The sequence below is a fragment of the Shewanella sp. 10N.286.52.A9 genome (assembly GCF_041468985.1).
Lineage (GTDB): Bacteria > Pseudomonadota > Gammaproteobacteria > Enterobacterales > Shewanellaceae > Shewanella > Shewanella japonica.
In genome coordinates, this window is sequence record NZ_JBFRJQ010000002.1 from 57,672 (window position 1) to 173,014 (window position 115,343).

94 protein-coding genes and 2 riboswitches (1 of these 96 only partly in view) are annotated in these 115,343 nt (G+C 41.3%); of the genes, 50 read left to right on the forward strand and 44 right to left on the reverse strand.

From position 1 onward, the window contains the following. Positions 1–135 precede the first annotated feature (135 nt). Positions 136–1,143 (forward strand): class I SAM-dependent rRNA methyltransferase, encoded by a 1,008-nt coding sequence (locus AB4128_RS01320; protein ID WP_282166523.1) that lies wholly within the window; start codon positions 136–138, stop codon positions 1,141–1,143. A 118-nt stretch (positions 1,144–1,261) separates the two neighbouring features. On the opposite strand, the gene AB4128_RS01325 is transcribed toward AB4128_RS01320, so the two are convergent. Together AB4128_RS01325 and AB4128_RS01330 are read right to left on the reverse strand one after the other, a co-directional pair. After that, positions 1,262–2,524 carry a tetratricopeptide repeat protein gene (locus AB4128_RS01325; protein ID WP_282166522.1) on the reverse strand — a complete coding sequence of 421 codons (1,263 nt, stop codon included), beginning with the start codon at positions 2,522–2,524 and terminating at the stop codon, positions 1,262–1,264. A 268-nt stretch (positions 2,525–2,792) separates the two neighbouring features. Continuing rightward, the gene (locus tag AB4128_RS01330) at positions 2,793–4,217 is read right to left on the reverse strand and encodes a hypothetical protein (RefSeq protein ID WP_372036440.1); all 1,425 of its coding nucleotides are present in this window, start codon (positions 4,215–4,217) and stop codon (positions 2,793–2,795) included. Positions 4,218–4,268: 51 nt separating this feature from the next. Next, positions 4,269–4,346, reverse strand: a riboswitch (cyclic di-GMP riboswitch). 350 nt (positions 4,347–4,696) lie between these two features. Here AB4128_RS01330 and AB4128_RS01335 point away from each other — a divergent pair. Continuing rightward, positions 4,697–4,906: a molybdopterin-binding protein gene (locus tag AB4128_RS01335; RefSeq protein WP_055022809.1), complete on the forward strand. Its 210-nt coding sequence runs from the start codon at positions 4,697–4,699 to the stop codon at positions 4,904–4,906. Positions 4,907–5,426: 520 nt separating this feature from the next. Continuing rightward, complete coding sequence (gene gltS / locus AB4128_RS01340; RefSeq protein ID WP_055022810.1) at positions 5,427–6,650, forward strand: sodium/glutamate symporter; 1,224 nt, start codon at positions 5,427–5,429, stop codon at positions 6,648–6,650. A gap of 60 nt (positions 6,651–6,710) precedes the next feature. Here gltS and AB4128_RS01345 read toward each other — a convergent pair whose 3' ends face one another. From AB4128_RS01345 to AB4128_RS01360, 4 genes are all read right to left on the reverse strand, one after another. After that, complete coding sequence (locus AB4128_RS01345; RefSeq protein WP_192022027.1) at positions 6,711–7,796, reverse strand: hypothetical protein; 1,086 nt, start codon at positions 7,794–7,796, stop codon at positions 6,711–6,713. Further along, positions 7,793–8,317: a (2Fe-2S)-binding protein gene (locus AB4128_RS01350; RefSeq protein WP_119967733.1), complete on the reverse strand. Its 525-nt coding sequence runs from the start codon at positions 8,315–8,317 to the stop codon at positions 7,793–7,795. Before AB4128_RS01350 ends, AB4128_RS01345 begins: the two co-directional genes overlap by 4 nt. Then, the gene (locus tag AB4128_RS01355; RefSeq protein ID WP_080914826.1) at positions 8,317–11,082 is read right to left on the reverse strand and encodes a xanthine dehydrogenase family protein molybdopterin-binding subunit; all 2,766 of its coding nucleotides are present in this window, start codon (positions 11,080–11,082) and stop codon (positions 8,317–8,319) included. Before AB4128_RS01355 ends, AB4128_RS01350 begins: the two co-directional genes overlap by 1 nt. A 223-nt stretch (positions 11,083–11,305) precedes the next feature. Beyond that, entirely contained in the window at positions 11,306–11,581 is a 276-nt protein-coding gene (locus AB4128_RS01360; RefSeq protein ID WP_080914825.1) for a YecH family metal-binding protein, read from the reverse strand. A 158-nt stretch (positions 11,582–11,739) separates the two neighbouring features. Between AB4128_RS01360 and AB4128_RS01365 the strand changes: the two genes are divergently transcribed. Continuing rightward, entirely contained in the window at positions 11,740–12,075 is a 336-nt protein-coding gene (locus AB4128_RS01365) for a DUF2956 domain-containing protein (protein WP_372036446.1), read from the forward strand. Positions 12,076–12,147: 72 nt separating this feature from the next. Here AB4128_RS01365 and AB4128_RS01370 read toward each other — a convergent pair whose 3' ends face one another. From AB4128_RS01370 to AB4128_RS01395, 6 genes are all read right to left on the reverse strand, one after another. Continuing rightward, on the reverse strand, positions 12,148–13,380 hold the full coding sequence (locus AB4128_RS01370) for a hybrid-cluster NAD(P)-dependent oxidoreductase (RefSeq protein ID WP_372036448.1): 1,233 nt from the start codon (positions 13,378–13,380) through the stop codon (positions 12,148–12,150). Between the two features lie 88 nt (positions 13,381–13,468). Next, on the reverse strand, positions 13,469–15,127 hold the full coding sequence (gene hcp, locus AB4128_RS01375; RefSeq protein ID WP_372036451.1) for a hydroxylamine reductase: 1,659 nt from the start codon (positions 15,125–15,127) through the stop codon (positions 13,469–13,471). Between the two features lie 306 nt (positions 15,128–15,433). Next, entirely contained in the window at positions 15,434–17,062 is a 1,629-nt protein-coding gene (locus tag AB4128_RS01380; RefSeq protein WP_372036452.1) for an FG-GAP repeat domain-containing protein, read from the reverse strand. Positions 17,063–17,250: 188 nt separating this feature from the next. After that, the gene (locus AB4128_RS01385; RefSeq protein ID WP_285163374.1) at positions 17,251–18,042 is read right to left on the reverse strand and encodes an EcsC family protein; all 792 of its coding nucleotides are present in this window, start codon (positions 18,040–18,042) and stop codon (positions 17,251–17,253) included. Positions 18,043–18,174: 132 nt separating this feature from the next. Further along, on the reverse strand, positions 18,175–18,669 hold the full coding sequence (locus AB4128_RS01390) for a peptidylprolyl isomerase (protein WP_372036455.1): 495 nt from the start codon (positions 18,667–18,669) through the stop codon (positions 18,175–18,177). Positions 18,670–18,772: 103 nt separating this feature from the next. Then, positions 18,773–20,122, reverse strand: coding sequence for a M20 family metallopeptidase (locus tag AB4128_RS01395; RefSeq protein WP_372036457.1), 1,350 nt, complete (start codon positions 20,120–20,122; stop codon positions 18,773–18,775). Positions 20,123–20,267: 145 nt separating this feature from the next. Here AB4128_RS01395 and AB4128_RS01400 point away from each other — a divergent pair, with 145 nt between their 5' ends. Together AB4128_RS01400 and AB4128_RS01405 are read left to right on the forward strand one after the other, a co-directional pair. Next, positions 20,268–20,876, forward strand: a complete 609-nt coding sequence (locus tag AB4128_RS01400; protein WP_372036606.1) for a cold shock domain-containing protein — start codon at positions 20,268–20,270, stop codon at positions 20,874–20,876. A 29-nt stretch (positions 20,877–20,905) separates the two neighbouring features. Then, on the forward strand, positions 20,906–21,436 hold the full coding sequence (locus tag AB4128_RS01405) for a GNAT family N-acetyltransferase (protein WP_372036459.1): 531 nt from the start codon (positions 20,906–20,908) through the stop codon (positions 21,434–21,436). A gap of 81 nt (positions 21,437–21,517) precedes the next feature. Here the strand turns inward: AB4128_RS01405 and AB4128_RS01410 are convergent, their stop codons facing one another. Further along, on the reverse strand, positions 21,518–22,330 hold the full coding sequence (locus AB4128_RS01410; RefSeq protein ID WP_144430113.1) for a hypothetical protein: 813 nt from the start codon (positions 22,328–22,330) through the stop codon (positions 21,518–21,520). Positions 22,331–22,724: 394 nt separating this feature from the next. Between AB4128_RS01410 and AB4128_RS01415 the strand changes: the two genes are divergently transcribed. Continuing rightward, on the forward strand, positions 22,725–24,557 hold the full coding sequence (locus AB4128_RS01415; RefSeq protein WP_065109716.1) for a mechanosensitive ion channel family protein: 1,833 nt from the start codon (positions 22,725–22,727) through the stop codon (positions 24,555–24,557). 89 nt (positions 24,558–24,646) lie between these two features. On the opposite strand, the gene AB4128_RS01420 is transcribed toward AB4128_RS01415, so the two are convergent. Continuing rightward, positions 24,647–24,907 carry a DUF5062 family protein gene (locus AB4128_RS01420; RefSeq protein ID WP_372036460.1) on the reverse strand — a complete coding sequence of 87 codons (261 nt, stop codon included), beginning with the start codon at positions 24,905–24,907 and terminating at the stop codon, positions 24,647–24,649. Positions 24,908–25,079: 172 nt separating this feature from the next. Between AB4128_RS01420 and AB4128_RS01425 the strand changes: the two genes are divergently transcribed. The 4 genes from AB4128_RS01425 to AB4128_RS01440 all read left to right on the forward strand — a co-directional run bounded on the left by AB4128_RS01425 (position 25,080) and on the right by AB4128_RS01440 (position 31,499). Then, positions 25,080–26,174 (forward strand): phosphotransferase, encoded by a 1,095-nt coding sequence (locus AB4128_RS01425; RefSeq protein ID WP_372036461.1) that lies wholly within the window; start codon positions 25,080–25,082, stop codon positions 26,172–26,174. A 290-nt stretch (positions 26,175–26,464) separates the two neighbouring features. Continuing rightward, on the forward strand, positions 26,465–29,722 hold the full coding sequence (locus tag AB4128_RS01430) for a winged helix-turn-helix domain-containing protein (RefSeq protein ID WP_372036462.1): 3,258 nt from the start codon (positions 26,465–26,467) through the stop codon (positions 29,720–29,722). A 15-nt stretch (positions 29,723–29,737) separates the two neighbouring features. Continuing rightward, positions 29,738–30,118, forward strand: a complete 381-nt coding sequence (locus AB4128_RS01435; protein ID WP_080914810.1) for a DP-EP family protein — start codon at positions 29,738–29,740, stop codon at positions 30,116–30,118. Positions 30,119–30,260: 142 nt separating this feature from the next. Further along, complete coding sequence (locus AB4128_RS01440; RefSeq protein ID WP_372036465.1) at positions 30,261–31,499, forward strand: diguanylate cyclase; 1,239 nt, start codon at positions 30,261–30,263, stop codon at positions 31,497–31,499. Positions 31,500–31,552: 53 nt separating this feature from the next. On the opposite strand, the gene AB4128_RS01445 is transcribed toward AB4128_RS01440, so the two are convergent. After that, positions 31,553–31,822, reverse strand: a complete 270-nt coding sequence (locus AB4128_RS01445; protein WP_055022826.1) for a DUF6482 family protein — start codon at positions 31,820–31,822, stop codon at positions 31,553–31,555. Positions 31,823–32,042: 220 nt separating this feature from the next. Between AB4128_RS01445 and AB4128_RS01450 the strand changes: the two genes are divergently transcribed. Further along, entirely contained in the window at positions 32,043–32,420 is a 378-nt protein-coding gene (locus AB4128_RS01450; RefSeq protein ID WP_055022827.1) for a DUF805 domain-containing protein, read from the forward strand. A 347-nt stretch (positions 32,421–32,767) separates the two neighbouring features. Further along, positions 32,768–32,896: riboswitch (glycine riboswitch) on the forward strand. Positions 32,897–33,044: 148 nt separating this feature from the next. Then, complete coding sequence (locus AB4128_RS01455; RefSeq protein ID WP_372036468.1) at positions 33,045–34,418, forward strand: alanine/glycine:cation symporter family protein; 1,374 nt, start codon at positions 33,045–33,047, stop codon at positions 34,416–34,418. 6 nt (positions 34,419–34,424) lie between these two features. Here AB4128_RS01455 and AB4128_RS01460 read toward each other — a convergent pair whose 3' ends face one another. The 4 genes from AB4128_RS01460 to AB4128_RS01475 form a co-directional block, all read right to left on the reverse strand. Beyond that, complete coding sequence (locus AB4128_RS01460) at positions 34,425–35,153, reverse strand: substrate-binding periplasmic protein (RefSeq protein WP_372036608.1); 729 nt, start codon at positions 35,151–35,153, stop codon at positions 34,425–34,427. A 376-nt stretch (positions 35,154–35,529) separates the two neighbouring features. Next, positions 35,530–36,432: a cation transporter gene (locus AB4128_RS01465; protein ID WP_055022830.1), complete on the reverse strand. Its 903-nt coding sequence runs from the start codon at positions 36,430–36,432 to the stop codon at positions 35,530–35,532. A gap of 195 nt (positions 36,433–36,627) precedes the next feature. After that, positions 36,628–37,506, reverse strand: a complete 879-nt coding sequence (locus AB4128_RS01470) for a LysR family transcriptional regulator (protein ID WP_055022831.1) — start codon at positions 37,504–37,506, stop codon at positions 36,628–36,630. A gap of 39 nt (positions 37,507–37,545) precedes the next feature. Then, positions 37,546–38,385: a hypothetical protein gene (locus AB4128_RS01475; RefSeq protein ID WP_372036470.1), complete on the reverse strand. Its 840-nt coding sequence runs from the start codon at positions 38,383–38,385 to the stop codon at positions 37,546–37,548. Between the two features lie 190 nt (positions 38,386–38,575). On the opposite strand from AB4128_RS01475, the gene AB4128_RS01480 reads away from it, so the two are divergent. Together AB4128_RS01480 and AB4128_RS01485 are read left to right on the forward strand one after the other, a co-directional pair. Next, positions 38,576–38,881, forward strand: a complete 306-nt coding sequence (locus AB4128_RS01480; RefSeq protein WP_055022833.1) for a hypothetical protein — start codon at positions 38,576–38,578, stop codon at positions 38,879–38,881. A 119-nt stretch (positions 38,882–39,000) separates the two neighbouring features. After that, positions 39,001–39,372: a PleD family two-component system response regulator gene (locus tag AB4128_RS01485; protein ID WP_055022834.1), complete on the forward strand. Its 372-nt coding sequence runs from the start codon at positions 39,001–39,003 to the stop codon at positions 39,370–39,372. 156 nt (positions 39,373–39,528) lie between these two features. Here the strand turns inward: AB4128_RS01485 and AB4128_RS01490 are convergent, their stop codons facing one another. Beyond that, positions 39,529–41,598 carry a S9 family peptidase gene (locus tag AB4128_RS01490; RefSeq protein ID WP_282166501.1) on the reverse strand — a complete coding sequence of 690 codons (2,070 nt, stop codon included), beginning with the start codon at positions 41,596–41,598 and terminating at the stop codon, positions 39,529–39,531. 325 nt (positions 41,599–41,923) lie between these two features. Between AB4128_RS01490 and AB4128_RS01495 the strand changes: the two genes are divergently transcribed. The 3 genes from AB4128_RS01495 (at position 41,924) to AB4128_RS01505 (ending at position 45,309) form a co-directional block, all read left to right on the forward strand. Continuing rightward, positions 41,924–42,607, forward strand: a complete 684-nt coding sequence (locus AB4128_RS01495; protein WP_372036472.1) for a hypothetical protein — start codon at positions 41,924–41,926, stop codon at positions 42,605–42,607. A gap of 239 nt (positions 42,608–42,846) precedes the next feature. Beyond that, positions 42,847–44,844 (forward strand): hypothetical protein, encoded by a 1,998-nt coding sequence (locus tag AB4128_RS01500; RefSeq protein WP_372036474.1) that lies wholly within the window; start codon positions 42,847–42,849, stop codon positions 44,842–44,844. 210 nt (positions 44,845–45,054) lie between these two features. After that, complete coding sequence (locus AB4128_RS01505; protein WP_055022838.1) at positions 45,055–45,309, forward strand: DUF2999 family protein; 255 nt, start codon at positions 45,055–45,057, stop codon at positions 45,307–45,309. 121 nt (positions 45,310–45,430) lie between these two features. On the opposite strand, the gene AB4128_RS01510 is transcribed toward AB4128_RS01505, so the two are convergent. The 5 genes from AB4128_RS01510 to AB4128_RS01530 form a co-directional block, all read right to left on the reverse strand. Then, positions 45,431–46,915, reverse strand: coding sequence for a lytic polysaccharide monooxygenase (locus AB4128_RS01510; RefSeq protein WP_372036477.1), 1,485 nt, complete (start codon positions 46,913–46,915; stop codon positions 45,431–45,433). Between the two features lie 476 nt (positions 46,916–47,391). Continuing rightward, complete coding sequence (locus AB4128_RS01515; protein ID WP_055022840.1) at positions 47,392–48,561, reverse strand: MFS transporter; 1,170 nt, start codon at positions 48,559–48,561, stop codon at positions 47,392–47,394. 408 nt (positions 48,562–48,969) lie between these two features. Further along, positions 48,970–49,710 (reverse strand): hypothetical protein, encoded by a 741-nt coding sequence (locus AB4128_RS01520; protein ID WP_244899759.1) that lies wholly within the window; start codon positions 49,708–49,710, stop codon positions 48,970–48,972. Between the two features lie 54 nt (positions 49,711–49,764). Next, a complete protein-coding gene (locus AB4128_RS01525; protein ID WP_372036481.1) occupies positions 49,765–50,931 on the reverse strand; it encodes a BamA/TamA family outer membrane protein in 1,167 nt (388 codons plus the stop codon). Positions 50,932–51,194: 263 nt separating this feature from the next. Further along, positions 51,195–52,907 (reverse strand): diguanylate cyclase, encoded by a 1,713-nt coding sequence (locus AB4128_RS01530; RefSeq protein WP_372036484.1) that lies wholly within the window; start codon positions 52,905–52,907, stop codon positions 51,195–51,197. A gap of 534 nt (positions 52,908–53,441) precedes the next feature. On the opposite strand from AB4128_RS01530, the gene AB4128_RS01535 reads away from it, so the two are divergent. The 3 genes from AB4128_RS01535 to AB4128_RS01545 all read left to right on the forward strand — a co-directional run bounded on the left by AB4128_RS01535 (position 53,442) and on the right by AB4128_RS01545 (position 56,644). Beyond that, positions 53,442–55,559 (forward strand): TonB-dependent receptor plug domain-containing protein, encoded by a 2,118-nt coding sequence (locus tag AB4128_RS01535; protein ID WP_372036487.1) that lies wholly within the window; start codon positions 53,442–53,444, stop codon positions 55,557–55,559. Beyond that, positions 55,534–56,049, forward strand: a complete 516-nt coding sequence (locus AB4128_RS01540; RefSeq protein ID WP_282166495.1) for a thioredoxin fold domain-containing protein — start codon at positions 55,534–55,536, stop codon at positions 56,047–56,049. Before AB4128_RS01535 ends, AB4128_RS01540 begins: the two co-directional genes overlap by 26 nt. 142 nt (positions 56,050–56,191) lie before the next feature. Continuing rightward, the gene (locus AB4128_RS01545) at positions 56,192–56,644 is read left to right on the forward strand and encodes a YHS domain-containing (seleno)protein (RefSeq protein WP_119967764.1); all 453 of its coding nucleotides are present in this window, start codon (positions 56,192–56,194) and stop codon (positions 56,642–56,644) included. A gap of 136 nt (positions 56,645–56,780) precedes the next feature. On the opposite strand, the gene AB4128_RS01550 is transcribed toward AB4128_RS01545, so the two are convergent. Both AB4128_RS01550 and AB4128_RS01555 read right to left on the reverse strand, forming a co-directional pair. After that, the gene (locus AB4128_RS01550) at positions 56,781–57,230 is read right to left on the reverse strand and encodes a hypothetical protein (protein WP_372036490.1); all 450 of its coding nucleotides are present in this window, start codon (positions 57,228–57,230) and stop codon (positions 56,781–56,783) included. Positions 57,231–57,355: 125 nt separating this feature from the next. After that, entirely contained in the window at positions 57,356–59,719 is a 2,364-nt protein-coding gene (locus AB4128_RS01555) for a hypothetical protein (RefSeq protein ID WP_372036493.1), read from the reverse strand. A 484-nt stretch (positions 59,720–60,203) separates the two neighbouring features. Between AB4128_RS01555 and AB4128_RS01560 the strand changes: the two genes are divergently transcribed. Together AB4128_RS01560 and AB4128_RS01565 are read left to right on the forward strand one after the other, a co-directional pair. Then, positions 60,204–61,181, forward strand: coding sequence for a DUF1852 domain-containing protein (locus AB4128_RS01560; RefSeq protein WP_372036495.1), 978 nt, complete (start codon positions 60,204–60,206; stop codon positions 61,179–61,181). A gap of 75 nt (positions 61,182–61,256) precedes the next feature. Continuing rightward, positions 61,257–62,306, forward strand: a complete 1,050-nt coding sequence (locus AB4128_RS01565) for a methionine synthase (protein ID WP_192021999.1) — start codon at positions 61,257–61,259, stop codon at positions 62,304–62,306. A 135-nt stretch (positions 62,307–62,441) separates the two neighbouring features. Here the strand turns inward: AB4128_RS01565 and AB4128_RS01570 are convergent, their stop codons facing one another. After that, complete coding sequence (locus tag AB4128_RS01570) at positions 62,442–63,272, reverse strand: sulfite exporter TauE/SafE family protein (protein ID WP_372036498.1); 831 nt, start codon at positions 63,270–63,272, stop codon at positions 62,442–62,444. Positions 63,273–63,463: 191 nt separating this feature from the next. Further along, the gene (locus AB4128_RS01575; protein ID WP_372036500.1) at positions 63,464–64,216 is read right to left on the reverse strand and encodes a zinc metallopeptidase; all 753 of its coding nucleotides are present in this window, start codon (positions 64,214–64,216) and stop codon (positions 63,464–63,466) included. Between the two features lie 135 nt (positions 64,217–64,351). On the opposite strand from AB4128_RS01575, the gene AB4128_RS01580 reads away from it, so the two are divergent. The 5 genes from AB4128_RS01580 (at position 64,352) to AB4128_RS01600 (ending at position 68,473) form a co-directional block, all read left to right on the forward strand. Then, the gene (locus AB4128_RS01580; RefSeq protein WP_372036503.1) at positions 64,352–65,071 is read left to right on the forward strand and encodes a PilZ domain-containing protein; all 720 of its coding nucleotides are present in this window, start codon (positions 64,352–64,354) and stop codon (positions 65,069–65,071) included. 258 nt (positions 65,072–65,329) lie between these two features. Continuing rightward, positions 65,330–66,310, forward strand: coding sequence for a nuclease-related domain-containing protein (locus AB4128_RS01585; RefSeq protein WP_372036506.1), 981 nt, complete (start codon positions 65,330–65,332; stop codon positions 66,308–66,310). A gap of 19 nt (positions 66,311–66,329) precedes the next feature. After that, on the forward strand, positions 66,330–66,908 hold the full coding sequence (locus tag AB4128_RS01590; RefSeq protein WP_372036610.1) for an excalibur calcium-binding domain-containing protein: 579 nt from the start codon (positions 66,330–66,332) through the stop codon (positions 66,906–66,908). A gap of 167 nt (positions 66,909–67,075) precedes the next feature. After that, on the forward strand, positions 67,076–67,924 hold the full coding sequence (locus AB4128_RS01595) for an energy transducer TonB (RefSeq protein ID WP_372036508.1): 849 nt from the start codon (positions 67,076–67,078) through the stop codon (positions 67,922–67,924). Between the two features lie 54 nt (positions 67,925–67,978). Further along, positions 67,979–68,473: a hypothetical protein gene (locus AB4128_RS01600; protein WP_372036509.1), complete on the forward strand. Its 495-nt coding sequence runs from the start codon at positions 67,979–67,981 to the stop codon at positions 68,471–68,473. 81 nt (positions 68,474–68,554) lie between these two features. On the opposite strand, the gene AB4128_RS01605 is transcribed toward AB4128_RS01600, so the two are convergent. The 4 genes from AB4128_RS01605 to AB4128_RS01620 all read right to left on the reverse strand — a co-directional run bounded on the left by AB4128_RS01605 (position 68,555) and on the right by AB4128_RS01620 (position 71,935). After that, the gene (locus AB4128_RS01605) at positions 68,555–68,953 is read right to left on the reverse strand and encodes a hypothetical protein (RefSeq protein ID WP_055022855.1); all 399 of its coding nucleotides are present in this window, start codon (positions 68,951–68,953) and stop codon (positions 68,555–68,557) included. Between the two features lie 332 nt (positions 68,954–69,285). Further along, on the reverse strand, positions 69,286–69,588 hold the full coding sequence (yecR, locus tag AB4128_RS01610; protein ID WP_372036510.1) for a YecR family lipoprotein: 303 nt from the start codon (positions 69,586–69,588) through the stop codon (positions 69,286–69,288). A 360-nt stretch (positions 69,589–69,948) separates the two neighbouring features. Beyond that, positions 69,949–71,592 (reverse strand): chaperonin GroEL, encoded by a 1,644-nt coding sequence (gene groL, locus AB4128_RS01615; protein WP_055022856.1) that lies wholly within the window; start codon positions 71,590–71,592, stop codon positions 69,949–69,951. A gap of 52 nt (positions 71,593–71,644) precedes the next feature. Beyond that, positions 71,645–71,935, reverse strand: coding sequence for a co-chaperone GroES (locus tag AB4128_RS01620; protein ID WP_055022857.1), 291 nt, complete (start codon positions 71,933–71,935; stop codon positions 71,645–71,647). A gap of 223 nt (positions 71,936–72,158) precedes the next feature. Here AB4128_RS01620 and AB4128_RS01625 point away from each other — a divergent pair, with 223 nt between their 5' ends. Together AB4128_RS01625 and AB4128_RS01630 are read left to right on the forward strand one after the other, a co-directional pair. Then, positions 72,159–73,574, forward strand: a complete 1,416-nt coding sequence (locus tag AB4128_RS01625; protein ID WP_372036512.1) for an MATE family efflux transporter — start codon at positions 72,159–72,161, stop codon at positions 73,572–73,574. A gap of 159 nt (positions 73,575–73,733) precedes the next feature. After that, positions 73,734–74,096, forward strand: coding sequence for a hypothetical protein (locus AB4128_RS01630; protein WP_055022859.1), 363 nt, complete (start codon positions 73,734–73,736; stop codon positions 74,094–74,096). 152 nt (positions 74,097–74,248) lie between these two features. Here the strand turns inward: AB4128_RS01630 and AB4128_RS01635 are convergent, their stop codons facing one another. Continuing rightward, entirely contained in the window at positions 74,249–74,839 is a 591-nt protein-coding gene (locus AB4128_RS01635) for an FxsA family protein (RefSeq protein WP_119967774.1), read from the reverse strand. A 252-nt stretch (positions 74,840–75,091) separates the two neighbouring features. Here AB4128_RS01635 and cutA point away from each other — a divergent pair, with 252 nt between their 5' ends. The 4 genes from cutA (at position 75,092) to AB4128_RS01655 (ending at position 80,039) form a co-directional block, all read left to right on the forward strand. Next, positions 75,092–75,415 (forward strand): divalent-cation tolerance protein CutA, encoded by a 324-nt coding sequence (gene cutA / locus AB4128_RS01640; RefSeq protein WP_372036513.1) that lies wholly within the window; start codon positions 75,092–75,094, stop codon positions 75,413–75,415. Then, complete coding sequence (locus tag AB4128_RS01645; protein ID WP_372036514.1) at positions 75,412–77,274, forward strand: protein-disulfide reductase DsbD; 1,863 nt, start codon at positions 75,412–75,414, stop codon at positions 77,272–77,274. Before cutA ends, AB4128_RS01645 begins: the two co-directional genes overlap by 4 nt. Positions 77,275–77,428: 154 nt before the next feature. After that, a complete protein-coding gene (locus AB4128_RS01650) occupies positions 77,429–79,099 on the forward strand; it encodes a cation:proton antiporter (RefSeq protein ID WP_372036515.1) in 1,671 nt (556 codons plus the stop codon). Between the two features lie 145 nt (positions 79,100–79,244). Next, positions 79,245–80,039: an ABC transporter permease gene (locus AB4128_RS01655; protein ID WP_119967776.1), complete on the forward strand. Its 795-nt coding sequence runs from the start codon at positions 79,245–79,247 to the stop codon at positions 80,037–80,039. Positions 80,040–80,135: 96 nt separating this feature from the next. On the opposite strand, the gene AB4128_RS01660 is transcribed toward AB4128_RS01655, so the two are convergent. After that, on the reverse strand, positions 80,136–81,923 hold the full coding sequence (locus tag AB4128_RS01660; RefSeq protein ID WP_065109672.1) for a flavocytochrome c: 1,788 nt from the start codon (positions 81,921–81,923) through the stop codon (positions 80,136–80,138). Between the two features lie 435 nt (positions 81,924–82,358). Between AB4128_RS01660 and AB4128_RS01665 the strand changes: the two genes are divergently transcribed. The 4 genes from AB4128_RS01665 to AB4128_RS01680 all read left to right on the forward strand — a co-directional run bounded on the left by AB4128_RS01665 (position 82,359) and on the right by AB4128_RS01680 (position 88,348). Next, positions 82,359–84,383 (forward strand): ATP-binding protein, encoded by a 2,025-nt coding sequence (locus tag AB4128_RS01665; RefSeq protein ID WP_372036518.1) that lies wholly within the window; start codon positions 82,359–82,361, stop codon positions 84,381–84,383. Further along, entirely contained in the window at positions 84,380–85,753 is a 1,374-nt protein-coding gene (locus AB4128_RS01670; protein ID WP_372036520.1) for a sigma-54-dependent transcriptional regulator, read from the forward strand. Before AB4128_RS01665 ends, AB4128_RS01670 begins: the two co-directional genes overlap by 4 nt. Before the next feature lie 332 nt (positions 85,754–86,085). Continuing rightward, positions 86,086–87,228, forward strand: coding sequence for a galactokinase (gene galK / locus AB4128_RS01675; RefSeq protein WP_055022867.1), 1,143 nt, complete (start codon positions 86,086–86,088; stop codon positions 87,226–87,228). A gap of 85 nt (positions 87,229–87,313) precedes the next feature. Continuing rightward, positions 87,314–88,348 carry an aldose epimerase family protein gene (locus AB4128_RS01680; RefSeq protein WP_055022868.1) on the forward strand — a complete coding sequence of 345 codons (1,035 nt, stop codon included), beginning with the start codon at positions 87,314–87,316 and terminating at the stop codon, positions 88,346–88,348. 100 nt (positions 88,349–88,448) lie between these two features. Here the strand turns inward: AB4128_RS01680 and AB4128_RS01685 are convergent, their stop codons facing one another. Next, positions 88,449–88,889 carry a hypothetical protein gene (locus tag AB4128_RS01685; protein WP_055022869.1) on the reverse strand — a complete coding sequence of 147 codons (441 nt, stop codon included), beginning with the start codon at positions 88,887–88,889 and terminating at the stop codon, positions 88,449–88,451. A gap of 323 nt (positions 88,890–89,212) precedes the next feature. After that, positions 89,213–90,205, reverse strand: a complete 993-nt coding sequence (locus AB4128_RS01690) for an NAD(P)H-quinone oxidoreductase (protein WP_372036522.1) — start codon at positions 90,203–90,205, stop codon at positions 89,213–89,215. A gap of 443 nt (positions 90,206–90,648) precedes the next feature. On the opposite strand from AB4128_RS01690, the gene AB4128_RS01695 reads away from it, so the two are divergent. The 5 genes from AB4128_RS01695 (at position 90,649) to AB4128_RS01715 (ending at position 94,213) form a co-directional block, all read left to right on the forward strand. Beyond that, positions 90,649–91,443 (forward strand): ABC transporter substrate-binding protein, encoded by a 795-nt coding sequence (locus AB4128_RS01695; protein WP_055022871.1) that lies wholly within the window; start codon positions 90,649–90,651, stop codon positions 91,441–91,443. A 334-nt stretch (positions 91,444–91,777) separates the two neighbouring features. Next, positions 91,778–92,509 carry a DUF1538 domain-containing protein gene (locus AB4128_RS01700; RefSeq protein WP_055022872.1) on the forward strand — a complete coding sequence of 244 codons (732 nt, stop codon included), beginning with the start codon at positions 91,778–91,780 and terminating at the stop codon, positions 92,507–92,509. Positions 92,510–92,573: 64 nt separating this feature from the next. Continuing rightward, complete coding sequence (locus AB4128_RS01705) at positions 92,574–93,461, forward strand: DUF1538 domain-containing protein (RefSeq protein WP_080914766.1); 888 nt, start codon at positions 92,574–92,576, stop codon at positions 93,459–93,461. Positions 93,462–93,464: 3 nt separating this feature from the next. Then, positions 93,465–93,815 carry a P-II family nitrogen regulator gene (locus AB4128_RS01710; RefSeq protein ID WP_055022873.1) on the forward strand — a complete coding sequence of 117 codons (351 nt, stop codon included), beginning with the start codon at positions 93,465–93,467 and terminating at the stop codon, positions 93,813–93,815. Continuing rightward, on the forward strand, positions 93,812–94,213 hold the full coding sequence (locus AB4128_RS01715; protein WP_055022874.1) for a CBS domain-containing protein: 402 nt from the start codon (positions 93,812–93,814) through the stop codon (positions 94,211–94,213). The genes AB4128_RS01710 and AB4128_RS01715 overlap by 4 nt, the downstream gene beginning before the upstream one ends. Positions 94,214–94,288: 75 nt before the next feature. On the opposite strand, the gene rfaD is transcribed toward AB4128_RS01715, so the two are convergent. From rfaD to AB4128_RS01735, 4 genes are all read right to left on the reverse strand, one after another. Then, positions 94,289–95,242, reverse strand: coding sequence for an ADP-glyceromanno-heptose 6-epimerase (rfaD, locus tag AB4128_RS01720; protein WP_055022875.1), 954 nt, complete (start codon positions 95,240–95,242; stop codon positions 94,289–94,291). 71 nt (positions 95,243–95,313) lie between these two features. Then, positions 95,314–96,330, reverse strand: a complete 1,017-nt coding sequence (locus AB4128_RS01725) for a glycosyltransferase family 9 protein (RefSeq protein ID WP_372036525.1) — start codon at positions 96,328–96,330, stop codon at positions 95,314–95,316. Positions 96,331–96,507: 177 nt separating this feature from the next. Further along, positions 96,508–97,236, reverse strand: coding sequence for a single-stranded DNA-binding protein (gene ssb, locus AB4128_RS01730; protein ID WP_372036527.1), 729 nt, complete (start codon positions 97,234–97,236; stop codon positions 96,508–96,510). Positions 97,237–97,357: 121 nt separating this feature from the next. Next, the gene (locus AB4128_RS01735) at positions 97,358–98,725 is read right to left on the reverse strand and encodes an MFS transporter (RefSeq protein WP_065109659.1); all 1,368 of its coding nucleotides are present in this window, start codon (positions 98,723–98,725) and stop codon (positions 97,358–97,360) included. Between the two features lie 371 nt (positions 98,726–99,096). On the opposite strand from AB4128_RS01735, the gene uvrA reads away from it, so the two are divergent. The 4 genes from uvrA (at position 99,097) to AB4128_RS01755 (ending at position 106,203) form a co-directional block, all read left to right on the forward strand. Continuing rightward, positions 99,097–101,991 (forward strand): excinuclease ABC subunit UvrA, encoded by a 2,895-nt coding sequence (uvrA, locus tag AB4128_RS01740; RefSeq protein ID WP_211030730.1) that lies wholly within the window; start codon positions 99,097–99,099, stop codon positions 101,989–101,991. 40 nt (positions 101,992–102,031) lie between these two features. Further along, a complete protein-coding gene (locus tag AB4128_RS01745; protein ID WP_372036530.1) occupies positions 102,032–103,036 on the forward strand; it encodes a M20/M25/M40 family metallo-hydrolase in 1,005 nt (334 codons plus the stop codon). Between the two features lie 166 nt (positions 103,037–103,202). Continuing rightward, the gene (locus AB4128_RS01750; protein ID WP_055022881.1) at positions 103,203–105,017 is read left to right on the forward strand and encodes a DEAD/DEAH box helicase; all 1,815 of its coding nucleotides are present in this window, start codon (positions 103,203–103,205) and stop codon (positions 105,015–105,017) included. Between the two features lie 127 nt (positions 105,018–105,144). Next, positions 105,145–106,203 (forward strand): lipid A deacylase LpxR family protein, encoded by a 1,059-nt coding sequence (locus AB4128_RS01755; protein ID WP_372036531.1) that lies wholly within the window; start codon positions 105,145–105,147, stop codon positions 106,201–106,203. On the opposite strand, the gene AB4128_RS01760 is transcribed toward AB4128_RS01755, so the two are convergent. After that, positions 106,200–107,150, reverse strand: a complete 951-nt coding sequence (locus AB4128_RS01760) for a DMT family transporter (protein ID WP_372036532.1) — start codon at positions 107,148–107,150, stop codon at positions 106,200–106,202. The genes AB4128_RS01755 and AB4128_RS01760 overlap by 4 nt on opposite strands. Positions 107,151–107,395: 245 nt before the next feature. On the opposite strand from AB4128_RS01760, the gene AB4128_RS01765 reads away from it, so the two are divergent. Next, the gene (locus AB4128_RS01765; protein ID WP_119967787.1) at positions 107,396–108,499 is read left to right on the forward strand and encodes a phosphoribosylaminoimidazolesuccinocarboxamide synthase; all 1,104 of its coding nucleotides are present in this window, start codon (positions 107,396–107,398) and stop codon (positions 108,497–108,499) included. 58 nt (positions 108,500–108,557) lie between these two features. Here AB4128_RS01765 and AB4128_RS01770 read toward each other — a convergent pair whose 3' ends face one another. Continuing rightward, entirely contained in the window at positions 108,558–109,712 is a 1,155-nt protein-coding gene (locus AB4128_RS01770) for a DUF1624 domain-containing protein (RefSeq protein ID WP_372036534.1), read from the reverse strand. Between the two features lie 302 nt (positions 109,713–110,014). On the opposite strand from AB4128_RS01770, the gene AB4128_RS01775 reads away from it, so the two are divergent. After that, complete coding sequence (locus AB4128_RS01775) at positions 110,015–112,147, forward strand: TonB-dependent siderophore receptor (RefSeq protein WP_055022886.1); 2,133 nt, start codon at positions 110,015–110,017, stop codon at positions 112,145–112,147. Between the two features lie 61 nt (positions 112,148–112,208). Next, positions 112,209–113,327 (forward strand): PepSY-associated TM helix domain-containing protein, encoded by a 1,119-nt coding sequence (locus AB4128_RS01780; protein ID WP_372036537.1) that lies wholly within the window; start codon positions 112,209–112,211, stop codon positions 113,325–113,327. A 70-nt stretch (positions 113,328–113,397) separates the two neighbouring features. Here the strand turns inward: AB4128_RS01780 and AB4128_RS01785 are convergent, their stop codons facing one another. Then, positions 113,398–115,343, reverse strand: the 3' portion of a protein-coding gene (locus AB4128_RS01785) for an ExeM/NucH family extracellular endonuclease (RefSeq protein WP_372036539.1). The gene runs 235 nt beyond the window's last position; the window shows 1,946 of its 2,181 coding nt (coding positions 236–2,181); the start codon falls outside the window, past its right edge; it ends in the stop codon at positions 113,398–113,400.

Consider the following 115,343-nt stretch of genomic DNA (forward strand, 5'->3'; position numbering starts at 1 on the left):
TTTATGGATAATCTTCTTTTAGCCTAGGCGCTATTGCCATAATTACCAGCCTTTCAGGCTAGGGATTTCCCCTTAATCTAGTAAAGCTTGATATAATCACCGTTTATATCTCTATTCGCCACTGAGCACTTATTTATGTCTTTGCAAACTTCATTAACCCATGCCATCGATCGTAGAGCAACATTTCTCGCTCAAGCAGAAGCCAGTCAAACAGATTGCTTTCGTATTTACCATGGCACTGTTGAAGGTGAAAATGGACTGAATATTGATCGCTATGGCAATGCATGGTTAATTCAAACATTTCACCAGACCTTAACTGAAACGCAGCTGGAAGAATTGACTCAAGTCCTCACAGAATTAACGGCATTACCTGTCATTTATAATGATCGCTCAAAACGCAATTCCCGTGTCGAAAATGCACTACAAAGTGACCATCACGAATTTGCTTGCTCTGAACAAGTCATTCAAGAGAATGGCATTCAATTTACGTCTAAATTACGCCATGAAGGACAAGACCCTCTGCTGTTTTTAGACATGAGAGTTGGCCGTGAATTTGTTAGAGAGCATAGTGAACATAAAACGGTGCTGAATTTATTTTCATACACCTGTGGCATCGGCACTGCGGCAGCAATGGGCGGGGCAACTAAGGTCACGAACGTAGACTTTTCTTCTTTTGCATTAGCAGCTGGAAAGAAAAATGCCGAACTTAATGACGTGACAGAAGTGTGTGAGTTTATACAAAGTGATGCTTTTCCAGCTTTACGTCAGCTTGCAGGCCTTAAGGTCGGCGGACGCCGTGGGCAAAAATTACCTAAATACCCAAAGCTGCCAGCAACACAATTTGATTTAGTCTTTCTCGATCCCCCTCGCTTTGCTAAAAGTCCATTTGGTACTGTCGATTTAATCAATGATTACCAAGGCTTATTTAAACCTGCCATGTTAGCTACAAAATCTGGCGGCACGATTGTGTGTTGTAATAATGTCGCTAAAGTTGAGCGTGATACTTGGCTGAAGAGCTTAATTCGCTGTGTTGAAAAACAAGGTCGGCGTGTGACTCATCAACAATGGATCCACTGCCATGAAGACTTCCCTTCATTTGATGGTAATCATCCGTTGAAAATGGTCGCGCTAAGCATTGACTAATACCAAAGCGCATCCAAAGCTAAGAACTGAGTATTGATTAGAACGCAGCAGCCTCGCTTAAACTCATAAATTAAAAAGCCGCAATATGCGGCTTTATTATTACTGATTAGCTGTTCTACTACCGGTGACTAGGGCTGTTACTTTGCTTAAGCCAAGATAATTTTGCTAAGTACTTTTGCTGACTCTTACCCATAGATGTTAACTCCAATGCTTTTTCGAGCGTTTTTTTCGCACTTAACACTTTGCCTTGTGCATTCTGTACTTTGGCGAGTTCATAATAGGCTTGATGATAATAAGGGCTGTTATTGATAAACTTTTTTAAGAATGCTTCTGCAGCAAAATAGTCTTGCTGTCTCGTCGCTTCTTGCGCCATTGAGTACCAACCGTAAGGTGTCTCATTCTCTAGCTGAATGAGTTGCTGATAAATGGCATCAGCTTCTAGTACTTTACCTTGTGAATATAATGAATAGTTATAGTTACTTAATAATGTCAGTGAGTTAGATTCAAACTGTAGGCCATATTGATAGTAAGCATCAGCAACTTGATAATCTCCCACTCGTCGATGCACCACAGCCATCATATTAATCAATGGAATATACTTAGGGGCAAGTTGTAAGCCTTTTTCTAATAGAGAGTAGGTCAAGGTTAAGTCATTGGCGAGAAGGGCATCTGCAGCGAGGTTACGATAAAACATAGCAAGAAACTCATCTTCACTGACCACCGCTCCCGTGCGATCGTTTCTATCAGGGAAATAATCTATGACGGTGAATTCACTACCATTAATATATACACCGCCAGCATCCGTTTCATATAAAAAGGTACGGACATGATCTGAGGTCACGACTAAGTCATTTGAAATATGCGTTAATAAAGGCGCCGAGTGGACCACTTGAAAAACAGCTCTCACGTTTAAATGCTTTGCCACACCATACGTCAGCATCGCTAAAGCCATGCAATTACCAGACTTATTTTGCCAAGCTTGAGCCGTATTATAATTTAAGCCTTCGTAATTAAAATTAACCATTTTATTGTTAATAAAACGAACCACTTGATATCGCTTCGAAAGCTCAGCAATCTCAGGTCTTGCAATAAAGGCTTCAAGCTCTTCGACTTGATCTGGTAGTAATGCCGACAAACTCTCTACCGATGGAACTAAGTTATTTTTTGTTATATCCAAATCTATTGCGTTAACAAAATAAGCGCCATTTTCAGGAAGAGGCATTACATTTAATTTGGCTGAAGAGTGCGAGGTGGTGCTACAACCTGCTAATAAAAAAGATAACATGCCGCCAAAGAACAATGGCGTTAAGTAACCAACTATATTTTTGCGAAACGGTTCAACTGCGGTTCCATTTATCGTTAATCGCAACATCCTGAGCATAAACACCTCTTATCATCCTTAATATTATTCATTCTGCAGTATTCACTGCTTCATAAGCGTAATGAGCCATTGATATTGACATCAAGCTCATGCTTACAAATTCTAACCTAGCACACTTTTTATACACACCTCCAATAGTAAGTGATGAAAAATAATTTCAAACAAACAAAAATCCTTCTTTGAAATAGAGTCTTATGGGAAAAAATTAACTAATAAAAAGGCTGCCAATTGGCAGCCTTTTAGTTCATTAAATGAAGCAACGTGCGAATTAATCTTCGTTAGAAAGCGTCATCTTATTTAAATCGATGCCATCACTATTCTCTACATATCCCTGTTGTGTTTCTGGGATTTTATGCGTTTTATCTTTAATGGTAATTCTTGATAATCGACATTCAGCATAAACCTCTGGAGCGAAGTTATATTCGAATTTATCGTTAGTTTGTAATTCAAAAGGCTTCTCTGGATCAGCAGAGAAATGTTGATTTGCCAATAAAGACACACCGTTTAAACTATCGTCCATACAACCTAATAATTTAACCGCAATCACTCCTTTTTCAGCATACTCTTCATAAGTACCATTATTACCTGTGTACTCGTTAAGGTGTAAGGTTTTACCTGAAATAGGGCAGCTAGCATTAATACCATTTTCTTTTAAAATCAGGTTAAGCTTTCCTGCTTGACCCAAAGATAAGAAGGTATTTTTAGCAGTACTAAAGATATTTTCTTCAATAGAACGACTTTCGTCATCAATAAGCTTATCGCCTTTCGTCCAATTTAGTGTTGCTTGTGTTAAGTCACAGCCCATTAAATTAGGATCAACGTCTCCCACTAAACAACGCTTTAGATCACGACTAAATTCAGGATAATAAGCCGCACATTCTAATTCACGATCATTGTCTTCAGTCTTAAATGCTTGCACACCACGGATCAAGACACCGTAACTATCTGGAAAACCACTGTCACGTAAAATCACAGGCGTATAAAAACGATCAGCAGTAAACGTTATCCAAGCTTTTTTAAAGCCTTGATCCAGTGACTCACCTTCGACAGCGTCAAGTGATAAGTTATGTTTTTCCGAGCCTACTCGTACAATTAAATCACGATATGCATTTGCTTCATTTCGTGCGCCATGAGCTTCATAATCATAGTCACGCTTTTGATATTTAACAGAAATGGCATACTTTGCACCTGGAACTGTTGGCACATAAGTGCGCATTCTAACAGTTCCAAGTTGAGTTTCACCACCACAGGCATGCGTATCTAATTCAGCAGCATAACCTTCACCGTCAATGCCATATGTTGTGGCATAACCCACTTCCATTTTGGCATCACATGCTTGGTTACGTATATTCTTAATAGCGTCGCGTCGCTCATCACCTTCTAGGTTTTTAACTTGTGCCCATTGCTCAGGGAACATTTTCTTTAACGTTTTACGGGTCCATTGAACATCAAAATACATTTTCTCATCTTCAGAGTACAATGCCTTCAGTTCTCTCTTTAACGAATTAGGGTTTTCTTCTTGTAACTCAGAAAAATCTAAATCATCAATGATCCCCCAAGAGCCATGATTAAACTGCTCTTCATAGCCGTAGAAGTATTGTCCTGATACCAGTTCAAGTTCTTCAGCTTGAGCTACAGAGGCCGTTGAACAAGACAGTGCTAACAGCATCCCTAATTTAGTTGTCAATTTCATTTAAAATCCTAGTGTTATAAGTTGCACAAAATTATCTGTCATCTTTTAACACTCAGTAATGCAGCCCACAGACCCGCCTGTGCTGTCACTTTGCGTCCTCATTTTGCAACGAGTTTGCCATTAGAGTATCTACAGTTTAAAAAAACATGCGAATTTTAACACCAGCACCAAGCAGTTAACAAGTCAAATTATTGACTATTTACATTATTATAACTCACTGATAATTAATGAATGTTATATAGGCTCACAAGATAATGGCATAACAAACATTGAAAATTACAACTAATGAATGACATACAATAAGCAAGATAAAGTGCAATTTCATAAACTAAACTGCGATATAGCCCCCAAAACCACAAAATACTAACTAAACTTATAACATTAGCCGCATTATCTTATTGCAAACAATTTTTTATAAGATAAATTAATCATATATATCATTGATATATATTCACTTACTACATAGAGATTTCAAAAATATGAAAATCAGCGCACGTAATTCACTTGTTGGAAAAATTCTTTCTATTGAAGAAGGTTCAGTTAATAACGAAATCGTTATCGAATTAGCTGCAGGTGTTGAAATCACTTCTGTTGTCACTAAAAAATCTTGTGAGCAACTAGGTTTAGTGGTTGGTGGCAATGCTTATGCCATTATCAAAGCTAGCAATGTTATGGTTGCAGTAGATTAATTTTCTATTTTAATTCTTGGAGTGCTGCTTTAATTGCGTTCTAAAGCATTATAATAGTGATAAAAATGGAGTAATGATGAAAGTCATTACTCCATTTTTTTAGCATTGAATTTCATCCTAATCCCTCCTTTGACACCAAAATAAAATCAATGATAGTTACCGCAGCTCAGATTAATGCTCATCAGCAAACTAAATAGTCACTCTCATCAAATCACCTTTTATCAATGACAAGGGTTTAAATTAACGCAAAATCCAGTCTTTAAAAGTTAACAAGTGACAAGCAAGTCACCTACATCTGTATCTTTGAACTTAACAACTGCATTCGTGAGATTAATTACATGTTAATTTGTGTCTGTTTTAGCGCAATAACCCATCAATTTAGCTTGATAGCATTATCTTTAGCTTCGTCATAATCTATAATCAGCATAACTAATTAATTTAAGTCATATATAAAGGCATACCATGTGGTGATGCGTTAAAGCAGTGTGTTACTTTTTTCATTGCTATCCAAAGGAGTTTCATGAATACAGTCTATTCTATTGGAGAGCTTGAATCGTTTCTTGTAGCGATTTTAGTCCTATTCATTGGCCATTCGGTCAACCGTCATTTACCCGCTTTTAGAAAATATAATATCCCAGAACCCATCGTGGGCGGACTGATCGTTGCCAGCTTTATTACTTTGCTGCACTTCAATAACATCAGTCTTCAATTTACGCTATCGATGCAAAACACCTTGATGCTAATGTTTTTCAGCACCGTTGGCTTAGCGGCAAGTTACAAATTGCTTATGAAGGGCGGTAGTAAAGTCTTTTTGTTTTTAGGTATCGCCTCTTTATATATCATTATCCAAAATGGTGTTGGCGTAACCATGGCTACAGCATTAGGTTTGGAACCTATAATGGGCTTAATTGCTGGCTCTATCACCCTTTCAGGAGGTCATGGCACTGGCGCTGCTTGGGCACAAACCTTCCAAGAGAACTACGGGATGAACACCCTTGAGTTTGCCATGGCAGCAGCGACGTTTGGCTTGGTAATGGGTGGTATTATCGGTGGCCCAGTCGCTCAGCGATTGATTAACAAAAACAAGCTGGTTTCATCCTACGGTGTAGGAGGTAATCATCATGAAGATCACCCAGATTTAGTGACCTACGACCAGCTTGAAGAAGACAGAGTAACCGCTAAACGGATTTTAGAAGTTTTATTTGTTCTGCTGTTATGTGTTGCTGGGGCTAAATGGTTCGGTAAATTTGTTACTGCATACGACATTACTTGGCTGAAAATGCCTGAATTTGTTTATGCACTATTCTTTGGTGTTGTTATCACCAATGCCACTGAGTTAACCCGTGGGTTTAAAATAAACAGTGAGTGTGTTGATATCCTCGGCACCGTGTCATTAGCGCTATTTTTATCAATGGCATTAATGAATTTAAAGCTATGGGAGATTTTTGATTTAGCGATTCCACTGTTAATTATCTTGCTGACCCAAGGCATAATCCTGGCTTTATTTGCCTACTTCGTCACCTTTAGATTAATGGGCAGTAATTACGATGCTGCTGTTATGGCTGGCGGTCACTGCGGCTTTGGTATGGGCGCAACCCCAACTGCGGTTATGAATATGGGTGCATTAGTATCAAGAACAGGCCCTTCACCACAAGCCTTTATGGTCGTGCCAATTGTAGGCGCGTTCTTTATAGATATTGTTAATGCGATTATTTTGCAAGGCTATCTAAGCGTTATTGGCTAAGCCTTCACCTGTAAAAAAACGCCACTCAATAGTGGCGTTTTTTTATGGAACCAGTTAATTTCAGCCACCTGTTATTGGTGTTAATTGACACTGAAGTTGTTGAGGATTATCGCAGCATGACAACAAAGCTGATACTGAAGGGCTGTAAACCTGTTGCCAAAACGCTTGGCTATGGAAATTATTAATCGGCATCCAAGTACTCAAAGGGTACTGATTTGCTAATTCATCTCCTCCTTTAACCGGTAATGCCATTCCAGAGGCGACTTGAATATTACCAGGAAATGTTTGTCCCGTTTCAAGATCGACATTAACACAACTCCCTAAGTTGCCAATCCGATGACAAGTGGTACAGGTATTTCCTTCGGTTTCAATACTTGATGACGTTGACCATAGGGCGAAATCACCAATCGCATTATTATACGGTCCGAATGGGTCAACCGGCACATGTTGCCAAACCTGCCCTATATATGGACTATACATAAACGGATCGGCATCATGACAACCACCACAATTCTTGCTCACAGTATCAAGTGGCTTCCACCAAAAAGTCATTGCATCAACATGCCCCGGTGGAGGAGTAACTTCATTAGGTGGCGGTACCCTTGAAGCATCAAATCCAGCACTTGTGTCATTAGGGGTTTCTGCATGAAACCAGCATGTATCCCCCGAAGTGGTACTATGCAAAATTACGTCAACTTCGTCATACAACGGACTATCATCGGGTCGAAGGTATTTACGTCGGCAAAAAGCAGATATTTGAGTTGTCTCATTTGATAAATCTAACACCTTAGAATAAGGCGTACATTGACCAAAAGTGTCTTCACCATAAGGCAATAATGCTGGGCGGTCACAAACCATATTTTGCGTATACTCTTGATACTGTGGCACTTGCCCATTCACAGTAATGGGTACATCAACCCCGTCATTACAGTCAAATGCTGGCACCTCTGCAACCAAGTTTGCGCACTGTTGACCATACTCAATAATCGATTGGTTTAGCTCTACAATAACCACTTCATCAATCGCTGTACTCTGCTTCTGCTGAGATGATGTGCCTAAACTGTCACAGCCCATCAAGGCTATAACGCATACCGAGTTACAAATATATAATAACCAAGCTGGTATGAATCGTTTATATCCCTTCATGACAAGTGCTCCCTCGTTAAAGGCAACGCTAACTCTCTAATTGCTTGGTAATATCTAACGTAGCCACTACAGCGACAAATATTGCGGCCAACGCCCTGCTCAATTGCATCGTCTAGCTCGCTTTCTGAAATAGGAGAAAGCTGTAATTTTTGCAATAACACCCATGTGGCCATCAAAAAACCAGGAGTACAATAGCCGCATTGAAAAGAGAAATGCTTTAAAAAAGCTTGCTGAAGAGGTAACAACTTGTCCCCTTGTTGTAATCCTTCTACGGTAAAAATTTCTAAGCCATTCAAACTATCAACTGGAGTTGAACAAGATAAAGTGGTTTGCATTGTTGCGTTAGGGCCATTTCTAGTGGCAACTGTACACGCTCTACACTCTCCTATACCGCAACAAAATTTGGTCCCAGTTAACCCTAGTCGTTCATGTAAATAATCCACTAACGCCATATCGCCATCTGTTGTAGGCGCATCAATACTCGCACCATTAACCATGAAAGAAATTGGTATATTATCCATTAGATTGCCGTCCTTATTGCCGCTGGTGTGACAGGTAACTGTGTAAAGCGATGTTGAGTTGCCATCGCTAATGCGTTGAGAATAGCCGGAGGAATTGGACACATAACGGCCTCTGCAATCCCCCGCGCAGTCGCTTCATTGTCGGCAGGTGGCATAACCAGCAATTGTTGATTTAAAGGTACATTACCCATTTTCATTAGCTTATATTTATCTAAATTCCAATTTCCAGCACCTGGTCCTTCTGGGCTAAGAGGGCAGTCTTCCGACAGTACATATCCCATTGCCATTGCTACCCCGCCTTGAGATTGGCCACTCACCAATTGCGGGCAATGTTGCACGCCAGCACTTAACGCTGTAATACAATCTTCAACAACGACATAACCAGTATTAGGATCGACAGATACCGCAATTAATGCCCCGCTAGGTGCGTAAGTGCTACGGCCATAACGTGAATTAACTTTCGGTAGTGTAGTCATATTAGTTCGAGTAACAGTCTGTAAAGCATTAGGCAAGGAACCAAGAGCAATATAGTCTAAAGGTAGAGTGATAGGGTTTTGACTTAATGAAGAAAAGCTAAAGTCAGCATTAACGAACTCACCAACAAAGCTGGCATGAACGGCAGCACTATTGGGTAATTGTTGACTAAAAATCACTTCAACAATCTGACTCCATTCAATAGCAGGGTAGCCTTCTATACTGATACTTCCGTGCGAGAAAACTAACTGCTTATAGTCCACTTCAGCTTGCCAAAGCCGCTGTAAAGCAGGGATAACAGAGCCTAGCAGTAAACTTAACCCCGCATATGACACTGCATGATATTGATAAAAAGCCCCAAGACATGCACTAGATGAACCCGATAATTGTGCCACTTGTTTCGCAGGATCAATTTTAGTCTCAGATGGTACGCAAGAAGGGTAAGCATCTATCTTAGTTAAACCTAGATTATTAAAAAAACCAGCATCGCCCATCATAATGTTACTGGCATTTTTCCCAAGCCAAACAGACGGTGCCAAGCCTAGCGCTGTGGCTGCGCCATTGCCCATATCAATATAGGGGGTGCGAACAGTAATGCTGCCATCTCGGTTAATCATCACTGCGCCAAACATACCATCACCACCGGTACCATACGCTTCGTTTGCTAACGCTAACCCCACACCATATTTAAGTCCTTGATTAGCAAACTGTTGCTTCGTTGTCTCACGGTTAGTCCACAATGGCAGGGCTTCTAATGCATCGAGGATTTGGGGCAATTGCAAATCTTGCTGAATAGGGGCACCTGTTACCGTTGTACTCTGATTATCGAGTAAATTTAAACGACGGATCATGAAAGGATCTCTGCCTGTATCTTCTGCAGCCTGATCCAATAAGGTTTCTAGAGCAATAAAGGCTTGTGGCCCACCAAACCCACGTTGCGATCCGCCAATTAAATCAGGTGTATCTAGCGCTTCACCATAGGCGACAATTTGCGGAATGTTATAAGCATTACAGACACTCAATGCTGCAAGTTCAGCAACATAAGGGCTTAAGTTTTTTCTTCCTCCTCCATTTAGGGTAAAACTGGCTGTAACAGCCTGAATAAGACCATTGTCATCGATACATAAGTTTTCTGTAAATTCAGTATGATGGCGTTTTAATCCAACTTGAAATTGCTCAAATCTGTCTTGTGCCCAACGCAGAGGATAACCATTGGCGTATGGGGCTGCCATTGCTAAATACATTGTAAAGTAAGAGCTATCGCGCCCACCAAATCCTCCCCCTGGATAGCAAGCAATCAAATCTACTTCACTGACATTATAAGTACATTTAGCATTACGGAATATTTCTGCCGCGCCAGATATATCCCCTGTGGGCGATTGAGTACCGAGTAATAAGTGTAGACGAGATGATTGTTTGTCATACCAAGCTAAACCAGCCTCCGGCTCCATGAACATAGGGTCCATAACTTGAGTGACATAATTAGCTGAGTATTGCTGCCAGACTCCAGAGGCAGTGTTTACCTCAATGGCTGAAGTAATGTTGCCCTTTACTATAGGGCTGTGACTTTTATAGTAATCAGGCTCATCATGTACCACATTGAAGGGATTGCCATTCAGTGAACCTTTTACATATTCATAAGAATTGCCATAAATACTCGGATCAAGTGGAGCAACGCTGTCACCATAAATAATAGTATTTTGGTTAAATTGTAGGATTTTTTTTGCTCGGCGATAGACATCAAAATTTGCAAAAATCAGCAAAGCTACTGGCTGGCCGTAATAGTCAGCAACATGCCTGACATTACTCTTATTTTTACTCTTGTCCCTATTTTTGGCACACACAAAAAATGGCTTTTTCATATCACAGCTAACATCCACTTTATCATTGATCAGTTTTTGCGCATCAATAATGGTAATGGGTTGTAATTCGGCTGGGAGCATTGAAAGCTGATAATCCATTACAACCGTATTTATTCGGTTGGTTCTTAGGGCATACATCACCCTTTCTTCAGCTTGATATGGCCAGCCGTATTCTGCTAAATCGCGAGCACGAAAATCACGTGCATATATTTTTTGCCCCATGACTTTTGGTTTACCATCGATCCGCCACTGGGCGACACCAGGCTCAGGTGCCCATGCCGGCTCGGGGGCAATATCGGTTAAAGGGGGAGATTCCGCTGCAAGTAAAGAAATGGGTAAGCTAGAGATACTAAAACTAATGGCTGCGCCTCCAGCAATTGTTTTGATAAAACTTCGGCGACTAATAGGGTACTGATTTACTGTATTCATCCATGATTTCCCGCATCCTGTGTTGCTTACAATTTAAGCAGGCAAAAGGTAGTTCATCAATGTCTTAAGTAAATAAAAATCCTTAAGTGCTATGAGGATATGAATATGCCTACTTAAATCAGCGAATTCGTCACTATTAAAAAATCCACTTAAATTATTTACCCCCACAAAAAAACCAGTCAGAGACTGGCTTTATGAATAATCAAACTGATTTTTGTCTCAATTAATCGTGCGAATGACCTTCTTCACCGTGCTCTTTACCTGCACAATGTCCACATTGATTAATTTCAAAACCAGCATCTGTTTCGGTTAAACGCCCATTGCTGATAAACAAATCAACTAATTGAGCCGCATTCATATCACTGGCTCTACAGGTATGAAACTCTGCATTTTCGCCAAACTCTTGCGCCATAAGAGCAAGCCATTGCTGATGTGGTTGTGGCGTGTTTTGCGCTTTCATCAACTTAATAACATTACGACCGTGAATAGAGTCAGACATTTAACGATTCCTTATATTGAAAAATCCATTTTACGATAAAGCGGCGTGCCCACTCGTGCGATAGCTCATGGTTTAACAATAATTAATCTACAATTTAAGTTCCCACTCAAGATTCGGTATAGTGTCTTTAAGAATTCAACACTGTATTTGTAGGCATAATGGCGAAGCAGATTTCTCAAGAAACCCAAAACGAAGCAATGAAAGTGGCCAAAGCCACGCAAAAACCATCGCAAACCAAAGAGCAAACTAAGTTAATTGCTCAAGGTATCGAAAAAGGCATTGCGGAATATAAAAAGCAGCAAAAGGCAAAAGCCCGCGGCCGAGATAAACAACGTAAGCAAGACTTAAAAGCCAAGTCACGCCAAGAAACGAGTGAAATTGCGTTTATCGCTGAAGCGCCGACCTCATCGCCTAAGTTCCCTTGGATATTACTGGCAGCGAGCTGGGTGGGATTTTTAATCTATGCCTTATTAAATGGCAACTTAAACATTTAAACTCACTCTCAAAAAAAATAAAAAGTCAGCATTTGCTGACTTTTTTTGTTTTAATTGCGAGTGAATCATTAGCTACATTTTTAATGTCACATCTGAAGTAATTTTAGTTGAGCACGCCAATACATAACCCGCTGCTATTTCATCTTGAGTCAGCGTCATTGTACTGCTCGACTCGGTCGTCCCTGATGTGACTTGGCATTTACATGCCCCGCAAACACCACTTCTGCAAGCTGCAATAATCGGTAACCCTTCAGATTCAATACCATCAAGTAAAGTGTCATCAGCCGATAAGGAAATCGATTTATCAGCAATGCTCAACATAAACCCACTGTCACTGTTGGCATGACTTACCTTAACTGCAGGTTTTGCTGGACCACCGAAACTTTCTTGATGAAAGTTAAGCATATTAAAGCCGCTGGCTTCAACCAGTGACTTTACCGCCACCATATAAGGCTCTGGCCCACAGACAAAAATAGTCCGCTCCATAAAGTCTGGTACCAGCTGAGCAAGCTTTGCCATATCGAAGCGGCCTGACATTCTGCAGTCATTAACAGTGTGATTAACCCCATCCACAAGCTCAGGTGCCGACTCTAAAAGGTAATTCAGATTAAACTTAGAGCTTCTATGCGCCATCGTACTTAACGTATCAGCGAAAATAATGTCTTGTTCGCTTCTTGCACTATGCACAAAGCCAATATCACTACCGACTTTGGTATCAAGTAACCAACGAGACATTGAGTACATAGGTGTTATGCCGCTGCCAGCACTTAAAAATAGATATTTATCTGCCTTCACATCGACAAGGTTAAAGACTCCATCAGGCCCTAATGCAGAGATAACATCACCTTCATTAATATTCTCAGCGGCAAAGTTTGATACTTTGCCACCTGGAATACGCTTAATGGTGACCACTATAGAATAGGGACGTGAAGGTGACGATGACATGGTGTAACTGCGATAAACCATCTCACCATCAATTTCGAGTTTTAAGGTAATAAATTGACCCGGTTTATAATGAAACTTAACCGGCGTTAAGCCTTGAAAGCGAAAACTAACGACATCATGAGTTTCATTCCACTTTTCTACACAGCGAAGCTTTATATCGCCACGTTGCCAATTATCTGCAGCTAAAAATTCAGCATCAGAATTAAGCGATGCAGCCGATTTCTTAGCAGTGATTGCGAGTGCATTCGACATTGAAAAACCCGATACCGTTTTGGTTTTTTCAGCTGAGTCTTTGCTCTCGTCTTTTGTTGATTGCACCGCAGATAGTGCTGCAGAAAATGAAAATCCTGATGAACTCATAGGGCACCTTTCACTAGGTCAATGATAAATAACTAGAGATGTAAATCGGTGATACAAGCTGATAGCCTATATCACCGTATACAGCTGATTAAGCGGCCTTAATCATTGCTTGAAGATCTGATGCAACATCAGTGGTATTACGTAAACCGAATTGATCTTCTAACACTTTTGCCAAGTTTTCAGTTAAGAAAGCAGGCGGTGTAGGACCGGTACGGATGTTTTTAACACCAAGCGATAATAGAGTTAATAACACCACAATCGCTTTTTGCTCAAACCAAGATAGAACAAGGCTTAATGGTAGCTCGTTGATGTCACATTCAAAGATATCTTTAAGCGCTAATGCTAACTGAATAGCAGAGTAAGCATCGTTACACTGACCCACATCTAATAAACGAGGAATCCCATTAATGTCGCCAAACTCAAGTTTATTGAATTTGTACTTACCGCAACCAAGTGTCAGGATAATGGTGTCGTCAGGCACAGATTTAGCTAAGTCAGTAAAATAGCTACGTTCTGATTTATCACCGTCACAACCACCGATTAAGAAGAAATGCTTAATAGAACCATTTTTCACATTCTCAACCACTGTAGGTGCAGCTTCCATTAAGGCATTACGAGCAAAACCAATGGTGATCTTGTGAGGAATTTCATCATAAGTGAATCCTTCAAGCTCAAGCGCTTTATCAATCACTTCGCTAAAATCTTCACCTTCAACGTGAGTCACACCAGGCCAACCAACGATACTACGAGTGAAAATACGATCTGAATACTCACCCACATTCGGGTCGATAATACAGTTAGATGTCATCACAACAGCGCCAGGGAAAGTGCCGAATTCACGCTGCTGATTCTGCCATGCACTACCGTAGTTGCCCACAAGGTGCGGATACTTTTTAAATTCTGGATAAGCTAAAGCCGGTAGCATTTCGCCGTGAGTAAACACGTTAATGCCCTTGCCTTCAGTTTGTTGCAAGATAAGCTCAAGATCTTTCATGTCATGACCAGACACTAAAATCGCTTTACCTTTAACTGACTTGGTGTTCACTTCAGTCGGCTCAGGGTGACCAAATGCACTAGTTTCACCTGCATCAAGCATCGCCATCACGCGATAGTTTAGTTGGCCAATTTCCATCGCCGTGCCAAATAATTTGTCGCCATCAACTGAATCTTCACCAAGGAAAGACATGATTTGATGGAACTCACCAGCAACATCAGCATCTGTTTGTTCTAATACGCGCGCATGCTCCATATAAGCAGCTGCGCCTTTAAGGCCGTATAAACACAATAATCGAAGGCCAAGAATATCTTCGTGGACGTCACCACGGTTTGGCAGTGCTAATGGCGCTTGATCTAACATTTCAGGTTTTGAAGCAGCAAGGTTTAGTGAACCTTGTGCAATAACAGCTTCAGGCTCTACGCCTTTGTCGGCGCACGCTTGCTCGTAAGCCGCTTTTAACTCGTTACGGTAATCTTGTGCCTGATAGGCGTAATCCATTAAACGTTCATCATCAAAGTTCACGTTAGTTAACGTGGCAAAGAATGCTTTAGGCACAAAGGTATCAATTTCAGCATTGATAATATTAAATTCACGCGCTTTTACAGCATACGCCGATACGCCCTGCAACATATAGATAAGCAGATCTTGTAGATCTGACGTCGATGCTAGCTTGCCGCACATGCCTTGCGAATAACTACAACCATTCCCTGCTGGGGTTCTCACTGTTTGCTCACATTGAATACAGAACATTGCCTTTCTCCTGATGATTACCTAATCATGCATTTAATTTACATGTTTAAGGTTAGTTTACGCTCATCATCGAAAAGCAAAACCGATTTTTACGATCTTTATCTGTTTATTTGAGGTTGATCACCTTCAGTAAAACCTAATATAACGCCAGCTTCAGGCAAAGAGTAGGCTTATCATTAGCTTAAAAAAGCACCACTAAATCGATAAAGATTTGAACAACGACCAATAAAAATAGCCAGCATTACTGCTGGCTATTTAGTTTATAAACTAGAATGAAGAATCGGCATTAATTGCCATTAATTGCCATTAATTGGCAATTAGCACACTAAAGCGGCGCTGTAGATTTTCAGGATCTTGCCTGCCAAATTTAAGCAATAAATCATCTTTACCGTCGGCATTAATATCCACCGCTGATAACATGGCTCCTTCAACAGGGATCGTTACCGGCCATTCTTCGGCGCGTTTTTTAAAAGGCTCTCTACCCGCTTGACCATAGTAAATATCGAGTTCTTCATTATCATCTGACAATAATAACTCTTTAAAACCGTCACCATTAATATCCGCTAAAGCAACCACTGGCTCACCACTTTGGCCCGAGGTTAAACTAAAACTCAGCTCAACTTCTTTACTGACATTGGCTTTGTCTGCAAACATACTGGCATCATTCATTTTAAAAACGTGTACATCTTGATCGATACTGCCAGACAATAACGCACTGACAATCTGCGACAAACCAATATCAAAACCTGCGACAATCACTTCATCGACTTCATCATTATCAAGATCTTCAAAACGTAAGCCTGTTAGCGTACCATCCGCTTTAATGGTGGTGTTTGCTTCTCGAGGGAAGGTTAACTTGCCATTATTGTTAATGCCTAAGTAAATTTCATAATCATTAACTCTATCGAGTACGCCTGAGCTTTTAGTGTATCTCACCACCAGATCGCTGATGCCATCGCCATTCACATCACCGATGCGCTCAACTTTGCGGTAGAGCAAATCACTTTGATCTAAATTCTCACCATAGGCATCACGTTTATTCCACCAATCAACACCACTGATCGGCTGGCTGACTGAGATAAACTCTGCGATTTCAGAAAACTGCCCATCTTCTTGTTGGTAATAGACTTCAAGTGAGCCTTCACCAACTTTAATGATGTCATCGCGCTGATCAAAGTTCATATCACTGTGATACAGCTTGGCATGACTATATTCTGCCCCATTATTTTTAAGCTCAACCACAGGAAGGAGGGGTAAAGATTGTTGGATAAATCCACCATCAGCTTGGCCTAATAGCACAGCCGTTTCTCTAAAGTCACTGATAAGAATATCGGCAATATCATCATTGTTAATATCAATCACGAAATTGCCGCGAGAAATATAGTCAGCTTGCGTCGTCACAGAAATAGACTGAATATCTGCCACTTTTTTAAGCGAACCTTGGGTGGGCATAGCATCAACGGAGTCTAATGCCTCATCAGATTCAGTCGTTGATACTAACAACGTGTTTTGCGCTGGTGAATATTGCAGTAAGGCATTATCGGTAACGAAAAAGAGCTGTTGAGTACGTACTTCAGCTTGATTAGAACCTGAGACTTTAGCTGGTTCTAGCTCATTAATATCAAAGCTATATATATCTTTTGAGAGCTTTAATTTATCAAGCTGCACTAATTCCTCATTCTCAAAACCATAAATAGCTAACCAACGTTCGTGATTATCATCAACACCTACAGCAATTAATTCATTGCCTTGATGCTCAAGAATGTTGGCACTCACTATGCCTTGAGTTAGCTCAAAATCAGCATCAATATGATGTGCGGTAAATTGAGGAGTAAACGAGGTTTCAGCAGCGATAGATTGACAGTGAGCAGCTAACAATAGACCTGTGCAACTTGCCAGTAGCGTATTCAAACTGGTTCGATTAATTAAATTCATCCTGAAATCGTATCCTTTGATTTTTTAATAACGTCAACATTAATGATTGCTTATGTTATTAAGATAACGAGTCTTGATGAAAGTTCACACAGATTAATTGTTACGATTAATTATGGAGTTAAGAAAGGAGTGAGTTCCACGCTGTTGGTCATTACAGAAGTTAATGCTGAAGTGCTTTTTAACGTGTTTTAACCTTCAATCAGTAAATTGTCATAAGCTAATCTCACTTGCTCCTCACCATACGATCGCTCAAGGCGGCGCACAATAAAATGGCCTCTTGCCATGTCTTGGAAATGATCAATAAACAAAGTATTAATGATTGCTCCACCAGCTGCGCCAATTGCAGGTACTGCCTGAGCGGCCATTTTTTGAGTGACTTGTACCCCAAATCGTTCTGCAATCACTGCCACTAATTTCACCATGGCAGGGCCAGCCTCTTTACTAATTCCTTTTGTTGCAACGTACTCAGCAGCTTCAGCCAGTGAATTTGCAATAACGGTTCGCACCGCAAAGTAGCCTTTTTCAGCTTGATCATCGTCATTAGACTCACCACCCAGTGCAAAAACCTCAAGACAAGCTAATTGAGTTTGCACATCGGTGAGCTGTTCGCCTTCACTGCGAGCAACATCCGCAATGGATCGCAGCATAATAGTCGTTGAAATAGGCAACTCCAGTGCCAATGCTGATAAGCCAAAAAAGCCGCCAACACCGCCACTCACTGCCACACCTAATTTGTGCCAGCGATCAGATGATTGCTCACCCGGTACATCTTTCATGGTAAATAACGCTGCACTTGATGCTTTCATCAACGCCGCTTGCGTCACCTTGCCAATCCCTTCACTCACGGTTTTCGGCAGCATAGCAAAACCTTTCTCGATTGGCGTACCAATAAAGTCGGTCATCTTAGCCGCAAGTCCTGGGTTATCGAGTAACTGTTTTGCTTGAGCAAGCTGCAGCTTATCTTGTGGTGTAAGGCTCAAATGAGCTTCCTTTTATATTTGTTCGTTCGGCGCTAGCACAATGACATTGAAATAAAAAATGTATCGAAGGCGTATGCTTTCGATACATGCTTTCAGAAAAGCTAAGGCAATGCTCACTCAGCCAAACAAGCCTTACTCTTCAATCGTGACTTTTTCAATGATAATAGGCGTTTTAGGAACATCATCGTGCCCTGCAATACTGGCTGTCTTAGCCTTTTCAATTTCTTTTACCACTTCAATACCAGCAATCACTTTGCCAAACACTGCATAACCCCAACCATTATTGGTCGTAGCGGTATGATCTAAAAAGGTATTGTCAGCAACATTAATAAAAAACTGCCCAGTAGCTGAATGCGGCGCATCGGTTCTCGCCATTGCAATGGTGCCTAATACATTGCTTAAACCACGGTTAGCTTCGTTTACAATCGGATCGCGAGTTGGTTTTTCTTTCATTTTGGCAGTAAATCCGCCACCTTGGATCATAAAGCCTTTAATCACGCGATGAAAAATCGTGTGCTCATAAAAGCCATCTTTACAATACTGTAAGAAGTTCTTAGAACTGACTGGCGCTTTTTCCATATCAAGTTCAATGCAAATATCACCCAAGTTAGTCGTAAACGTAATCATATTGCTCATACCTAAGTTAAATAAGGGATGACGTCACCCCTTTGATAACGGCCATTATAGCGTGACATCATCAGCGTGAGTTATCTGCTCGCTGTTTAAAATGCTATTTACCATTGAATAAATCCATTGCGGTGCGGGTCATCGCTCGCACGCCAGTTTTAATCGTAAGTGGATAATCTGGCGCAAATTGGCTCGAATGCAATGAAGGTAATGGCTCACCAGAATCTAGACTCGCCTGATACTTTTGGGGCTCTACCCCCCCCAACCAAAATAGGGTAATTGGCACATTTTGCTCAGTGCGGCCGTACAATCCAAAATCTTCGCCAGCCATGACTGGCGGCGCGATAACCACATTGTCTTTACCAATTTCAGTTTCAATACTGGCTTGTACTTTTGCAGCTAATTGCGGCTCATTATAGGTTGATGGAATCGTTTCATCGTCATGCACATACACTTCAGGTGCCAGCTCTTCAGGTAAGCCTGCACTTAACGCAATCCCTTTGGTAATGCGTTTAATTGCCGCTATTTGCTGCTCCCTTACTTCAGGATTGTACGAGCGCAGTGTTAACTGCAGTTTAACTTCGTTAGAGATAATATTGTGCTTAGAACCACCATGAATTGAGCCAACAGTAACCACATTTGGCTCAAGGGGGGATACTTCACGACTTGGGATAGTTTGCAGTGCTAATACTGTTCTTGCTGCGATCACCACGGGATCGATTGTAAGATGAGGATACGCCCCATGGCCGCCTTTACCTTTAATAGTAATATCCACAGAATCAACATTGGCAAGCGCATAACCGCTTACTACGCCTATTTTACCTGCGGGAATACCAGCACTCACATGTAAACCAATCACACTATCTGGAGTGGGAAATTTGCTAAACAGGCCTTGTTTTAGCATAGCTTTGGCTCCACCACCGACTTCTTCTGCGGGCTGAGCTACCATCATTAACGTGCCTTTCCAATCTGATTTATGTTTCATCAGTTGTTCTGCTGCACCAATAAAGCTGGTCATATGGATGTCATGACCGCAACCATGCATGATCCCAACGGTATTATTATGTTCATCAACCGTAGTGACTTTTGAAGCATAAGATTTACCTGTTTGTTCAACAATTGGTAGCCCATCAATATCTGCACGGATCATAACCGTTGGCCCCGAACCATTTTTATAAATGCCTACCACACCGTAGCCACCAAAGTTATCAGTCACGTCAAAACCAAGCTCTGATAGCTCTTTAGCCATTCTGGCGCTGGTGTTTTTTTCTTGATAAGACAACTCTGGAAATTGATGCAAATGAGTATAGAGCGCTTCAAGTTTGGGCATAGACTTCATCACTGAAGCATCAAAATTTTCTGCATAAAGTGAGGTGCTGCTTAATGCTGTGGCTAAAGCCAGTGTGACTGACAATGATACGGGTATAGCAGCAAAGCGTGCTGGTAATTTCATGTTATCTTCCTTGTGAACAGCTAGATGTCTAAGCCGCAGATAAAAACAATTTATTATGCTCTGTTAATAACCTAGCATAGGCTTAATGAATTTTATAATGTGTATAAAACAATAAACCTTTCAAAGGGAAATAATACGAGTGATGATGGAAACAGGTCGATTAGTTCGCTGGAATGGCAGTAAAGGCTTCGGGTTTATCGAGCCTGATAAGGGTGGCAAAGACGTGTTTATCCATATCTCAACCCTTAAACATATGGCTAGAAAGCCCATTGTTGGCGATCAAATTGAATATGCTGTGGAGCAGCAAGCTGACGGAAAAGTTAAAGCAGACAAAGCACTCATCTTAGGTGTGGCTATCAATCCTACTCATAAACCTCGCCATAACTCTGGCAAAAATCATAAAGTAAAACAGCGTCCACCAATAAAAATGAAAAAAGCCACCACGGCTTCGGGTACGATGAGTCGCATTGTCATTATCTTAATTGTCATCGCCATTGGCAGGTTTGCTATTCAAGCCTACTACGATGTAACGAATGCTCCCGGTCAATCGAGTCTAGTTCAGCCTGTCACGATAGATAACAGTCCGACTCAATCGACAAAATTTTCACCGCAGTTTAGCTGCGAGGCGGGTAAAACTCACTGCAGCCACATGCGATCATGTGAAGAAGCGATTTTCTATATTAATCATTGTCCTGATACTCAAATGGATGGTGACTTTGACGGTGTGCCATGTGAACGTCAATTCTGTAATTAAATGGCATAGCAAAATTTATAAGGATCATAATGACAATAATTACTGAAACTGACCGCCTAATCATTCGTGAATTTAATCTTGGCGATGCAAAGGCTGTGCTTGAGTTTAATTCAGAAGAAGTCAACCGCTACACTGGCGATGCAGGCTTATGTAACACGCTAAAAGATGCTGAAAATATTATCCAAGAGATATGGTTAGCGGAATATAAAAAGTTCGGCTTTGCCCGTTGGGCTGTAGTCCATAAAGCCACAAATCAAGTCATTGGTTTTTGTGGTTTTAAAAATGACTCGCGAATAAATGCTATCGATATCGGCTACCGTTTACATCAAGACTTTTGGGGGAAGGGCTACGCAACTGAGGCAAATCAAGCCTGTATTGAGTTTGCAAAGCAGCACATGGATTTAGATATCGTCTACGGCGAAGTGGTGGACGTGAATCTTGGGTCAGTTAACATCATTAAAAAGTTAGGCATGACGTTTATCAGACAATATGAAGATGAAGGCTTTACCTTACTGAGATACGCAATCTCGTTAAAAGGTAATCCACTACCAGCAAATTAATGGGATGAAGGCACAAAAAAGGCGCCAACGACTTCTATTAGGGCGCCCTTTATACATTCAACTCTTAATCGTCAGCTAAGGCTAAAAGTAAGCTGCCCAACCGATTAGAAAGCCTTGCGATGCCGTATCATAAGCAAAGTTATCTTCATTATCGTAATCAACCCAAGTGGATTTATAAGCCAAATTCAAATCAGACCATGAGTTAATTTGATACCGTGCGCCAGATTGAATAGCGGTAGTAAAATCAGTATCACTGCCCATCCCTGCATCAGCACTGATGTAAAATAACCAATCTTGATTTATCGGTTTTATCCAGCGCACACCAACCACAAAGTCAATCCAATCATCTTCAAAGTTAATGTCACTGAATATGGTATTATTGTCTTTACGATACAGTTGCATATCGATGTCGTTATCCCACCAGCGTAAGCCAACCATATAATCTAACGTGCTATCACCATAGTCATAACGCTTAAACCCTTTAGCCTCTAGTACCCCTTGGCGAATATCAATATCCCCCTTTAATACCAAGTTATTAGTATTATCCAAGACGTTATTCGTTTCGCCATTGAGCTTCATGAAACTATAATCAATGTAATATCCCCATTGGTTATCATAGATACTCTCAAAGCGAACCATGGCGGTCATTTCCAAGGTATCCAATATAAACTTAGGGTCGACATTTACCTCTAGGTTTTGATCAAGAAGAGTCGTATCGCCGCGGATATTCAACGCCATTCCATACAGCTCAATACTATTGTTCCACTGGCCCGTTTCACCTTTTGCTATAACAAGATTAGGCATAACAAGCGAGGCAATGATTATCCCTCCCCCTACTACACGCCTATAAGCTGATTTAGCATGCTTTAAGCAATCTCTTCCCTGTTTAATCATACAACCTCCTTGTTGAGCCATAGGTGTCATCGAGCCACATAAGTAAGCTTTTAATAAGCCGAACACATCTTTATTAAATTTTTCACTAAAAACAGTGTAGGACACTCATCAAACTTAACCAGCCATATTAATGATTTATAATCAATGTCATCTTAATATACTTCAAAAATAAGCAATTAAACCTTGCTATAAACCAAACAAACTCACCAAGAAACATACGGTTTTTGCCTCACGTCACGTAAAAAGTCGAAACAATTTTAGTAACAGACAAATTTATCACCGCAAATGTAAACCATTTAAACTAACTTTGTGAAACTTATGATAAATCACCCTAGCAGTCTGCCGCTAAAACGCATATATTTGATACAGTAACTGGGCTTTTAGGGACATATTCATGGGACGACACCATTGGCGTAAAATTTTCTCAATCTTATTTGTGCTCAGTATTCAATGTAGTGTCTTTTCTGTTACTGCTGCAGATGATATCAACCTAAAAAAAGTCGCTGAAGCTGAAAAACGCAGCGAAGCCATCACCGAAGCCCAAGGTGGCTTAATCATGGCTCGAGATGGCGAAACACCATTGACCGCCTTAATCGCCATAGGTCAAGCCATAGAAGAAAATGACTGGCAAGCCGCTGCCGAGTTTGTTGATTTACGATACTTGCCAAAAGGTATTAACCCAGAAGATGGCCCCGAATTACTCCGTAAACTGGTCATTTTATGGAACAAACAAAACATCATCGACTTGTCACAAATTAGCGACCAACCAACTGGCCACTTAAATGACAAACTCCCAAGTTACCGAGATTTGCTTGGCGTATTAGAAACGAATACCGGCCCCGTTCCCGTTTATATGCAGCATGTGCCCGACGGTAAAGGCGGTAAGATTTGGAAAATATCTAATGCTACCGTCGCCAAAATACCTGAACTATGGGATGAATACGGATATAGCCCCCAAATAGAAGCACTTGCTAACTTCCTACCTGAGTTCTCTGCTTTTCATATGGAAAACTGGCAATTACTTATTCTCAGTTTAAGCATTCTTTTTGGTTGGATTGGTACGGGGTTAATCAGTCTTGCAGCTATCAGTATCGCAAAGCACTTTGAACCTAAAATCGCAGGATTAAGCCGCTTTTGTGGGCGTAGTTTGCGTTGGTTCCTGTATTTATCTTTGTTGCAATATGCCGCGCTCGCACTCGGATTATCCGTTAGAGCAAGAGTATGGTTTGATAACAGTACCTTGCTGTATCTGGCCAACACCATATTAATTCTTGGCTTGGTTGAGCTTTACTCTGCCTATAAATCAAAACAACTACATGACCAAGATAAAAGCTACAGTGTAGCCCTACTTCGCCCTATGGTAGCCATTTTAAAAATCGTCATTGTGGTCATTATCGCATTGATGTGGTTTGAAAGTTCAGGCTACAACATGGCGACGATTTTGACAGGTTTAGGTGTCGGCAGTTTGGCCATCGCCTTAGCCGCGCAAAAACCATTAGAAAATGTGTTTGGCGCGCTGACGTTATACGCTGCAAGACCAATTAAACCTGGGGACTTTTGTCGCTTTGGTGCGACCTTAGGAGTGGTTGAAGAAATCGGTTTACGTTCAACCCGAATTCGTAAACTCGATCGCACCGTGGTACATATTCCAAACTCGGTCTTTTCATCACAAGAGCTTGAAAACTTCTCAGTGATTGATCGCCGCCGCTATAAGCATGATTTACGTATTAGCCTTGATACCACTAAAGAACAGCTGCAAATGCTATTGATGGAGCTACGTAAACTACTGTTATCACATCCAAGAGTGTTAGAGGTTGCCCAGCGAGCACGCTTTCTTGCTATCGAACGTGATGCCTTTGTCGTCAATGTCAATGCCTACATTGATACAGGGGATATCAATGAATACTTTGGTATTGCCGAAGACTTAAATTTTCATTTGCTGAATATTATGAAAGAGCTCGATATTCACATTGCGCCAATAGGTCAAAACGTGGTGTTAAATAATGCCGTACCTGCTGATTTAGAAGTGCAGCAACGGGCAGAACAAACGATTCGCCAACTGATTGAGGAAGAAGAGCTACCATTCCCTAATTACAGCGAAGACACCCGTGATAAATTTAAAGACAGTGTGGCATATCCCCCTATTGGCAGTGTGACAAAACCAAAAGATGTGCTCAAATCTCCAGAAGAATTAGAAGTAGAAAACGAAATCGAAGCTAAATCTTAATGCTACGGCCTTACAAAACCACAAAAGCCAAGCAGTCGCTTGGCTTTTTGATTTTTTAAATATTGATGCAATGCAGTATCACCTCAATATTAATTCAGTAACGGGTGCTCTGGCGGTAGTTGCTTACTTATCCATAACACCAGTTTGTGTTTTCTGTTTGGGCCGTCATCTTTATCTTCAGCTAACGCTTGGATCAGGCCGTCTTGTACCAGTAAACGATAAATACATTCCACTTTATCCTTTGGAGAAATACCTTCGCCAAAATTCTTAAAACCTCTTTTTCTTGCATAAGCTTCACCAATTTCCATGGCAAGTTTTAGCAACTTTGTATCATTTTTTCCTGGTTTCATTCTGAGCTCCAACAGGGTTCAATGTTTTCAAATTACGCTAATTGATTTAAAACTCAATGGCTTTTCCATCAGACTTGAGAACTATTTCACTTATTAGTGAGTTGGCCATACAATTTGCCCAGTGCTGCACCTTATCGGCATGTTAAAAATGAAATTGAGATAACTGATACCAATGAATACTGATGCCTTTGAAGTTAATCCACAACTGCTTGATCAAATTAAACGGCAAACTCGTGCCACTGACATTACTCAAGTAGAACTAATCCAATCACTTTGGAGTGGTTACGGAGAATTATTCAGAGCTCACTTATCAGGTTCAACCTATGACAGCGTCATTGTTAAACACATCAAGCTACCTTTGATGGACCCACAAGATAGCACCGCAGCACAGTCGCACCCGAAAGGTTGGAATACAGCCCTTTCTCATCAGCGCAAAATAAAATCATATCAAGTAGAGTTTAATTGGTATCAAGATTACGCCAATCAATGTAGCCAAGATAATCGGGTGCCTAAATGTTTATATCTAGAACAAGATGGTGATGACTGCTTATTGATACTTGAGGACTTAGCCACTGTTGGTTTTGGTAAAGTGCTCACCCGTGCTGATGATATTGCTATTAAAGCTTGCCTTAAATGGCTAGGACGGTTTCATGGCCAATTCTTATACCAAAACCGTGATACGAGCGAATCACCGCACTACTCAGACAACAAACACAAATTAGTCACAGATAAAGTAAGTAAGCAATTACACGCAAAACTTTGGCAACAAGGTACTTATTGGCACCTTGATACCCGCCCAGACGAACTAGCAGCTCTCAAAGATTCAAGCCTAAAATCCGCTGCACAACAAATAGATACAGTGCTCAGTAATACTCCATTTCAAACCTTAGTCCATGGTGATGCCAAGCTAGCTAACTTTTGCTTTACCGAAAACCACCAACAAGCAGCTGCGGTAGATTTTCAATATGTTGGCCAAGGCTGCGGTATGAAAGATGTGGCATTATTGCTGAGCAGCGTGATTACCTTTTCAGAAGATGAATCGCAAATTACACAATGGCTTGATTATTACTTTAACGAGTTAGTTATTAGCACCAAGCATCATCACCCCCACATTTGTACAGATAAATTAGTGCAAACATGGCGGCCATTATATTCAATCGCTTGGGCCGACTTTCAGCGGTTTGTAAAAGGCTGGAGCCCCAACCACTTTAAGATTAACCCATACACCGAAGCGTTAACCGCTAAGGCACTGGCTCGGCTTAAGTGATAACAGTGGCTGTAAGGAAATAATAAAAAGATACGCTTAAGTATTTCTACAACAGCAAGGGAATACTCTTTGCTTTAGCAACTATATCGCTGACAACAAACCTCCAGTTAAAGGTCACCCTCGCTCTCTTTTCTAATTCCTCAATTAGTCTGTTTTTTACTCCCTTTTACACTTTAAGTGGTTACAATCTAACCACAAGTTGGTATAAGTAAATACTAATGAAACGCAATCGCGATAAGCTGTTACCGAATGCATGAAGCATAACACTGGGTTTTCAATGGAATGTGATAATGAAAAACGAGATTTTTTTCTTTGGTGAATGGCAGGTTGATCCCAATAGCAATAGCGTAAACCTTGGTAAAAAAACAAAACAGCTTGAACCCAAAGCTATGGATGTATTGGTTTTATTATGCCAACGCAGCGGTGAAGTACTCAGTAGCGATGATATCGTCAATCACTGTTGGCCTAATACCGATATTGGCGATAATCCACTGCACAAAATTATCAATCAATTACGCCGAGCACTCGAAGATAAAGCAACATCACCACGTTATATTGAAACCATTCGTAAGCGAGGCTACCGCACCCTCGCCGATGTTAATTTTCCCATAGGTCATGAAACCGTTGCTAACCATCAGCAGTGGAGTGCTGGCTCACCTTTCCCCGGTCTTCAGGCCTACTCAGAAGACTTTCATGAAGTCTTTTTTGGCCGCAGTAAACAAATTAGCGTGCTACTTGAGCGTATTAGCCAGCAAGTTAAATTCGGTCGCGGTTTTTGTTTATTACTCGGCCCAAGCGGCAGTGGTAAATCATCGTTAATCAATGCAGGCATTATTCCTAATCTTACCGTAGGATCAGGGTATAACGGGGTGCATGTAGCCGCTTACAGCAGCCTAGACTTTGCCGATGTCGCTAAATCACAACTCTTTATCGAACTTGCAGGAGCGATGCTCGATTGGGAAGTTAATGACCAACCAGTGTTTGACGGCGACAGTGCAGATTCGCTATCCCACCGACTCATCACAGAACCACAAGTAATTGTTAATCAATGTAAACAAGCCATTAAAGCTAATCGTCAACTTCACACTCATTTTGCTTTGTTTATCGATCGCCTAGAAGTGTTATTGTCTTCACCGCTTTTTACCCATGAGCAACGTTCTGCTTTTGTTGGCATACTCGAACAACTCGCCAACTCTGGCTGCATTATTGTATTAAGTGCTTGTCGTAACGAGTTCTACCCCTTGCTTGTTGGCTACCCTAGTTTAATGACAGGAAAAGGCCAAGGCGCGCATTTTGATTTATCGCCACCGACTCGTAGCGAATTGCTGCAAATGATCCGTTTGCCCGCTATTGCGGCTAATTTAACTTGGACCTGCGACCCTGATACAGCAACACCTTTAGATGAAATCCTCTGCGCAGAAGCTGCCAGTAACCCCGATGCACTGCCGATGCTGCAATACATGCTGCAAGCACTTTACTTAAAGCGCAGTAAAGACAACCAGTTGTTGTTTAGCGTGTATCAAGAATTAGGCGGCATTGAAGGGGCAATTGGCAAAAATGCCGAAGATGCTATTGGAGAGCTCACCCCCCAGCAAAAAGCCAGCTTGCCCCATGTATTTTCACTGCTAGTGACGCTAAGGGAAGACGAGTCATCGATCACTAGTCGCACCGCGCGCTGGGCACAGCTGCACACCAAAGAAGAACGCACCCTGACTCAGGCGATGATTAACAGTCGTTTGTTCGTGTCCAATTTGCAAAACGGCGAACCCTGCTTCAGCATTGCCCACGAAGCGCTACTGCGCCGCTGGCCAAGGGCAACCTCATGGATAGCTGAGCATAACCAAAGTTTGCGAATTAAAAGCAGACTCCATCATTTATCCACCCGCTGGCTACAAGAAAACAAAAACCATGCTTATTTGCTGGCTGACGGTAAACCACTCAGAGAAGCCAAGTCACTCAAAAACAATCCGTTATTCGAGCTTGAGCCTGAAGAAATTGAATTAATTACCGCATCGAGTAAGCACGAAAAAATCAAACGTTGGCAAAAAACCTTCACCATCTCGTTACTCTTTTTACTCACGATCACCTCGATTTTAGCCAGCGTTAAAAGCTTCGAAGCAGAAAGAATGGCCCAACAGAAAAGGCAAGCAGCAGAAGACCTTCTCGGCTTTATGGTGGGTGATTTCGCCGACAAAATGCGCGGTATTGGGCGTATGGATTTACTGGATGGTATCAACAAAAAAGCACTGGAATATTTCAGTGACGCTTCGAACCCAAACGATACCAACTTAAGTTTTGAGGCCCGCTTTCAACACGGTCAAACCTTAGAGGCCATGGGTGAAGTCGCCTACTCACGGGGTAAAACTATCGAAGCCAAAGAAGCCTTGTTAGCTTCTAGAGAAAAGCTCACCGCATTATTAATTGAGCAACCTGAACATTTCGAACTACTCAAAACCCTAGGGGCTAATGCGTTCTGGTTAGGGCAATTGGACTACGATCAAAGTGAATGGCAAGCAGCTAAAGCATGGTTTGAGCAATACTTAGCTTACAGCCAAACCATGTATGGCTTAGCGCCTGATAATGATGATGCAATTATGGAGCTTTCCTATGCAAATAATTCTTTAGGTTCTATATCGATAAACCAGCAAAATTTTGATGTCGCTAATGATTTTTTTCAACAATCATTAGCGTTAAAACAAAAAGCGTTGATTAAACAACCCCAAAACACTCAACTTATTGCAGATATTGCAGATACCCGTTCTTGGTTGGCAACTGCTGTTATATCTCAAGGTAATGTTAACAAAGCTATTAGATTACACGAAAAACTGCAGTTGGAGCTATTAAGTTCTTCTGCACAGCTAACCCCATATGCACTTGATAGGTTATTTGCTAGCTATCAAATACATTCCAATTTATTGCGTTATCAAAATCAAAAACAACATGCCTTTGAAGTAACTCAATTAGGGCTCGCAGCGATAAATAAAGCGTTAATACAAGACCCTAAAAATGAGCAATGGCAAATAGATCGGTTTAATTCAATGTTCAGGTTACTAGAAGTAGTTGATGACCAGAATAAACAAATACTTAATTACAATATTAATTCTTTGGCAGTATCAATGACAGATAATGAGTCATTAAAAAATACATCTAGAAATAAATTTGTATGGGCTAAATATTATCTTTCATCAGCAAGGTACTTTTTCAATCACAATCAATACAATAAAAGCAATGAATATGCTTCAATCGCAGAAGAACTGCTTCATGACATTTCTAATAAACACAGTCAAAATGTTACTTATAAAGCAATGCTGTCATCCAGCCAGATACTCGTTTATTCGACCTCTACATTGCTAAATCACAAAATAACCGAAAAGTCTTTGTGTACTGAAATAAAATCTAGATTACAAACCTTAATCGACACAAACAGGAACCCATTAATAACAATTCCCTATCTTAAAGCATTGCAATGCTTAGGGGAGTTACCCTCAGAACCCCAGCTTTTTAATACTGTTACAGAAGCTGGAATTAACCTTAAAAATGTTCACTAAATGAATGGAGTCATCATGTTAAATATCACAGGCAAGGCCACCTTTATCACAGTAACCGTCACAATTGATAAAAATGAAGTACCGACATTTTCATACAGTAATGAAACTGGATCTGTAGAAGTTTCTGGCGAAAGTACCATTACCTACCTTCTAGATGACCTTACAGACAAAGGATTAAAATTTGTTGGCGCCGCTTTTGAAACCCCTTTTGATGGCGTAGTCGATGCTGTCACTACGAGTAGTGATGGTCAAATAATTCAGTTAATGGACTTGGATAAAGTGGTCGGAACCACTAAGTTTCAGTTTGTGTTAACCAACACTGATAACAGCTTACTTCTCCTTAGTGAGGACCCTCAAGTCATTAACAAGGGGCAAGGCAATGTAGAAAATTGTTAACGGTGAAGAATTTAAAAACAATTAATTCAACACCTTAAATCGGAAGGTTAGCGAAAGGTTGTAGTTAACAGAGTTCGATAGAGTAATCACTAGAAAACGCAATCACTGCGGCGATATTAACTTTCTAGTAAGGATACTCGTTATGTTAGAACTCACTTCCACTGCTGAGAATCAATTAACCCAAATTTCTCAAGTGAATATGGACATGTTTATTGGCGACACCAAGACGGGCAATATCAACTGTCAATTTGGCGTCAATGAACTTCCACCGAGTACTAACCCTTTAAAACTTGAACCACAGTTTTTATCAAACAATTTAGCCAATCACACTATTAGTAATCGCGCTATTAGCAACCAGACTATTAGTAATCACACTGGCGCCCATACTAATTCTAGTACCAGTGCTAATACCGGTGCGAATAAGGCTGATAGCAATCAAGTCAATACAGATGTTAACGCTACAGAAACTAAACTCGGTGGTCACGCCCTCAGCTCATTATCAACGTTAGTTGAACATATAATGGAAGCGATGATTGTTGTCGATGAGTTTGGCAATATTCAAATGGCAAATCGACATGCTGTATCTTTATTGCTTGATTGCGATAAAACCTCAGCAAACTCGTTAATTGGTCAGCGCTGGCAGTCTTATTTGTGTGAACCGCAAAAGTCGCACTATCAACAAATGATCCTTGAATCTAGATTAGAACCAAGACCGCTAAATCACTTACCTAATGAAACCACACTTAACATGTCAAATGGCCAAACCATTGATGTGGAAATGTCTGTCACCCATTTTCCTATGTCTGAGCCTTTATTTGGCATCATCATCAGAGATTTAAGTAAGTATCGCGCAGAGTATCAGCAGCTGTATAAATGGGCATCGACCGACTGCTTAACTAACTTGTCTAACCGCCGTGTATTTGATGCAGACTTAAAGCACCATTGGAAAACATGCATTGAACAAGGCGATCCGATCAGTGTATTAATCATCGATATTGACCACTTTAAATCATTTAATGATAACTATGGCCATGTCATGGGCGATCGTTGTTTACAAAAGATAGCCAACGCAATTAAAAGCGCCTTACCTAATGAAGATTGCACTGCAGCGCGCTATGGTGGTGAAGAATTTGCTTTAGTGATGCCTAACTGCAATACCGAAGAAGTGCAGCAAACTGCACAGTTAATACAGCAAAACATTAATGCATTGACCTATATGGATATCGGTTTGGATATATCAGTTACAGTCAGTGTAAGCCAAGGTCATGCTAGTGAAATTAACGGCCAATTTAGAACTGCAAATGCATTATTGTGCGCTGCTGACACCGCGCTATATCGTGCTAAAGCTGAGGGCCGCAATCGGATTAATGCTTGCTGCTAGAGAGGGAAGTGTGCGAGCAGAACATCATTACATGGCTCGCACCATTAGGCAGTTTATAAATTTATTACTTGTTGATAATTGCCCGCATTGTCTAGCCCACACATTTCATCATAGGCGGTTTGATATTCAAGGTTGGCAACCGAATAGTCATGGCTTTTTAGTAGGGCTTTAGCTTCTACAATCGAGTTCACGCACTCGCCTGAACCGGCGCCATTTAAGCCTACAAAATTATTACCAGCATCGGTCAGCCCCACTAAATAGTGGGTTGCATCAGCTATACCAATGATTGTCGCGATATTGCCTGATTGGTTCACATTATCCATGACGTATCCTCAATTGAGTTTGGTTCACTTAGTAACCATGTTATACGTCAACAATTCACATCTAGTTCAAAAAGCAACCAGTAAGCCACTTCTACTAAGTACCAATGACATTTCAGAGGTCATAACGCCAGTTAAAGAATGTTGTCCTTCATTGCCTTTCCACTTTCTTTGCTGTTATAACTATATGATTAAAAAGCAAGCATACTGACAAGGAATCATCATGGATTGGTATATCAAGGTATTGAAGAATTACATTAACTTTAAAGACCGAGCGCGTCGTAAGGAGTATTGGTTCTTTGTACTTTTCAATGTCATCGCAGGGATCCTACTAGGTATCCTTGATAACATCACCGGCACCTTAAACCCTGAAACTGGCTATGGATTACTAAGTGGTATTTATTCTTTAGCGGTATTCCTACCTGCCCTTGGCGTATCTGTGCGTCGTCTTCATGACACGGATAGATCAGGATGGTGGCTCCTTATCGCACTTATTCCATTCATCGGTGCTTTTGTATTGTTGTACTTTTTTGTGTCTGACAGTCAATCTGAAACTAACCGCTTTGGCCCTAACCCTAAGGGTAACGAAGTCGAAATCTAGCCTTGGAATTAAATAAGGGCTCAGTAATAGCCAACAAAGGGCAGTATAGTGCTAACCAGCGCTGTACTGCCCTTTAATATTACTGTTTGTTCAAATTTACCGCAGGCAAACCACCTCGATTTCAAACTGTGATCTACACCTCTTGAGCCTCTGATTTATATCCCGCATGCTAATGCCCTTTTTGATTAATGGCTTGTTATTTAACACGCATTTTCAAAAAGATCCGTTCGGATGAAGGTAGCAGGAGAGTGGGGACTAACCCCACACCGACGAGGCAACTTTAGTTAGTGGATTATCCGCTAGTAAAGCACTCTTTCAGGTGCCACATTGTGGTGAGGACTGTTACTGGACGAGCCTCTGGAGAGACTGTAAACAAACGCTGTTCGTCAGCGATTGTCATTACAGCGCCGAAGGCGAAAGTGAGGCTGACTTATCAGTCACGCGAAACGCTCAGGCAAAAGGACAGAGGAGAGGATGACTGTATTCATTTATGGTCACTGTCGTTTGTTGCTGCGCCTAAAATCTACCTATGTGGTGGATGCTCTGTCAGTTGCCCTCTTCAGTACCACATAACAGCCATATCTTTTCCTCCTCCATATTGTTGTTTAATATTCGAGGAACACCATGAACTTTCACGCGCTATTAGCTGATATCAATGCCATTGTTTGGGGCCCAATCACCCTATGCTTACTGGTTGGTACCGGTCTTTATCTCACTATTCGGCTTAAACTATTACAAATATTTCAGCTCCCTTTTGCCTTAAGTTTGTTATTCAAACCTGCAACAGGCAAAGGTGACTTATCATCATTTGCAGCCTTGTGTACTGCCCTATCGGCGACCATAGGTACAGGTAATATCGTCGGGGTGGCTACTGCGATAAAAATTGGTGGCCCAGGTGCATTATTTTGGATGTGGTTAGCCGCCTTTTTTGGCATGGCAACCAAGTACGCCGAATGTATGCTAGCGGTTAAGTATCGCACCACGGATGCCAAAGGTAATATTGCTGGCGGCCCTATGTATTATATTGAACAAGGGCTTGGCCTAAAATGGCTAGCCAAAATCTTTGCGGTATTCGGTGTTGGTGTGGCGTTTTTTGGCATTGGTACTTTTGCCCAAGTGAATGCCATTAGCGATGCCATGACAATTGCGTTCAATGTACCTACATGGGTGACAGCAATTGTACTGACAACAATGGTGGCAGCAGTCACATTGGGCGGCGTCAAACGTATTGCAAATGTCGCTCAAAAGCTGGTACCTACAATGGCGCTGGGCTATGTCTTAGCGTGTATTTGGATTCTGTTTAGCTTTTCAGAGCAAATCGTACCGGCGCTCGAATTAGTCGTTCACTCAGCCTTTACCCCCATTTCAGCTGCAGGTGGATTCTTAGGGGCCACTGTTGCCCAAGCGATTCAAATTGGTATTGCCCGAGGTGTTTTTTCAAATGAATCTGGCTTAGGTAGTGCCCCAATTGCCGCTGCTGCAGCCAAAACTAAAGAACCTGTAGAGCAAGGTCTTGTCAGTATGACGGGGACCTTTTTTGATACAATTTTGATTTGTACCATGACAGGTTTAGTCCTGATTATTACGGGTGTTTGGAATGGTGATACTGCGGGTGCTGCAATGACCAGTGCCGCATTTTCAACGGGAGGCTCAGCCATTGTCGGTCAATATATTGTGACAATAGCGCTAGTGTGCTTTGCCTTCACGACAATTCTTGGCTGGCATTACTACGGTGAACGTTGTTGGTACTACCTAACTCACAAACGCCTAGGAGACCAAGGGATTAAGGTGTATCAATTAACCTTCTTAGGCTTGATTGCTGTCGGTGCATTTATTCAATTAGATTTAATTTGGATGCTTGCCGATACTGTTAACGGCTTAATGGCCATACCAAATTTAATTGCAATTATTGGCTTAAGACATGTCATTATGACTGAGACACATCATTATTTTGAACGAAAGAAAAAGCAGTTTTCACAGGTAAAACTGGCAAATTAGTACCTGCTACAAATAGAGTTCTGTTTTGGTGTACTTGTCAATTAAGTCTTGAATGGTGCCGTCATTTTTTAACTCTAAAATGGCGGCATTAATTTGTGGCATTAACGCTTGATGCTCTTTCCTTAAGCGCATGACTAACACCCCTTTTGAATGAATAGCAGCTAATGCGATTGGGAGGTTGAGCTTTTTCGCCCAATACAAAGCAGGTAAATCTCCCGAAATGGCAGCATTAACTCTGTTTTTATGCAGAGCTTTTATTAATTGTTTTTCAGAACTGAAGTCCACTCGAGTAAAAATATCATCATCGTGGTACAAATAGCCAAATACAGTGCCTATTGGCTGTCCTTTGATCTTAGCAATGTTAGACCAAGTCTCCTGATTCTCTTTAAGCGTTATGATGTTTTCTTGAATATGAAGCACTGGCTCTGACTGAACAAATTGCCCTCCCATATCTCCATCAGCAAACCAACTTGGACTCACAAAATCAAAATCTAATAACCCTTTTTCAAGTGCTTGATTTGTACGTTGGGGAGGAAAATCATGGCGCTCGATGTCGATTGAAGCCGTTGCAAGGATTTGCGGAACTAACTCACCTAATATACCTGAGTTATTAGCGTCTTCGGTAATATAATAGGGCACCCAACTACTTGAGCCATTGACATTATATTTAAGAGTGGTGGCATGCAGTTTTGCATGAAACAGCAAAACTGCACTCAGCAAGAATAAGTAGTACATTTTATGCAAATAATTATCCCCCAAAACGTACACACTTTAAAAAAAAAGCATGAAAATTAACTTTATCAACACCTTAAACTAAAACAATTGCGCAACATTGTTAAGCTGATTTTAGCCTTACTTGGAAAAAATAGCGTTCTGAAGATGACAAAAGCAGCGCCAAACTAGGCTTTTGTTCACTTAACTCACTCATTAGTAATTGATTCTTATCAAACTAGCAATATAAGCAATCACTTAATTAGCGTTTCAGTTTACATTGCCTGTGAATCAAGTCATAGGCTAACCAAGTGGTTTATTCGAAGAGATGTGTTAAATGAGTAATCGATGTTGCAGTAAATTGGGTATTGGTTAGTCGCGCCAACACTATGGCGGCGCGCTACTTCGCTTCTGTCACAATATCTAAGTTGAGCTTAATATCTAATGATAACGTCGCTAATTTTTTATCCATCAATGCACGGATCTTTTGCAAGTCAGGTAATAGTTGATTCGACTTCTTCGGGTTTACATTAATGTTCACCATCAACTCGGGACCTACTTTAGCAATACCTGTAATCTCAAGCTCTTGTAGGCTAGAACCGTTGGCCTCTGAGACACTTTCATGCACTAGAGAGCAAATCTCTTGGCTCGGCTTCATCATCAGTAGCTCTCTTAACGCACCAGTGAGCATGGTTAATGGCACCGATATAAAGTAACTACCGATAAGCAGCATCATGACAGAGTCTGCGTAGACGGCATATGCATGCCAAGGTGTATATGCCATTAACACAGCAATAATAAAGCCTGCACAAACTGCTGCACTGATAATGGTATCCATCTTCCACTGTTTTATTTCAGCAGCAAATAAGCCCGAGCGCTGCGGCCCGTTTTGGCGAGCTAAAAACCACCAAACACCAGCACACCCTAATAAACCAATGAAACCAAATACAGCCGCAATAGACATATCAATGGCTTTACCACCACTTAGTATTGTTGTCATCGCTGACGATAAGCTAAAGCACAGCAACATTAAAATCACCGTACCTTTAATTGCCACCACGAGGGGTTCGATGATCGCTTTGCCAAACGCAAATTGAGATCTTGAGGGAGCACGCATGTAACTCGAGGCGGCTAATGAAAGCATGGTAAGAAATAAACTCATCAGCGAATAAGCACCGTCAAATAAAATGACAATTGAGCCGCTTAACCCACCCACTACAACACCTAACACAGCAAACGCTAACGCTGCTACAGCTGAAAACTTAAGTAATTGTTTATCTTTATTTTTATCTCTTACACACATGAATTATCACCAATTAAAACCTGTGGTAATTATTGTCATTGGTGACTATTTTCTCAACAGTGATTCTTGGTAATAACAACCCCAAGATAGGACTAAGTATATAAATTGATATAAATCATAAAGTTAATGCGCACATTAAGCGTCAAAAAACATGACGCTCAGTGAGTTAGTGATACATTCGAAGGCTGAAAGGCATTAAAACTTAAACAGATAATCGCTGATCTGATCGCACAGCCAAGCGACACTTTCAGGTTGTGCGCTGCCTGGCATTGAAAACATGCAGTAATCTTCGTGGGTTAACCCATAGGTATGTTTTATCACCGCCAGTTTTTGATTTCTCAAATGAGGTCTAATCAATGGCTCAGGTAACACGCCCCATGCTTTTTCGGACATAATTGTATTCAACATATATTCGAAACTTGAAAAACCAATATGTCGCAATGAAAAAGGCTGTAATTCAGGGTTATCTTTGTCATTTAAGTAAACCATTACTGCTTGCAGTGATTCACGTAATTGGCTATCCGACACCCGCTTAAGGCTCGCAAGTGGATGTGTATGCTCGCACACTGACATCATTCGAATTCGCCCCAAGGGCAGATAGTCAGTATTGGCATCATCCACTCGTTCAAAATCAACACCAAAGGCAAAGTCCACTTGCCCAGTATTGACGAGGTTAGCTAAATCACCACTTGATGCTAATACAGTATTCACTGTGGTTGCTGTGAAGTGGTTATTCAGTTCTATAATAAAGGTTTGCCATACTTCATCAGGAAAAGAATCATCCCTTGCTAGCCAAATTTCCGAACGAAACTTATCGATCGTTTGCTCGCAAGTTTGCTGAATACGCTCACATGTTGCGACGACACTTTCGCAGTCTTTGTAAATTGACTTGCCCACTTCAGACAAGACTAAACTGTTACCAGAACGCACAAATAACTTAGCTGAAAGGCTCGTTTCTAATGCCTTCATCGCCATACTCAGCTGAGTACGATTACTGTTTAGCTGTTTTGCCGCCGCAGTAACAGAACCGGTATCGGCGATTGCACAAAAGATTTCAAGCTGTTTAAGATTCATAGTTCAGCCGCATATCGTCAGGTTATAAAGAAGCTTGCTTTATTGCTGTTGACGCAGGTTAAATTGCTTTTGTGCCAACTCGTTATATTGCTCCAACAAGGTTTGCTCACTCGTATTGAGTGACAATGCTTGTAAATCAATTTTTAGCTGGCCTTGGCGATTAAACTGACTCGCAAATGTCCCCATATTCAACATATCAACTTGCCAATCGGTTAATTGACCAATCACATAATTACCAAATTGAAAGGCTTCATATTCGTTCAGTAGCGTTAAAAAATCACTAAACCCAAAGCCCTTTAATTGCTTTTGAGCGTTGAATGCCGCTAGATACCCCTGAGAAATGGGATCGTTCTTACCGGATAAAGCTTGCTGAAATTGATATGAATGACGAGTTTCATGAACTAAAAATGCCAGTGAGGCATAAGGGTCTTCCTCTGCAAGTTTCTCAGGGTTGAGGTAAACAATGCCACTACCGCCTTTTTCCACATCGAAATCAAAATACACCATTTTGTTCGGATAGCTATGGTTATCAATAATTAATAGCGGAGTTTGGTTGCCAAAGCTTTGCACCGCTAAAGCAAATACCTTTTTAAGCCAAGGTATTTGCTCATCTATGGTTAAATCAGACCAATTTGCTATTGCTTCAGTCACATTTTTATCTTGGTTTATTAACCCAACTAAGCGGTCCGCATGGGATATTGTTAACGCATAAGCTGGCGCAAGGAAGGCATCACTTTGAGGCTGAAGTGCAAAAGCTTGCGGCGCTTGTTGCTGTAATGCTTGATTCGCGTAAAAGCGGTCAGCTGCAAATGATTGCGAGGGACTCAGCCACAATAAAACGATGATTAAAATGGCTGAGGTTATTGTAAATTGAGGCATAGTAGACTGGCTTCCAGAAAGATTATTATTGTTATACTGAATATTACGACGCGCTGATATCGCCAAAGAGTATCACTTATATTCGCCTTATTCAGCATAGATTTAATTGAACTAAATCCTGCTCCCATTGGACTAATAATAGTATTAAGCATGACATGTAAGGCTTTATTCCTACTGAGTATTAAGGCTAATGAACAAGAAACCTGATCGCATCACTGCAATGCAACAAATAATGACTCAGGTGAAAGCCACGTTTCCATTAACTGAGCCCGACACCTTTGTATGTGGCCCTGAAGGGAATTGCCAAGGTTGTCCGAAAAAGTTACTCGAATTGGTTGATAGCGAAATCAGCTATTGGGAAGCGGCAATTGAACATGGCAACACACCACAGCTTGGCGATATTAGTCGCTTTGCTAAACTGTGTAAAAATGTAAAACGTGGTCTAGATAGAAATGGCGTCATTGAAAAATATCGTCAATATAAACAGCCTGAATAGTAGCGCTTTCATCAAGTTAGCTTATGTTCTATGCTTAATTAGCCCTAGCAATTAATATTGTTTTACATACAATGATGAATATATCGACAGCGATATCACAACACTAGAAAGAGGCACCAATGGATAAAGCGAAAATACTTGTGATAGACGACGATCCAATCTGTACCAGTATGATACTGGCGCTTCTTGGTGATGATTATCTGGTATTAACTGCCAACTCTGGTGACGGTGCGATTGAAGTACTCTCTTCAATGAAACCAGATCTTGTGTTTGTGGATATCACCATGCCTGATGTAAATGGCTATCAAGTGATTAAATACATGAAAGAGCATGAACTGACACAGCATGTCCCTGTCGTGGTTATCAGCTCACTTACTGAAGAGTCAGATCAAAAGTTAGCGCTTAAAATTGGCGCAGACGAATACCTCACTAAACCTATTCTTCCTAATACTGTGCAGCTTACTGTCGATAAGTATCTCGACGGAGCATAATCTTTGCTGACACTTTTATCGCCTTAAATAAGGCGTTGTCGTTATTCTATTTCCAAGTTATAAAAATGCCGTAATCTTTTGATTGCGGCATTTTTGATTGACTGAGATATCACTCACCATGCTATTGAATAGTGAATGAATTCGATAAATTAAGCATTACTTAGCACCTGGCTCTGCATGCTGATTCATCCACTTTTCAACTTCGTTATACCAGTAAATTGAGTTATTCGGCTTCATGATCCAGTGGTTTTCATCTGGGAAGTAAATCATTCGCGACTCAATACCTTTGGTTTGCAGTGTACGGAATAACTCAAAACCTTGGCCTACTGGTACACGGTAATCTAATTGACCGTGTACCACTAAGGTTGGAGTATTAAAGTTTTCAGCACCGTAATGCGGAGAAATAGATTTATAAATCTCAGGGTTATCCCAGTAGTCACCAAAACGTGTACTGTGCACCGAGAAATCGGCTGCCATTTGCGAGTACATATTGTAAACCGCAGCATGAATAAATAATGCATTAAATGGCTGATCTTTTTGACCTAAAATAATCGATGATAAGTAGCCACCGTAGCTTGCGCCACCAGCAACTAAACGTTCGTTATCAATCCAATCTTTTGCTTTAAACCAATCCGTTGCTTTAAATACATCTTCCAACGACTTGTTTTTCCAGTCTGGGTTAATGCTATCAGTGTAGTCTTGGCCAAAACTATTTGAGCCATGGAAGTTAGGCCATGCTGTGACATAGCCCCAAGAGGCAAATGTTTGTGCATTCCAGCGATAATGAAAACCATCAGAAATCGCGCTGTGAGGACCACCATGAATCAACATCATTAGTGGGTATTTTTTACTTTTATCAAACCCTGGCGGGTAATGTACCCACATTTGCACATCTTCGTCGTTATAGCCTTTATAGGTCACTGACTCATATGTACCCATATCTACATTCGCTAGAATGTCATCATTAAAACTATCTAAACGCGTGGTTTTGCCATTGCTTGGATTAATTTTAACTAAGCGAGCTGGGTACAAAAAGCTGTCATTTGCAGCCACTATCGTGCCGTCATTCGCAATAGCAGGTGCACCGAAGTTGGTTTGCTTGGTAATCGGTTTTACCTTGCCATTACTGGCATTGATGTGGAAAATGCGGCGAGTGGCAGCATCATCAATAGCAGCATAAAAACCTTTGTTATCAGCCGTCCAGCTAAAGCGGGCAACAGAGCGATCCCAGTCAGTTGTGATCACACGTTCAGTACGCTTTTTCACATCCAATAACACAAGGTTTGCTGTATCAGCGTAAAAACCATGGATAAGCTGGCGGGTAAACGCTAACGTTTTACCATCTGGACTAAAGGTAGGGTTTGAATCTGGCGCTTCGTTCTTAGGCGTTAAGTTAACCACTTTACCGCTGCCAATTTTCGCCATGAAAATATCAACTTTTGGATCAACCTGATTGTCCCAACCATTACTGTTAAACGCAATGAACTGTTCGTCAGGCGAAATATCGTAGTTGCCACTGCTTTGTGATGAACGTGGCAGTTGCTTATTCAATGGTTGAGTGATCGCTTCTACTTCGCCACCCTTTGCCGGAATACGAAATACATGCGCTTGTCTGTCTTCTTCAATCCAGTGATCAAAGCTTGAAAAAGGTAATGCATTCCACTGATGCGCAGAAACTTTATTGTCTTTATTCGCTTTTAACTGAGTTGCCATTTCATCCCAATTTTTACCTGGGAAGATACGACTAATGAAGTAAACATTTTCGCCAACCCATTTAAGGCCTTTAACGCCACCTGGCACATTGGTTAAGCGCTGCGCTTCGCCCGCTTTGTCCAATGGGAGTAAATACACTTGGCCAGCATCATCTTTATTACGCTTACTGATAAACGCGAGTGTTTTACCGTCAGGAGAAAACGTCGCCTCACTTGCACGTTGCCCTTCAGCAGTCAGCGCGCGTTGACCTTTACCGTCTTTATCAAATAACCACAACTGAGTGGCGCCTTTGTCTTCAGGCACATCATATTGAGTAACAGGGGCAATAATGTACTCACCATTAGGCGAAATAATTGGATTGCCAATTCGGCTTAATTGCCAAAGCACATCAACTGATAACTTTGTATTTTGTTCTGCTTGATTTTGCACTGAATGCGCTGATTTTGTTGGCTCTGCGGCGATTGACGCTGCAGGCATCAACAAGCACATAAGCACTATCCCAACTTTCTTCACGAGAGGACTCCTTGATTTATTTATTGTTATTTTCTTCATTACTAGCATTTTATCGTCATGCCAGTCAGTACAGCTAGTAATAAATGTTAATCGAATTAACACCGAGAGAACGGGACAACCATCACCCTTGTTACATCAGCATAAATCCATTGTCATGCTTAACAATTAAATAAAGCTTAAACCTGAGGAAGATAAAAATAAAACGTCTCGACCGTCATTAACCGCTGACTTTTCAACCTACTTTCATTGATATCCATCAATAAAAACAGCTACCATAATTTAGTTAATTATTGATAATTAAGAATAAAAATAACAATGGTGCAACATGCAAAAATTTGGTCCAGTTAAAAGCTTATTACTCTTCGATCCTGAAATTAGCAAATTACAATTCAATATAATTATCTGTTTACTGATATTTTGGGGTGGATTAACCCAATATATGGCAATCAGTTATATCCCTTCGCTATGGATAGACACCCTTGGATTTTGGCCGATATTGGGCCTTTTTTTTGTATCCAGTATATGTGGCGTACTCATGCTAGATAAAGGGCAACCTATTTACATTTTTACAGGTTTTAATCTCATTTTATTAGGTTCAGGCGCTTTTCTCTGTTACTTCTTACAATCACTAAGCACTGAAATCATAATAGATTTTATAAAATATGCCGTATTCATGGTGCTATTTTTATTATTTTCGAACGTGTTTTTACCAGAAAGATATTTACAAAAAAAGCCATTTACCTTAATCGCTACCGCGCTAGTCATATTGCCAGAACTTGTTTCATGGTGGCTTTGGGGATCTAACAGCAACATTTTAAGCTTATTGGTGTTGGTTTTGGTGATTGGTGGTCTCAGTAGTACATGGGCTGAAGCCAATGCAGAACACTCTGAGTACATTAAGCTCGAATTAAATGATGCCATATTCTGGGGCGCACATGTGTCTATGGGGTTTATCTTCCTCTTAATCCAAGTGGCTTCTAGACGCGATGACTCATCTAGTACAAATTAATCCAACGATTCTTTAATCAATAATCTTTATTTTCAATCTATTAGAAATTTTAAAAGCCGGCATTCATAACCCAATGCCGGCTTTTTTACCTCCACCAAAACATGTTAAAAACATATTCATACTATGTTTATTGATTTATTGTTGTTTTTATATACACTTTTTAACGCACATTAGGTGCCTTCAAGCGGAATGATGGGGAGAAGCTCCGCTGATATATTCAAAATAATAGGGATATGAAAATGAAAAATAACCACAATAGTGTCAACGAGACCTATAAAAAGCTCACCATAATAAGTTTACTCACACTCATGCCATTGGGGGCTTTTGCTGGCACTGAGCACAACCATTCAGAGATGAAATCATCATCAAAACTTACGCAAAATAGCGCAAATTACGCTGAGCGACATCGCCCTCAGCGAACTGAGCACCACAGTGATCGGTACGCCCATAAATGGCGAAAAGATAAGTCACATGGCCATAAACACCAAGAACATAATGGTCACCGACATTGCAAATACGAACGTGCCTTTTGCCAAGGTATACCTGAGGTTGCTGAAGCCGACCTTCCAACAGATACTGACTTAACGGGGTATACGGGAGAAGATATCGGCTTCTTCGAAAATAGAGTCTTTGATGATGAACCCGAAGTCCTCTATGCATCAGACAGTTTTGATGACACAGTCAATGACACCAGTAGACTAAAAAAAGCCCTTAGGTTTGCGGCTAAAGAAGACGATGGCGGTGTTGTTATTCTACGGGCGTCTCAAAAAGGGACGAATAACCGCTACAGCTTGGCGCACATCGTCGTACCATCGAATGTCCGTATTGAAGTCGAGCCTGAAGTCATACTTGAAATGCGTGGCATTAAAGAAGATACCAACCCTACTGGTAACCCAAATAACCGACCAAATCGCCAATTTTTATTCTCATTTGGTCGCAGTATTGGTCCAAGTAAGCTATCAGCTGAGCGCACGGTGAACGTTCAAGTCACATCAACGGATCCGACTCGAAACTTTACTGTCGATGCTAAAACCAATATGCCATTTAACTATGGCGAAATGCAGGGCGGAAATGGAGGTGGGCTAGTCAACTTAACTCGTGCTATTCCATTTGGATTATTTTATGTCGAAAACTTTTCAGTGTCGAATGTCACCATTGAAGATAATCATACTGAATCAGTATCTGTGCAAATGTTTGCCGATGCCGACTACAAAGATGGCTCATTCACGTATCGATTTGGCTCAGCGCCACTTTATCTTCAGAATCGCTATGTAAAAAATCCTGAAGGTTCACCTAACTTAAATAGACCAATGAACCCTATTAATATTCCCATCCCAACCGATGAGAATGGCAATTTCATCGATGATAGCGGCAATATCGTACCTGACATGTTTGCCATTCAACGTAACCCGACCTACGCTCGCACCCCTATTAAAGGCTCAATTAAAAACATTAAGTCAATTAATGCACATACAGGATACGGTGTGGTGCAAGTTTACGGTGGAGACTGGATTGAAATTGATAATATTGAAGCCTTTAATGGTATTGGTGTTCGAGTTGAGGCAGGTAATGGCACTAACAAAGACAACTTTAACCGCTCAGGCCCTTACTTTAGTTCAGCCAATAAAATCAAAATTTCAAATATTAAAGTCACTAACGGGTTTACCGGAGTGTGGTTAAAGCCACACAGTAAGATAATGAAAGACATTAGTGTAGAGAACATCGAAGCTATCGACAGTGGTTCAGCATTACTTGTCGGCAAAGGCTCATTTGCCTGTAAAAGTAGTTGTCGTGACTTAACACGTGGCCGAATCAACAACTTAACAGTCAGTGGTGACATTATTTTACGTCAAACCATCTATGATGAGCCTGTGGCTGAAGTTGGTAATGTTGCGACTTACTTTTTAAGTGAATCAAACCGTGAATATTTAGCCCAGCAAACAGGTAAAAGCACCACCGAGATTTCTCGTGCTGATATTGAGCGTAATGTCTCGGGATCACGTTGGTATTTAACCTTTCCAGCAGCACCGATCCTAGCGCTCTCTCAATTATCAGCAACTGAAATTGGCGATCAGTCAGCTTTTGAAGGCTTTTATGGCGTCGATTATTGCGACGCAAATATCATTCAAGATGGACTTGCACTGACTGACCGAGAAAAGTCGCGCCCTGACATTCTTTATATGGGAGATGCCCATACTCCAAATGGTGAGATCGCAACCGATTACATTTATAAATAATGCAATATTAAGGCTGATCCCAACTTGGTCAACAAAAAGCCAGCGCAATTGATGCTGGCTTTTTACTACTACGCTCTACACCTGTGGCCATAATGGGGGAATTCATTCATAAGTTAATGAAATCATTTAGCAAGTTTTCCACTCTGCAAAATAACGATATCAATGGTAAAATAGTCAGATAATTCGTATCCATTAACACAAGGTCCTGCAATGAATCCAATTATTGCCCTATTAAAAGAACATAGCGTCAGTGATGAAAAAATCAGTGAAGTGTTCCAAGCATTAACTCAAAACCCAATGATGGCTATGAGCATTATTGGTCAATTAGGTATTCCAGCGGAAAAGCTACAACAGCTAATGGCAATGGTTATGCAAAACCCTGGGTTGATTAAAGAAGCCGTTTTGGAACTCGGTTTAGACTTCTCTAAAGTGGAAGCAGCGAAAGCGCAAATGCAACCTCAATAAGCCTGTTGCATTAACCCGCAAGCTTTATCAATAAAAACGGCCAATCTTTGATTGGCCGTTTTTATATCTTATAGATCAATACTCATCACCTTACATGACAAATTGACCATACCACTGTGACTTAGCGCCACACGCCCCACTCACCTGTGGTACCTGGTTCTTCACCTTGAGTCCACCACTGAGCTGTCCAAGTTTGATTATTATGTATAACGGTTTCACCACCGGTATACACTGCAGATGTACTCCATTGCTCCCCAGGCTCAGGGCCTGGTCCTGGCTCAACATCGCTCGGCGTTACACTAAAGCTATAAACTGATTTATCTTCCTCACCTTGCCCTGTGACAGTGAGTTCAAAGCTGAAGCTTTGAGCGAGATTATCGAATCGTGCGGTGTTAATAATTAGTTCGTCATGCTGACCAATTTCAGTCTCGATTGGTGTGCCACTCACTTGCACCCATGCCACATGCTCAATATCACCCTGGCTGTTCGCTGGGGTTAATACGACATACTCGCCATGTGACACCGTAGCATCGGTAATAGGTTTTAATACCGTTGGCGTAATGACGGCTTCGACAAACTCATTCTTCTCAGAAATACTAAACTCTCCATAGGCTTGAGCATTCTTTGAGTTAAAGAAATTCTCATGCAGCTGGTTTTGAAAATACATATAGTGATTCATCTCAGCATGCCAGCGACCAATAAACACATTGCCATCATAATGGTCGTGATAATAACCACTGACTTCAGCAGCTAATAAACGATCCCAAGCCAGCTGATTCTCTTCGGTGATAATTAGTGAAAAGCTAGAATGGATTTCGCCATTGTTATTGTAGACTTTGTAGTTAACTGACTCGCCTATTTGTGGCGTTGTTAAGCTCACCTCTTTTGGAATAAACGCATCCCCCTGCTCTAAATAGGGTTCTGTTGGCTCAGGATCAATTGGGCCGTCACCAGTAATTGTGATATCACTACAGTTATAAAACCCTTCACCGACTGGATCTTCACGTTGCCAGCGAGTATACAAAATCGCATCACCAGAACGGTCTGCAGGTATTGTAATATTCATCCGATACTTTTTATCTTCGCCGACTGCAACATTACCGTACTCTTGCAGTAAGACTAAATCATCCCAGTTAAGTGGCTTAGACACATCCACTCCAGGTTTGGTTAAATAAAATTGCCAAAATGAAGGGTTGTGAGGCGCAGTTGCATTAAACACATACTCAAATTCACCTGGTGCTAATTCAGTTCGTGTCCATGCTGTATGTTCAGCCCCCATTCCCCGCTTTTGAGCATCATTGGCGTAACATAAACTGCCATCAGGGATCGCCGCTTTCACCGCATCCATGTCATTATAAGCAGGCGCAGGTATGTTAATGGCAAATTCATTACGCTGAATAAATGGATACGTACCAGAAATCTCTTTTGCTTGTGCACAAGCCGCATTCGGCGGTGTACCACTCCAAAGCCCACCTTGCTCATAACAAATTGATTGCCTTGCTTCAGGAAACTCAGCCCAGCCATGAGCGTGTGCTTGTTGATTAGGCATAGTGAAATACAAAGCAGAAACTGCTGCCAGTGCACCTATAAGTCTTATTGTTGTCATTAAATATCCTTTATTGTTTTTGAATATTAACTCACTCATTAATATTCATTTCGGTCGACATGTTGAACAAAGCGACCAATTCAACAAAAAATAAACCTAAGTATCAAATTACTGATAAATAAGAGTAATTATGTAACATAAAGAACTATTATCAGCGCTATGAGTACACTGCCACATAAACTTTAACGAAAGAAAAACTGCTTTTACTTGCTAAAAAACACAATATAAACAAATAGAAGCGTTAATAGAGTGAGAAATTTACACGTTATTAAATGAAGCTGAGTGTAAAAAAGGCCGAACCACCGATGCAACATATTGATAAGTTTGTGTCGTGACCTGTTTTTGAATAGAAAAAATGACTCGATTTATCCAAGCTAGCACGCTTTGTTCAACTGATGGCTTTACTGCCTATAACAGGCAGTAAAGCTTGTAGAATGAAGTGCAGCTGCGAGGACTTCGCAGCTGCCGTAAGGGCGTTAACCCGCAATGGGCTTTTGGCCTGACGAAATGGTTTCAGCGCTTTTCATCAACATATAAATACAGGTTGTTATTAAGCAAACACCTAGGTACATGATCAAGCCATTTCCGACTTCGGTAAATGTTGTGGCTAACAGCGGACCTAAAACAGAACCCACGCTATAGCACAGCAGCATCATTTCTGTAGCCGATACCATTTTTTCAGTCGGTAAATGATCACATGCCAATGTGATGGCGATGGGGTAGAGCGCGAAACTACTCGCGCCTAATAGCAATAAACTAAACCCCATCATTACTAACGTGGAAGACTCAAGTACGCCCATAACCGCTAAACAACCTAGCATGCAAAATATCGCCATTAATAAGCTTTTGCTCATTCGAGTCGACATCGCACTGGCAATGGGTTGCACTAACATGCCCCCCATAATGATGCTCGCCATTAGCAGTCCTGTGTGCTCTGCAAAAACACTGATATGCGTTAAATATGATGGCATTAATCCATAAATTGGACCAAGCAATAACCCTGACACCATACAGCCAATAATCGCTGGTCGGTTGATATGACGGATTTCTTTGCGGCTAATACTTTGTTGATCGTGACTATGGGGCTGGCCAGAACGAATCAGAATGGGAGCCAATGTCGCCATAAACAAGAGTAACAATACACACAAATATGGCTGTATTCCGTCGGTTCCAAACACTGAAATAGCTAACTGGCCTACAGCACTACCGCCATACAAAGCCGCCATGTATAGCCCTAACCGCTTAGCACGTTGCTTAGAGCAATTTGCCATTAACAACCAAGACTCTACGACTACAAATACACCTGCTACTGCCATGCCAGCAACAAAACGAGCGACTAACCAAGTCACTTGATGTGGCACCAATATCATAACAACAACAGTCAGCGCCACCAGAGTCAAAAAAGAGATGAAAGATCGCCTATGTCCAAGTCGTTTAATCACTCTTTGAATACAGGTAGCACCAACCAATAGACCAAAATAAAACACACTGGCGAGCCAAGGTATTAATGATAAATCGATATCAAAATGGGTCACAGATAAAGGAATTAGGCTCATTAAAAAGCCTGAAGCCACCGCGAAAAAAGTTAAACCAACTACAGGGGTAACAATGTTATTTTCAACATTATCATGCGTGATTATCGTCAATTTAGTACTACTTAATGAAAGGTTTTGAAGGGTTAAATCGTGCTTGTCGGCTAAAAGGGCAAAATCACCCTTAGACTATTTTCGGCGAATGTATTCTTGAAGTAATAACAAGTAAAGCTATTTTTGTTTCCAAAATCAAAAATGGTTAAAAATGCTTCAAAAATGGAATATAGATCATGTTTTGGTACGTAAAACACGCTAGTAAAATCGCACTAGCAAGTGCAATAGTTTAAAGGGAAAGACCTTTCATCAAATAAAAAAGGAGGGAGATATATGAATAAAAAATATATTTATAAGCTAAAAAAAAGCCACAAAGCAAAATTAAAGCACCAGTTATAGACCTTTAGCTTACCTATACTAATGTATTGGATAATAATGACAAGATTAAACTATTCACTTAAATTTCCGTTATTGTTTATCACAAGTAGAATGGTAATGATTAAGCTCAATTAGGCCTTTTAAAATAATGCCGTGATAGCGTGCTTTAACAAGTTGGTAGTCCATTTCTGGGGCGAAGAAATACGTGACTTCCTCTGCACCAGACTGCTCAACAGGGATTAAGGTCATTTCTCCCCATGGTTCAATCTGTTCGGAAACAGGCTTTTTGACATACAGTTGATAAGGCTCAATTGCATCAGATGCTTGCCTAACTAAGGCGAATTGAGTTCGACCTTGGAGTAATAATTGACGCATTTGAATGGCTAGCGTATCGACATCTCGAAGGGGGATTTCGGTAGATGTATAACGATCTTTTTCACCATCTATATCGACCTCGGATGCAAGCCCATCATGGCTAAATGACACCTTCATATCCCGAGCGCGAAAGCCTGTCACTAATTGATGAAAATTATCGGTTATCCATTCATCACGGGTATTCGACCAAGACAGCTCAGCGCGCTGATCGTATTGAGTGCCAATACCTAATATGCTGGCTTTACTGGTTGAGGTGACCACAGCCGACTGACCTTGCCATGTTTCGGTTCTTTTCATGGTGCCAGTGTGAATGCCACTCAAATAAATATCATAGTGAGAAGTACGACTACACTGACTTTCGACAGTAGCATCCTGTTCAGATGCATTGGTACAAAGTGGAAACAAGATAACCACCAGCACTAATTTTACCGCTATTGTCAGTTTTAATACGCTCATTACTACTCTACTATTTTACTATCGTGCTCAAACATACAACTTGAGTGATGTAGATTAAAAAACTTCATTCACATTAAGGTAGAAGTTAGTTTCGTTTTCGCCTACACCCACATCAAATCGTAAGTTGATATTGTCTTTAATTTTAAAGCGAAAGCCTGTGCCGTAAGAGGCTAATAACTCATCAGTTAAGTCACTCACTGAAGGAGCTACACTGCCAACCGCGCCCCAAAATACCATGCCATAGCGCTGAAATATCGGTAAACGATACTCAACTTGGCCCATCATCATTTGCTCATCTCTATAACGGCCTTTAATGAAACCACGCATAGCACTTGAGCCACCTAAATCAGGTAATGCATTCCACGGTACGTCACCACTAGTAAAATGACCTTGAACTTGCCACGCAATTAATCCAGGCGCATGACTTAACATAGACGTTGAGCTTAAATCGATGTAGTTTGCTAGCTCGACATTGTAAGTTGAAAACGTCGAATACTCACTGTTATGGTATACACCAGCATCAACTTGAAACAACCACCCTTTGGTGGCGTTTAATCGATAATCTCGTGAGTCATAAATACTAGTGACGACAACACCAGAACTAAAGTTACTTGGTAAAATCGTGCTTTCGTCGACAGGCTCACCTGTTTCAACATATTCTAACTTTTCGGCACTTGCATAAGTAAAGTCTGCACCTATACCTAGAAAGTAATTATCGGCAACCTCAGTCATCCAGCGAGGTTTAAAGCTATAAAGCTGTTCTTCATATTCATGATGATTAATGTCTAGATTACCATCATCAATTCCTTTGCCATAATACACCGCCGCTTCATTATATAATTCGACGTCTAACAGTAAGCGCTGCTTACCGCCATTAAAAAACGTCATGTTTTCAGCTTCAATACCATAAGAGTTGTTCATCGACACAAATGAATTCAATACCAATGATGAAGGCTGTTCATCTGCGGCTGCCCCTTCAGTTTTATATAACCCGACCATGAGTAACCCCACACCAAACTTCTTTTCTGGTGTGTAATAAGCCGTAGGCAGATAACTCATATCGATGGGTTTACTGTCATCAAACTCACCATCAGCACCAAATATCGACAAGATATCATCGACCCAAGTCGGCTCCATGTCTTCTGGTGTATCGATTAATGGCTCAACAGCAAGAGTAGCACTCGAAAATGCCAATAAAGTGAGTAATAAAATCCGTTTCATAGCGGCTCTAATGTGAAGTGAAAAATATCGGGAAAATTGCCATGTGGCTCGTGGGGCGCATTCTACCATTACAAAAATTTTCAACAATTAATTTTGTTGTAACTTAGGTATTAATTTAATGCGCTTACATTTTATATTAAGGCGTTTCAATATGAAGATTGACCTAGCACTGAGGTGTGCTGAACTTCATCATTAGGGTAAGAGTTTGATTTATAAGTTTAAGAATTCATCAATGAACTTAATCGGAATGACAGAGGTGACCATTAACTCACCACTCTAACTTGGTTTTTACCATCTTGCTTTGCAATATAAAGTGCCCTATCGGCATTTTTTATCATAACCTCAAGGGTGTCGTGATTAATTGATTCATCCTCAAATCGAGCAGCGACGCTACCAGCAACACCAATACTTGCAGTTAACATTAATTCGCAATCAATTCCCGTAAATGAAATGGCCTCAATAGCCTCACGTATTCTTTCTGCATGCATAATAGCGCCATCTCGTGTGGTATCAGGTAAAAATACAATAAACTCCTCACCTCCCCAGCGGGCTGAGATATCGCCTTCTCTTGATGTTTCAGCAATGGCTTTCGCCACTTTTTTTAATACTTCATCGCCTTTACTATGCCCATACTCATCATTTACTTTTTTAAAGAAATCAATATCAATAAGAGCAACTGAGATATTACGTTGAGTATCGACAATGTTTGGCCAAGTTAATTCTGTAAGCACTTTAAAACCACGTCGATTATTCAGTTCAGTCAATGGATCCGTGCGGGCATATTTTTCAGCTATCAACTTGTCAATTTGCGCTATTCTAAACTGCCTTGCCAAAATGGATGCCAGTAAAATTGCTTCGAATGCCATACCCACTTCAATCGCTTTAAACGTGTAATCGTTATAAGGCACTAACACGCCTGCAACAGCAAGTGTTGAAATAGTTATACACACCGCGGCAGTCACCGAAGATAAAATGAAAAGAACCGCAAATGGCTTTTGTGCTTGCAATGCTTTTATCCCCATGGCGATAAATAACATGACAAAACAGGTATTTAAGATAAATGCCAACACCATCGAAAAAAATAGTTGGTTAAACGCAAAGCCAATTAACATCCCTAACGGAATATACAGCGTTGTACGCAATACAAATTTATCTAATCTTGGTGCATATTCTTTGGTGTGCAGTAGCGATCTTGCAAAATGTAACCCAGCAACGCTATAAGTGATCATTAAAAAGATATCGAGCCAATCTTGGAAGTAAGGGCCAAAGTCATAGGTAATAATCGTGTGCAACTGACCAGTATAAGACAAGCTATTTAAAACAAAGCCCAACAGGTACAAACCATATAAGCCATATTCACGCTGACGAATAAACACAAATAGCACTAAATTATATAATGCTAGCGCCACCATAATTCCGTATAACGCGCCATACTGATAACCACTGACAATGTCGCGATTTATCGCATTTTCTACACTATTAAATTGCACAGGTAGCGCCATTGGGCCTTTCGTTTCAACCCGCATAATAATGTCAGTAATGCCAGGTAAATAGGCATGTTCGAAAGCGTAAAAGCGATACTGCATTGGCCTAGTATCGAAACTAAAAGCATCGCCACCAGCAATATGTTTGATTACCTGCCCATCTTTAATCAGCCAAGTATCAATATAATCAATCCATGGCGTTTCTACTGATAAGCGATAGTCTTGGCTTGTATTAGCGACATTATTGACCTTGACTGACATCCACACAGGATCAACGCCAATGCCCAAAGAAATAGAGTTACTTGAACCAAGAGAAAGTTCAGTTGTTTGAAATTGTTGACGCGCTTCAGTTAAAGAAAGCTTACCGTCACGTTCACGAAAATATGCCGTATGTTTACCAACACTGCCTTTACTAAAGCTAGGGATCTCAATTGTGTCTGCGTGCAGTGTAAAGCTGATGAATAATGACATGACTGAGTAAAAAAGTATCATCACCAGCCTCGTATGTTGGAAACCAACACACGCCGCTTTTTTAGAAAATGTCTTATTCCATACACTCAGCTCAAGCATAAAAAAAATGATATATAGTTGTTATTTTTTTGATAATAACACTGAAGCAATAAATCTTCGATAGATGCTTGTTTCAATTGAAGAACAAGCCGTTCTAATCATGTAGGGGAAAAGTGATTACAGCTTTTAAATGGCATTTTTTATGCCCAACAACATGATAAAGGAAATACTAAAATTAACATCCTTGGCAGTTTATTAAATCGCAAACGCCTCCACTTTCAGCTGATATATGTCATTTACACACCAAATGCAGCAAAATGAATCACAACATTTATTGATCTAGATCATCTATAAAACCAAGTAATTCACACCTTTGTGCACCAGCCCACAATTAGAGCAAATACTAATCATTATCATTTGTATCAGCTTTATCTACGCCATAAAATTGCAACAAGCTTAACAAGTGCAGCACGAAAGCAACATTTACATACACTAACAATCACAAAAGTTGACAATATGAAGCATTCAATTTTAGCCGCAGCAATACTCAGCGCACTGACCTTTTCGGCTCAAGCTGAGACCACAGCCACCGATGATGAAATCGAGAAAATTGAAGTCAGAGGTGTGCGTCAAAAATTACAGCAAGATGGTCGTTTGAAAGATGTCATTCAAAAAACAGAAGTGTTGGATGAACTGATGATTCAAAACAAAAACGCCTTGAGTTTAACTGATGCAATCAATAATGAACCCGGCGTGAATGTTTCAAATGAATGTTCAATGTGTGGTGTTAAGCGCATCATGCTCAATGGTATGAAAGGCGAACATACGACAATTTTAGTAGATGGCCTACCAACACATACTATGATTTCTGGTTACTATGCGGTTGATGCGATTTCAACCACGGGTGTTGACCGTATCGAAATTGCACGTGGCGCAGGCGCTTCCTTGATTGCCCCAGAAGCGATTGGCGGAACCGTAAACGTTGTCACTAAACAAGCCTACGAAAACGAAGTGTCTGTTGATATCGCTAAGGGATCACATGACTTCACCGCAATGAAAGGAATGGCAACAGGAATTTCAGATGACGGCAAAACGGGTATCACCTTAATCGGCCAATATGATAAACAAGATCAGGAAGATCATGATGATAATGGTGTTAGTGAAGCGCCTTTTCAAGAGAACTATACCGTCAGTTCGTTAGTCAGCCATGATTTAAACGACACCAATAACATTCACCTGCGTGTAGCAAAAGTGCGGAGCGAGATCTTTGGTGGCCCTGTGATTGGCGACAATGTTGGCTCTATTCAAGAGGCGATCAGCAGCTATGATGGCGTAGAATCTGATAGCTTATTTGTTGGTGATGATGTCCGTAATGAGTACATAGGTAAAGCGTGGGAAACCACTGAATGGATTGAAACCAACCGTGACGAAGCCTACATTAAATGGTTAAGCGAACTAACTGATTACACCACCTCTGAGTTTGCCGTAAGCTATGCAAGACATGAGCAAGACTCTTTTTATGAAGGCATTGATTACCGTGCAAAAGACACCATGTACTATGCCCGAGCTAAGTTTGATACAGAACTGACCGACAATCACTTTTTAACCTACGGCGCAGATATTCGCACCGAAGAAATGCGCTCGCATACCGATGCGCTGCATGACGTTGAAGCTTATGTCAGTGACTCATTTGATTACGATGTTAAAGGCGTATTCATTCAAGATACATGGACTCCTACTGACGATATTGAAATTGCGATGGCACTTCGGGTAGACAAAGTGACCGCTGATTTTGTTGATGACAAAAAACCTGGCACTGAAATCGACGAAACCTTTATCGCCCCTCGTGTCGACATGCGTTATTTCCACAGTGACACATGGACTTCTCGCTTATCTGCAGGTCGAGGCTACCGCGCGCCATTATCATTCTTTGAAACTGACCACGGTATTTTAGACTCTGAAAAAGGCTACCTGATTGACGTCGATTCATTAGAAGAATCGTTATCAGCTAACTATGCCTTAAGCTATGATGCTGGCACATTAACGGGAACCTTTTCTGTCGCGCATTCAAACGTGCAAAACTTAGCATCACTGCAAGAAACTGACGACGGTGTACCGATTCTGACTCAGCTTGATGAAGATGCATCTGTCACTACAGTCGACATCGTGGCGGGCTACAGCCTAACAGATGAGCTTACCATTAATGCCAGTGCTGAATACTTTGATTATAACGACGTATTTCGCTCTTCATACTCAATTGCCCCGGTTGAAACCCGTGCAGGTATTGAGCTTGAGTGGAAAACTGACGATTTCACCGTATTTTGGAATACCACATGGTTTGGCGAGCGTGACTTAACCGATTACGGTTACGAAGGTTATGACATCAAAGGTGACCCTAGCTCGCTTAAAAGCCAAGATGCACCTGCCTTTACAGTATCTGATGTAAAAGTACAGTACAGCCTAACAGACCAAATCAAAGTCTACGGCGGCTTATCAAATATCTTTAACTATACCCAAATTGAAGAAGGGGAATCACCACTGTTTTATGATGCTGATGGCGGCTATGACGTTGCTTACATTTATGGTCCACTTCACGGTCGTGAATTCTATGTTGGCATTGAAGGCAAGCTTTAACAGCCTAGTGCTACTGACAGCGTTAGCTGTTAGTAGCACTGCCAGTGCAGGTAACAACAGCACTGAACTGTCTGTGGCGCAAATCCAGCTAAAGGATTTGCGTACCAGTCAGTCATCCGTCAGTTATCACTCACAAAAGCCCACCGTATTGATGTTCTTTCAACCTGACTGTAGTTGGTGCAAAAAGCAGGGCAAGATCATTACTCAACTAGTCAGTGAGTGCGGTAACAGCGTCCACTTTACTTTAGTTGGAGATAAAGGTTCTAAAAGACAACTCAAACGAGAGTTGCGTCATTTTTCAGAAACGATTCCCTCTCAGCAAAGCACACAACTATTTGCCCGTAAAAGTGGCGGTGTTAAAGGGTTCCCCACCACCTTAGTGCTCGATACTCAAGGTCATGTGCTGGCTAAACGCCGTGGTTTTACTGATGAAGCAATGCTACGCAAATTAACAAATGAGCTCAGCCAAGGAGAATGTGCTCTGCAATAACAGGGGATGCCGTTAAAACTCCCAAAGATAACCTCCTCCATGATATACCCAACAATGAAATGTTTTTCTCGTTTGCGGGGTCTTATTTACCAATGACTTAAACAGTGACTGTCATCAGTCAACGGACATCAAAGGAAATAAGATGAGAACATTACACCGCCTTTTAATATTACTCGGTTTATCCATGGCTCTGATGGGATGCACTAGCTTGAGTGACAAGCCAATTTATAACGACCAAGGCTATGCGGTTACAGGTTATGATGTCGTTGCGTATTTTACTGATAATAAAGCAGTTAAAGGCAGTACAGCATTCCAAACAGAATACCAAGGCTCACAGTGGCTGTTTGCAACTAAACAACATCAACGACAGTTTGAACAATCGCCCGAGCGTTACATTCCACAATACGGCGGTTATTGCGCCTACGCCATGAGCAGTGGCTTTGTTGTCAGCAGTGATCCACAAGCTTTTACCGTGTATCAAGACAAACTATATTTAAACTACAGTTTAAGTGTGCGAGAAAACTGGCTCGAAAATAAAGCGCAATTTATTCAAGAGGCCGATGGATATTGGCAGCAAAAAGTCGCCAATAACTGAACATCAATCGAGTTATGACTGTTAGTGAACATATAAAAAGGGCCGAATGAAACCATTCGACCCTTTTTAATGACTAAAGCTGTGAAATATCACGCGTTGAGATTTAGCGATTTCACTAGCTATTTCACTAGCTATTTCAATAATTTACCCACTGCATGATTTCATTGGATTGCATTAAGGCATATTGCCTTTTTACCAAACTACCAGCGGGCTCAAACATGAGTAGCTCTGCAGGTCTTGCTTGGTATTTACGAATAAATTGATCGCCCTCAGGCGTCCCTATTCTCGCAATCAAAAATGACACGTCATCACCTAATGTCGCACGTGCTGTATTCATTTGCTCAGTCTGACTGTTACTCACTGCAAGGTTAGGGTCGTAAACAAACACTAAAACGGGTTTACCAGAACCAATATCTTCATGTGTCGTTTTAAAACCTTTCGGCAATACACTAAATACCACAGCAATTAACATCACAATGGCAGCAATGACGCCTAACGCAATCCAAGGCTTGCGAGACTTAGTTGACTGATTAGATTGAGTTGTATCCTTGATAACAAGTCCCTCTTTAACGGGTGAAATACACAATAAGGTGTGAATTGTAATAAACGTATCTGAGAATTAGCTTAAAAGCAGTCCCAGTCTTTTAATACTTTTAGATACAAGAGAAACACTCATTTTCATAAGTGTTTCTCAATGCGAAGACAAGTGTTCTACTTTGACAGTATCACTTTTTCATTGGTGACTAAATCAATCTGATATAGCTTGTTAAAGTCATTAGCGAAAGTTTGTCCCCTTTCATTTTGCTCGAGATCGAAAGGTAAACTAAGCGATGAGTTTTTGCAGACATTATCATCAATATTAAATTGGCTAATGACACGATTAGCGAATAGCAGTGAGTTATCATATTTATTGAATGAAATATGATTTAAGCCGTCATCAACGAAATCCTCTCCTTCACAAGAATTTAATAATAAGCTTCTGTTACCTGTAGCAAGATCGATGCTAATAATATTCTTGTTAACTTGACTCGCAGCATAAACCAACTGGTTAGCTTCATCTAACGCAATTGAACTTATCCCATAAATACTAATGCCTTCGCCGACAAGACTATCCGAATTAGATGAAGAAATAATCGTCCTAGAGCCATCAGATAGGTTAACAGCAAGTATTGCTTGACCATGGTAATCAACAACTAAAACTCGCTCGTTAGTCTTATCTAACACTGCATCAGTAATACCACTGAAAAATACACCACTCCCTATTGAGGCGCTGCTAATAACTTCACTAGACTTCTCTTCAATATTAATAGCCAAAACTTGATTATTAATCGACGTATACAAAATCTTCGTCGCTGGATCGAATGATAAGCCACTCATCATATAGTTATATTCATTTTCAAAACTATATACAGTTTCTCTGTCACCAGTTTCCATATCGATCGCTAAAATAAAGCCAGGAGAGTTTCCTCCGTCATCGGCGATATAAGCAATATTATTCGCACTATCTAAAGATAGCTCCCTCGGAGCAATCATGACACGGCCAGTTCCTACCCCATTACTAGCAAATGTAGTTCTTGTTCCTGAGGTTAGATTAACAGCCACAATCACATCTAAATCACTATCCCTCACTAAATACTGATCATTTGATAAATCTAGCCCTGTTGAACGAATTTGAGAAATAGCCAATTCATCTTGATCTGTTTCAAGTGAGAATTCACTATGCTCACCTGTCGTTAAATCTATTCGACTGAATCCTTTATACCCAGCAACATAAGCAGTGTTATTTTGATGGTCAACATCAACACTTGCTGAAGTAATACCTAGATTTCCCGTGATAGCTTTACTATCTGAACCGTCAAACTCAACAATGGACAGTCCATCATCATTCCCCCCAAAAGCACTATTAAAAACGAGTAACCCTTTGGAAGTGTATGCAATATCGCTTGTTGAAACCGAATTGCCTGACAAGGTTTGACCTTCAATTATCGTAGATAAAGAATGGGTATTTAAATCCAGTTTCATAATGACCGATTGTGCCTGGTTAACACCTTCTACAGGAAAATAAGTCAGCAACATGAATAATTCATCTTCTTCGGGGCCAATAACGAGTGATTTAACATGTGCAAATGACCACTTAGATGAGTCGAGTTGTAAATCATGATTTAAAATAACTTCAACATCGCCAGAAGCTACATCAATTCTCGATAATGTAAGCTGTTCCTCTATTAACTCTGAATGAATAAGACTATTTTGATTTTCGTAATAGGTGAAGGGATTAGACTCGCCAAGTGATTGCACATTAATGACATGCATGAATTTTGTAGGTAAATCAACTATGGCAAATTGAGTGGGATTTAAATGACCGATTAAACGATTATTGGTTTTATCTACAATAAAATTAGATGGGATTATCGCATTAAATACTTTAATTGATTCAGCAGTGTCATCAATATTACCTGCGTCATCTTCAGTGGTGATAACCAGATCTTCATCGATGTCTGACTGAACCTCTATTTGCCAATCAACTTGAGTATTGACTACCTCATCTAGCTGCCCAATTGAGTTACTTTCTTGTTGAGTTGTAATGTTAGCTAACTTTCCATTTACCCTTACAGCTTTAACACCTCCCTCATCACTAGCTGTGCCTCTAACAGTAATTTGTGAGCCGTTAGCTCTTGAATTATTGGCTGGAAATAGCACATTTACGATAGGGGCTTCGTCATCAGCAGGAGGAATTAAACTAAACATTGCCGAAACTTCACACGTACCCGTTACAGCATTAGTCAGATAGGTATTGCCTGTTAAGTTACCATCGCAGCCCGACACACTAGTAATCATATAGTTTTCGTCGGCCATAACAGTAAAAGAGGCTGTAGAACCGCTTTCAACAGTGAAGCTAATCGGTTCTATTCTCCCACCTTCATTTACCAAAGTTGATACAAGGTATGTGGTTTTTTCCTGCGGTGCTATTTCGTTATTATTTGTCTCACCACCACCGCTACTACCACCGCCACATGCTGATAATAGTAATATTGAGCTCAAAAAGGTTAAATTTTGTATACGAGAAAAAAGCATTTAGCGTCCTACTTAAGTTTTACATCCATGTATGTAGGTGCATAATACATCAGCCGCAAAAATTAACAAGACCGCAACAATTGTTCGATGAGAATTATAAAGTAGTTTTAAACGAGTAAGCCATCAATACGCCTTTTACTACTTAGAATTATCGATTTTCTTCCCCCAAAACCACCATATGATCAATATGATTAACGTAATGCCAATTAAATTTACCCACATATTAACCTCCTATTGACCTTGAGTTGCTGATTTCGGTGTATATAAACGTAAGCGGTTAGCATGACGCGAAAGCCAACATGAACAACGCTCATGTTGCAGCGGAAATTTAATCAATTTTCTTCATCGACCTAAACACGTATAAAACACACTCGGCTTACAAAAAAGATGAAGGCTAATCGCAGGAGCACTTTCAAAAGGATTTGAAAGCCAAGTAAGCATTAGCGACAGATTCAGGGTTTATTACGAAAAGGGATAGCAGATCATGAGTAACGATTTTACATTTTCGATTAAAAATATTTGTCTTGATGAAAACTACCAGCCATCAGACAGCACTCGCATTACCACTAACTTTGCCAACTTAGCCAGAGGTGAAAGTCGTCAGCAGAACTTACGAAACGCATTGACGATGATCGATAACAGTTTTAATGCTCTCGCCTATTGGGATAACCCCAAAGGCGAACGATATTCTGTCGAACTTGAAATCATTTCTGTAGATATGGAAATTGATGGAAATAATGAAGCCTTCCCGTCAATTGAGATATTGAAAACCCATATTGTGGATCATCACACCAAGGAACGGATTGAAGGCATTGTCGGCAATAACTTTTCATCTTACGTGCGAGATTATGACTTTAGCGTCTTACTGTCTGAGCATAATAAAGGTCAAAGCCAATTTAGTATCCCTGATACCTTTGGCGATCTGCATGGCAAATTGTTTAAGTATTTCGTGAACTCAGATACCTATAAGCAGCACTTCAAAAAAACACCGGTCATTTGCCTGAGTGTGTCAGACAACAAAACCTACCAGCGAACGGGTAATCAACATCCATTATTGGGGTTTGAGTATCAACCCAATGAGTCATCGTTAACCGAGCAATACTTCAAAAAAATGGGCTTACAGGTTCGCTACTTTATGCCGCCTAAAAGTGTTGCACCATTAGCGTTCTACTTTTTTGGCGATTTACTGAATGATTACAGTAACCTCGAATTAATTAGCACCATCAGCACAATGGAAACCTTTCAAAAAATTTATCGACCTGAAATTTATAATGCCAATGCGGTGGCAGGAAACTGCTATCAGCCTAATTTGAAAAACCAAGACCACTCGCTCACGCAAATTATTTATGACCGAGAAGAGCGCAGTAAGTTAGCAGTGAAACAAGGCAAGTTTGCAGAAGAACACTTCATCAAACCTTACCAATCATTACTCGAACAATGGTCAGCGAATTACGCAGTTTAAGTACTAATTTTAAGTATTCATTGTAGCGATGACATTAAGCTACACACGCAAAATTTAAGGCGCCGCAGCATTATTATGAAAACTAATACACAAACACCCCTACTGCCAACATCAACAGCGGGCAGCTTACCGAAACCGTCATGGCTTGCAGAGCCTGAGGCCTTATGGTCGCCCTGGAAATTACAAGGCAAGGAATTAATTGATGGTAAACACGATGCGCTGCGCTTGTCATTGCATGAACAGCAACAAGCAGGGATTGATATCGTCAGTGATGGCGAGCAAACCCGCCAACACTTTGTGACCACCTTTATCGAGCACTTAACTGGCGTCGACTTTGAAAACCGAAAAACCGTCAAAATTCGTGACCGCTACGATGCTAGCGTTCCAACGGTAGTGGGCGCTGTTTCACGTCCTAAATCGGTTTTTGTTGAAGACGCCAAAGTTCTACGCCAGCAAACTAAGCAACCCATTAAATGGGCCTTACCTGGCCCAATGACCATGATAGACACCCTCTATGATGACCATTACCACAGCCGAGAGAAACTCGCTTGGGAGTTTGCCAAAATACTTAATCAAGAGGCGAAAGAATTAGAAGCAGCAGGGGTTGATATTATCCAATTTGATGAGCCTGCATTTAACGTATTTTTTGATGAGGTGAATGAATGGGGGATTGCGTGTTTAGAGCGAGCCATCGAAGGCCTAAAATGCGAAACCGCGGTGCATATTTGCTACGGCTATGGCATCAAAGCCAACACAGACTGGAAAAAGACCTTAGGCACAGAGTGGCGCCAATACGAGCAGGCCTTTCCTAAACTGCAGCAGTCTACTATCGATATTATTTCGTTAGAATGTCATAACTCCCATGTGCCCATCGAACTGCTTGAGCTAATACGAGGTAAAAAGGTAATGGTGGGTGCAATTGATGTCGCCACCGACACCATCGAAACACCTGAAGAAGTCGCAGCAACCCTGCGTGAAGCACTCAAATATGTGGATGCCGACAAGCTGTACCCATGTACTAACTGCGGCATGGCACCTTTATCACGTGATGTCGCAAGAGGAAAATTGAATGCTCTTAGCAAAGGCGCTGCAATGATTAGACAAGAGCTTGCTGCCAACAACTAGAAAAGTGACTAAAGTAAGTTAAAGCGGATAAATAAAACAAAGTGCTCAACCTGAGCACTTTGTTAGTAAGTTGGTTACTGCATTTAAGTGGAGTACCTAAACAAAAAGCCTAAATAGAAAACCTAAACAGAAACACTACAGAAAAAGCTGCCCCAACATCCGCAAACCCGTGAACAGTAATACACAAGCAAAAACCTTCTTAAGCTTGGCTCCATCTAGCTTGGCCCCTAATGATGTCCCAACAGGTGCAAATAATACTGTTAGCGGCACAATGCAGATAAATCCCACCAAATTAACCAAACCCAAAGTGCCAGTTGGCGCATCGCTTGGGGTACTGCCTAATACCAACATAGTGAGCGCCGCAGGCAACGAAATAATTAATCCAATCGCTGCAGCCGTACCTACTGCCTTATGAGCTGGGTAGTTATAAAGCGTCAGTAATGGCACCGAAATCGTGCCGCCGCCAATGCCTACCATTGAACTGAAAAAGCCAATCGAAGTGCCCATCACCGTTTGCCCAACGTTACCGGGTAATTGTTGATAGTACGCTGCCTTTCCCGTTCTCAATAACATATTCAGCGCTGAAAGCACCGCAATAATCCCAAACAATATAGTCAGTATCGTACCGTCCACACGCGTCACCAACCAACTGCCCAACAACACGCCAATCAGAATAAATCCAACCCACCGTTTAAGCAGCTCAAAATCGACATTGCCTTTTTGATTGTGAGAACGAATCGAACTTACCGAGGTCGGCACTATGGTCGCAAGCGAAGTGGCAGTAGCAACTAACATCGCCGACTCAGCTGATACGCCAAAGCTTTGGAACAAGAAAAACAGCACTGGCACAATAACAATCCCGCCGCCGACACCTAACAAACCCGCTAAAATTCCCGCGAAAATACCTGTGGCCACCAAGGCCAAAAAGGTTGTTATATTCGCTGTTATAAATTCAATGATATTCATTAATGGCAACTTCTATTTGTTTATTGTTTTAATTAAATGAATTGTAAATAAACTCAGCTGATTGATGAAATGAATTGCATTCATCAACACATGAATGAAATTCAACACGGGTAAAAGTAGGAAACAAAAGAGTTTGCTGAAAGTAGCAATGAGTAATTTAGGGAAAGTTTGCTCTAACCTAGCATATTCTATTAGCGACGTAGCACCGCTATCCAGCGGCCAAGATTAAGTAAACTGGCCAGCGAGCCAGCCACGTAGGTGAGCGCCGCTGCTTTTAGGATCTTCTCCGCATGTTTTAGGTCACCGTCATGCAGGTAATTGCCCTCTTTTAGAATAGGCAGCGCCTTGCCATAACTGGCGTCGAACTCCACCGGCAAAGTCACCAGATGCACAATAGTGCTCAACCCCATCGATAGCACGCCAATCAAAATAGTCAACGCGCCAGCCTGCGGTATACGGGTTAGCATAAACACCACTGGCGCCGCTAACATCATTATGCCAGCAATACGTTCACCGACCATTGCGGCTCTAGCGAGCTTTTGTCGCGTGATAAACATCGTCTCGCCGCGAGAGTCCTGTAGAGCATGCCCGACCTCGTGGGCGGCGACAGTCACTGCAGTCAGGGAATAACCGGAAAAATTATCAGGCGTGAGGCGAACAGTCTTGGCGGCGGGATCATAATGATCGCCGTCGGGCGTCTCTTCAACCTTGACGTCATGCAAGCCAAAACGATCTAGAAGATGACGAGCAAGTTCACCACCGCTCCCTTGCTGACGGTAGCGATCAGCAGGCTGCTTAAACTTGTTAATGATGTGATTGACCCACAAACCGGGCAAGAATACGCAGCCTGCAATGACAATAAGTAAAATGATCCATAGCATGAAAACAAGTATGCCATAAACGGGCATATAACTCTCACCACGATTACTCAAGGGCATTAGCATTGGTTGACTCTTTTTTATTATTTCCCATCAAGCTTGGCGCCAAATGGCAAATTAGTAGCCTATTTATCCGTTAGCATAAGTCTAAATCTAGACTTATTTTAGGCTGCGGCCTATTTATCACGAGGTGGCATTAGAGTGACTAATAAACGCGTACAGCTTGTTACTGAACCAGAGAAAATCAATCACACTTTAGGTTTGCTCAAGGCTGATAGCCAAATTGACATCGAGTTTGCTTTTTTTAGTAACGAGCGCATCAAAGGCCGTGTTGTAGGTGCTCAAGCTGGCAAGTATTTTCTATTGGCGTTACCTAAAACGGTATTTCGTACTCAAGAAAGCATGCTAGTTGAAGGGCAGACTGTGGTAGTAAGATCAATTATTGAAGGTAATACAGGTGCCTGCGTTGCATTTAAAGTGCGTATCCAATCTATAAGTAGAGCTCCCTATTATCTGTTGTTTATCGACTTCCCAAAAAAATTAGAGATGATTAACCTGCGCAAACAAGCAAGGTTGAGTACTCATCTCCCTGCTAGTTTGAGCGTTCAGCAAGCTAACTCTGAGCAACATAGCCAAATACTGACCGGGACAATCCATGATATTTCGGTATCGGGTTGTCGCTTTAAAACCGATAGCCAACCTAAAACCTTACATCATTTAGACAGATTGATTGAGCTAGCTATTAGTTTAGACGCGAGTACTGTGCCACTTAAAATCAAGGCCAAAGTGAGCAATAGCAATGCTGGTCGTAATGGAGTGCTGTCGTTAGGAATAGAGTTTTTGAGCGAGCAAATGAGCCCCAAAATCAATCAACAACTCGCTCAGCTTCTGCAATATCCTATGCTCCCTCAAGCTAGCTAAAGAAATAACTGGAAGCAGAGTAAACTTAAACCAAATGATGCTTCCTCTCCCTATCAAAAAGCCCCGATACTTAACTGTATCAGGACTTTCTTTTCCTATTATTAAAATGGGATTTTGAAAAATATACTCTGTTGCTACTTATGACCTCACTTATTTCGCCAGTCATTCTCAAACTTAAATAATATATAGCCTTAAAACGTATTCTATGAGTATTATGGTACTGATTATTATCAAGTTATGAATGGATGCTGTTGATAAATGATTCTAAAAACCAAAACCCTTCAAAATACGGTTTCACCACAGGCTATTGCTGGTCAAAAGCAAGAGCAAAACGTGGCCTTCTTTTTACGCCGTGCATTCAAAGATAACCCCGAAATACTGGTCATCAATGATTTCAAATTCACTTTTAATGATGAAACCGCTCAAATCGATCACCTAATCGTTTATCCCTATGGCTTTGTACTCATTGAATCAAAAAGCATTAAAGGGCATGTGAACGTTAATAAACAAGGTGAATGGACTCGAAGCTTTAATCGACAATGGTCTGGTATAGCATCACCTATAAAGCAGGTAGAGCTGCAGCAAACCTTACTAAAAGAATTATTAGCCCACCATAAAAGTGAAATATTGGGTAAATTGTTAGGCATAAAGCAGCAAGGATTTAACCTAAGGTGTTGGGATCACCTGTGTGTGATATCAAGCGATGCGATTATTGATAGAAACGCTATGCCAAAAGTAATCTCTGAGCAATTAGTAAAATCTGAGTTTTTGGTGGATAAGCTCAAAGAGATAATGAATTTAACGAATAAATTCATGCGATTTATTAATGTAAAAGACACTCGACCTGACTTTAATCAAGCTGAGCTAGACTCAATTGGACACTTCATTCTCAGCCAGCATATTGATAGCAGTAACCAAGCAAGTGAAGTGGTCGCTAAAACTCCTGAAGAAAATCAGCAACCCCAAGTACCAACAGCAGTTAATAACACCACTCCAATAACGAATAACCAACCTACATCAGCAACAAAATTAAGCTGTAAACATTGTGGTGAATCAACAAATTACATCCCAATGTACGGTAAGTTTGGTTATTACATTAACTGTAATCAATGCACTAAAAATACGCCCATGAAACAAGCCTGCCCCATGTGCCACAGCAAAAATACCAAAGTACAAAAGCGCAAAGAAACTTACACCTTGAATTGCCAAGATTGCAGTCATAGTCAGCAAATAGTCTAAGGAATAGAAATTGAACAACATGGAAAAAGGCAAACTTGTTCGTTGGAACGACGACAAAGGCTTTGGTTTTATCAAACCTGATTCCACAGGTAATAAAGATATATTCATTCATATATCAATACTCAAACACATGGCGAGAAAACCACTCGTAGGCGACCAAATTAACTACTTTTCAGAAACTCAAAGTGATGGAAAGATCAAAGCGATAAAAGCCAATATCGAAGGTGTCGCTGTTATCTCTACCCGCAAGTCCAATAATAATCATCGCCGACACGACAAAAATAAATCAACAAGCGGCATGCTTATCCCTCTATTAGTCATATTTGCCCTCGGCATATTTGGCTTTCAGAAATATAAAGAAATGACAGCAACGCCAGTACTAACGAACCAAGACATTGAACAGATGGAGTGGCAGCCCTCGGTAAAAAGCAATAACCCAATCACTAGCCAACCAACATTTAGATGTGAAGCTGGAAAATTCCATTGCAGTCAAATGCGCTCATGTGCCGAGGCGACTTTTTATAACAACAACTGCCCAGGTACAAAAATGGACGGTGATAGAGACGGCATCCCCTGTGAAAGCCAGTGGTGTAACTGATGCTCAAAGGTCAGGATAAAAGTTTACTCTAACCCCACTTTTCAAAATAGTGAAAAGACAAATATGACCCCACTTTTCTCTTTTCTGATCATGGGTGGCTATATAAACTGTTCATAAACCGAGCACTTAGTGTTAACGAAAACAAAAATAAAGGAAATTTAAAAATAGTGAAAAGACAAATAATTACTCTAAGTTTGATTCTGATAACTTGCGGTTGCACAATCGCAGGCAGTCAATCGACTTCTGAAGCCATAGCACCCCATAAAGAAACGGATATTGAAAATTTGAGCAAGAGGCCGTTGGTAAAACCATCTCCAGCTAAATACCCCATTGCTGCGGCAAATGAAGGTATTGAAGGTTGGGTGCAGTTGAATTTCGATATAAATGCCCAAGGCAACACTGAAAATATTAGCGTATTGAAATCTAACCCTGAAGGCGTATTCGACCAAGCGGCTATCGAATCTTTAAGCAAATGGGAATACAGACCCAAAATAGTTAATGGAGAGGCTATTCATCAACATGAAATGACGATCCAACTCGACTTTACCTTAAGTGATAAAAATGAGGTTAACTCTGATTCTTTCACCAGTAACTTCACCCCTCGCCCACCGAATAAAAACCAAATCATTACAGACCAATATCTATGGAAATCAATCAGCCATAGCTTCCAACTGTACTTAGATGGAAAACTAGATCAGGCTATATCGACAGCGAAAGTTATAAAAACATCGACTCCATTTGAACAAGCTTATGTCAATAGACTTATCGGTAGTTTTACTGCAGAAAAAGGAGATTTTGATACTGCAATAAACTACTTAACTGCAGCGACTGAAAATCAACTTTTGTCAGATCAAGATCATGCTGCTGCACTGCGATTACTCGCAGATTTAAATTACCAACAATCCTTTTATCAAACAGCCATAGACACCTACAAACGTTGGATAAGATTCACTGGAGATACTGACCAGCAAATGATTGAGCGAATATCAAACGCGGAGTTCAATCTAAAAATATGAATTTTGCTCAAACACCAAAATCGACAACGACGGTGTGCCATGTGAAAGGCAGTGGTGCAATTGATATTTAAGGGGGGCTGGAAAAGTTTACTCCGCCCCCAATTATCAAGAGGTCAGGATAAAATTTACTCTGACCCCAACTTTCCACTTTTAAGGATATATATGCGGGGAATAAAATCAGAAAACATGGATAATGACCAAGTTTTCAATCAAGCGATTATGGTAATGCTAACTTGGTTTTGTGTTTATATAGTTGTTTATTTGGTAGGTTTTTCTGATTGGTATATTGAATTTTTAGCTTATTCAATATTATTTACTTTAGTGCATTTTAATACCGTCTATTCAAAATTGTGTAGCTCTATATATAAACGAAAGAAAACAAAGTTGCTTACTGGTTGTATGGGCTATGGCGCTTTTGTGGTTTTTAACGACTTGATTTATAAACTTCAGTTTGTTCCAGAAAAGAAAGTTACTATTTTTATATACATTGTATTTTATCTAGTTTTATTGGCTTTATTTGATTTTTATATAAAAAAACATCAAAAGTGATAAGAGCAAGTGGTTAAAGTTTACTCTGCCCCTGACGAATCCCCCACTCTCTGACCCCACTTAATCCATCAAATTATAATCTTACTTTTTATCATCGACCTTACAGAATGATATAAAATCATTCTTGTATTTTTCGAAATAATCACTTTCACATATTTGATGTATATTAGTTTTGGCTGCGACTTCCTCTGCATCATAAAGTGACTCAACAATTACAGCATACTTTAATGCTTCTTGCGCATAACCTTGATAAAGCTTTATATCTCTCAGCATTGAATAGGCCATTGAACATTTCTTATCAAGATTAGGGCAGTATCGATTAATGGCTTCTAAATAATCAGTTTCAGCCTGTTTAAAGTCTTTCACTAAAAGATTATTAAAACCTTCACTCATCAATTCGTCAAAACTAAGTTGATTCTTCTCTTCAGCAATTAAACTCCAATTTATACATAATAAAAACATAAGAAAATAACGTTTCATATCTGAAGACCTTGATTATGACAAACTTGAGTAAGAAATTAGTGAAGTCAGAATAAACTAACTTCAATTAAAACAAAATTACCCTAAGTAATGTTTATATGTCATAACATAACGAAAAGCCCCGATACCTAACGGTATCGGGGCTTTCAATTTTCTATGCTTTAAGCTTTTAGGCTTTAGACCATCAATGAATTTTGCATTCTTGGCGCAGGATAAATCGTGTTAGTACAAGGCGCTTTACCACGACGTTTAGCTTTCTTAAACGAGTAGTGAAGCAACGCAGTTATCTGCTGTATTAAAACTTAAAAAACACGGAGTATAATTATTTGCGCTTAATTAAGACATTGGTACTCTTTTGTAACAGTGTACGAGTTACATTGAGTATCAATACATTTTTTATGTTCAAAATCAAATGTTTCAGCACTCTTATATCCCCATGAAATACATCGTTTTATAGCAACTTCCAGCCCTTGAGCTTCATTTAGTTGCGGAACTTCAAATGCACTAGCTTGATAACTTAATTTAACAGTACCGTCAGCTTTAGACCCTCCAGATGCTCCCCAATTCTTTTGAGTAGCACAACCTGTTAACGCTAATGAGACTGCCAATACAACATAGGCCACTAATTTATTCATTTCTATTTCAAACCTTATTTTTCTAATCAATATTTCCGACATATTAAACTATTTGGAATTTGGAAGAAGATGAATCAAACTGAAAATTGATATGCATCATAATAAATGTTGTCAGAGTAAACTGTTCCTTAAATAACCCAATAAACAAAAAGCCCGATACCGTTAGGTATCGGGGCTTTTATTTTCTTTTACAAGAAGTTCGGTTCTAAGCTTTTAGGCTTTAGACCAGCAATGAATTTTGCATTCTTGGCGCAGGATAAATCGGGTTAGAACAAGGCGCTTTACCACGACGTTTAGTACACTAAACGAGTGGTGAAGCAACGCAGTTATCACCGATTTAGACCAGCAAAGAAGCAATAATTACATCATGCCGCCCATTCCGCCCATACCACCGCCCATGCCGCCCATATCAGGCGCTGCAGCTTCTTGTGGAATTTCAGCTACCATTGCTTCTGTAGTGATCATTAGACCCGCAATAGATGCTGCAAACTGTAATGCACTACGGGTTACTTTAGTTGGGTCAAGAATACCCATTTCTAGCATGTCGCCGTAAGTGTCGTTACCTGCGTTGTAACCGTAGTTGCCGTTACCATTTTTCACGTTGTTAGCCACAACTGATGCTTCTTCACCTGCGTTAGTCGCGATTTGACGAAGTGGTGCTTCCATTGAACGTAGTGCGATAATAACACCGTGTTTTTGGTCTTCGTTGCTAACTTCAACTTCAGAGATTTTAGACGCAACACGTACTAGCGCTACCCCGCCTCCTGGTACAACACCTTCTTCAACAGCTGCACGAGTTGCATGTAATGCATCTTCTACGCGCGCTTTTTTCTCTTTCATTTCAACTTCTGTCGCTGCGCCAACTTTGATAACAGCTACGCCGCCAGCAAGTTTAGCCATACGCTCTTGAAGTTTTTCTTTGTCGTAGTCAGACGTTGACTCTTCAACTTGTTGTTTGATTTGCGATACACGTGCAGAGATTTGTACTTGCTCACCGTTACCATCGATGATGGTTGCGTTATCTTTAGTGATAACTACGCGCTTAGCTGTACCTAAATCTTCTAATGTCGCTTTTTCAATTTCAAGACCGATTTCTTCAGCGATAACTGTACCGCCAGTTAAGATTGCGATGTCTTGTAGCATTGCTTTACGACGATCACCAAAGCCTGGTGCTTTAACAGCAGCCACTTTAACGATACCACGCATGTTGTTCACAACTAATGTTGCTAATGCTTCACCTTCAACGTCTTCTGCAACGATAAGCAATGGCTTACCTGTTTTTGCTAGACCTTCAAGAATCGGTAGTAATTCACGGATGTTAGAGATTTTCTTATCAACTAATAAGATAAATGGAGAATCTAACTCTACGCTGCCAGTTTCTGGCTTATTGATGAAGTATGGTGATAGGTAACCACGGTCAAACTGCATACCTTCAACAACGTCTAATTCGTTTTCTAGTGCTTGGCCTTCTTCAACAGTGATAACGCCTTCTTTACCGACGCGCTCCATTGCAGTGGCAATGATTTCACCGATTGATTCGTCAGAGTTAGCTGAAATAGTACCAACCTGAGCAATCGCTTTAGAGTCTGAACACTCTTGAGACAATGCTTTAAGCTCAGTTACAGCGGCAACAACGGCTTTGTCGATACCACGCTTAAGATCCATTGGGTTCATACCCGCGGCAACAGCCTTAAGACCTTCAGTCACAATTGATTGTGCAAGAACAGTAGCGGTAGTTGTACCGTCACCAGCTGCATCATTGGCTTTAGAAGCAACTTCTTTCACCATTTGTGCGCCCATGTTCTCGAACTTATCTTCTAGTTCGATTTCTTTTGCTACCGATACACCATCTTTAGTGATTAGCGGTGCGCCAAAGCTTTTGTCTAAAACAACGTTACGACCTTTAGGGCCTAACGTCACTTTAACTGCGTTTGCAAGAATGTTTACGCCGTCTAGCATTTTAACGCGAGCGTCACTGCCAAATTTAACTTCTTTTGCTGACATTTGTCTGTTCCTTAAAATTTGTTGATGATTGAAAGCGAGTTAATAATTAGGATTAACCTACAACTGCCATTAAGTCAGATTCTGATAGGATAAGAACTTCTTCACCATCAATCTTTTCTTTCTTCACACCGTAACCTTCATTGAAAATCACTACGTCGCCGACTTTTACGTCAAGGGCTTTAACTTCACCGTTTTCTAAGATGCGACCATTGCCTACAGCTAGGATTTCACCACGTGTTGAAACTTCTGCAGCACTACCAGTTAATACGATGCCACCAGCTGAAGTTGACTCAACCTCTAAACGTTTTACGATTACGCGGTCATGTAATGGACGAATATTCATCTACGGACTCTCCTAATGATTGCTGCCCACAAACGAGGCGGTTTAAACAAATGATAAGGGTATTTACCCTTTGATGAATGATATATGGGGGTAGATGATCACAGTTCCAAGGGGCTTTTCTAAAAAACTGCGATTTTTTTGTAAAATTTGTAGCGAGTATTTATTAATACAGAATGAATGCTGGTAGTATTTGCCTCCCGTTTTCGTGTTTAAGTCGAGATTAATGATAGATAAACACGGGTTACTCAGCGCACCCATTGGCCGCGTGCTATTTAACATGAGTTTCCCTAACCTTATCGGTATCCTCACCATTTATGGTGGAAGCCTTATAGATACGTTTTTCATTAGCCAATTAGGGACTGATGCGCTTACTGCTGTCAGTTTTACTTTTCCAGTCGCTGTTGTTTTTGCAAGTATTGCAATAGGCATTGGTGCCGCTGTATCAACAAACTTAGCAAGGCTCATTGGCGCTGGTCATCATGATAAAGCGAAAAACTTCTTGTTTGATGCCCTATTACTGACGTTTTTATTAGTCAGTGTCCTGGTGTCATTAGGGATTATGGCCATTGACCCATTGTTTACCCTAATGGGGGCAAACGAAAAAACGTTACCATTGATCCACGATTACATGCTGATTTGGTTCATCAGTGCTCCGCTTTTAGTCTTATTAATGGTCGGTAACCAAGGAATAAGAGCAACTGGTGACACCCGCTCACCAGCAATTATTATGTCTGTTGCCGCCATCATTAATCTAGTTTTAGATCCCTTCCTTATTTTTGGTATCGGGCCATTTCCACGATTAGAAATCCAAGGGGCTGCCATTGCGACATTGGTCTCTTGGGTCGTTTCATTTACCGTATCTGTTTATATCTTAGTGTTTAAAAAACAAATCCTCGAAATGATGAGTTTATGTAAGCTAAGGATAAAAAAGAACTGGAAAACATTAGGTCACATTGCACGACCTGCCGCCTTAATGAATATGCTAAATCCTATTGCCAATGGGGTGATATTAGCCATGCTAGCCCGAGCAGACCAAGCCGCTGTGGCAGCTTATGGTGCAGGTATTCGCTTAGAAACCTTATTTATTGTAGTCACCATGGCGATGACCTCCAGCCTTATGCCATTTGTTGGGCAAAACCTCGGGGCTGGACAACACAAGCGAGCCAAAGAAGGCATGTTGCTCGCACTACGGTTTGCATTTGTGTTTCAAAGCTTAATGTATATTCCAATATTGTTAAGTGGCGAATCCATTGCTAAGTTGTTCAGTAGCGACCCTTTAGTCATCGATTGGCTGAGTTTTTATATTCAAGTATTGCCTGCTGCGTACGGCTGGCTTGCTATCGTTATCATGTTTGCCACCTGTTTAAATGCCTACCACCGACCACTCAAGTCATTAGTCATTAATGTCATCAGGTTGTTTGGATTAATGTTGCCACTGGCTGCTTTAGGAATGTATTTGGGCGGCGTAAAAGGCTTGCTTATTGCTATACCAGTGACTAACGTCATTATGGGAATAGCCTGTTACATTATGGCTTGCAGGATCACTGAACATCCTTCGGTTAAGTACGCCAATAATAATTCAAATGGTAATAGCGGTAGTGATAGTGGCGTTACAAACTCCGCTGACAGCGTTATCTAAGCCATCTGGAATCTAACATCTGGCGCTTAAACAACCTATCAAGATGACGATTTATTAATTTGTATTACTTGCCCAATGTGTCATAACGTAGCGTTATACAGGTTTATGTAAACGACTGTCATGACGCAAGCATTCAAGGAAGAATATGAGGAATCATTTATGAGTAAATCCATTAATGCCGCGCTACTCAATGCCTTTGTCTGCCCTGGCACAGGGCATTTATATTTGGGCAAAAAGGCAATGGGTTGGGGTATTATCATCACCTGTTTTGCCAGTTTATGCGCCATGATGATTGTGGTTATCGAGCGAGCTCAAGCCATAGCTGATGATATTGTCGCAGGTAACATAGCCCTAGACTTTACAGCCATATATAGCGCAGTGCACACGAGTGTCACTGCCAACTTACCCACGTCGGCCACTTTGGCAATGTACGCCTTTTTACTCTGTTGGATTGGTGGCACCATTAGCGCTTTTATAATGGGTAAAAAAATGGATGATGCCGCTGCTCACTCCAGTGATTAATATTTGCCAAGCAGTAACAAAAAACATAACTAAAAAGCCGGCTGAGTATTCTCAGCCGGCTTTCTTTTTTAGTCGCATTTATACGAAATGGGCAGTCTTTCCTTAATTGCTTCAGCATTAAGGTATCTAGCGCAGTGACTTACATCGCGTCGCTATTTCGTTTTTTCATCTTCTGACTTTTCGTCGCTTTTTGGCGTGATATCTTTCACTTCAACTTGATGAGTTTCTGGGGTTAATTCACTTGGATCGAATTTACGCTCAAAGTCGCCATCGAACGTATTACCGTTATCTCCATGACGGCCTTGATCAAATGGATTTTGACCAAAACCTTGTTGACCAAACGGGTTTTGTCCAGCTTGCCCTTGAAAACCGCCACCAGCAACAACTCGCATTTGCATGCGTTTAAAAATATAACTCGCAATCGGCGAGCGAGTGATAGGAGTAAGCAGTAATAAACCAATAAAGTCAGTCACAAACCCTGGGAATAACAGTAATAAACCAGCAGCAGCAAGCATCATACCTTCAACAATTTCTTTGCCTGGCGCTTCGCCACGCTCAAGCTTAGATTGCACAGACATCAAGGTGCTCAAGCCTTGGCTACGAACCAATGACACACCCACAATCGCAGTTAAAAACACTAATGCAATGGTATTTAATGAGCCGAACACTTCACCTACTGAAATCAGTACTGATAATTCAATAGCTGGGACAAGAATAAACACTAAAAATATAACTAACAGCATGTTGGCCTCAATTTTTTCATTGGCTATGAACGATATATGGGGGTAGTCGGGTCTTAATTCAAGACGCGTCACGATAATCATTAATGACTAATGCAACCGATTACAAAAAATCGTACAGTATTGCTTTATTGTGAATAATGAAAATTAGTTGCAATAAAGGGTCGTGATAAATATACCAGCCTTGGCAATCACCTATTTTAGGTTATTAAGCTTAAGCTAACTTTAAGATAAACCAAAGATGATAGACTCCCTATGTCAGCAGCGTATTTATTAGTTATAACAACTTGTCCTGATATTACCAGTGCCAAGAAACTGGCTAGTGCCTTAGTCGATGCAAAACTGGCAGCATGCGTACAACTGTATCCACAAATGGAGTCAGTCTATGTATGGGAGGATGAGGTTTGTCATAGTAGTGAAGTAGGAATGCACATAAAATGTTTGGCCAGTCATTATGACGCCATTGAACAATTAGTGATCCAACAACACCCTTATGAAGTACCAGAGTTAATCGCTGTGCCGATCGCTCAAGGCTTGCCAAACTATTTACAATGGATAAAAGAAACTTCTCAATCATGAAAAAAATATTTGCGCTTATATTTACCACTTTACTGCTGCTCTCCCCTTTAGCTCACAGTGAAGACATTTTTAGCAACAGTAATAAATTCAGTTTTTTGCAAGATGAGCCTGAATTAATGCCCGTTGAAGAAGCTTTTGTATTTGATTACCAGCAAAAAGGTAATCAAGTCGCCATAAGCTTTGTCATTGCTGACGGTTATTACATGTACCGAGATAAACTGCAGTTTAGTGCAGATGGTGCGGTCATTGGCGATATCGATTTACCGAAAGGTAAAATGCATGACGATGAATACTTTGGCGAGCAAGCCGTTTACTATTCATTTGTTACATTGCCATTAGCGATAAAAGAAGCCGCTGACGATGCCAAGGTACAAGTAACCTTTATGGGCTGTGCTGAAGGCAAGCTATGTTACCCGCCAACCAAGCGTGATGTCATTTTAGATGCGGTTGAAGCAAACGACGGTAAAATTGCAACGAAAAAAGCCATCATCGGCGATGCTTATGCAGCAAAGAAAGCAGCTGATAACGCCTCAGAAAACACTGACACACAAGCGCCAATTACGCAGCAAGATAGTTTGAGCCAGATGTTAGCTAACGACAGCCTAATGTGGACCTTAATTATCTTCTTTGGTTTAGGTATTGGATTAGCGTTAACCCCATGTGTATTCCCAATGTACCCTATTTTGTCTGGCATTATTGTTGGCCAAGGCAAGCAGTTATCAACGGCTAAAGCATTCACCTTATCGATGGCCTATGTTCAAGGTATGGCCATCACCTATTCGCTATTAGGTTTAGTGGTAGCTTCTGCCGGAATGAAGTTTCAAGCAGCGCTGCAGCATCCCGCTATCTTAATCTTCTTAGCCGTCATGTTTGTGCTATTAAGTTTATCGATGTTTGGTATGTACGAGCTGCGTCTACCTGGTAAATGGCAAGACAAAATGAACACCCTGTCGAATAACCAAAAAGGTGGCAACCTTGTTGGCGTGTTCTTTATGGGCGTGATTTCAGGCTTAGTCGCCTCCCCTTGTACTACTGCGCCGCTATCTGGTGCGCTTATTTATGTTGCACAAAGTGGCGATCTGCTCCAAGGCTTCTTAGCCTTGTATGTATTAAGCATGGGTATGGGTGTTCCCCTTCTAATTATTGGTACATCTGGTGGTAAGCTGCTACCTCGTGCAGGTGCATGGATGGATATCATCAAGACCATCTTCGGTTTCTTACTGATTTCGGTATCGATTGTGATGGTCGGCCGTATCTGGCCTGGCGTAGTGTCTGATGTACTGTGGTCAATTTGGGGCATTAGCTTAACAGGCTACTTAATGCACCAGAATAAACTTTCAGAATTTAACTGGAAGCAAACCACTCGAGGCGTGCTACTGATGCTGACTTTGCTTGCTAGTTTCTCGTATGGTTTCCAAGCAGTAATGTCTGCATTGGGGATGCAAGCGCCTTCAATGAGCACTCAAATTAGTCAAACAGCTAAAGTTGAGCATGCTGAGTTTACAATTATTAAATCTGTAGAAGATTTAGAAGTTGAGCTCGATAAGGCCAGTATTAGTGGCAAAACCGTAATGTTAGATTTATACGCCGACTGGTGTGTGGCGTGTAAAGAGTTTGAAAATATTACCTTTGTTGACCCTGAAGTGATGTCACGTTTAGATCAAATGGTGTTACTACAAGCTGATGTCACTAAGAGTGATGCGATTGATGTGGAATTGCTAGAGCATTTCAGCGTATTAGGCTTACCTACCTTGTTGATGTTTGATGAAAATGGCAACCAACGTGAAGATTTACGAGTAACAGGCTTTATGGGACCTAAACCGTTTGCTGAACACCTAGATTTATTACTTAAAAAATAATTTCACTACATAGTAAGTTACTGATAAATGGTCAATTTAGTAATTAAATTGACCATTTTTTTATTTCATGCGCAATTTTTAATATCAAGTTAATTAATTTCTTATACAATCTACTTACCTACAACCTCTTTTCAACAACTAGACTTAAGGCATTATGGAACCAGCAATTTTCATTATTACCCTTCTTTGCGGCATGCTAGTCAGCCGAGTGGGACTCCCTCCGCTCATTGGTTATTTAGCGGCCGGCTTCTTACTGTTTATCTTTGGCGTACAAGATGAAAGTGTTCCACTGCTACAAGAGTTAGCAGACTTAGGCGTCATGTTGTTACTGTTCGCCATTGGCTTAAAGCTGGATGTTAAAAGTTTACTTAAGTCGGAGATTTGGGCCAGTTCCAGTCTTCACTTAGTTGGCTCAATTCTATTCTTTTTACCTATCCTTAAATTGTTAGGCTTGGTTGGCTTAGATAGATTGGTTGATCTTGAAATGAACCAACTATTGCTGCTGAGCTTCGCATTAAGCTTCTCCAGTACGGTATTTGCCGTGAAAGTGCTAGATGAAAACGGCGATGGCCAAGCGTTATACGGCCGCATCGCTATTGGTATCTTGATTATGCAAGATATCTTCGCGGTGCTGTTTTTAACCATTTCCAAAGGTGAGTTTCCTTCAGTTTATGCCTTTGGTTTATTGTTATTGCCGCTATTAAAACCGGTTATTTATAAAGTGTTTGATCGTGTTGGCCACGGTGAAATGCTTATTCTATTTGGTCTTGCTATGGCATTGGTCATGGGCGCTTGGGTATTTGAGGCGGTCGGATTAAAGCCAGATTTAGGCGCCTTGATCATGGGGGTTTTACTTGCTGGTCACGCTAAATCCTCTGAGCTGGCCAAATCAATTTATTACTTTAAAGAACTGTTCTTAGTGGCGTTCTTTTTAACCATTGGCTTAAATGGACTACCAACCATTGAAGATGTTGGTTTAGCAGGCCTATTGGTACTATTAGTGCCGTTTAAAATCATGCTGTTCTTTGTCATATTAACTCGCTTTAAACTGCGTGCTCGTACATCAATGTTTGCATCGTTTAACTTAGGTAATTACAGTGAGTTTGGCTTAATCGTAGCAGCCGTTGCCGCGCAAAAAGGCTGGTTACCTGCTGAGTGGTTGATTATTCTCGCCGTAGCGTTAAGTATTAGCTTTTTAATTGCAGCGCCGCTCAATGCCAGCGTCAACCGCATTTATCAGCGTTTTCAGACAACAGTAACTACCTTAGAAAAGCACCCATTGCATCCTGAAGACAGACAAATTCCTGTCGGCAATCCACGCTTTTTAATTCTAGGTATGGGCCGCATTGGCTCGGGCGCCTACGATGAGCTTCGCAGTAAATATAAAGGCGAAATCCTAGGAATTGAACATAAACAAGATTTGGTCGATTTTCATCGTAATGAGGGCCGTAATGTTGTGCAAGGTGATGCCAGCGATACCGACTTTTGGGAAAAGCTTGAGCGTGCCCCAAGTCTAGAACTCGTGTTACTTGCCATGCCGCACCATGTGGGGAATATGTTTGCTGTTGAGCAACTGAAAAAACTGGAGTATAAAGGCAAAATTAGTGCGATAGTCCAGTACTCAGAAGATGCATTGTCACTCAAAGAGCAAGGTGTAGACAGCGTATATAACTTGTACGAAGCTGCTGGTGCAGGTTTTGTGGATAATGTAATCCATGAGTTATTAGAGCCAGTCATTGAAGACGAACAAGACAATTCACAAGACAATTCACAAGATAAGGCTGTCGCGTCTGATGAAATAAACCAAATTCTCAGTAAGCCATAGCTTCTCAGTAATAGCATAGCGTGACACGCTAACGTGAATCTATCTGCGCCTTATGGTTTCATAAGGCGTTTTTTTATGCTCATATTTTATCTACAATGCCTGTCAACGACGGGGAACTGTATTCATCAATTAAACGAGACACCAAATGGATATTAGCTGGTTAGCGCTTGGGTTATTTATGCTGGTATTAATCGCCCCCATTGCGATTAATCAGGTTTATCAGCTTCACTTGGGCAAAGATATGGCCATTGCGGTGACTCGTATGACGGTACAAATGGCGTTAATTGGTGTGTATCTGCAGTATCTTTTTCACCTTGATAACCTTTGGGTTAACCTCATTTGGCTTGTTGTGATGTTACTTGTGGGGGCTAGCGCCATAATCAGCAAGGCTAATTTACCCAAACACCCACTGATGGCGCCTGTTATATCAGGCTTAATACTAGGACTTGTGCCAATATTGCTCATCATGATGTTGTGGTTATTTCAACCTACACCGATTTACAATGCGCAATATTTGATACCCACAGCAGGAATGTTGCTGGGAAATAGTTTAAGTAGCAATATTATTGCTCTGCAGCGATTATTTGCCGCATTTGACCAACAGCAAGCACAATATCAAGGCGCACTTGCCTTGGGTGCAACACCTAAACAAGCGGCAGCGCCTTTTGTGCAAACAGCGCTGCAACAATCTTTTGCCCCGATTCTGGCATCGATGGCGACAACGGGATTAGTCAGTTTACCTGGCATGATGACTGGACAAATTTTAGGGGGTGTAGACCCCATAATCGCAGTCAAATATCAGATCGTCATTTTGGTTGCCATTTTTGCGACCTTAACGATTTCTGTAACAAGTTCAATTAGCTTTGCTTTACATAAACTGCTCGCGCATACTGGCAAAATGCGTTTTAACTTACTCACCAACACTGATAACCAAAGATAAACCAGACATAAAAAAGTGAGCCATGAGGCTCACTTTTTAGTTATTAGCATGAAGGGGAGTCATGCTATTTTGTTACTACCGATTCAAAATTGATGGCTATTTTTTTGAATAGGCTGCCGCTTGCTCACCTGCTAAGCGGCCAAAGGTAATGATGTCAGAGATTGCGTTACCACCTAAACGGTTGGCACCATGAACACCACCTGTCACTTCACCTGCACCGTATAAACCAGGAATCACTTTCTTATCTTCTGAGAGCACTTCCGCTTTATCGTCAATTGAGACACCGCCCATGGTGTGATGCACACCTGGTGTAACTTCAATGGCGTAGTAATGACCTTCATTTAATGCACGTGGTAAGTTCGCACGTTCAAAGTCAGTGTCTTTGCCTGCTGCAACTAACTTGTTGTACTGAGCAATCGTTGCCGTTAGTGCTTTACCGTCAATACCTTCAATTTTGCCTAACTTCTCTGGCGTTTCAGCTGATGGCACGACACCAAGTTGAATGTACTTATCGATTTTCTTCAATGATTTACGCACTGAATCATCAAAAATTAAGTAAGCCACTTTACCGGTTTGATTAAGAATCGCCGCAGCAGCTTTATCACGAGTAGTGATTTCATTAACAAAGCGCTTACCTTCTTTATTAACCAAAATGGCACCGTTACCACGCACCGCTTCAGTCACCATCACCCCGCCTTTAACTGACAAAGTAGGATGCGCTTGAATGTATTGGATATCTGTCATGCCTGCACCAGCGTTACCCGCAACATCTAAACCATCACCTGTCGCACCTGGCTGGTTAGTTGAAATAAAGCCTTTTAACTTAGGATCAAGTTTAGCAACACGTTCATTGTTACGACCAAATCCACCCGTTGCCATGACGACCGCTTCAGCTTTAATCCAGTAGTAGCCTTTGTATTTACCTTTAACCAGTAAACCTTCCACTTTACCTGAATCATCTTTAATAACTTCAACACCACGGGTATTCATACGCATGTCAATATCACGCTTAAGTGCATTATCATAAAGCACTTGAATGACGTGAGCCCCTACACCTGCACCACCTGTAGGACGATGAGAACGGTTAGCTGATGCGCCGCCCATACGACCAACATCATTTAAATCAGCGCCCATGCCTGTCATCCAATCAACAGAGCCTTTAGAGTGAGAGGTTAATACATCCACTAACTTAGGATCGTTTAACTCGCGACCACCTTTCATGGTGTCTTTATACATAGACTCAACGCTATCTTTAATATCTTTAGCTTTTTGTTGATCAGTCCACGCGGCGTTCATACCACCTGCAGCCAATTTAGCGTTACCACCAATCACTGGCTCTTTTTCAATCAAAATAACTTTAGCGCCTGCATCCGTTGCTGCCACTGCGGCTGAGAAGCCTGCGCCACCAGAGCCCACAACCACCACATTCACAATGTCACTTGGCGCTGCTGATAATGCCGCTTTACGATCTGCTGCATCTTTTGCTAATTCTGCAATCGTAGGTTCGTAGCGCTCCCATTTGCTGCCAAACGGCATATCAAACTCAAAGCTATGGCAAGAGTCACAATACACGACTGATTTTTCATGGCCGCTATGACATGATGTACATGCGACATCACCTGGGAAGTGAGATTCATGGGCATTATAATTTTCACGAGTATTGCTTTCTGCCACTTCCGCTAACGTGCCATGACACGACACACACTGTTCATTTTCATAAGTTAAGCTGTCATTAGACAATTCACCACTTGGTAAATGACAGCTTTCACAATCTTGATTTTCTGAGTGAAAGTCAGCAAGGTTGTCAGCTGCAATTGCGCCTCCAGCTAACCCCGCTGAGCCTAGTAGTACAGCTAACAAGGCTGCGCATCGTGTTAATTTCATGGTAACTCCTTAAAAATAGCAATGACGCTAATTCGCCTTGGCATGCTTAATCACTAAGCCATACCTTTTGCTATTGAACCTGATGTAAGACTATTTTGACTCTGGGTTAATGCGGCCTCAATCAAACTCTGCAGACTCAATTTGAAACTTTACAGCGGATCACATCTGCCATTTATGGCTATGCAAAAGCGCATAACCTCAATGGTGACTATGCATTTTTGCATAGCCTGTAGTGATCCGTGTCACAATCAATTGATGCTGAATTTCTTGGTTCTTTCAAACTAAGACGTGTCAAAGCTTAGAAATAAACTGACTAAAATCAAGCTTGAATCTCACTATTCATCTTTGTGTCATATTTACGCTCAATGCCACAGTTCTGAAGATTATCATTTGCTAAAGTGCAGCTAATATCTCTTGTAAATCCGTTATCCTTTGATGAAATATTTTGCGCTATTACTGCTAATACTATCCATACCTGCTAATGCTGAAGAGGCAATTGTGTTTGGTGTGCACTCCACAACTGCGCCGCTTGAGTGGCGAGATAATGGCGTGGATCAAGGGTTTAATGTGGAACTCATGGAAAGCATTGGTTTACTGTTGAACAAGCCTATTACAGTGAGGCGCAAGACATTTCAGCAATTAGTCAGTGACATGCACAGTAGCGACAGTGATGTGGATGTGATTGCAGTTGTTAGCCCTGTTAACTTTCGTCGAGAACTGGCGCAATCCGATCCTGTGTATGCCACGCATGCCAAAGCCTTTACTTTGCAAGGTGAAGACTACATCGATAATTGGTCTGACTTAGTTGGTAAACGGGTGGCCATTAAAAATGGCGCATTTGTGGATATCTTTTTAAAAAATCAGCCACAAGATTTCACCCAAGTGAAAGTCGATTTGTACGAAACAGGCTTTCAAATGTTGATGAGTAAAGAAGTGGATGTGGTCCTAGCGGAGAATTTTGTCGCTAGACGGTTACAACCCAAATACCCATCAGTTCGCAGCGCCAGTGATGCATTAATTTTTGGTGCATTTACCTTTGTTAGTCATCCTGCCAATGCCCCGTTATTGAAAGAAATCAATGATGCTCTAAGGCAACTGAAAATTTCGGGAGAATATGACAGATTAGTCAATAAATGGTTTGGCATGGGACGAGAAAAGTTTGATATCACCTCAACTCACCAAAAGATGCTCACTTTATCTATTGTTATTTCGATAATTTCGGCAATGGGCATGCTGTATACCTTTTCCGTAAGCCGTAGTTTGAAATATCGCTCTGAAGCATTAGCGCTTGAGCTACAACAACGTAAAATCGCCGAGCAAAAAATCCGTTCATTATCGCAGCAGTTCCAAGCTGTGCTGGATGGTATCCCTCATGGAATGACCATCTTTGATAAACAAATGCAGTGCCTGTGGAGTAATGACAATAATCAGTTATTGACTCATAGCCAGTTTCATTACATTGATGGGACACCTTTTGATTTAGCTGAAAGTGTTAAAAGCGTCATTGACTCTAAAAAGTCCTTTATTGCTGACATGGGATATCTTGCTCAGTATTGGCAAGTGCAAATTCATCCAATTGCTGACGAGCAAGCCGTTGTACTACTTGAAGAAAACACTGAGCAACAGCATTTGCGCCAAGCCAATGATGAAGCCAGTCGCTTAGCCTCATTAGGCGAGTTATCGGCTGGTGTCGCCCATGAAATTAATAACCCAACCGGCATTATTATTCACTCTATTGCTCTGTTTGCCGAGGCAATGAAAGATCTGCAACCTGCTGCCGAGTATTACCAACAACGAAACCCGTTTTGGTTAATTGCAGGATTAGATCCTCAAGCGGCTTTCGCCGAGATTAACCACAGTAATGAGGTCGTAGAAGAGAGTGCTAAACGCATCTCCAGAATCGTTAATGATCTTAAATGTTACGCATTACCAAATTTGTCAGCGAATCATCAAGCAACCAGCTTAAATGAAGTGGTACACGTAGCCCAGCGTTTAACCGCCAACCAGCTTAAGCGGTTCCAAGTTACCGTTGAGCTTGCTGAGCCAAGTCCAATTATCAAAGGCGACGCCCAGCAGTTACACCAAGTGTTAATTAACCTTATTCAAAATGCATGTCATGCCATGGACACCACTAATGGCCATATCCATTTACGTACAGCAATGAAAGGCAAAGCTGCCTATGTCAGTGTTGAAGATAATGGTTCAGGCATGGACAAAGCGACGCTGAAGCGGATCACTGAGCCATTTTTCACGACACGTCGCTCATACGGTGGAAGCGGCCTAGGGCTCTCAGTGTGCAGCCGCATTTTAAAAGAGCATCACGGTGAGATGAAAGTCACTTCAACACTCAATCAAGGTAGTCAGTTTACTTTGGTGTTTAGTGCCATCGAACCTGAACAATCTGCGCCTTTTTCGCCAATAAGCTCATCAACATCAAATAGCAGGAAGCCAATACAGTGAAACTCGCACGTAATATCTTACTCGTCGATGATGAAGCCTCATGGCTACGTACACTATCAGTGACCTTAAATCGTTTAGTACCAGAAGCTGTTATCGACACATGTGTTGATAGCCGCCAAGTGATGAGTCGATTAGAAGGCACTGACTACGCCCTTGTGTTACTTGATTTAACGATGCCATTTCATTCGGGCGAGGATTTACTCGAGCAAATCCGCCTTGAGTATCCCAACACTCGAGTGATTATTGTTACTGGTGTCAATGAAGTAGAAACAGCGGTGCGCTGTATTAAACATGGCGCTTATAACTACTTTATTAAAACTGACGATGTCGCTGAATTAGCACTAACGGTGCGTCGTGCTTTAGAAGTCGTCGGGCTAGAGCGTAATTACCATAGAATAAAAGAAAGCTTTTTAAGCAAAACGTTAACCCAGCCCAGTGCGTTTAATAATATTCTGACCTGCGAGCCATCCTTGCTTGATCAATTTCGCTATTTAGAAGCGGTGGCTTTTAGCCCTGAGCCAATACTTATTTACGGTGAAAGTGGCACGGGCAAAGATGAATTTGCAAAGAGTTGCCATCAGTTATGCTGCCCTGATGCCCCTTTTATTAATATCAATTTAGCAGGAATAAGTGAAAGCGCTTTTGAACTTCAGGTCTTTGGGCGCTTAAGCCAAGAACCAGGCCAATCGCAAGCTGGCGCATTACACCAAGTAGGCAAAGGGTTGCTCTACCTTAATGAGATTGCAGATTTGCCTTTATCATGCCAAGCGAAGCTTGTTGATATTTTGCAGCAAAAACAATATTACCCAATGGGCAGTGACAGACCCTATCCAGTCAATTGCCGCATCATAGCTTCCACTCAACAAGATTTACTCGCCTTGAGCCAAGAAGGTAAATTTAGGCGTGATTTGCTCTACCGCTTACGTGCCCATAAAATCCATTTACCCCCTTTAAGGCAGCGCAAACTTGATATATCGATGTTGATTAATCATTTTATCGCACAAGCTGCAGAAGAAATGAACTCAACGCCGCCGCATCAACCAAGCGATCTAGCGACACAGCTTCAAGATTATGACTTCCCTGGTAACTTACATGAGCTCAAAGGAATGGTGTTCGATGCAGTAAGTCGCAGTGATGGAGTGCAGTTAACCATCTCCCCATTTATGGAAGCAATTAATGCACTTAAATCATCAAATTCTCCTAAAGGAAATCGGATTATTTTTCCGCAGACTTTACCTACGTTAGCCGATATGAGCCAAGCCTTGATTGATGAAGCAATGAGCCGTACGGCAAATAATCAAACCGCAGCCGCGCAAATGTTAGGTATAAGTCAGTCGGCATTAAGTCGACGAATAACAAAAAAAGAGTAACTCGATTCATGATGAAGGCTGTCTAAAATGGGCACTTAATACTGGTTAATCTAGACGGCTGTTGTTCTTTAAACGAAATAATAGCCGCATTAGAATAGTCCTTTAAGATAAACGGCCACACCAAACGACATGAATTTACTTAATAAATATCCATTTTCGGTCAGAAATGGAATCAAAATAGTGAATCCTAGTTACACCTCCGACCAATCGTGATATAAATCACATATCTATCGGACAATTAACTCAATTTAGTCTAAGTTTAAAGTTAAGTAGTCAATTCGATACTCGTAAAAATATCTAAGTAATTCGGCATTCTTTGGAACTGTAACTGTATGTCTAATCCTGCTCAAAAAGCCATGAAGTTGTTTGTACAAACATTTGGAACTACGGCTGACGACCTTTATCAAGCACCAGGTCGCGTCAATATTATTGGCGAACACACGGATTATAACGAAGGATTTGTTTTACCCGCTGCAATTAACTTTCACACTGTCATCGCTGTTAAAGAGCGCAGTGACAATACATTTCGTGCTGTAACTGATGCGTTTCCGGGTCAGATAATACAGTGGAAATTTGGTGAAGAAAGTACCAGCCAAGACAGTAATAGCTGGGGTAATTATTTAAAAGGATTTACCGCGTCGATGTTTCAATCGGGCCTAAAAGCAAAAGGGCTTGATTTAGCGATTGTTGGCAATGTGCCTTTAGGTGCCGGCATGTCATCTTCTGCTGCCTTAGAGGTCGCTTTTGGCACCGCTATCAGCTATGCCAGTCAACTGCACTTATCACCACTTGCTATTGCCCAAATAGCGCAACGTGGCGAACACCGTTTTATAAAAACTGAGTCAGGTATTATGGATCAAACCATTAGCGCCTTGGCTGAAGCTGATCATGCCCTACTCATTGATTGTTTAGAGCTTGATAGTGAGCCTGTCTCGATCCCTGAAAATCTCAGTTTATTAATTGTCGATCCACATATCGATCGCCAAAGTTTAATAGAACGATTTGAAGCACGCAAAAAAGAGTGTGCCGAAATTAACGACCTATTAGCCATTGAGTCATTAAGAGAAGTTAGTTTGGTGCAGCTAAATCGTGAAAAGCATGCCCTAGGTGACACGCTATTTTGTCGAGCAAGGCATGTGTTAACTGAGAATCAACGTACTGTAAATGCTGCTAGAGCACTTGAGCAAAATGATATAACACGTTTCAGTCAGTTGATGGCACAATCTCATGACTCAATGAAAACCGATTTCGACATTTCCACGCAAGAAATCGATACCCTTGTCGGTATTGTTAAAGACGTCATTGGCAACCGTGGCGGTGTTCGTATGAGTGATGGCTGCGTTGTAGCCTTAATTGATCATGAACTTACCGATGCTGTTGTCAACGCTATTGAAGCCAAATACCCAGAACAAACGGGGCTTGAGGCCATTATTTATTTATGCTCAGCCAGTGATGGTGCAGGCAGAATCGACTAAATCACTAAAGCATCAGCTGGCAGTGTCTAATAGTGAATGTAGCGGCTGCCACACGGCTTAATTATCTCATCAGGAAGAGACTACAATGATTGAAATCACGGCATTGGAGCCATGGCAAGACCCTCGTGGTGGCAGCATCGAGCGTGTCCGAATCGATAACGGCAACATCGCAATCGAAATTCTAAGCCTAGGTGGGATCATTCGTGAATTATGGACTGCAGATAAATTTGGACAGCGTCAGAACATTGTACTGGGTTGTGATAGTGTCGCTGACTACTTAGCTCAGCAAGCCTATTTAGGAGCGATTGCAGGTCGCTATTCTAACCGTATCGCTAATGGTCAATTGCATTATCAAGGGCAAGACTATCAACTAGACATTAACCAAGCGACAAACTGCTTACATGGCGGTCGTGACGGGTTTCATTTAAAGCAATGGCATATGGAAACCTTAGCTGATGGAGTGCGGTTAACGGTCGACAGCCCTGATGGAGAAATGGGCTTTCCTGGGCTATGTAAAGTTCAGCTAGACTACCGTTTAGAAGGCAATAATTTACTTATCGACATGCAAGCTCAGGTCGATAAAGCCTGTCCTATTAGTTTAACTCAGCACAGTTACTTTAATTTAGAAGGCGCTGATAGTGAGACGAATGTGGATCATCACATTCAAGTCGATGCCCAGCAATATTTAACAATGAACGATGTCGGCGTGCCTACCTCAATGGATGAAACGCTCGGCAGCGACTTAGATTTATCAAAACCGACGCCTTTTTCTGAGCAGACACAGCGAGCAGCATTAAGCGCTACCAATGGTTTTGACCATTGTTATGTATTAGCTCAGACAAATCATGATCTTGTTCGCTTTGGTTGCCTATCAAGCCCTAAAAGCGGCCGCACCATGACCATCTACACTGATCAGCCTGGCGTTCAGTTATATGGGGCAAACTTCCTTGAGGGAACAAAAGGTTTTAAAGGGGAGATTTATCAATCCCATCGCGCTGTATGTATTGAGCCGCAGATGCTACCAGACTCTCCAAATCAACCCCACTTACCGGGTGAGCCGTGGATTGCTGCTGGTGATACTTATCACCATCACACTCGCTATGAATTTGGTGTGCTATAAGCCCTGAGAATTCGCCATAAAAAAGGCGCTACCCTTAAGGGAGCGCCTTTTTTATTGTAATGACAATACTATAGTCAACCAATGCCGTTTTGCATTGATGCTACCTGTCGTCGTCACCATCATCACTCATACTGGCTTCAAAACCCGTATCTTCAAATTCCATATCGTCATCAGCATCCATGACATCATCCATTGGCTCGTCGGGAACAACCGGCGCCTTACTTTTCACTTCAGGTGCTGAATCTGGCACTGAAGATAGTTCAATATGTGCCTCATGCTTTGCCATAAACTCAGCTCTAGCGGCTTGCCATGCTGCATCATGTTCAGCTTTTGCCGCAGCAAGTTGCGCATCATCAAGTTCATGAAGATTCACTTTAACAATATCTTCGACATACTCACCAATGGTATTTCGACTCGCATTGAATAAGTAGATCCGTCCAGGTGACGCGTCAGGTAAACGGTTATCATGAACGACGATTGACGTGCCTCTTGCAGTTCTTAATTCACCGAACCACACTTGTTTTTTTGCAGTGTTATACATATATGCTAACGCCCTTAAATCAACACATACCTTTAAAAATGTACTGATGAGTACATCGTTTAATAAATAAACCATACAGTTAACGCATGACTATTGAGGGTAATTAATCAAAAACTTCTTCAAAAATCAACTGATGTTTTATGAAGTTTTTGATATTTTGAACTCAACAATAAAATCGATATCATAGTGAGCTAGGCGATTCACCTACCCGCATATCAATCGCTAATAATCAGACAATATGGCTGAAAATTAACCCTCTCATACACGCTCAAATTTAGCCCAAAATACGTAAGCTTCAAGTTCTCAATTCGAAAAAATCTGTTCTATATCACTTTCAATACAATTTTACCTTGATGCTGTCCTGACTCCATATATTGATGTGCTGCGATAACCTCTTCAAAGGCAAAGATCTTATCCAGCTTGATGTTAATTGAGCCACTATCAAGTAATGGCCAAATTTGCGCTCTCAGTGCTGCAGCAATGTCGGCTTTCGCTTCAACACTTTGCGGCCTCAAGGTGGAACCTGTCCAGCTGATCCGCTTTGCCATGAGTCTAAAAATATCCACTTCCGCTCTTATTCCCCTTTGCATGGCAACAGTCACCATTCGGCCATCCATTGCCACCACTTTGAGGTTTTTATTCACAAAATCTCCACCCGCTATATCAAACACCACATTGACCCCTTGGCCATCTGTCGCATTAAGTATCGGCTCGACAAAATCTTGTGTGTGATAATTAATGGCAAGTTCTGCCCCCTGTTGCAGACAATATTGGCATTTTTCATCGGAACCAGAAGTGACAAATACGCGTGCTCCCATTGCCTTAGCGATTTGAATTGCTGTTGTTCCGATACCACCTGAGCCACCGTGAATTAATACAGACTCACCTTTACTCAACCCTGCTCTGATCATCATGTTGCCCCAAACCGTAAAGCAGGTTTCGGGTAGTGCAGCAGCTTGCTCAAAGCTATAACCTTTAGGAATAGGTAAACAATGACTAGCAAACGTCACGACTTGTTCGGCATAGCCGCCACCTGGAACTAAGGCACATACTTTATCGCCAACTTGCCATTGATAAACACCTTCTGCGACAGCAATAATCTCACCTGACACTTCTAAGCCTAAAATAGGACTAGCCCCTTTGGGGGCTGGATATGCCCCTTCTCGCTGCTTAATATCGGGGCCGTTCACACCTGCAGCATGGACGTTAATGACAACCTGATCCGACGTTAATGCTTGAGTGATTAAGTCATCTTGAGATTGTGCAATATTCATAACTTCTGCGCTTCCAGGCTCAGTAAAAGTAATATATTTCATGATATAAACCTCAATAATAGTCAGTCGCACAAGGATGAAATAAGCACCAGAATGTGACCAGATGGACAACATGACCTTGAAACAAATTAGCCTCTAGACACCTTCAGCTCGAAAACTGCGCCGAGACAAAAGCATGAAGATAACATTGCTACATAACTTATCAATAACTCACGACGATTAACGATTTCGCTTTACAAAACTGGCAAAAATACCAAGAACGATTAAATTTAACCTAATAGATTGCCGCTTTAAGATACAATAACTCAAAGAGTTAGACTCACTGCTTAACCTTATGACTTCAAATGTACACGAAGTAACTTATTACTCGGGAAGATTTAGTTATACTGTTCTCTATTGACTCAACAAACTAATAATGGGTTGCTTGTTAAGCCTGTTATAAGTTGCGAACACATAAACTGACTGGAATTTATATCATTGTGAAAATGACGCTAAACACAGCCTTAACTAAGTTGTTCGCTTGCACTACAGCATGTCTATTGTGCCTTAGTAGCCTTTGGTCAGCGTCTTTATCTGCCAAGCCCCTTTTAATCGCATCTGATATTTGGTGCCCTTACGTTTGTGAAGGTCAAACAGGCTATGTCACTGAATTAACAAAAAGGGCTTTTGCTGAAATGGATCAACCGGTTCATTTTATCGCAGTGCCATTTAATCGTGCTTTAAAAGAAGTCCAACACGGAAATATTGATGCAATCTTAGCCGTCACGCCAGAGCATGTTAGCCAATTTAATTTATATACTGATGAAGTCGTTGTGGGTTATGCAAGCAAAGATTTCTACACCACGACAGGGTTTGCTTGGCAATTTAACCAGCTTGAAGATTTAGATAACGTGCAAGTTGGTATCATTCGTGGTTATGACTATGGCGAGCGATTAAACGATAAAATTGCCAATTCAAATCGTTTCTACATTGCGACTGGAAACCAGCCGTTAACCATGAACCTAAAAAGGCTTATCAAAGGCCGCTTTCATGTCATGCTGGGTAATAAAGTGGTTATTCAAAACACGGCTGAAAAGCTAGCTCTAGATGATCAAATTCGCTTTGCAGGTACCTTCGGTGAGCCATTGCCTTTGTATGTTGGCTTTAACCAAGGTGCGACTAAAGCTGCCAAAATGTTTAATCAAGGGCTAACTAAGCTCAAAAAAACGGGGGAATACCAACAAATATTGGATAAATACAATATTGAGCACCCAGCTGATCCCTTAGCGCTAACTCCTTAATTTTAAATGCCTAAGCTTTACAATACCCTAGTTATACACGCCCTAGTTATACATGCCTTGCACTGAACGACTCCCCCCGCCCACAATTAGCACCTTTTAGGTTTGATTGTTTATTGCAAATACCCTCGGTTCGATTCACCTAGCGCACATTTTCAAAGACAAATTGATCTAGCTCAAAACTATTGCAACTTTTGTTAAATTTCTGTTGCCTCAATGTGTAACCTTGGCAAACTGAATACATAAGTTAGACCATTCCAATAAGGCGTTTTCTTTTCCCTATACGCGAGGAATTACGCTTAAGCGATTGTCATTATTAACTTTCACAGGAGGTGGAATGAGCGGATTAGTTAAGTTATTACAATCTATGCTCGGCAGTTTTCGAGATTTAGTCCCCATTATTTTAGTGGTGAGTTTTTTTGAAATTTTTATCCTCCAACAAGCTCCTGATAACCTTTTTTCTATCCTTGTCGGTGTCATCTTTATCGTTTTAGGACTGACTTTTTTTGTGTTCGGATTGGAAATGGGCCTATTTCCAATCGGTGAGTCCTTAGCTCATGCCCTTGCTCGCAAAGGTAGCACATTCTGGTTAGTCATTTTTTCTTTCTCACTCGGCTTTGGCACGACCCTAGCAGAACCCGCGCTGACCGCTGTGGCAGCTGAAGCGGCTGAAGTCGCAGCAGAAGGTGGCGCCATTGCCGCCACAGAAGCAGCAATGGACAGTTATGCGATGGGACTGAGATTAACGGTGGCAGTCTCCGTTGGCTTAGCCATCTTGCTTGGAGTAATCAGGATTGTTAAAGGCTGGCCAATTCATTACTTGATCATCGGTGGCTACATTATTGTCATGATCCTCACAAGCTTCGCCCCAGAAAATATCATCGGCATCGCTTATGACTCGGGTGGCGTGACCACGTCAACGATTACAGTGCCATTAGTGACGGCATTAGGCGTGGGCTTAGCCACTGTGATTAAAGGCCGAAACCCAATGTTAGATGGCTTTGGACTCATTGCTTTTGCAAGTTTAACGCCGGTAATTTTTGTCTTACTTTACGGCATGGTGTTATGACAATGATGTGCAATAAAGGCATTACTTTACTTAATGAGCAGGTACAATTTGCCAAGGAGGCCAAATGACGTGGCTTTATCAGTTATTAGAAACCTTGCTGCTCACAATGCGAGATGTGATCCCGATAGCCATCATTCTATTTGGATTCCAATTAGGTGTACTTAAACGTCCTATAGCTAACTGGAAAACGGTGGTGCTTGGGTTTGTTTATGTCACCTTCGGGTTAAGCTTTTTCTTAGTCGGACTCGAACTGGCGCTGTTCCCAATCGGTGAAAATCTTGCAAATCAGTTAACCTCACCAGAAATTTTGCACCCTGATGGTTCTGCTGGGCCTTACATCTGGCAAGACTATTTATGGGTGTATGTCTTTGCTGCCGCTATTGGATTCAGCACCACCATTGCCGAACCCTCATTGATTGCAGTCGCTATTAAAGCGAACGAAGTGTCAGGTGGCACGATTAGCACTCAAGGGTTACGTATTTCGGTGGCAATTGGCGTGGCTTTCGGCATCTCGCTAGGCTGTTTTCGCATCGTCGTTGGTGACCCAATCCATTATTACATCATGGCAGGTTATGTGGTGGTAGTGATCCAAACCTTCTACGCACCTAAATCCATCATCCCACTCGCGTATGATTCAGGTGGCGTCACCACTTCAACTGTTACCGTGCCCCTGGTCGCAGCATTAGGTTTAGGTTTAGCCTCAAATGTTGAAGGACGTAATCCACTTATTGATGGCTTTGGGCTTATCGCTTTTGCCAGTTTGTTCCCCATTATTGCTGTAATGAGCTATGCCCAACTTGTAGCCTGGCTAGATAAACGAAAATCCCAAGCAATTGATGAAACTGAGCTCAATGAAAAAAATGCAGCCGTTCCAGCAGATATATCAGAGGCACTTCCTAGTTCAGCAGTGCCAACTTCAACAATAAAAAATAATCATTCCATTAAGGAGTAATAAATGCGATTTAAGTTAATTATCGCTTTTGTTGACGACATCACGACAGACACTGTACTTGATGCCGCCCGAGAAGCTGGCGCTACTGGCGCCACAGTTATCAACCATGCTAGAGGTGAAGGGCTAAAGAAAAAGAAAACCTTCATGGGCTTAGGCTTAGATGTTCAGCGTGATGTGATTTTATGGCTAGTAGAAGAGCATATGAGTCGCCATATTTTAGAGACAATATGCGAGGTGGGCGGGTTTAACACTAACCCAGGCCAAGGTATTGCGATTCAAATTGATGTTGAAGATGCCGTTGGTGTTGCTCATCAAGTTGAAAAACTCACCAATGATATTAAGGATCAAATATGAAGCCGACAACGCCTATTAAAAATCGAGATGTATTGATGAATCAATACGCTATGATTGACGGTATGCTGACCATTAGTGAAGCCATTGCCATCGCGGTGGAACAGAATGTCTCTATTTTGGTCGTCAACAAGCGTAATGAGCATGATGAATATGGCATGCTATTGCTCAGCGATATTGCCAGAAAAGTCCTCGCAACAAATAAGTCACCGGAGCGAGTTAACGTATATGAAATCATGATTAAGCCGGTGATGGCTGTCAGTGCAGATATGGATATCCGTTATACCGCTAGGCTATTTGATCAATTCCAAATCAATAAAGCACCTGTGGTTGAAAACAGCAACATTATTGGCTTTGTGACTTATGACGATATCGTGCTTAAAGGCATGGTTAGTCAATAGCATTAGGGTTTTGCCAATAAAAAAGCCTTGATGATTGACTCATCAAGGCTTTATAGATTTGCCATCAATCTATGATTACTGACCGATAAAATGTTGGTCTTTTAGCCAATCTAAATACTCAGGCACTGCTTGCTCAACCGTTTTGAAGACATGGTCACAACCCACTGAACGAAGCAAGGTTAAATCTGCTTGAGTATAGCTCTGGTAAGCACCCTTTAATTTATCAGGGAAAGGAATGTATTCAATGTCGCCTTTACCATGGTACTGAATAACGGCATTTGCTACATCATTAAAGCTTTGCGCTTCACCTGTTCCGCAGTTAAACACACCAGACACTGACTTGTTCTGCCATAACCAAATGTTCACTTTAACGACGTCTTCAACAAACACGAAATCACGTAGTTGCTGACCATCTTCATAGCCATCCACACCGGCAAATAAACGACAAACGCCGTTCGCTTTGATTTGGTTATTAAAGTGGAATGCTACACTCGCCATGCCGCCTTTATGCTGCTCTCTAGGACCGTAAACGTTAAAATAACGAAGACCTGCAACTTGGGCAGTTGTGTCTTGTTGACGGACGTATTGGTCAAACAAGAACTTAGAGTAAGCATACACATTTAGCGGTTTTTCAACTTCGCGCTTCTCAACAAAAGTGTCACTACCACCGTACACAGATGCCGATGATGCATAGATAAATTGCACATTATTTGCTTGGCTATAATGCAGTAATACTTTTGAGTATTCATAGTTGTTTTGCATCATAAACTTGCCATCCCACTCAGTGGTCGATGAACATGCTCCTTGATGGAAAATCACTTCTAATTTACCGTCAAACTCGCCCGCTTTAATGCTGGCTAAAAAGGCGTCTTTATCTAAGTAATCAGCGATTTCGCAATCGGCTAAATTAAACATTTGCGTGCCATCAGTAAGATCATCGACGGCGATGATATCTGTACGGCCCATTTCATTAAGCGATTTAACTAAATTACTACCGATAAAACCTGCAGCACCTGTAACCACGATCATAAGCTCAATTCCTGTGTATTGGCGTGAACATACATCACGCTTAAACCAAATCTTGTTTTGATAACCTTAACTTAACGGCTAACGTCTGAATAAAATGAATCTAAAAACGCCACAGCCTCAGTGGCTGCCTTGTCAAAATCAACTAACGCCATATTGCGACCCGTTCTTTTTCCAACAGGCGGTGTATAAGATAATCGGCGATCATCCGCTGATAACGACTGCCAACGTATATGCGGTGCAGAGCGTCTGCCTGCATAAAACCCTAATGTCGGCACATTGTGTAGACCTGCTAAATGCAAAGGCCCGGTAGAGCCTGCGATAAACATATCAGCAGCCACTAATGACTCAGCAAATTCGCTCAGGCTCGATAATGGTTTGGCTTTTTCAACCTTAATGCCTTTTTCAGACAAAATAGCGACCATTTCGTCGGCAAGCACTTCTTCTTGGCCGCTGTAAGTGACCACAAATCGGCAATCTAACGCAGTACGCTGACTAATATCAATAAGCATATTCGAAAATGACTCAACAGGCACCCCGCCCGACGAGCCACCTGTACCAGGATGAGCGAAAATCAACTTTTCTTCACCCTGTTTATTGTAATACTCTTGCCACTTGTGCTTTTTATTGCTCATATCCCAAAAAGGTCGTTTCACTTCTGGAATAGGGTAATTGTGCTCTTTTAGAAAGTGCTCAACAACATTACAACCTCTTCGCCAAACAGAAATGCCATCTTGATATTGTGCGTTGGTTCTGTGTTTATAGAGATATTGGTACCAATTTAGCGTGGGAACCAGTACATAAGGAATTCGAGCTGGTTTAAGTAGTTTATAAACTCGGTATTGAGACAATGAAACGATAGCTGCATCATAATGTTGCTCTTTAATCAGCTCTGCAATAGCCGCATCATCACCTGTATCAACTAAGACGTTATCCACATGAGGGCATGCCTCGGCAAAACTTTTCACTACAGGAGCAACAAATACGTCAATTGTTGCGTCCGGTATTGCCTGTTTTAACATGCTAAGTGCGGGCCACTTCGTGGTGAAGTCACCAATTTTATCATGTCTAACATACAGGATTTTTTTCATTTATTCAGATCCTAAACTCTTTGTTATCCGTCAAAATAAACCAATGAATGTTTCATTTTATACCAACAAAGCGTGCTTCACACTCATCATCAATCAAACTTGTTAATGAACAACAAAAAATCCCTGCATAACAGGGATTTTAAATATCACTTCGATTAATCCAACAAATACTGTGAATTAGAACGGGATATCGTCATCCCAATCACCGCCTAAATCTGGCGTAGTGTTCTGCGGTTGTGGTGTTGGCGCAGGACGCTGTGCTGGAGCAGATTGTTGCTGGAAACCACCTTGCTGTTGTTGAGCAGGTTGTTGGAAACCGCCTTGTTGCTGGACAGGTGCTGGACGTTGAGCAGGCTGCTGGTAACTACCTTGCTGCTGCGCTGGCGCTTGAGGCTTAGGCGTGTAAGCAGGCTTTTGAGCTGCTTGCTGTTGAGCAGGCTGCTGATAACCAGCTTGAGATTGCTGCTGTTGGCCGTATCCGCCTTGAGATTGCGGTGCACTTTGCTGAGGCGCATTACCATAGCCACCTTGACCTTGGTTCATACCACCTTGCTGACCGCCTTGGCCACGGCTATCAAGCATTTGCATTTCCATTGCATTGATTTCGGTTTTGTAGCGATCTTGACCCGTAGTCTGATCCTGCCACTTGCTGGTTTGCAGTTTACCTTCTAAGTAAACTTTAGAACCTTTTTTCAGGTATTCGCCAGCTACTTCAGCTAGTCGACGGTACATCACAATGTTGTGCCATTCAGTGCGTTCTTGTTGCTGACCTTGCTGGTCTTTCCAAGATTCACTTGTTGCTACAGTAAAGTTAGCGACTGCGTTACCGTTTGGCATGTAACGAACTTCAGGATCTTTACCTAAATTACCAACCAAAATTACTTTATTCACACCACGACTGGCCATTGAAATCTCCTGCGATTTACCATGTTCTAAATTTATTTATGTTCAAATTCTGTTGAATCAATTATGCCATTTTTATGTCTGTTGACACATCAACTATCACACAAAAATACGAATTTAATTCTTAGCTGACAGAGCCTAACACAGCTCGGGCTTCTCTTAAATCGAATTGATCATCTACTTTTAAATAAGCAGCTTTCTCTTCAATCACGACAATTGCCTCAGCAACCCCTGTAAGTTGTGATAGCTGAGTTGCCATATCTTGGGCATGATTTCTATCTTTCGCTTCAGCTTCAAGCGTATAGCTTTTAAGAAGCACTGGTTTTTCCATGCCAATGGTCAATAATAACCACACAAACATCAACGCTAACGCGACATAAAAGACACCTGAAGCGCCGACCAATTGATAAGCGCCACCACCTAACATGCCACCACAAAAAGCACCTAAGAATTGACTGGTCGAGTAAACCCCCATCGCAGAACCTTTATCGCCCATAGGACAAAACTTTGCGATTAAGCTAGGTAATGATGCCTCTAAATAGTTAAAGCCGGTAAAAAATAACACCACAGCGCCACTGAGCACCCACAAATTATCAGCATAAATTCCCATAGCAGCGAGTGATAGCATCATTATAAGCAATGAGATTTGGAACATAGTTTTAGTGTTATTGCGCTTAACGCCAATAATGATCAAAGGCACCATTAAAAAGAATGCGCCAACAAAGGCAGGGAAGTACAACATCCAGTGCTTTTCTTTGACTAAGCCTGCATCAACTAAATCTAAAGGTAATGCGACAAACACCGCTGTTAATACTAAATGAAGAATAAAAATGCCCGCATCTAATCGAAATAACTGAGGGTCCATCAGCATACGTTTAAGCTTGGTCGGCGTAGCAACAGTATCCCCTTTAGGGGCTTGAGACACAGGGTTTGGTACTAAGACCTGCACAATCACCATGCCTAACACAGCTAAAATGGCAGTTAAAAAGAATAAACCTTCAAGGCCAGCATATTGAGCGACTATCGGCCCAGCAAGTAAAGATAAAGCGAAAGAAAAACCAATACACATCCCAATGATTGCCATGACTTTGGTTCGTTGTTCATCACGGGTTAGGTCGGCAGCGAGTGCCAATACCGCCGCAGCAATGGCTCCCATGCCCTGTAAAGCACGGCCCAGCACCACACCGTAAATATGATCAGACATCGCAGCGACAATACTACCAATAGCAAAAATGACTAAACCACCTAAAATGATAGGCTTTCGGCCATATTTGTCAGACAACATGCCCATGGGAATTTGCAAACAAGCTTGTGTTAAGCCGTATGCCCCTATGGCAATACCGACCCATAATGGCGAGAATCCTTCTAAGTGTTGGCCGTAAAGCGCAAACACAGGCATGATCATAAACAAGCCCATCATTCGTAAACCAAACACGCTGGCTAACGAAAAAGCGACTTTTTTCTCTATGCCGGATAGTCCATTCTTGGCCATTCACTTGCCCTTAATTTTGTCACAGTAAAAATTTTGAGTTGCGCATATTATCACAGCGTCCTAATTTAGCTCAAAAGGAATAATGAACCAAGCAGCAACTGATTGTCGTATTTGCTAATGAGATTAAACAAACAGGTTATAATGTGTTTTATATCCCAGTTCAGGTTATCCCGAATAGGAATGACACCGCAGAAAATGAACTAAGCACTTAGCCCTATACAACACTGTATAAAATACTGTATAAATACATCATAAAATCGACAAACCAACATAAACTATTTAGACAAAAATAGCTTAAACCCATTTAAAATTCGGCGGCTTAAAGAAGTAGCTCTCTTACCAAGCCCCTGAGAACAACATCAGAGTGAAGAATGGATACCATTGAAATTCGCGGTGCACGAACCCACAATCTAAAAAACTTTGACCTCAAAATTCCCCGTGACAAACTCATTGTCATTACTGGGCTGTCAGGTTCAGGCAAATCTTCATTGGCCTTCGACACCTTATATGCCGAAGGTCAACGCCGCTATGTTGAGTCTTTGTCAGCATACGCACGCCAATTTTTGAGTTTGATGGAAAAACCTGATGTTGATCATATTGAAGGGTTAAGCCCAGCGATTTCAATTGAACAAAAATCCACTTCACATAATCCACGTTCAACTGTGGGTACGATTACCGAAATTTATGACTACTTAAGATTATTATTTGCCCGTGTAGGTGAACCTCGCTGTCCCACTCATGGTCAGCCCCTAGCCGCACAAACAGTAAGTCAAATGGTCGATAAAGTCCTTGAGTTACCTGAAGGTAGTCGTCAGATGCTGTTGGCGCCTGTCGTTAAAGCACGTAAAGGTGAGCATGTAAAACTCCTAGAGAGTCTCGCAGCCCAAGGTTATGTGCGGGCTCGTATTGATGGCGATGTTTGTGACTTATCAGACCCACCAACCTTAGACTTACATGTAAAACACACCATTGAAGTTGTTGTTGATCGCTTCAAAGTGCGTGACGATCTTAAACAACGTTTAGCGGAATCGTTTGAAACCACCCTTGAAATGTCAGGTGGTATTGCTGTGGTCGCTGATATGGCTGGTGAAACGGAAGAGATAATCTTTTCAGCAAATTTTGCTTGCCCTCATTGTGGCTATTCAATGGCAGAACTTGAGCCACGTATTTTCTCATTCAATAACCCAGCTGGCGCTTGTCAAACCTGTGATGGCTTAGGGGTTCAACAGTATTTTGATGCCGACAGAGTGATCACCAATGGTGAGTTATCACTTGCTGGAGGTGCAATACGCGGCTGGGACAAACGTAACTTCTATTATTTTCAAATGCTCAGCTCACTGGCGGAACATTATAAGTTTGATGTTGAAACACCGTTCCAACAACTTACAGATAAAGTGCAGAAAATTGTACTCCACGGCTCTGGCAAGCAAAGCATTGCCTTTAAATATATTAATGACCGTGGCGATGTGGTGATCCGAAATCATCCATTTGAAGGCATCTTAAATAACATGGACCGCCGCTACCGTGAAACTGAAAGTAACTCGGTTCGTGATGAGCTTTCTAAATTCATTAATACACAACCGTGTAAAAGCTGTGGTGGTTCTCGCTTACGTGAAGAAGCACGTAATGTCTTTATTGGCGAACTAACACTACCTCAATTGACGCAGTGGTCTATTGGCGAAGCCATGACCTACTTTAACGGTGTCGAATTTTCAGGGCAAAAAGCACAAATTGCCGAAAAAATCTTAAAAGAAGTGGGTGATCGACTCGGGTTCCTCGTCAATGTGGGATTAAATTACTTAAGCTTAGATCGTTCAGCAGACACACTATCAGGTGGGGAAGCGCAGCGGATCCGGTTAGCGAGCCAAATTGGCGCCGGACTCGTTGGTGTCATGTATGTATTAGATGAACCCTCTATTGGCCTGCATCAGCGTGATAATGAGCGCTTACTTAATACCTTAATCCATCTTCGTGATCTAGGTAATACCGTGATTGTAGTTGAGCATGACGAGGATGCCATTCGCATGGCAGATCATGTTATCGATATTGGCCCTGGCGCAGGAGTGCACGGTGGTGAAGTTATTTGTTCTGGTGGCTTAAACGATATCATCGAATGTGAAGAATCGATCACAGGTCAGTACATTTCGGGTAAAAAACAGATCCATGTCAGTGAGCAGCGCACCCCAATAGACCCGAAAAAGGTCATTGAACTCACTGGAGCAACGGGTAATAACCTTAAAAATGTCGATTTAACGATTCCTATCGGGCTATTCACTTGTGTAACTGGGGTATCTGGTTCTGGTAAGTCGACCCTAATTAACGATACTTTTTATAAGATTGCTCACCGCATGCTTAATGGCGCCACAATTGATGAGCCCGCTCCGCATAAAAGTATTAAGGGCATGGAGCAATGCGACAAGGTCGTTGATATCGATCAAAGCCCAATTGGCCGAACACCTCGTTCAAACCCAGCCACATATACGGGCATTTTTACTCCGATACGTGAGCTATTTGCCGCAACACAAGAGTCGCGTAGCCGTGGTTACCAACCTGGCCGTTTCTCATTTAACGTAAAAGGTGGACGCTGTGAAGCTTGTCAGGGCGACGGTCTCATTAAAGTAGAAATGCACTTTTTACCTGACGTGTATGTGCCATGTGATTCATGTAAAGGCAAACGCTATAATCGTGAAACCTTAGACGTGAAATACAAAGGCAAAAACATCCACGAAGTGCTGCAAATGACCATCGAAGAAGCACGTGTATTCTTTGACCCTATTCCAGCCATTGCACGTAAACTGCAAACCTTAGTGGATGTCGGTTTGTCATATATTTGCCTCGGACAAAGCGCCACGACCTTATCAGGCGGTGAAGCCCAGCGAGTCAAACTTGCTAAAGAACTGTCTAAGCGTGATACGGGTAAAACCTTGTATATTCTTGATGAACCAACAACCGGGTTGCACTTTGCTGATATTCAGTTATTACTTGATGTATTACATAGACTAAAAGCCAAAGGTAATACTATTGTTGTTATTGAGCACAATTTAGATGTGATCAAAACAGCCGACTGGATTGTGGACTTAGGACCAGAAGGTGGTTCAGGCGGCGGGACAATACTCGTAACAGGTACGCCTGAAGATGTTGCTAAAAACACTGAGTCGCATACCGCACGCTTTTTACAGCCACTGTTGGAGAAAATGCCACAAGTTACTGAGGCTAAACCCAAGAAAGCGGCAAAAAAGACGATAAAAAAATCTGTTAAAAAATAAGCTATCAAGCAACATCGGACGATAAGCCAGAGGGAACGAAATGGAATTTCTAATCAAGCCTCTGGCTAATGCACATACTGTTATCAACAAGGGTATGCGCTTCGCGCTTAAATTACTGAGCCTGATGATGTTATTGTCGCTAACTGCTTGTGCATCTAAAAACTGCGGCAATCAACCTATCAGTCTTTGGGCAGATAAAAGCCAACTGCTCGAAGATATACGTATTTTAACTAGCCCTGAATTTGAAGGACGTAAAACCAATACGCTTGGCGCCGAACAATCTCGGCAATATCTCATCAAACGCTTTCAACAACTCGAACTTACCCCTTGGCAAGATTCGTTTTTAGTCCCCTTTCAATATCGGTCAAACTTCGCTGATAAAGAAGGGATCAATGTTATTGGCACAATTAGAGCCAAAAATGATAGCCAACGATGGCGAGTGATTACCGCCCATTACGACCACCTTGGCAAAAAAGGCAATAAAGTATTTGCTGGTGCAGATGACAATGCTTCAGGCGTTGCTGCTATGCTAGCCATCGCCGAGCATTGGCAGTCAAATGGTGATGACAAGGTTAACTTAATGGTTGTAGCAACCGACGCTGAAGAGTCAGGCTTATATGGTTCTTATGCGGTGGTTGAACAGTTAACAGCACAACCTAGCATGCAGATAGAAATGTCGATAAATTTAGACATGGTAGGTCACCCTTCAAGACCAAAGTCCATTTATATAGAAGGCGAGAGAAATTTAACTGAATTTAATCAGCTTAAATATCAACTCCAAGACTATAATCAATTGTGTGTCAGAGAAAGTCGTTCAAGAATGCAAAACGGCAGCATGGTAAAAATTGACTGGTTACGAGCTTCGGATCATTACCCGTTTCATAAGGCAGGGATTCCATGGCTTTATTTAGGTGTTCCTACCCATAAATATTACCACACGGTAGAAGATACAATTGAAACACTTGATATTGGATTTTTAGCCGCCGTCACTGAGACCGCTTTTGAATTAATCTCAGTGGATAAGCAACAAATTGCTTTTCAATAATCAGGCCAATTTTAGTTTTATATTGAAAATATATAGTCATAGAGGCTAAAGCTTGCTATAATATTGCCCCTTTGACGCGGGAAATCGACACGGGGTTGATTTTCTGTCTGTGAAACTTTAGCACGAATGCGACTATTTTCGTGCATACCCACAAGGCTACAACTCAATGTCATCCGATGAAAGAACTTTCCGCGAACTTGGTTTATCCGAGAATTTGCTTCGTGCCCTTGACGATTTAGGTTACGAAAAACCAACACCAATTCAAGCTGCTAGTATCGATCCTTTAATGGAAGGTAAAGATATTTTAGGTCAAGCTCAAACTGGTACTGGTAAAACTGGTGCATTCGCACTACCACTACTTAATAGTGTCGATCAAAAACTCAATGCTCCTCAAATCTTAGTATTGGCTCCAACTCGTGAGTTAGCAGTACAGGTTGCTGAAGCATTTGGTAGCTACGCAAAACACATGAAAGGCTTCCATGTACTACCTATTTACGGTGGTCAAAGCATGCATCAACAACTTAGTGCGCTACGTCGTGGCCCACAAGTTGTTGTTGGTACGCCAGGTCGTGTAATGGACCACATGCGTCGTGGCACACTGAAACTTGATGCGCTTAAAGCATTAGTACTTGATGAAGCAGATGAAATGCTAAAAATGGGCTTCATCGACGATATCGAATGGGTACTTGAGCACAAGCCAGCTGAAAGCCAATTAGCACTTTTCTCTGCAACTATGCCAGAGCAAATCAAGCGTGTTGCTAACAAGCACCTTAACAAGCCTGTTCATATCAGCATTGCAGCAAGTCATACGACTGTTGAATCTATTGAACAACGTTTTGTTCAAGTATCTCAACACAACAAGCTTGAAGCATTAGTCCGTGTATTAGAAGTTGAAAATACAGAAGGTATTATCATCTTCGTACGTACTCGTAATAGCTGTGTTGAACTAGCAGAAAAATTAGAAGCTCGTGGTTACGCTTCTTCACCATTACATGGTGACATGAACCAACAAGCACGTGAACGTGCTGTTGACCAGCTAAAACGTGGCAAGCTAGATATTCTTATTGCGACAGACGTTGCAGCCCGTGGTCTTGACGTCGAACGTATTGGACACGTAGTAAACTACGATATCCCATATGATTCAGAAGCTTATGTACACCGTATTGGTCGTACAGGTCGTGCTGGCCGTACTGGTATGGCAATTCTTTTCGTTACTAATCGTGAAATGCGTATGTTACGTACCATTGAACGTGCAACGAACAGCCGTATTTCGCCAATGAAAGTACCTAGCCCTGAAACAGTAACAGAGCGTCGTTTATCTCGTTTAGGCGAGCAAGTTCAAGAAACCATTAATGGTGACTTAGACTTCATGAAGAACGCAGTAGCTGAATTATGTCAACAGCTTGAAATCGATACAGATTTACTTGCTGCGGCATTATTACAACAAGTTCAGGCTGAACGTCCTTTACAACTTCCTCCAATTCAAGAGCGTCAACGCGATTCACGTGACCGCGATCGTGATGGTGGCAGAGATCGTAACAGCCGTCGTGATTCACGTGGTGGCCGCCCAATGCCTACAAGCTTTGGCAGTGCAGAAGGCTTAAAAGATAAGCCTGATGTTAAAATGTGTCGTTACGTAATTGAAGTAGGTCGTGATAATGGCGTTGGTGTAGGTAACATCGTTGGTGCAATTGCTAACGAAGCTAATATCGACAGTCAGTTCATTGGTCAAATTCAGTTATTCGACCAAGTGACTTCAATTGACTTACCAGACGGTATGCCAAAAGATGTGTTAACACACCTTCGTAAAGTACGTGTTTGTGGTAAGCCACTTAACATCAAAGAAGCAAGTGACACTCCATTCCCAGAGTCTACACGTAGCGACCGTCCACGTCGTCCACGTAATGACCGTTCTCGTGGTGATCGTAATGATCGTCCTCGTGGCGACCGTCGTCCACGTAAACCACGTGACAGCGAGTAATTGATCACAGTATCAACAATCTGTTGAAACCCTGTAATAAAAATGGAGCTTAGGCTCCATTTTTTTATGCTGTTTTCTGTATAATCCTTCGCTCATTTTGATACCTACCGATACATAGTTTTATTTCATGTTACTAAGCACATACCTAGCCAAACATATTACTCGCGCACTTGCACTAATATGCAGTGTTTTACCTATTGTTGTGTCTGCAGATCAACATCAGCAGGTTTTAGCGACATCAAATGGTGACTGGGTACAGTTCAGTTTTGAGAATGATGCATTTGGCCTTATTAATACCAGTGATAATGGCTACAGCAATGGTTTAGAGTGGAGTTGGGGTAAGGCAATCGTCGATGATTTTGATGAGCTTAACATGCCCACTTGGCTCACAGGTCTTTATGGTTACAGTTATTTAAACCATGGTGCATCAAGACAGTATCAAATTAGCTATAGTGTATCCCAGCGCATGTACACCCCTGATGATCTACAACAAGCGGAACTCATCGAGTCAGACAGGCCATATGCTGGCACCTTATTATGGCAATCTACATTACGTAGTTTTGGTGATGGTATCGCCGATAATCTAAGTATAACTTTAGGTCTTGTCGGGCCAGGTTCACTTGCTGAGCAAACTCAAAAACAAGTTCACGAAATCATTGATGCCAAAGAGCCAATGGGCTGGGATAATCAGTTAAGTAATGAGCCTGTATTCAGAGTTGAAGCACAACGCCTATATCAATGGGCATACACCCCAATTTCAGAAAATGTCGAGTTTGATACTGTTATTCATGGAAATGCGGCAATAGGTAATTTAATGAGTGATGTTGGTGCTGGTATGTCATTTCGTATCGGTAACATTCTGTCTCACAGTTATGCCTTCGTAGCGCAAGCTGCATCAAGAAGTAACAATGGATACCAAGTAAAACCTGCTAGCGAGTTAAGCTGGCAGCTGTTTTTGACCTTGTATGGACGTTATGTATTTAACGATATAACCCTTGATGGCAATAACTTTACAGATAGCCACTCAGTCGAGCTGACGAACCAACAAGCAATGATCAATTCAGGATTTATGCTTAACTGGCAAAACTGGGGATTAACCTTTTCAGTCATTCGTGGCACTGAGCAATATAAAGATCAGCCAAGTACTGCCAATTTTGCAGCAGTCAATATCAACTATCGTTTCTAACGATACCTGTCAGCTGATGGCTGCTTGCGCTTTTGCTGTAATAAAGGCCATATCTGCATGGCAAAAACAGCGCCGACAATTAAGATAATCCCAAGCAATGACCAAGCATCAATGGCATCAGCCCTAAAGGTGTTGGGCCATAAGTTTATCTTTACCACCAGACTATTAGCAATGAAACTCAACACAGGTGTCAGAGCCAGCATAGCGCTGACTTGCGCTGTGGGCCAATACTTGATGGCTTGTCCAAAGCTACCGTAAGCAATCAATGTATTGGCTGCGCAGAATAAAATAATAAACCACTCAGATGAGTTCATCTTAGAGAATTGGCTGAAATCACAGAATGGCGCCATCACGACAACACCCAAACCATAGATATATAGCAATACGTTATTAGGCGATAACTTAGCGATCAGCGACTTTTGCAATAAAGCATAACTGGTCCAAGAAAGTACAGAGAACTGCACGATTAACACCCCAAAACCAATTTGACTATTATCACTGGCAGACATATCAAGACTTGGATGGAAAAACAGTAATACTCCCAAGGCCAGAGTTGCAAAACAGCTCAACTGCACCGCAGTTAAACGCTCCTTAAAAAATAACGCACCACCGAAAGCAAGGTAAAATGGCGCAGTCTGAAAGTTAAGTTGTGCAGTACCTGGCGATAAATAATCTAAGGAATACACAAACGAAGTGTAGTTACACATGAGTAAAATGCCGGCGGCACTGAGCTTAACCCAATCCCCTCGTGAAAGTGACATGAACTGACGTAAATACCCTAGATGCCACATCACCAAAAAGGTCACGATAAATGCCACTAAAAATCGAAACCAAGTCAAGGTAACCGGATCGATAAAATTTCCAGAGAGTGTTAACGCTATCGGTAATATGCCCCAAAAAATGATGGCAATGGACACAAAAAATAAACCGAGTTTGGTAGGATGCACAGAATGTCTCACAGATGTTAACAAAGAGTATAAGCTGCAATATCTTGCCTGATACAGACCAACGAATAAAGCATTAAAAACTAATATTAAGCCCCTCAGTATTCGCTATACAGGATTAAGAGTTTAGCCCTGTTATAAGCATGGAAATCTGGATTAATAAGGGTAAAATAGCCGCCATTAAAATACTGACATATCCTGTTATTAAAGGATAGCTCCCTACACTTAACCTCTAAGGAATACTGGTCATGAGTCTTGCTGATTCAGTTCTCGCAATTAACAATGATTTGCCTATTCGTACCGACAAACCGGTACACAGTGGCAAGGTCCGCAGTGTTTATTGGCTAACCGATACTGATAGTCGCCGCCTTATTAAAGACAAAGGCTACGATGTTCCAGCGGATACACCGTTAGCCATCATGGTGATCAGTGATCGCATTTCAGCATTTGATTGTATTTTCCACGGCGAAGGTAACCTGCAAGGTATTCCTGGTAAAGGCGCAGCACTGAATGCGATTTCTAACCACTGGTTTACCTTGTTTGCAGAGCATGGCTTAGCAGACAGCCATATCCTAGACATCCCACATCCATTTGTTTGGATAGTACAAAAAGCACGACCAATTAAAGTTGAAGCAATTTGTCGCCAATACATTACTGGCTCGATGTGGCGTGCATATGCAAAAGGTGAGCGTGAATTTTGCGGCATCACCTTACCTGAAGGCTTAGAAAAAGATCAAAAACTGCCTGAGCTGTTAATCACTCCTTCTACCAAAGGGATTTTAACAGGTATTCCTGGCGTTCCAGAGCAAGACGATGTCAACATCAGTCGTGCAGACATTGAAGCCAATGTGGAAGCATTTGGGTTTGAAAAGGCATCCGATATCGATTTATACGAAAAACTGCTTAAAGAGGGCTTTAACGTAATTTCAGATGCCTTAGCTAGCCACGACCAGATGTTTGTCGATACCAAGTTTGAGTTTGGTTACGTAGATGACAAAGAAGGTAATTCGAAACTGATTTACATGGATGAAGTGGGTACGCCTGATTCATCACGTATTTGGGATGGTCCTGCTTACCGTGACGGTAAGATTGTAGAAAACTCAAAAGAAGGTTTCCGTCAGTTCTTACTCAATCACTTTGATGATGCTGACATTTTATTAAATAAAGACAGAATGCCTGAACGTGAAGCATTAGCACGTGACAACGATCTACCACTTGAAGCGATGATGAATGTATCGCGTACCTATACCGGTGTTGCTGAAAAAGTCACAGGTAGCAGCATTAAGCTTCCTGAAAACCCTAAAGCCGATATCATTAAGGTCTTACGTGAAAATTACGACTTAATCGACTAAAAGTGAATTTCGCAGAGTAAAAAGGCGCCTAATGGCGCCTTTTTACTGGCAGTGACCTTTAGAAGTACTTAATCCAACCCTGTTTACTTTGATGTTTATATTGACTAAACCACTTGGTGGGAAAATACAGTAATACCGCTAAAATAACTGTCGTAATCCATACCCAACTAATGTCTGTAAATCCATATAAATCACCATAGTTTGGCCCAATTACATTTACTGCAAATCGGTACATAGCAAGTAATAAATACAAATGAACAATATAGAAAAACATCGGCGCTGAGCCAAAGGTAGACAAGACTTTACCGTAACGCGGGTTTACTTTTTCAAGTGCACGTAAACAGAATAAAGTGCCGCCAATAGTCACTAGCAAGAAAGCTAAAGAAGGTGGGTATTTAGTTAAATTAAACACCGACTTCAGCGTCATCAGTATACTGTCACCTTGCTGCCAATCTAAGGTTTCACCATAAATATTAAAACCACGCAAAATAGCGAAAATAACAAAACAGCTTAGACCAAGTTGAATAAGGATTTTGTGACGCTGTTTATCTTCAAATGAAGCACTGTATATTGGCGCCATAACATAGCCTAACAGTATCACGCCTATCCAAGGCAACACGGGATAACTAGCTCTAATTCCAATAAAGTCATTAGGTAAAATATTACCGCGATCATGCAATATCGCCCATAACGTGTAACCCCACTCACCTGGTGAGAACTGTATAGGCGTTAACATGTTGTGGCCAAATACGATGACTAGGCCAATCACACCAAGCCAAACTCGAGGTAAGCCAATCAGTAATGCGAGTGCTAGCATACTAATACCAATCGCCCACATAACCTGTAGCCAAATCATCTCGTAATTACCCATCCACTGAAAAGTAATCACGGTGCATTCTAAGGCAATAATAAACAGACCACGCTTAATTAAAAAAGACCTTGCTGAGCGCTCTGGCCCAAACTGAGGATGACTATATAACCAAGCTGACACACCAGTTAAGAAGACAAAAGTCGGTGCACAAAAATGTGCAGCAAATCGACTGATAAATAACCCTGTACTGGTACTGTCTAAGGTCATTGGGTCAGTCACTTGTTCATGAAAGAAAAATCGCTCCCTGACATGATCTAACAACATGATTAACATCACGATACCACGCATGATATCAATACTATCAATACGCTTTTTAAGTACTGATTGACTTACAGTATTCATTTATTGGGTTCTCTTTGAGAGCTTAGAATGATCATTATTGGCCACAAATGTGCTTTTATCACTATAACAATCATCTGCAAACGGGTTTGTTCTTTATCGAAAATAGCCCATAAAGCCATCTCAAATAACAGTGAAAAATTTTCAAAAAATTTACAATTTAGCTTATTTGTAAATGATAATGATTTTCATTCATTTTTTGTTAACTTTTCTTTATCATTTGGTGCAAATACTCCATTTGCAATAACAATTGCCCATTCTAGTGAAAAGCACTGTGCTTTCACAGCAGTTAAGATGATGAAAATATGAAACTAAGTCCTATTTACTTATCCATGTTATGCGCTTTAAGTGCATTACAAAGCGTATCAGCAGAAGAAATTAATGAAACTGATAATCAGAATCAGCCGAGCAATCTAGAAGTGATTGAAGTTAAAGGCCGATATATTGAAGGTTATAACGCTCACTCAGCAAGTGGAGCTTCTCGATTAGACTTAGCAATTGTTGACATTCCTCAATCCGTTTCTGTTATCACAAGCGCGCAGCTACAGGATTTTCAGTTAAATGATATTAACTCTGCATTAGATAGCGCTACCGGTATTAATGTTGAGCGTATCGAAACTGATCGAACTTACTACACGGCACGTGGTTTTGATGTCACCAACTTTCAAATTGATGGCGTCGGTTTACCACTAACCAATGGTAATAACCACGCAGATGAAGATACTGCGATTTATGACCGTATTGAAGTTATCCGTGGTGCAAATGGCCTAATGACTGGTGTCGGTAATCCATCTGCCACCATTAACTTTATTCGTAAACGCCCTACGGCACAAAGTAACCTTAATTTACGAGCGAGTTACGGAAGCTGGGATAACAAACGCATAGAAGCCGATGGCACTTACGTAATTAATGATACTTTTGCAGCAAGAGCTGTTGCCGTCAAGCAAACCAAAGATTCATATTTAGACAGATATGAAACTGACAAGACGATTATGTATGCCTTTCTCGAAGCCAACTTGGGTGACAATACATCATTATCTATTAGCCACAGTTATATAAATAATGATGCTAAAGGCAATAACTGGGGCGCTTTGCCACTTTTCTATACTGATGGCAGCCCAACCAATTATGATCGCTCAACCAATACTTCAGCTGACTGGTCAAATTGGCAAGTTGTCAAAAACAATACTGTCGCAGAGCTAAGCCATTACTTTAATAATGACTGGCATTTACGTGCAACCTACTCACACCGCACCACCGATGAAGATACTGAGCTGTTCTATGTATATGGCACACCAGATAAAGAAACCGAGCTCGGATTAACTGGTTATGGCAGTGAGTATGATCTTGATGATGAACATGATTTAGTCGACGTATATTTAAATGGTGACTTTGAACTGTTTGGAAGAGACCATCAGCTGGTCGTGGGTGTGAACTATGCGAAAGTAAGTTATATCGACACATCCTTATATGATTACACCACTGGTAATGGTTTCCCAGCAATGCCAGATCTCAACACCTGGGATGGTAATACTCCTAAACCAACTTTTGCTGACGGCCTGAGTGGCAGTGATGTTGAAGCGACCCAAAAAGCGGCTTACTTCACAGGTAGATTTAATTTATTCGAAGGTTTCCACTTGATTGCTGGCGGTCGCTTTAATGACTGGCAGGTTGATGGAGAAGCTTATGGTAATGATCAAACTGTAGAAGATGCTGAATTCATTCCTTATGTTGGCGCAGTTTATAATATCATTCCTGAACTTTCAGCCTATGCGAGTTATACCGAAACATTCACCTCTCAAACAGAAAAAGATATCAATAACAACATCTTGAAACCTGTTACGGGCGAAAGCAGCGAAATAGGGCTAAAAAGTGAGTTATTTGATGGCAGGTTGATCACCACTGTGGCTTACTTCAATGTCATTCAAACCAACTTAGCGACGCTAGACCCAGATACCGCTGAGCTTCCACCGACTGAACAGCGTTATTACGGTGCAGATGGCATCGAGAGTAAAGGCTTTGAACTTGATGTTGCTGGCGAAGTTTACCCAGGATTAAATGTGAGTCTTGGCTACACTGACTTTGATATCAGTACTAGCGACGAAACGAATCAGGTAGCTAATTACACTCCTGAAAAATTATTCAAGTTAGGCACCACTTATGAAATTCCATTCTTAGAAGGCTTAACAATTGGTGCAAACATGCGCTGGCAGGATGATATTTTCCGCTACCAAGAACCAACGAAAACAGTTGTGACTACGCAAGATGCGTATGCCATTGTTGATCTGATGGCTCGTTATGAATTTAACGAAAATATTGAGCTAAGCGTTAATGCTAAAAACATCACCGACGAGAAATACTTAACGAGCCTATACTGGGCGCAAGGTTTCTATGGTGCTCCAACAAATTATAGCGCGACATTAAGCTGGAAATTATAAGCTGATGTAGGGGCTTCTTGCTGTAAAGCAAGAAGCCTTTTTGATCTAATTAGAGTCAATTATGAGAAAAACATTATTTAAATGGCACTCCTATGGAGCCTTAATTGCGATGCTGCCGTTATTGATCATTTCAATAACTGGCAGCATTTTGGTTTTTAAGGTCGAAATAGACAGCCTATTGCGCCCATCACACATGGTCGTTGATGCCACAACAACCAGCGAGCGAGTTAGCCTAGATACCTTAATGCAAACGACACTAGCTGCAAATCCAGGTTACGAGCTCGGTGGATGGGAATTATTTGACGATAAGCACCGTTCAGATGCAGGTTACTTGATTAAGCACGGCACTGAACAATGGGAAAAGATTTATATCAATCAATATAACGGCGAGTTATTGTCAGTCTCCCAGCCAATGGGACACTACATCACTGATTGGTTGCTCGAATTGCATTACACCTTTTTACTCGATGTTAAAGGCGCTTGGGTTGGCTTTGCTGCCGCACTGATCATGTTATTTTTAGGGATCAGCGGCATCATTTTATACCGTCGTTTTTGGGCAAAGTTGTTCACCATGCGCTTTAAAGCCGTTAAGCGTGTTTTATTCAGTGATATTCACAAGTTCATCGGCATTTTAAGCTCACCAATTTTAATCATCATGGCTTTTACCGGTGGCTACTGGAACATTGCTGGCATCTTGCATGAAATAAACGAACACGGTGATGGCGGCCATGTTTACATCACTGCTCCACTTCATAGCCCTGAGATTTCTTTCGAGTCATTGCGGCTAAAAAGCCATGCTGAAATACCCAGTTACCAAGCTGGCTACTTGGCTATGCCCCATGAACCCGAACGAGATATTACTTTTTATGGCGCAGTACAAAGCAGTAACCCTTTGCATAGTGAGTACGCAAGCACTGTCAGTTTTGACAAAACCACAGGCAAACTCCTTCATAAACAAGATATTCGAGAAGCGGGTTTATTAATGGTGTTTTTAGACAGTTTTAGAAAACTGCACTTTGGTTACTTTGGCGGACTCATTACTCGTATTATTTGGTGTATTGTAGGGTTAATGCCAGTACTACTAGGCTTCACAGGCTTATATTTATATTGGAATCGGCGTCAGCAAAAATCCGCATCCAAACGAGCCAGAGTGGCCATAGACTCTCAGCCAGTGGCTTGAAGTGACAACAACCAATAAAAAAGGAGCCTAAGGCTCCTTTTCTACTAACCTACCATACCCAATCTCGCCATTAGTGATGAGCTGACTCATTTTGAAGCCTAAACGTACGGCCAAGGCATAAGGTCAATAAAAGTAATAAACCCAAGTAACCTAAACTGCCACCAGCATCTTGTTTAATTTCACCGACTTTTACTTTTGATACTGCCGCTTGAGGGTATGCCAGCGCTATGAGCACTGGATCATGATCTGATGAAGAGTAAACATTGTCAGACTTGGCTAGCTCTCCGGTATATTTACTGCTGTATTCGAACAAGTTAGATTCAACCGCATTGATATGCCAATCTTCAATGGCTACCATACGTGCTGCTAAGCTGGCATTACCTAAGGCGTGGTCTAAATTGCCTAGTTCACCTCGATAACTGTATGAGTACGTCGCTGCGCCATGGGCTTGCGTATTTAAATTAATAAACCCATAGCCTTTATCAATTACCTGGCCTGCTGCTTCATACTCAACGCCATTTAAACGGGTATGTGATGCCGTTTTAATGACTCGTTCACTTAGCGCTGCATCATAATCAGTTAGCACTGCTAATGGATCTTCTTTACCATAGGCATTTAAATCACCAATAACCAATACATCCCCTTCTATGTCTTTAACCGACTCGCCTATGACCTTAGCAGCAGAGACTCGAAACGCATTACACTTGCCTTGTAAATCTACTGGCTCTGATTCTTCATTGAAGCTTAACCAATCTTCGACACAGCCTGAGCCTTTAGATTTAAAGTGATTCACTACGATTGTCAGTTTTTGCTCATCAATCATAAAAGCTTGCATTAAGCTATGGCGCTGGTATTTATGATATGCAGGGTTCGTTTCTTTTACATCGCCATTTCTACGTGTAATCACCCCTTCTTCTAGATGCTGTTCAGGTGTTGGTATCACCTTTGCTTTTCCATCTAAAGTCACCACAGAAGGTCGATATAATATACCGACAGCAATAGCATCTGAGCCGACAAAGCCGCCATTATCAGTGACTTCAACAAATTGATAAGCAAGTTCAGCAGGCAGCTTTGCATTAAGCGCTGTGACTAAGTTTTGAATGGCACTTAATTCACCAAAGCCATTATTCTCAACTTCCATTAAACCAATAATATCTGCATTCATTGCCGCCATTGCATTAACGATTTTTGTCCGTTGCAATCGCATTTCTGACTCAACTTTTGCCCCTCGGTTATGGCCTAATGGGTTAGCATCTCCGCCAAATTCGCTATTAAAGAAATTCAGCACATTAAAACTGGCGACCCGAATATCACCTTGGTTTGCAATCGTAGGTGCCGCCGTTCTGTCTTGATTACGAATAAAGTCGCTAGCATTGATGCTATTGGTTGGCATCAAACGGTATTGATCGTAGCTATAGCCAATGACTCCTTCAATGTTGGTCAAGGTATCTCCGATACGAATATAACCGTTATCGGCATTAAAATTTGAAAAATACGGCACCTCGCCATGCGCAGCTTTATAGTCAGATTCAACCACAAGTTGATTGCTGAGATTGGCACTGTGTAATGCGATTGCGTCAGTGGATAAAGGTGAATAAACCTGGGTGGCTTTCATTAATGGTGCTTGATGTGACAACACCATGTTATTACGGTATGAATCATAATCGAGGCTAAATGAACGTGTGACTTTCATATCACTCGCTGTTGTTAACACAACTTTCATGCCTTCAAATCGCTCAAGAGCTTGAGCCAAACTTTGACCTTCTTGAACCAATAAAGGCGTAGCAGCAAGCTCACCAACATGGTTACCGAGTGTAAATTTTTGCTGTTGTTCTATATTGATTTGGGTAAAGCCTGAATACTCTTGTACTTTACCTGTGACACAGACTTCCATCCCTGGGACGATTTCTTCGGGTGCAGACGCTCCCCAATGCACAAAAATACCGTCTGATGCTAAAGGTGAACCTGCAGCGAGAGGATCTTGAATAAAGAAACCTTTGTATAATCTATCAGCTC

Bases quoted from the DNA above. Each gene is read 5' to 3' on its own strand.
- AB4128_RS01320 (WP_282166523.1), top strand. From the start codon at position 136: ATGTCTTTGCAAACTTCATTAACCCATGCCATCGATCGTAGAGCAACA.
- AB4128_RS01325 (WP_282166522.1), bottom strand. From the start codon at position 2,524: ATGCTCAGGATGTTGCGATTAACGATAAATGGAACCGCAGTTGAACCG.
- AB4128_RS01330 (WP_372036440.1), bottom strand. From the start codon at position 4,217: ATGAAATTGACAACTAAATTAGGGATGCTGTTAGCACTGTCTTGTTCA.
- AB4128_RS01335 (WP_055022809.1), top strand. From the start codon at position 4,697: ATGAAAATCAGCGCACGTAATTCACTTGTTGGAAAAATTCTTTCTATT.
- gltS (WP_055022810.1), top strand. From the start codon at position 5,427: ATGAATACAGTCTATTCTATTGGAGAGCTTGAATCGTTTCTTGTAGCG.
- AB4128_RS01345 (WP_192022027.1), bottom strand. From the start codon at position 7,796: ATGAAGGGATATAAACGATTCATACCAGCTTGGTTATTATATATTTGT.
- AB4128_RS01350 (WP_119967733.1), bottom strand. From the start codon at position 8,317: ATGGATAATATACCAATTTCTTTCATGGTTAATGGTGCGAGTATTGAT.
- AB4128_RS01355 (WP_080914826.1), bottom strand. From the start codon at position 11,082: ATGAATACAGTAAATCAGTACCCTATTAGTCGCCGAAGTTTTATCAAA.
- AB4128_RS01360 (WP_080914825.1), bottom strand. From the start codon at position 11,581: ATGTCTGACTCTATTCACGGTCGTAATGTTATTAAGTTGATGAAAGCG.
- AB4128_RS01365 (WP_372036446.1), top strand. From the start codon at position 11,740: ATGGCGAAGCAGATTTCTCAAGAAACCCAAAACGAAGCAATGAAAGTG.
- AB4128_RS01370 (WP_372036448.1), bottom strand. From the start codon at position 13,380: ATGAGTTCATCAGGATTTTCATTTTCTGCAGCACTATCTGCGGTGCAA.
- hcp (WP_372036451.1), bottom strand. From the start codon at position 15,127: ATGTTCTGTATTCAATGTGAGCAAACAGTGAGAACCCCAGCAGGGAAT.
- AB4128_RS01380 (WP_372036452.1), bottom strand. From the start codon at position 17,062: ATGAATTTAATTAATCGAACCAGTTTGAATACGCTACTGGCAAGTTGC.
- AB4128_RS01390 (WP_372036455.1), bottom strand. From the start codon at position 18,669: ATGATTACGTTTACGACTAACTTGGGTGATATTTGCATTGAACTTGAT.
- AB4128_RS01395 (WP_372036457.1), bottom strand. From the start codon at position 20,122: ATGAAATTACCAGCACGCTTTGCTGCTATACCCGTATCATTGTCAGTC.
- AB4128_RS01400 (WP_372036606.1), top strand. From the start codon at position 20,268: ATGGAAACAGGTCGATTAGTTCGCTGGAATGGCAGTAAAGGCTTCGGG.
- AB4128_RS01405 (WP_372036459.1), top strand. From the start codon at position 20,906: ATGACAATAATTACTGAAACTGACCGCCTAATCATTCGTGAATTTAAT.
- AB4128_RS01410 (WP_144430113.1), bottom strand. From the start codon at position 22,330: ATGATTAAACAGGGAAGAGATTGCTTAAAGCATGCTAAATCAGCTTAT.
- AB4128_RS01415 (WP_065109716.1), top strand. From the start codon at position 22,725: ATGGGACGACACCATTGGCGTAAAATTTTCTCAATCTTATTTGTGCTC.
- AB4128_RS01420 (WP_372036460.1), bottom strand. From the start codon at position 24,907: ATGAAACCAGGAAAAAATGATACAAAGTTGCTAAAACTTGCCATGGAA.
- AB4128_RS01425 (WP_372036461.1), top strand. From the start codon at position 25,080: ATGAATACTGATGCCTTTGAAGTTAATCCACAACTGCTTGATCAAATT.
- AB4128_RS01430 (WP_372036462.1), top strand. From the start codon at position 26,465: ATGAAAAACGAGATTTTTTTCTTTGGTGAATGGCAGGTTGATCCCAAT.
- AB4128_RS01435 (WP_080914810.1), top strand. From the start codon at position 29,738: ATGTTAAATATCACAGGCAAGGCCACCTTTATCACAGTAACCGTCACA.
- AB4128_RS01440 (WP_372036465.1), top strand. From the start codon at position 30,261: ATGTTAGAACTCACTTCCACTGCTGAGAATCAATTAACCCAAATTTCT.
- AB4128_RS01445 (WP_055022826.1), bottom strand. From the start codon at position 31,822: ATGGATAATGTGAACCAATCAGGCAATATCGCGACAATCATTGGTATA.
- AB4128_RS01450 (WP_055022827.1), top strand. From the start codon at position 32,043: ATGGATTGGTATATCAAGGTATTGAAGAATTACATTAACTTTAAAGAC.
- AB4128_RS01455 (WP_372036468.1), top strand. From the start codon at position 33,045: ATGAACTTTCACGCGCTATTAGCTGATATCAATGCCATTGTTTGGGGC.
- AB4128_RS01460 (WP_372036608.1), bottom strand. From the start codon at position 35,153: ATGTACTACTTATTCTTGCTGAGTGCAGTTTTGCTGTTTCATGCAAAA.
- AB4128_RS01465 (WP_055022830.1), bottom strand. From the start codon at position 36,432: ATGTGTGTAAGAGATAAAAATAAAGATAAACAATTACTTAAGTTTTCA.
- AB4128_RS01470 (WP_055022831.1), bottom strand. From the start codon at position 37,506: ATGAATCTTAAACAGCTTGAAATCTTTTGTGCAATCGCCGATACCGGT.
- AB4128_RS01475 (WP_372036470.1), bottom strand. From the start codon at position 38,385: ATGCCTCAATTTACAATAACCTCAGCCATTTTAATCATCGTTTTATTG.
- AB4128_RS01480 (WP_055022833.1), top strand. From the start codon at position 38,576: ATGAACAAGAAACCTGATCGCATCACTGCAATGCAACAAATAATGACT.
- AB4128_RS01485 (WP_055022834.1), top strand. From the start codon at position 39,001: ATGGATAAAGCGAAAATACTTGTGATAGACGACGATCCAATCTGTACC.
- AB4128_RS01495 (WP_372036472.1), top strand. From the start codon at position 41,924: ATGCAAAAATTTGGTCCAGTTAAAAGCTTATTACTCTTCGATCCTGAA.
- AB4128_RS01500 (WP_372036474.1), top strand. From the start codon at position 42,847: ATGAAAAATAACCACAATAGTGTCAACGAGACCTATAAAAAGCTCACC.
- AB4128_RS01505 (WP_055022838.1), top strand. From the start codon at position 45,055: ATGAATCCAATTATTGCCCTATTAAAAGAACATAGCGTCAGTGATGAA.
- AB4128_RS01510 (WP_372036477.1), bottom strand. From the start codon at position 46,915: ATGACAACAATAAGACTTATAGGTGCACTGGCAGCAGTTTCTGCTTTG.
- AB4128_RS01520 (WP_244899759.1), bottom strand. From the start codon at position 49,710: ATGAGCGTATTAAAACTGACAATAGCGGTAAAATTAGTGCTGGTGGTT.
- AB4128_RS01525 (WP_372036481.1), bottom strand. From the start codon at position 50,931: ATGAAACGGATTTTATTACTCACTTTATTGGCATTTTCGAGTGCTACT.
- AB4128_RS01530 (WP_372036484.1), bottom strand. From the start codon at position 52,907: ATGATACTTTTTTACTCAGTCATGTCATTATTCATCAGCTTTACACTG.
- AB4128_RS01535 (WP_372036487.1), top strand. From the start codon at position 53,442: ATGAAGCATTCAATTTTAGCCGCAGCAATACTCAGCGCACTGACCTTT.
- AB4128_RS01540 (WP_282166495.1), top strand. From the start codon at position 55,534: ATGTTGGCATTGAAGGCAAGCTTTAACAGCCTAGTGCTACTGACAGCG.
- AB4128_RS01545 (WP_119967764.1), top strand. From the start codon at position 56,192: ATGAGAACATTACACCGCCTTTTAATATTACTCGGTTTATCCATGGCT.
- AB4128_RS01555 (WP_372036493.1), bottom strand. From the start codon at position 59,719: ATGCTTTTTTCTCGTATACAAAATTTAACCTTTTTGAGCTCAATATTA.
- AB4128_RS01560 (WP_372036495.1), top strand. From the start codon at position 60,204: ATGAGTAACGATTTTACATTTTCGATTAAAAATATTTGTCTTGATGAA.
- AB4128_RS01565 (WP_192021999.1), top strand. From the start codon at position 61,257: ATGAAAACTAATACACAAACACCCCTACTGCCAACATCAACAGCGGGC.
- AB4128_RS01570 (WP_372036498.1), bottom strand. From the start codon at position 63,272: ATGAATATCATTGAATTTATAACAGCGAATATAACAACCTTTTTGGCC.
- AB4128_RS01575 (WP_372036500.1), bottom strand. From the start codon at position 64,216: ATGCTAATGCCCTTGAGTAATCGTGGTGAGAGTTATATGCCCGTTTAT.
- AB4128_RS01585 (WP_372036506.1), top strand. From the start codon at position 65,330: ATGATTCTAAAAACCAAAACCCTTCAAAATACGGTTTCACCACAGGCT.
- AB4128_RS01590 (WP_372036610.1), top strand. From the start codon at position 66,330: ATGGAAAAAGGCAAACTTGTTCGTTGGAACGACGACAAAGGCTTTGGT.
- AB4128_RS01605 (WP_055022855.1), bottom strand. From the start codon at position 68,953: ATGAAACGTTATTTTCTTATGTTTTTATTATGTATAAATTGGAGTTTA.
- yecR (WP_372036510.1), bottom strand. From the start codon at position 69,588: ATGAATAAATTAGTGGCCTATGTTGTATTGGCAGTCTCATTAGCGTTA.
- groL (WP_055022856.1), bottom strand. From the start codon at position 71,592: ATGTCAGCAAAAGAAGTTAAATTTGGCAGTGACGCTCGCGTTAAAATG.
- AB4128_RS01620 (WP_055022857.1), bottom strand. From the start codon at position 71,935: ATGAATATTCGTCCATTACATGACCGCGTAATCGTAAAACGTTTAGAG.
- AB4128_RS01625 (WP_372036512.1), top strand. From the start codon at position 72,159: ATGATAGATAAACACGGGTTACTCAGCGCACCCATTGGCCGCGTGCTA.
- AB4128_RS01630 (WP_055022859.1), top strand. From the start codon at position 73,734: ATGAGTAAATCCATTAATGCCGCGCTACTCAATGCCTTTGTCTGCCCT.
- AB4128_RS01635 (WP_119967774.1), bottom strand. From the start codon at position 74,839: ATGCTGTTAGTTATATTTTTAGTGTTTATTCTTGTCCCAGCTATTGAA.
- cutA (WP_372036513.1), top strand. From the start codon at position 75,092: ATGTCAGCAGCGTATTTATTAGTTATAACAACTTGTCCTGATATTACC.
- AB4128_RS01645 (WP_372036514.1), top strand. From the start codon at position 75,412: ATGAAAAAAATATTTGCGCTTATATTTACCACTTTACTGCTGCTCTCC.
- AB4128_RS01650 (WP_372036515.1), top strand. From the start codon at position 77,429: ATGGAACCAGCAATTTTCATTATTACCCTTCTTTGCGGCATGCTAGTC.
- AB4128_RS01655 (WP_119967776.1), top strand. From the start codon at position 79,245: ATGGATATTAGCTGGTTAGCGCTTGGGTTATTTATGCTGGTATTAATC.
- AB4128_RS01660 (WP_065109672.1), bottom strand. From the start codon at position 81,923: ATGAAATTAACACGATGCGCAGCCTTGTTAGCTGTACTACTAGGCTCA.
- AB4128_RS01665 (WP_372036518.1), top strand. From the start codon at position 82,359: ATGAAATATTTTGCGCTATTACTGCTAATACTATCCATACCTGCTAAT.
- galK (WP_055022867.1), top strand. From the start codon at position 86,086: ATGTCTAATCCTGCTCAAAAAGCCATGAAGTTGTTTGTACAAACATTT.
- AB4128_RS01680 (WP_055022868.1), top strand. From the start codon at position 87,314: ATGATTGAAATCACGGCATTGGAGCCATGGCAAGACCCTCGTGGTGGC.
- AB4128_RS01685 (WP_055022869.1), bottom strand. From the start codon at position 88,889: ATGTATAACACTGCAAAAAAACAAGTGTGGTTCGGTGAATTAAGAACT.
- AB4128_RS01690 (WP_372036522.1), bottom strand. From the start codon at position 90,205: ATGAAATATATTACTTTTACTGAGCCTGGAAGCGCAGAAGTTATGAAT.
- AB4128_RS01695 (WP_055022871.1), top strand. From the start codon at position 90,649: ATGACGCTAAACACAGCCTTAACTAAGTTGTTCGCTTGCACTACAGCA.
- AB4128_RS01700 (WP_055022872.1), top strand. From the start codon at position 91,778: ATGAGCGGATTAGTTAAGTTATTACAATCTATGCTCGGCAGTTTTCGA.
- AB4128_RS01705 (WP_080914766.1), top strand. From the start codon at position 92,574: ATGACGTGGCTTTATCAGTTATTAGAAACCTTGCTGCTCACAATGCGA.
- AB4128_RS01710 (WP_055022873.1), top strand. From the start codon at position 93,465: ATGCGATTTAAGTTAATTATCGCTTTTGTTGACGACATCACGACAGAC.
- AB4128_RS01715 (WP_055022874.1), top strand. From the start codon at position 93,812: ATGAAGCCGACAACGCCTATTAAAAATCGAGATGTATTGATGAATCAA.
- rfaD (WP_055022875.1), bottom strand. From the start codon at position 95,242: ATGATCGTGGTTACAGGTGCTGCAGGTTTTATCGGTAGTAATTTAGTT.
- AB4128_RS01725 (WP_372036525.1), bottom strand. From the start codon at position 96,330: ATGAAAAAAATCCTGTATGTTAGACATGATAAAATTGGTGACTTCACC.
- ssb (WP_372036527.1), bottom strand. From the start codon at position 97,236: ATGGCCAGTCGTGGTGTGAATAAAGTAATTTTGGTTGGTAATTTAGGT.
- AB4128_RS01735 (WP_065109659.1), bottom strand. From the start codon at position 98,725: ATGGCCAAGAATGGACTATCCGGCATAGAGAAAAAAGTCGCTTTTTCG.
- uvrA (WP_211030730.1), top strand. From the start codon at position 99,097: ATGGATACCATTGAAATTCGCGGTGCACGAACCCACAATCTAAAAAAC.
- AB4128_RS01745 (WP_372036530.1), top strand. From the start codon at position 102,032: ATGGAATTTCTAATCAAGCCTCTGGCTAATGCACATACTGTTATCAAC.
- AB4128_RS01750 (WP_055022881.1), top strand. From the start codon at position 103,203: ATGTCATCCGATGAAAGAACTTTCCGCGAACTTGGTTTATCCGAGAAT.
- AB4128_RS01755 (WP_372036531.1), top strand. From the start codon at position 105,145: ATGTTACTAAGCACATACCTAGCCAAACATATTACTCGCGCACTTGCA.
- AB4128_RS01765 (WP_119967787.1), top strand. From the start codon at position 107,396: ATGAGTCTTGCTGATTCAGTTCTCGCAATTAACAATGATTTGCCTATT.
- AB4128_RS01770 (WP_372036534.1), bottom strand. From the start codon at position 109,712: ATGAATACTGTAAGTCAATCAGTACTTAAAAAGCGTATTGATAGTATT.
- AB4128_RS01775 (WP_055022886.1), top strand. From the start codon at position 110,015: ATGAAACTAAGTCCTATTTACTTATCCATGTTATGCGCTTTAAGTGCA.
- AB4128_RS01780 (WP_372036537.1), top strand. From the start codon at position 112,209: ATGAGAAAAACATTATTTAAATGGCACTCCTATGGAGCCTTAATTGCG.